The organism is Pseudomonas sp. R32 (assembly GCF_009866705.1).
Lineage (GTDB): Bacteria > Pseudomonadota > Gammaproteobacteria > Pseudomonadales > Pseudomonadaceae > Aquipseudomonas > Aquipseudomonas donghuensis.
Genome location: NZ_CP019396.1, coordinates 2,119,876 through 2,229,826, shown reverse-complemented (window position 1 = coordinate 2,229,826; position 109,951 = coordinate 2,119,876). Strand labels below are relative to the sequence as shown.

Below are 109,951 nucleotides of genomic sequence, written 5' to 3'. Positions count from 1 at the left end.
CCAGCTTGGCGCGAAAGTAACCGCTGTCCTGCATGCGTTCGGTGCCGACCACCGACAGGGCGATGTGGTGACCAACCGCGGCCTTCTGTTCCGCGGCCAGCAGGTTGCGCCCCGAGGTCTGGAAAAATGCCAGCACGGCGGCGTCTTCGAAAGACGGTGAATTGGCGACATCGACCACCACGTCGGTGCCCTGCAGCGCCTGTTCCAGGCCTTCGCCGGTGAGGGTGTCGACGCCGGTCCGGGGCGAGGCGGCGAGCACCTTGTGGCCGTTGGCGCGCAGGTTGTTGCACAACTGGGTGCCGATCAGGCCGGTACCACCGATCACGACGATTTTCATGGCTGCTTCTCCCGAGGAGTGTCGCAACCCGTTATTTTACGCCGTGCAGCGCTGGCCCGCGCGTCAGCAGACGAGCGTCATCCTGGCTGATCCGGTACAGTACGCGCCGCTCGAGAGATGGATCCCGGGCCAATTGTCATGGAGTTATGCAGTGAAAAACCTGAGCAAAGTTGTCGCCTGCGGCCTGTTCGTCCTGGCCCTGGCAGGTTGCACCGGCACCCCGATGAAAACCCAGCAGTACAACGCCGACCAGTACACCGTGATCGGCCACAGCGAAGCGAGCGCCACCGGCTTGCTGGTGCTGGGCATCATCCCGGTGCGCCAGAACAGCCGCTTTGTCCGTGCGCAAAATGCCGCGATCAAGGCCAAGGGCGGCGATGCGATGATCAACACCCAGGTCCAGGAAAACTGGTTCTGGGCCTGGGTTCTGACCGGTTACACCACCAAGGTATCGGGTGATGTGGTCAAGCTGAACAACGTTCAGTAACGCCCGAACTGCGAGCGCTTCGCGCTCGATCGCGGGCAAGCCCGCTCCCACAATGGAACTGTACACACCACCCCTGTGGGAGCTGGCTTGCCAGCGATGAGGCCGGTACAGCCAGCACACCAGGTTTGCCTGAATTACGAGCGCTTCGCGCTCGATCGCGGGCAAGCCCGCTCCCACAGGGTTGGTGCTGGACCCGCGATCAGACCATCACCATAGCAAAAGCCGGTGATGCCAACCTTGCCGGTGGTTGCCGGATGCTTCATCAGCCATTCGATCACGGCGAAAGGGCCAAGGCGGTGCTCACTGGCTGAGGGCGATGGCCCACAAGCATAGTAGGCGTGGGCAAATAGCGTATGATCTGCCCGCCCTTCCACGAGGCTCCTCATCCCATGCCAATGAGCAAACGCGAACAGGCGCAGCTTGACCGCCGTCTGGTCGCTACCCTGACCAATGCCTGCGAGACCGCCAAGGCCGAAATCGTCGGTTTTGCCTGGCTCACTCACCTGGTCGACTACACCCGCTTCCCTTCCAGTTTGCAGGTGATCTGGGTATTCGAAAGCCGGGCCGCCAAAGACCACGCCCTGGCCAGCGGGCAAGGTGAGCGGATGATCGAGCTGACTGCTTTAGCGTTGCAGGACGCCGACGTCGAATTGCGCCCGCTTGCACCCCACGTGCAGTTCGACGTCGAAAGACGAGGCTGACACATGGCCAAGGACATCGAGAACCCCTGCATCGCCGTGTGCCAACTAAGCGGCGACCTGTGCCTGAGTTGCGGCCGCAGCAAGGACGACATCCGCAAATGGAAGCGCATGAAGCGCCCGGAAAAAATGGCTGCTGTGCAACGCGCCACCCAACGGATGAAAAGCCTGAAAAAAGCCAAAGGCTAACGCTTCAGGCACCTGCACCCTGAGTCAAGAAATCGATGAAGGCCCGAACCCGTAGCGGCACATGGCGGGCATGAGGGTACAGCAGGATGAACGGCCGTGAAGTGCCGCCATAGGGCGTCAGCACTTCCAGCAACTGGCCGCTGTCGAGCTCCTGCTGCACAGTAAAGCGATACGCCTGCATCAACCCCGCGCCGCTTTTGACCAGAGTGGCGGTGGCGAGAAAGTCTTCCAGGCAGGTGATGCCACCGGCCACCTCCAGCTCCACGCGCTTGCCGTCGACCATGAACGACCAGGGCACCTTGCGCCCACTGCTGGGCAGTTCGAACTGAATGCACTGGTGAGTGGCCAGGTCATGCGGCGTCTGCGGCGTGCCCGCTTCACGCAGGTACTGCGGCGTCGCCACGATCACCAGCTCGGCGTCTTCCAGGCGCCGGGCGATCAGGCGCGAGTCGGCCGGCTCGCGGCCGCGAATGGCCAGGTCGTAGCCTTCATCGGCAAAGTCGATGTTGCGGTTGCTGACGTGAATGTCGATCTGCACCTGCGGATACAACTGGCGGAACCCGGCCAGCCTGGGCAGCAAGCGAAAGTGGGCATAGGGCGTCGGCACGCTGATGCGCAGCAGCCCGGACGGCACGGCCTGGCCACCGCTGAGCGCACGCTCGGCATCCACCAGCTGGCTCAGGGCCTGGCGGCACTGCTCGTAGTAGCGGCGCCCGCCGTCGGTCAGGCGCATCTGCCGGGTGGTGCGCACGAACAGGCGCACGCCGAGGCGTTCTTCCAGGCGCGCCACCGAACGGCTGACCGCGGCCGGCGTCACCCCGGCCAGGGTCGCCGCGCCGGTAAAGCTGCTGGTTTCGGCAGCCAGGCAGAACAGCTCGATACTGCCCAGTTGAAAGTCGTCGAAATGGCGGGTCATGACGGCTCAATTGATTACATGGAGTATCAATTCAAATTCCATGCACACCATTTTTCAATACCTGCTTGCAAATTAAAGTCTGCCTCACCTGCCCGGCAACCCTGCCTGGCCCACTGGAGACTGACCATGCACACCGCCAAGACTGTCATCGTAACCGGCGCCTCGAGCGGCCTGGGTTTTGCCATCGCCAAGGCTTACCTTGAGCGCGGCGACAATGTGGTCGGCAACGCCCGCACCCTCGCCCGCCTGCAAGAGGCTGCCGCCAAGCTCGGCAACCCGGCCAACCTGTTGCTGGTCGAAGGTGATATTGCCCTGCCGCAAACGGCGCGCAAGCTGTTCGAGCAAGCCATCGAAGCCTTCGGCAAGGTCGATATCCTGGTCAACAACGCCGGGATCTTCATTGCCAAACCGGTCGCCGACTACACCGAAGCCGAGGTTGAAGCCATCGTCGACACCAACCTCAAGGGTTTCTTCTACCCGGCCCAGGCCGCAGCCCGGCACATGGCCAACAACGGCGCCGGGCATATCGTCAACATCACCGCCTCCATCGCCCTGCAGCCGAACATCAAGGTGCCGGCGCTGCTGCCGGTGCTGATCAAGGGCGGCATCAACCAGGCGGTGCGTGCCCTGGCCCTGGAGCTGGCGCCGTCGCAGGTGCAGGTCAATGCCGTGGCCCCGGGGATCATCGATACCCCACTGCATGGCGATGACCCGCAGACCCGCGAGGCCCTCAAAGCCCTGGCGCCCACCGGGCAGGTCGGCTCGCCAGAGGATGTGGTCGACGCGGTGCTCTACCTGACGGACTCGACTTTTGTCACCGGCACGGTGATTGCCGTGGACGGTGGTTCGGCGACGGGTACCTGGTAAATCACACAGAGGAAACAAGCATGCCGTATGTCCATATTCGCGTGACCGATGAAGGCGTCACCCGCGAGCAGAAGCAGCAGTTGATCGAACAGACCACCGAGATGCTCGAGCGGGTGTTGAACAAACCACCGGCGTCGACCTTCGTGGTGATCGAGGAAGTCAATACCGATAACTGGGGCGTGGGAGGCGAGACGGTGACGACGCTGCGCAAGCGAGAAAAAGGCTAACCCCATCGCCGGCCAGCCAGCTACCCCTCAATCGCACGGCGAAGGGACGGATGGCTGGCCCGCACGGTAGAATCGCGCCATTGCCGTTTCTGCCTGGAGTCCCCCCTACCGATGCCCGTCCTCCACCACTTCGTCGCCCCGCCCGCGGAGCCGATCAAAAGCCAGATCCTGCAGATGGTGGTCGACTACCTGACCGACATCAGCAGCGTCGCCCTGCCACCGAGCAACCCGCTGTACAGCCTGTACCAATACGGCATCGGTTTCGAAGTGCATCTGTACCTGGAGGCCATGGACGGCTCGCGTGGCATTCCGGTCGAGCTGATCGTGGCCATGGACCTCGACGATCCCGAGCAGGTGGTGGGCTTCCTGTTGTACCTGCCACTCACGGATGATCCCCTGGCGTGCTCGGTCGCCTACCTTGCCGTGCAGGCCAGCCACCGGCACCAGGGCATCGCCCGCGCCATGCTGGCGCAGATGACCGCACGCTACCCGCATGCCGAGCTTGGCTGCGTGGCAAGCAAGGTGCCGGTCTTCGAGGCCCTGGGCTTTCAGGTGATTGGCGCACGTGGCCCGCAGGTGTTGATGAACACCCGCGCCCAGGCCAGCGCCGGCATGGCGGCGGTGCTGGACATCGCACCGATCTACCGCACCCTGGAAGTGCAGCAGATTCACAGCTACTTGCTCAAGCAACACGGCAAGCGGGCCATGGTCGATGCCGAGAAACAGCGCGACCGCCACCTCGACCAGCTCAGCCGCAAGGCGCGGGCCCTGGCCCTCGAGCGCCTGGGTGAAGGGCCATGGCTGGACGGTGGTCGCGGGCTGCGGCTGGTCTAGCCGGCCTTCGCCACCTGGCTCATCAGCACCTGCAGCACGTACTGGGTGCCCTGCTCCACCTCGCCCTGGCGGCAGGCGATGCCCAGGTGCCGCCACAGACCCGGGCGCAGCGGGCGCATGCTGATTCGCCCGTCCGGTTCCGGCGCTGCCGACTCATGGGGCAGCAAGGTCGCGCCGTAACCCGCCGCTACCAGGCTTTTCACCGCATCGTTGTAGTTGAGCTGGATGCGCGCTTGCGGTTGCAGGCCGGCGCTGGCGAACCAGTCGTTGGTGACCCGCGACAGTTGGGTAGTGCTGTCGTTGAGGATCAAGGCGCGGCTGGCCAGCCAGGCCGGGCTGATGCGCGCCGGCGGCGACCAGCTTGCGGGGACGAAGGCCATGATCGGGTCGCGCCGCCACGGGCGAATCGCCAGGCCCTTGATCGCCGCTTGCGGCAGTGCCACCAGGCCGATGTCGAGGCTGCCGTCCTGCAGGCGGGCCAGCGATTCGCTGGAAGTCAGCACCTGTACCTGGACGTCGATGCCCGGGTGCTGCACGCCGAGGAGGTCCAGTGCCTGCGGCAGCAAATGGGCGATGGCGCCGGTCGAGGCGCCCAGGCGCACCCGCCCGGCCAGGCCCTGGACCTGACGCTGGACATCATCCAGCGCCTGTTCGGCATCGGCCAGCAGGCGCCGGGCGCGTTCGAGCAGGGTTTCACCGATGGCCGTGGGGCGGACCTGCCCGCGTTTGCGCGACAGCAACGGCGCGCCGATGCGCGCCTCGAGGTCGGCAATGTGCAGGCTGACCGTGGGCGGCGCCAAGTTGAGCGCCCGCGCCGCCTGGGCGAAGGAGCCAAGGTCGGCGATCACCACCAGGGTACGCAGCCGGTCGAGGCTGATTTCACGCATGGGCTTGGCATTCAGAAAAAGTGAAGCTGAGCATCATGATATTCAAATTTTCTTTCGTCCAGCCGCAGGTGAAGATGGCCGCTCATTTGTAGCCTTTGCACGAGAGCATCCATGCACCAGCCCCTAGTCTTTATCGACGGCGACCAAGGCACCACCGGCCTGCAAATCCACGCTCGCCTGAACGGCCGCAACGACCTGCGCCTGCTGACCCTGCCGGCGGCCGAGCGCAAGAACCCGCAGCGGCGCGCCGAAGCGATCAACAGCGCCGACGTGGCGATCCTCTGCCTGCCGGACGATGCCGCCCGTGAAGCCGTGGCGGCCATCGTCAACCCGCACGTGCGCGTGATCGACGCCAGCTCCGCGCACCGCACCAGCGCGGGTTGGGTCTATGGTTTGCCGGAGCTGGATGAACAACAGGCCGAGCGCATCGCCCGGGCCAAGCGGGTCAGCAACCCCGGTTGCTACCCCACTGGCGCCATCGCCTTGTTGCGGCCGTTGGTCAGCGCAGGGCTGGTGCCGGCGGACTATCCGCTGACCGTGAACGCGGTGTCGGGTTACTCCGGTGGTGGCCGTGCGGCGGTCGAGCAGCATGAAGGGCCGGATGCGCAGGCGGCCCAGGGTGTGCGGGTGTATGGCTTGCACCTGGATCACAAGCATGTGCCGGAGATTGCGCAGCATGCCGGGTTGTCGCAACGGCCGGTGTTCGTACCCAGCTATGGCAGCTACCGTCAGGGCATTGTGCTGACCATTGCCCTGCAGACCCGGCTGCTGCCGGCGGGCGTGACTGCCGCGCATGTGCAGGCGTGCCTGGCTGAACATTACCACGGTGCCCGGTATGTGCAGGTGGCGCCGCTGCAGCTAGGTGCGTCGGCGGTGCAACTGGACCCGCAAGCGGTCAACGACAGCAACGACCTGCGCCTGGCCGTGTTTGCCAATGAGCAGCATGGCCAGGTGCTGCTGACGGCGGTGTTCGACAACCTCGGCAAAGGCGCTTCGGGCGCGGCGGTGCAGAACCTGGAGCTGATGCTGGCGGCGATGGGCTGAGTGTGCATCGGGGCTGCTGCGCAGCCCATCGCCGGCAAGCCAGCTCCCACAGGGATTGTGCATGCAGGTCCACTGTGGGAGCCGGTCTTGCTGGCGATGGGGCGCGAAGCGGCCCCTCATATCACCTGCAACACTTGCAACGGCACCCACCCCGACGCGCGCCGCTTGCTACACCATACCCACCCGTTCAACTGCCGGCCACCCACCAGGCAATCACCGGCCTGCACCTCCAGCTCCCGGGCGCAGTAGTCTTCCAGGGCAATGCCCTGATCATCGCCAAGCCGCTCAATCACCTGCCCCGGCACCCAGCCAGCCGATTGCCCGGCGGTGCTGCACCAGTACCAATTGTCCCACCCCTCCTCACCGTCATAGCGCTCGCCGATGCTCAGTGGCGCCCCCTTGGCAAAGGTAATGGGCTCGGGGTATTCACTTCGGTGCGCTTCGATCACCCGGAACTTCACTGGGTTTCACCTCCATTTGAAAATCGCCGGCACTGCCGCCATCCTCAGCGGCCTGCCTCTTATGCGGATCGCTCAGCAGGGAAGAATATTGTCATGTGTGCAAGCTGCAGGATATCGGCCAGGGCGCTGGCTTGCGATCAGGAAATTACGTAGCATCCCTCGCTTTTTTCCCGACGGCACCCCGCTGCCGGGCCGCTCTTCAGGTAGGTCATGAGAACAACCCCGCTACGCACCGATGTCCTGGCAGGACTCACCACAGCCTTCGCCCTGGTGCCCGAGTGCATCGCCTTCGCCCTGGTGGCCCACCTCAACCCGTTGATGGGCCTGTATGGCGCCTTCATTATCTGCACCCTGACCGCCCTGCTCGGTGGCCGCCCAGGGATGATTTCCGGCGCGGCCGGCTCCATGGCCGTGGTTATCGTCGCCCTGGTGGTTACCCACGGCGTGCAATACTTGCTGGCCACCGTGCTGCTCGGCGGGCTGATCATGATCGCCTTCGGCCTGCTGCGCCTGGGCAAGCTGGTGCGCATGGTGCCGTATTCGGTGATGCTCGGCTTCGTCAACGGCCTGGCGATCATCATTGCCCTGGCCCAGCTTGAGCACTTCAAGGCCGATGGCGCCTGGCTCAGCGGTGCGCCGCTGTACCTGATGCTGGGGCTGGTGGCACTGACCATGGCCATCGTCTACCTGTTGCCACGCCTGACCCGCAGCGTGCCGCCGGCGTTGATCGCGATCCTTGGCATGGGCGTCGGGGTCTACCTGCTCGACCTGCCGACCCGCACCCTCGGCGACCTGGCGCACATCGCCGGGGGCCTGCCGGCCTTGAACTGGCCGCAGGTGCCGTGGAACCTCGAGACCCTGCAGGTCATCGCCCCCTACGCGCTGCTCATGGCCCTGGTCGGCCTGCTGGAAACCCTGCTGACCCTCAACCTCACCGACGAGATCAGCGAAACCCGCGGCCACCCCAACCGTGAGTGCGTAGCGCTGGGCGTAGCCAACATGACCTCCGGGCTGTTCGGCGGCATGGGCGGTTGCGCGATGATCGGCCAGACCGCGATCAACTTGAGCTCCGGCGGCCGCGGGCGGCTGTCGGGCGTGGTCGCCGGGGTGATGATCCTGATGTTCGTGCTGTTTCTGTCGCCGCTGATCGAGCGTATTCCGCTGGCGGCGCTGGTGGGAGTGATGTTCGTGGTCGCCCAGCAGACCTTCTCGTGGGCGTCATTGCGGGTGCTGCACAAGGTGCCGGTCAACGATGTCCTGGCGATCATCGCCGTGACCCTAGTGACGGTGTTCACCGACCTTGCTGCGGCGGTGCTGTGCGGCATCGTCATCGCTGCGCTCAATTTTGCCTGGCAACAGGCCCGCGAACTGTATGCCGACAGCCATGACGAAAGCGACGGCAGCAAGCTCTACAAGGTCCATGGCACGCTGTTCTTCGCCTCGACCGCGCCGTTCCTCAACCAGTTCGACCCGGCCAACGACCCGGCCCAGGTGACCCTCGACTGCCGCCACCTGAACGTCGTTGACTACTCGGCGATTACCGCGCTCAAGACCCTGCGCGAGCGCTACAGCAACAACGGCAAGCACCTGCGCGTGGTGCACCTGTCCGAGCGCTGCAAGCAGCTGCTCAAGCGTGCCGGGCTTGAGCACTAAGGCGCCTTACGGCGCGCCGAACATCGCCGTCCAGTAGATCCCGGCATCGCTTTTGGGGTCGACCGCGTAGGCCGCGCCCAGCTCGCTGAACAGCGGGTTCATCAGGTTGGCGCAGTGGCCGGGGCTGGCCAGCCAGCCATCGACCACCTTGCGCGGGGTGTCTTGCCCGGCGGCGATGTTCTCGCCGACCTGCTGGCCGGCATACCCGGCAAGCTCGGCACGATCGCCCGGGGTACGGCCATCGCGGTCCTTGTGGTCAAAGACATTGTTGTTGGCCATGCCCCGCGTGTGGCTCTCGGCAGCGCCGGCCAGGGTGGCGTTCCAGGCCAACGGCGTGGTGGCGTTGAATGGCTGGCCGCCGCACTGGCGCGCCTGGCCGCGTGCGCTGTTGATCATCTCCAGGACCTTCTGCCCTTCGGCCTGCCAGTCACCCAGACGCCCGGCCAGCAACGGCCGCGCCAGGACGATGCGCCAATCGCGGCCCTCGCGGCTGACCCCGACATCGACGAATTGCGGGTCGAGCACTACCTGGCAGAAACTCTCCTGCACCGCCTTCATGGCCGACTGCGCATCCCGCGGCCCAGACAGGCTGATGGCCTGGACGTTGACCATCGGGTAGCTCTTTTGCGCCAGGACCGCGCGCAGGTCGCCCATGCTGTTGGCCGGCAACACCAGGCGCGGATCGCTGGCCAGCGGCGGCAATTCCATCGAAGCCTGGCCGGCGCAGCGCTGGGCCTGGCTGCGGTAGGCGTTGATCGACTCGACCAGCTGCGACTCGTCACTGGCCTGGGCCGTCACGGTAAACGCCAGCCCCAGCGACACAGCGGCCAGGTGCACAACGGATGAGATGACGCGCATGTAAATCTCCCTTGAACGGACTGTGCCCATGATGCGCGATTTGTCCGTCAGCGGGCAGTGCCTGGGCAGCAAAACCTGCTGGTGGTCGGTTGGAATGATTGGTCGGCCGTGTTGTCGATTCAATAGAGGGCGCTCAACTGCAGGGCGCCGCTGGCGATAGCTACAGGCCGGCATTCAATTCGACGGGTTAGCAGTGAAAGGGGCTGACCATGCGCCTTGCCATTCTCATCACTTGCCTTGCTCTCGCCCTGCTCCTGGCGGATAGTGCCGCTGCGCAAAACCAGGCCCGGGAGGCCGAAGAAAAAGCCCAGGTGCTGGAGCAAAAAGCCGCCAGCAACCCCGATGCGCCACCCGCGCCCAGGTCCCAAGCCATCACCAGGACCGAAGTCCAGGCCGTCGACCCGGCCGGTGCAGCAGCGCTGGATGACGCCATCACCTGCCTTGCGCGCAGCATCTACTGGGAATCCAAGGGCGGTAAAGCCGCGGATATGGAAGCGGTGGCCAATGTGGTGATGAACCGGGTCGGCCATGCGGGCTTTCCCGATTCGGTCTGTGGTGTGGTCAAGCAAGGCTCGGAGCAAGGCGCCTGCCAGTTTTCCTGGTGGTGCGATGGCCGCTCGGACGATGTCCAGGAAGAGGTGCGCTACACCCTGGCCAAGGAGATCGCCCGCAAGGCCCTGAACAGGCAATTGCCTGATCGCACCGGCGGCGCCCTGTACTTCCACGACCGGCACGTGCGGCCGGACTGGTCGAAAAGCTATGCCCGAACGGCCGAGACCCGTGAGTTTCTGTTCTACAAGCCGCGTAAGGGCAAGTCACACTAGCTCAATAGAAGTCGTAATAGAGCGCCCACTCGCCGCTGTCGCGATGCTTCCAGAACATCAGGCTACCGCTGTCGACCACGTTGAGGTTGATCTTGGCATCGGATGAAATCTGGAAGACGAACTCGAAACCTTCGCCAGGGTCGACGCCCGATTGGCAGAACGACGGATAGCCGCCGATCTTGTGCTCGTAGGCGTGGGTGATGACCTCGTAGTAACACTCGATGTCCCCTGCCCGTTCGAGCTTGACGATTTCCGTGACCAGCTCATCCGGCACACCGCCGCCATCCCACAGTGGATAGTCTTCAGCGAGTTCTTCAGCGCGCAAGGGAAAAGCTTTGAGGAAGGAGTTGTCGACCGGCAGGTCCTTGCGCACCAGCTCATCGTCGGCGCGGTATTCACGGATCAGCCAGTTGTCGCCCATGGCCTCGAACTCATCCGGGAACGGGTAGCCGACGAACAGGGTGAGGACGCGGATGTCCTTGAGCGCCGGGCTGCTGAACGGCAGGCTGGGCAGGTGGAACTGGGCCACCGGCAACAGTTGTTCGCCGGCAGCGTTGGTCGGTACGCCTTCGTCGGGGCGGTAGAGGAACACCCGGCCGAGCCAGCTTTCTTCATCGCTGTTACTGGGGCGAAAACCACCGGCGAAAAAGCGCGTGGCGGGTTTGGCCAGGCGTTGTTTGATTGCTTGAATGTCCATATTACTCATCTATTTGACAGGCCCTATCGCGGGGCAAGCCCGCTCCTACAGGTGTGCTCTGCAGCCTGTGGGAGCGGCGCTTGCCCCGCGATGCATTTTAACTGCGCACCACCATCGCCTTGATGGTCTCGAACAACTCCTGCTGCGCCTGCTCCGCCGTAATCTCACCGTTCGCCGCAGAATGAGACAACGCCTCGGCCGCGCCGATCATCGCCCGCAATCCCGCGACGCCAATCTCGCCACGGCCACTGAACGGCTCCAGCAGCGCCCGGCATTTGCCCATGAACACCGCCTCGTACTCGCGCTTGAGCTGCTCAAGCTCCGGCGAGCTGGCCAGCGCGGCGATCACCCCGGGAATCTCCCGGCCCTGGGTCAAGACGCAGTCGACGTAGGAGCTGGCAATCACCGCAGCGGTACTTTCAAGCGTCGGCTCACTGGCGGCCAGGGCGGCATCCATCACCGCCGTCTGGCGCACATCAAAGGACTGATACAGCGCCGCAAGCAGCCCCGAACGGGTACCAAAATGGTCATAGACCACCGGTTTGGTAACCCCGGCCAACTCAGCCAGGCGCCCCAGGGTCAGGGCTTCGGTACCCTCCTCACGGATCAGGTGCCAGGCCACGTCCAGGAGCTGCTGCTGACGGTCTTCCCGGGACAGGCGCCGACGCGGTTGCGGATCGCTTGACATGCTTACCTACCAAAAGTAACTTACCAAAGGTAACTTATACCCAGCATACAAGTTATGCCCCTTCCCCGCAATTCGCAGGAGTCCTTGCCATGCACGCACTTGTGGTTGTCGCTCATCATGATCCGCGCTCGCTGACCCACAGCCTGGCGGCCACGTTCGCTGAAGGCCTGGCGCACAACGGCGATCGCGCCGAAGTCGTCGACCTGTACGGCGAAGGCTTCAACCCGCTGTTCGGCCCTGCCGACCACGCGGTCCACCATCGCGCAACAGCGCCCGCCGATGTGCTCGCCGAGCAGGCGCGCATCGACCGCAGCGATGCCCTGGTGCTGATCTATCCGGTGTACTGGTGGTCGATGCCGGCGCTGCTCAAGGGCTGGATCGATCGGGTCTTCGTCAATGGCTGGGCCTTCGACTTCAGCCCCCAGGCCCCCCTGGTGAAAAGGCTGCGGCACCTCAATGTGCACCTGGTCGGCGTCGGCGGCGCCGATGCCGCAACCTATGCCAGGCATGGCTATGAGCAGGCAATGAAGACCCAGATCGATCACGGCATCTTCGATTACTGCGGCGCCCGGGTGCTGAGCTCGACCTTGCTGCTGGACTCGGAAAGCGCAGACCCCGGCGCCCACCTTCAAAGCATGTTCGAGCGCGGCCGCACCTTGTTCGCCGAAGTGCCCGAGCCCCCTGAAGCGGCGGCCTGCTCGAGACCAAGCGATCCATTGATGCCGCTGGTGAGCTGAGCGGCTCAGGCATGTGACAGCAACGCAAACATCAGCCTGGCATCCTCGATGAACCGGCCGGCCTGGCCCAGCACGAACAGGCTGTCATCGGACTCCAGCGGCTGCGCCTCGAAGCCGCTGACATCCAGCGGCGCAAACCCCAGCACCACCCGCGTGGTCTGGGGCGTGCAGAGCTGTGCAATCAGCGTCTGCAGGTCGAGCGCTTGCCTGGCGAATACGTCATAGAGCGTCATAACGATGCGCCCATCATGGGCCAATGCACAGGGCTGGTAGCCCTCGCCCCAATAGCCATCCTGGTACCACTGCTCGAAATCGAACTCGAACGTCTGGTGGGTCAAGGCGTTGAAGCTGGCGCGCAGCCGCGTATCGTCCTTGAAGTGTTCCAGCAGACTGGACTGCTGGCCCGCGAGTGACAGGTCCATTCTCTTTCCCTTGCTTCGTCTGGGCGCCACCCTATAACTGCCCCCACGGACAGTCTGTAGGTAAATTGTAAAGCGGCGCCCCTGCAGGTGATTGCACCTTGCCTTACTGCACAGGTAATATTGAGAACGATTCACACTAACACCTTCGGAAACGCCAACCGGTGCCAACCTCCTCCACCCGCAAGCTGGGCTTTTTCTTCAGCGACCACCACCGTTGGCTCCTGCAGCATATCCACAAGCGCCTGCGCAACCGCGCCGATGCCGAAGACACCGCCGCCGAGACCTTCTGCCAGATGCTCGCGGCCCAGGTCGACCCTGCGAGTATCCAGCAGCCGCGCGCCTACCTGTCGACCATCGCCCGCCGGTTGATTTTCGACCGCCATCGCCGTCGCCAGCTGGAGCTGGCCTACCTGGAACGTTTGTCGGCCCTGCCCGAGCCGCTGGCGCCCTCCCCCGAGGAGCAACTGCTGCTGATCGAGGCACTGGTGAGCATCGACCGGGTGCTCGACGGCCTGCCGATGATCGTCAAGGCCACCTTCCTCTACAGCCAGCTCGATGGCATGAGCTACGTCGATATCGCGCGCAAGCTCGACCTCTCCGAGCGCACCGTCAGCCGCTACATGAAGCAAGCCCTGAGCCAGTGCTACCTCAGTGAGCTGGCGCCATGAACCCGCGCCGCCTCGACCCAAGCGCAGAAGCCGCCATCGACTGGATGGTGCGCTTGAGTTCGGGCAACACCGACGCCCAGTTGCACAGCGACTTCAGCCAGTGGCTGGGCAGCGACCCGGCTCACGCCCAGGCCTGGGCACACTTGCAAGAGCGCCTTGGCGGTGCCTGCCAGACCGTGCGCAACTTCGAGCGCCGCGCCCCCGGCCAGGCCGGTGAGGCTCGCCAGCTGTTGCTGCAAGCCAATGGCTCTCGGCGCGAACTGCTGCGTGCCTTCGTCGGTATCGGCGTGCTCGGCGGTGGCCTGTGGCTGGGTGCGCGCAGTGAGATGGGCGAAGCGCTGCTGGCCGATTTGCGCACAGCCAGGGGCGAGCGCCGGGACTTCACCCTGGCCGACGGCAGCCGGCTCAGCCTGAATGCCGGCAGCGCTGCCGACCTGCAGTTCGATGCCGGTCAACGGCTGGTTATCCTGCGCCGTGGCGAACTGATCATCCAGGTCGCCGCCGACCCGCAGCGGCCGTTGCGGGTGCGTAGCGCCCAAGGTGAAATGCGCGCCCTCGGCACGCGCTTTCTGGTCAGCCAGGAGGCCGAGGCCACGCGCCTGGTAGTGCTTGAGCATTCGGTACGGGCGCGGCTGTTCAACGGCAGCGAGCTGGAGGTGCAGGAAGGCCAGGCCGCGTTGCTGCGCGGCGAACGCATCGAGGCCCTGGGCAATGGCGAGCGCCAGCGTGCCGACTGGCTCAGCGGGCGCCTGAATGTGCTGGATGATTCCCTCGCCTCCGTGGTCGAGGCGCTACGCCCCTACTACCGAGGGTTTGTCCGGGTCGAACCCGAGGTTCGCGGGCTGCGCGTGCAAGGTGTATTCCCGTTGGACGAACCGCAGCGGGCCTTCGCCGCACTGGCCGAAACCCTGCCGGTCAAGGTCGATCAATACAGCCCCTGGCTGACGCTGATTCGGGCCAAGAATCAGCGTCAAGAATAATTTATGAAAATCACTCGTATTTGTGTCCGGTTTTCATTTCTCATCACACCTATCTCCTGACACGCCAACATAATCAGGAGAATTCCGTGCTCAACCCTTGGTCCCACGCCCTTCCTGTCGCCGTGGCCCTGGCTACGCTGGCCAGCACCGCCCAGGCCCAGGAACAGGCCCTGAGCTTCAACCTGCCCGCCACCTCACTGGCCAGCACCCTCAATGCCATCGCCAGCCAGAGCGGCCGTATCGTTTCCCTCGATCCGGCGTTGGTCCAGGGCAAGCAGGCACCGGCAATCGTCGGCAGGATGAGCGCCGTGCAGGCCATGCAAAAAGCCCTGGCCGGCAGCGGCCTGCAGTTGCTGGTCACCGAACAGGGCAACTTCAGCGTGCTGCCGAGCATCGACACCGGCAACGCCCTGGAGCTGGGCGCCACCAGCATCAGCGGCATCGGCGGCGGTGTCGATGCGGCCACTACCGAGGGCACGGGCTCCTATGCGGCGCGGGCGACCACCATTGGCAAGGGCAGCCATACGCTCAAGGAAATCCCCCAGTCGGTCACGGTGATGACCCGCCAGCAGATGGACGATCAGAACATTGTCGACCTCAAGGACGCGGTCAACCAGACCACCGGCCTGGTCGGCTTGCAAGGCGTAGGCCCGGGCCTGATCATTTCATCGCGCGGCTTTCAGATCGACGACTGGCAGTACGACGGCGTGGCGATCCCGCGCAACACCTACTCGCTGGGCAACTGGGCGACCCAGGACCTGATCTTCTTCGACCGCATGGAAGTGCTGCGCGGTGCCTCGGGCCTGTTGCAAGGCACCGGCAGCCCGGGCGGCACCGTCAACCTGGTGCGCAAGCGCGGCCAGAACACCCCCACCGTGACCGTCACCGGCAAGGCCGGCAGCTGGGACCACTACGGCCTGCAACTGGACGCCGGTGGCCCGTTGAACGATGCCGGCACCGTGCGCGGGCGCTTCGTCGCCGACGAGGACCAGAGCGATTCGTTCGTCGACTACGAATGGAGCAAGACCCATTCGCTGTACGGCGCGCTGGACTTCGACCTGAACGAGGCCACCACCCTGGGCTTCGCGGTCAGCCAGTCCAACGCCGAGTCGCGGCCGATGCTGCGCGGGTTGCCGCGCTATGCCGACGGCAGCGGCCTGGATGTGCCGCGTTCGACCTTTACCGGCTCGCGCTGGAACCATTCGGAAATCGACGTCACCACCCTGTACGCCGACCTTGAGCACCGCTTCAACGACGACTGGAAATTCCACGTTGGTGCGATCCGCATGAGTGAAACCAACGAGTCGACCCACCAGCGGGTACAGACCGTTGACGATGCCATCAACTTCGATGGCAGCGGTGTCAGCTATGCCGACTGGGTGACCGATTTCGACTCCACCAAGATCGGTGCCGACATGTACGTGGAGGGCAAATTCAACGCCTTCAACCTCGAGCAGGAAATCACCCTGGGTGGCAACTACTCGAAGCTGACCACCGATGACCTGTTCGCGCGCACCTTCAACGACAGCACTGACAACATCTTCGCTATCGACCATCACCGCCCGGACATCAACTACGACAGCTTGCTCGCCAAGCCCAACGGCCGTGGTTTCAGCAGTGGCTATGACGTGCGCCAGAAAGGCCTGTACGGCGTCTGGCGGGTCAAGCTGGCCGAGCCGTTGACCCTGGTGCTGGGTTCGCGGGTCAGCTGGTTCGACTACCGCTATGACTCCACCACGTATGCCGCCATCACCCGCGCCCCTTCGGTCAGCCCGACCAGCACCATGACCGAAAGCGGCGAAGTTACCCCGTACGTCGGCATCATCTACGACCTGAGCCATGAATGGTCGCTGTACGCCAGTTACGCCGACGTCTTCGTGCCGCAGACCGAACGCGCCGTCGGCGGCGCGGCGCTCAAGCCGATCATTGGCAGCAACTACGAAATGGGCATCAAGGGCGAACTGCTCGATGGCCGCGTCAATACCTCCCTGGCGGTGTTCCGCTACGACCAGGAAAACCGCGCGATCACCGACAAGGCCTCAGGCTTTGCCTGCGATGACTGGTACTGCTCCACCGCCGCCGGCAAGGTACGCAGCCAGGGTATCGAAGCCGAAGTCAGCGGCGAAGTGCTCAGCGGCCTGCAGCTGTTCGCCGGCTACACCTACAACACCACGACCTTCCTCGAAGACCCGGACAACAAGGGCAAGGTGTTCAGCACCTGGACGCCCAAGCACATGCTGCGCATGTGGGGTAACTACCAACTGCCGGGTGACTGGAGCAAGGTCAGCACCGGCCTGGGCTTCACCGCGCAGTCCCATACCCTGGGTTACGAGCATACCTACGACGTACCCGGCTACGCCGTGTGGAACGCGCGCCTGGCGTACCAGCTGACCCCGGAAGTGGGCCTGGCGCTCAATGCCAACAACCTGTTCGACAAGCACTACTACATCGCTGCCTACAACCAGCTCAACGGCAACAACAACTTTGGTGACCCACGCAACTTCACCTTTACCGTGAAGTACACGCCGCAGTTCTAGGTTGCTAGTGCCGGCCCCATCGCTGGCAAGCCAGCTCCCACAGTGGATCTGTGTACGCCGGACTTGTGGGAGCTGGCCTTGCCCGCGATCGGGCGCGAAGCGGTCGTAATCCAGGCACCACCTGATGTGCTGGCTGTACCGGCCTCATCGCTGGCAAGCCAGCTCCCACAGTGGATCTGTGTACGCTGGACTTGTGGGAGCTGGCCTTGCCCGCGATCGAGCGCGCAGCGGTCGTAATCCAGGCACCACCTGATGAGCTGGCTGTACTGGCCCCATCGCTGGCAAGCCAGCTCCCACAGTGGATCTGTGTACGCCGGACTTGTGGGAGCGGGTCTTGCCCGCGATCGAGCGCGCAGCGGTCGCAATCCAGACACCACCTGATGTGCTGGCTGTACCGGCCTCATCGCTGGCAAGCCAGCTCCCACAGTGGATCTGTGTACGCCGGACTTGTGGGAGCGGGTCTTGCCCGCGATCGAGCGCGCAGCGGTCGTAATCCAGGCACCACCTGATGTGCTGGCTGTACCGGCCCCATCGCTGGCAAGCCAGCTCCCACAGTGGATCTGTGTACGCCGGACTTGTGGGAGCTGGCCTTGCCAGCGATCGAGCGCGAAGCGGTCGTAATCCAGGCACCACCTGATGTGCTGGCTGTACCGGCCTCATCGCTGGTAAGCCAGCTCCGTACGCCGGACTTGTGGGAGCTGGCCTTGCCAGCGATCGAGCGCGCAGCGGTCGTAATCCAGGCACCACCTGATGTGCTGGCTGTACCGGCCTCATCACGGGCCAAGCGCGAAGCGCGTCGTAGACTATAACGGCCACTGCGCCAACGGCCAGTACTGGCCCTTGCGCGACTCGAACAAGGTGAAGTGCCGCGCGCGCAGCACAAAGGCTGCCGGCTCCAGGGCTTCAGGCTCACTGCCACGGTAGTCGCGGGCCAGGGTCAGGTGCGGACGGTAGTCCCGCGGGTCCTGGACAATGCCCAACGGCAGCATCGCCTGCTGCAACGCGTACGCCAACTGGCGCAAGGCCGCAGGCGTCTGGCTGGGCACCAGCACCAACGCCTTGGCCGGGCGCCACACCTCAAGCCGGTCGAGCACCAGCGTCAGCAACTCGCCGGGCACCTTGACACCCGCGGCAGCGGCCAGGATCGCCGGCAACTGAGCAGTGCCGGCGGCACCGACGAACATCAGGGTCAGGTGAAAGTTCGCCGACGGCACCGGCCGGGCGGCGCCCATATCCAGTTCGCCGCGCCATCGGGCAATGGCCCGGCGCTGTTCTGGCCCGCAATCAAGGGCAAAGAACAGCCGCTTGAACGGCTCACCGGTTTCGCCAATGCCTGGGGCCATGCCGTGCTCTCCTTGGGTCGAATGCTGAGTCTAACCCCTGCGCGGATGTGCCGTCAGTCGCCGAACTGATATTTTTATTTTCAGAAAATTGATTTCTGAAATTATTCATGTCATTTCTATGCGTACCCCACCCACCGGAGTCAAGAATATGAACAAGACCGGACTTCTAGGCGCACTGGCCCTCTGTGCCTGCAGCGCATTCGCCCAGGCCGACCAAGGCAGCCTGCGTATCGGCATCGAGGCCGCCTACCCGCCCTTCTCCTACCGCACGCCACAAGGCGAACTGGCAGGCTTTGACTACGACATCGGCAACGCCCTGTGCGCGCAGATGCAGGTCAAGTGTCAGTGGGTGATCCAGGAATTCGACGGCATGATTCCGTCCTTGAAAGTACGCAAGATCGACGCGGTGCTGTCGTCGATGTCGATTACCGAGGACCGGCTGAAATCGGTCGATTTCACCGACAAGTACTACCACACGCCCGGCAAGTTCGCGATGAAGGCCGGCAGCCAGATCAACGATCCGACCACCGATCTCAAGGGCAAGCGGGTCGGCGTGCAGCGTGCCTCGACCTACGACCGCTTCGCCACCGAGCAGCTGGAAAGCGCCGGCGTCGAAGTGGTGCGCTACGCCTCGCAGAACGAAGCCTTTCTCGACCTTGCCGCCGGACGCCTGGACGCCACCCTCGCCGATATCGTCAACACCACAGAGAGCTTCATCAAGACCCCGGCCGGGCAAGGCTTTGCCCTGGTCGGCCCGGATATCAGCGATCCGCAGTACTTCGGCCGCGGCGCCGGGATTGCCGTGCGCAAGGGCGACAGCGCCAACCTGGCCAGGCTCAACGCCGCCATCGCGGCGATCCGCGCCAACGGCACCTACCAGCAGGTGCAAAGCAAGTACTTCCCGTTCGATATCTACGGCCACTAAGCCCGGCTGGCGAGGACTTTCATCATGCTTCATGGCTACGGATCGAGCATTCTCGATGGCGCCTGGCTGACCATCAACCTGGCCTTGCTGGCCATGGCCATGGCCATCTGCCTCGGCCTGTTCGGCGCGGCCTGCCGCTTGTCGCCACTCAAATGGCTGGCCCGCCTGGGTGAGCTGTACACCACGGTAGTGCGCGGCATCCCCGACCTGGTGCTGATCCTGCTGGTGTTTTATGGCGGCCAGGACCTGGTCAACCGCCTGGCATTGGCCCTGGGTTACCAGCAGTACATCGACATCAACCCATTCATTGCCGGGGTCTGCACCATGGGCTTCATCTTCGGCGCCTACCTCTCGGAAACCTTCCGTGGCGCCTTCCTGGCCATCCCCAAAGGCCAGGCCGAAGCCGGTGCAGCCTACGGCATGAGCGCCCTGCAGGTGTTCTGGCGGATCAGCGTGCCGCAGATGGTGCGCCTGGCGCTGCCAGGCTTTACCAACAACTGGCTGGTGCTGACCAAGTCCACCGCGCTGATTTCGGTGATCGGCCTGCAGGACATGATGTTCAAGGCCAAGAACGCGGCCGATGCCACCCATCAGCCGTTCACCTTCTTTGTTGCCGTGGCCGGCCTGTACCTGCTGCTGACCAGCCTGTCGCTGCTGCTGTTGCGCGGCGTCGAGAAACGCTACTCGGTCGGCTGCAAAGCCGCCGAACTGTGAGGGGAGTTGTTTGATGCTCGACTATCAGCTGATCTGGCAAAACCTGCCGCTGTACTGCAACGGCATCCTGCTGACTTTGAAGGTACTGCTGATCTCCCTGGCCTGCGGCCTGGCGCTGGCGATCCCGCTGGCCCTGATGCGGGTCTCGCGCAACTGCCTGCTGCGCTATCCGGCCTGGCTCTACACCTATGTGATCCGCGGCACGCCGATGCTGGTACAGCTGTTTCTGATCTATTACGGCCTGGCCCAGTTCGAAGCCGTACGCCACAGCGCGCTGTGGCCGTACCTGTCCAGCGCGACCTTCTGCACCTGCCTGGCGTTTGCCATCAACACCAGCGCCTACAGCGCCGAGTTACTGGCCGGCAGCCTGCGGTCCACGGCCCGTGGCGAGGTCGAGGCGGCCCGGGCCATGGGCATGTCGCGCCTGACGATGTACCGGCGCATCCTGCTGCCTTCGGCCCTGCGCCGGGCCCTACCGCAATACAGCAATGAAGTGCTGATGATGCTGCAGACCACCAGCCTGGCCTCGATCGTCACCCTGGTCGATATCACCGGCGCGGCTAAAACCTTCAATGCCCGTTACTACCTGCCCTTCGAGGCGTTCATTACCGCCGGGCTGATCTACCTGGCCCTGACATTCATGCTGGTGCGCCTGTTCAAGCTGGCCGAGCGCCGCTGGCTGGCCTACCTCGCCCCGCGCAAGCACTAAGGAGCTTTCATGCAGCAAATTGACCATGTTCTGCCCTGGAGCGCCTGCGGCACCCAGCGCACCCTACGCCTGTTTCGCTTCGGCAGCGGCCCGCGCAAGGCCTATATCCAGGCGTCGCTGCACGCCGATGAACTGCCCGGCATGCGGGTGGCGGTCGAACTCAAACGGCGCTTGGGCGAACTTGAGGCCCAGGGCCGGCTCAGTGGCGTGATCGAGCTGGTGCCACTGGCCAACCCGATCGGCATTGGCCAGATGTTCCAGGCCACGCACCAGGGCCGTTTCGAGTTCAACAGCGGCAAGAACTTCAACCGCGATTTCCCGCCCTTGACCGAAGCCCTGGTGGCGCGCCTTGAGGGCCAACTGGGCAGTGACGGCGCGGCCAACGTGGCAACGATTCGCCGGGCCATGGCCGCAGCCCTCGCCGAGTTGCCCGCGGCGCGCAGCGAGCTCGATGGCCTGCGCCGCGTGTTGCTGCAAAGCGCCTGCGATGCTGACCTGGTACTGGACCTGCACTGCGACTTCGAATCGGTGATGCTGCTCTACGCCCTGCCGCAGAACTGGCCAAGCCTGCGCTCGCTGGCGGCCCGCCTGGGTGCCGAAGCGGTGCTGTTGGCCGAGGACGCCGGTGGCGACGCCTTCGATGAAGCCTGTGCGGTGCCCTGGCTGCGCCTGCGCGAGTACTTCCCCGAGGCCGAGATTCCCCTGGCCTGCGTGGCCACCACCGTCGAACTGCGCGGCATGGCTGATACCGGGCGTGAACAATGCCAGGCCAGCGCCGAGCAGATTCTCGGCTACCTCGCCGACCAGGGGCTGATCAGCGGAGACTGGCCCGAGGCGCCCAGCCAGTGCTGCGTCGCCACGCCCTTTGCCGGGGCCCAGTACGCCTATGCCGAACACCCCGGGGTAGTTAGCTATCTGCAGCCCTTGGGGGCATGGGTGTCGGCGGGTGACCCGCTGTTCGAGGTGATCGATCCGCTCAGCGATCGCCACAGCGTGGTCAGGGCCAGCATCGACGGCATCCTCTATGCCCGTGAACGCCTGCGTTTCGCCCAACCCGGCCTGTGGCTGGCCAAGGTCGCCGGCACTACGCCGATACGCCACGGCCGCCTGCTCACCGACTGACACCAGCGAGTACTGACTGATGAACAAACTGCAAATCAACGACCTGCATAAAAGCTACGGCACCCACCAGGTGCTCAAGGGCGTCTCGCTGCAGGCCAGCGCCGGTGACGTGATCAGCATCATCGGCTCCAGCGGCTCGGGCAAAAGCACCTTCCTGCGCTGCATCAACCTGCTTGAGCAACCCAACGCCGGCGAGATCCTGGTCAACGGCGAGCAGCTGAAGCTGCGCAGCTGCCCCCGCGGCGGGCTCCGGGCCGCCGACCCGCGTCAGCTGCAACGCCTGCGTGCGCGGCTGAGCATGGTCTTTCAGCACTTCAACCTGTGGTCGCACATGAGCGCGCTGGACAACGTCATGGAAGCCCCGGTGCAGGTGCTGGGCATCAACCGCAAGGAAGCCCGCGACAAGGCCGAACACTACCTGCACAAGGTCGGCGTCAGCCATCGCCGCGACGCCTACCCTGCGCACATGTCCGGCGGCGAACAGCAACGGGTGGCAATTGCCCGCGCGCTGGCCATGGAGCCGGAAGTGATGCTGTTCGACGAGCCGACGTCGGCGCTCGACCCGGAACTGGTCGGCGAAGTGCTCAAAGTCATGCAGGACCTGGCCAGCGAAGGCCGGACCATGGTGGTGGTCACCCATGAAATGGGCTTTGCCCGCGAGGTGTCCAACCAGTTGCTGTTCCTCCACCAGGGCATTGCCGAAGAACGTGGCCACCCTCGTGAAGTGCTGGCCAGGCCGCAGTCCGAGCGGCTGCGCCAGTTTCTCGCCGGCAGCCTCAAGTAAGCCCCCAGGCCTCGCCCCGACTGCACGCCGGGGCGAGGCTTGGGATACACTGCGGCGCATCTTTCAGGGAGCCTTGCAACGGATGTCGAGCACGCCGAAGAACACCACCGTCTACGCCTCGCCGGTCATGCGCAAGCTGTCGGAAAGCCTCGCCGAGTTGCAACCGTCGTTGCGCAAGGTGGCCGACTACATCCTGCGTCACCCGCTCAAGGCGGCCACCCTGACCATCGAAGAGATGGCCCAGGCCACCGCCACCTCGCCCGCCGCCGTCAACCGCCTGGCCAAGGCCCTGGACCTGGGCGGCTACAGCGGCATGAAGGCCGAGCTGGTGAGCACCCTGCAACAAATGGTCTCGCCCGTGGACAAGCTGCGCAATGAACTGGCCCAGCGCCCCGGTGGCGAGTTCGGCCTGCACGAGCAGATCCACAGCGCCAGCAGCAACCTGGCGACCACCCGCAGCATCAACCCGGCGGACACCTTCGAGGCCTTCATCACCTGCCTGACCCAGGCCCGCAAGGTCTATGTGCTGGGTTTTGGCAACAGCGTCTACCTGGCGGGCCTGGCGGCCTCGACCCTGGTACCGTTCTGCGCCGATGCCTGCGCCATCAGCATGGAGGGCGGCAACGAAAACGCCGCCTACCGTCTGGCGGCGATCACTGACCAGGACGTGCTGTTGGCGATTTCCCTGCCGCGTTACTCCCAGGACACCCTGCAGCTCTCACGCTTTGCCCATGAGCGCGGCGCCACGGTGCTGGCGATTACCGACTCGCCGGCCTCGCCGCTGGCGCCCATCGCCCGTCATACGCTGTTCGCCGCCGCCGATCACCCGGTGCTGACCAGCTCCAGCATTGCCGTGCTGGCACTGATCGAAGGCCTGGTGGCCGGGGTCATGGCGCGTAACAAGGAAGCGGTGCAACTGGCCACCGAACTGACCGAGAGCGTGATGTCCTACCTGCATGTACCCGGCAACAAAATCACCCGCAAGTGAGGCGGCAAAGACGCGCAAGCTGAATTACGCTGTGTACGCGCCTGTGCGCACTCACTACCCCAGGAGCTGAACGACAATGGATTGTTTTTCACCCAGCGATAAGCTGTTCATGCATCAGGCCCTGAGCGAAGGCCGCCGCGCCTTGCCCGCCTGCCTGCCCAACCCGCCAGTGGGCTGCGTGCTGGTGCGCAACGGCCAGATCATCGCCCGCGGCTTCACTCAAGCGCCCGGCCAGCACCATGCCGAAGCCATGGCCATGGCCCAGCTGGACGGCGATGCCGACGACGTCACCGCCTACGTGACCCTTGAGCCCTGCTCGTTTCATGGCCGCACACCTTCCTGCGCCACCGCCTTGGTCAAGCGCGGCATCCAGCGTGTGTGCGTGGCCATGCTCGACCCCGATCCACGCAATGCCGGGGCCGGTATCGCACTGCTCGAGGCCGCGGGCATCGAGGTGCTGGTGGGCGTGCTGCAAGCCCAGGCCGCGGGGGACCTCGGTCGCTACCTCAAGCATCCGCCTGGCGCTGAACCGTTAACGCAAACGCTTGCGCCTAGCACTATGGTCGGGCACACAACCGGTAACATTTAGTACAAACCAGGGAGATGATTGTTTATGCTGGCGGGCTTATGCCATGGCGCATCGCCACATCGACAAGTATCCGCCCATGAAAATCTTCCTCGTTTTACTGTTCGTGTTCTCCATTGCCTACGTCCATTTCCGTGGCCGGGTGCGGCACAAAGTCACCCGCCAGCTGGGTGATCACTCAAGCTTCCTGGCCCCGGTCAACGTGTTCCTGTACCTGTTCTCCAAGCTGCCGGCCAAGCCTTACCTGCCGGTTGAATCCTTCCCCGAGCTCAAGCCGTTGCAGGACAACTGGCAGGAAATCCGCGCCGAGGCCCAGCAACTGCTGCATGTCGGCGAGATCAAGAGCTCGCAGAATTACGACGACGTCGGCTTCAACTCGTTCTTCAAGAGCGGCTGGAAGCGCTTCTACCTGAAGTGGTACGGCGAAAGCCACCCTTCGGCAATGAAGCTGTGCCCGCGCACCACCGAGCTGCTGCAAGGCATCGGCACGGTCAAGGCGGCGATGTTCGCCACCCTGCCTCCGGGCTCCAAGCTGGTGCGCCACCGCGACCCTTACGCAGGCTCGTACCGTTACCACCTGGGCCTGGACACGCCCAACGATGACGGCTGCTACATCTGCGTTGACGGCGAGAACTACGCCTGGCGCGACGGCGAGGCGGTGGTGTTCGATGAAACCTACATCCACTACGCCTCGAACCAGACCGAACACAACCGCATCATTCTGTTCTGCGACGTCGAGCGTCCGCTCAAGTACCGCTGGGCCACGGCGTTCAACCGCTGGTTCAGCCGCAGCGTGATGGCCGCGGCGGCCGCGCCCAACGATGCCGGCGACAAGACCGGTGGCATCAACCGGCTGTTTACCCGCATCTACAAGATCCGCGAGCGCGGCAAGGCGCTGAAGAAGCGCAACCGCACCCGTTACTACCTGGAGAAATGGGCGGTGGTGGCGGCGTTGGTGCTGGTGTTCATCTATATCTGATTCAGACCGCTATTGCAGGCAAGCCAGCTCCTTGTAGGAGCGGGCTTGCCCCGCGATGGGTCCCCTCCTAAAGTCCTGCTTTTCCCCGACCATCGACCAACGGCGCCCTGCCGCAAAAAAAACTAGCTTCACTGTTCTAGTTGCCAACCACACCAAGGTGAAGACAATGAGCATGATGGACTGGGATGCCTACCGTAATCAGTTGATGGCCGGCATTGGCGATCTCAAGCAACTCTCTCCCGACACGGTCAACGGTTACATGACCGCCAGCGGCGCCGGAGCCAAGACCAACCACCTGGACGCCAAGACCCGCGAGCTGATCTCCCTGGCCGTGGCGGTGACTACCCGCTGCGACGGCTGCATCGCCGTGCATTCGGCTCAGGCGGTCAAGCAAGGCGCCAGCCGCGAGGAAATCGCCGAAGCCCTGGGCGTGGCCGTGGCGATGAATGCCGGGGCGGCGCTGGTGTACTCGGCGCGGGCCCTGGATGCGGTGGGCAAGGCCGAGCAGTAAATTCCCCACAAGTGAGTGCGCGGCCAACGCCGCGCCTCACCCACTTCCTGGCATTTTCGCATAAGCTAGCAGGCGAACCGTTTTCAGGAACCCCCATGATCCACATCCGCCCCATGACCGCCGCTGACTTCGAGCGCTTCTGGCCGACCTTCCAGGCCATTGTCAGCGCCCGCGAAACCTATGCCTTCGACCCGGCCATGAGCCAGGAGCAAGCCCGCCAGCTGTGGCTGGACGCGCCGCTGCAGACCCTGGTGGCCGAAGAAGATGGCGTGCTGCTCGGCTCCTACTTCCTCAAGGCCAATGCCGCCGGCCCCAGCAACCATGTCAGCAATTGCGGCTACATGGTTTGCGATGCCGCCCGCGGGCGCGGTGTGGCCCGGTTGATGTGCGAGCATTCGCAGCAGTTGGCGCGGGAGCTGGGTTTTCTGGCCATGCAGTTCAACTCGGTGGTGTCGAGCAACGAGGTGGCGGTGGCCTTGTGGCAGAAGCTTGGCTTTGCAATCGTCGGGCGCTTGCCCAAGGCCTACCGGCATGCGCGCCTGGGGCTGGTGGACAGCCTGGTGATGTACAAGTGGCTGGAGGAGCCGAAGCAGCCGGTGCTGATCGGACGCAAGAATATCGAGGCGGTGGTTTCGCGCAAGCGCGGGCGTTGAATCTGTATTGACTGTGCTGGCCTCATCGCGGGTCAAGCCCGCTCCTACAGGAGCCGGCTTGCCGGCTGATCTGCTCAGATTCCCAAGCCGTTGACTGCAAAGGCTTTCAGTGTTCAGATGCGCGCCAGTTTCAGGTGTCCTGCGCCGCCGTGCGCAGGGTGAAACGGGAAGCCGGTGCGTCATGCCAATGACTAGTCCGGCGCTGCCCCCGCAACGGTAAGCGAGCGAAGCCTTCGAAACACCACTGTGCTCCGGCATGGGAAGGTGAAGGCCTTCATGACCCTCGCAAGCCCGGAGACCGGCCTGAGGCTTTTGTTTGGCAACCCCGCGGTGGGCGGGCGCAGGCCGGTTGGCGTTCGCCTGCGCGCGCCATTCCTCCGTGCGTTGTTCCCTCCGGGATTCATTCTTCCTGTTGACTGTGGAACGACATGTCCCGTAACTCCAAGCTTCACACCCTGGCGGCCAATGCCCTGGCTCCCTGCCTGGCCTTCTGCGTGCCGGCTTTCGCCGATGACACCCGCCCTTCTACCTTGGCCCTGCCCTCGACGGCCATCACCAGCAGCAGCGACAACGAAACCATCAGCCTGGCCACCCCGCTGCCGACCGGCTCGCGCCTGAACCTCAGCGCCATGGACACCCCGGCCAGCACCAGCAGCCTCGCAGGCGAGGTCATCGAGGGACGCAACAACCTCACCGTGCAAGACGCCGTGACCCGTTCGCCGGGCATCACCTCGGTGGCCACCCCGGGCAACGGCAACACGGCGCTGTCGGCCCGCGGCTTCAGCGGTCACGGCTCGGTGATGACCCTGTTCGACGGTTCGCGGATGTACACCGGCGCCGGCACCCAGAGCTTCCCGGTCGACCCGTGGATGGTCGAGCGCATCGACGTGATCCGCGGCCCGGCCTCGGTGCTGTACGGCGAAGGCGCCACGGGTGCGGTGATCAACGTGATCGCGAAAAAGCCGTTTGCCGGCGAGATCCGCAACCAGCTGCGCCTGGGCTACGGGTCTTACGATCGCCAGCAACTGGGCCTGGACAGCGGCGGTTCGCTGAGCGAGCGGCTGAGCTACCGGATGACCCTCAACCGCCAGGCAAGCAACGGCTGGATCGACCGTGGCGACTCGAAGAACCTGGCCATGAGCGCCGCCCTGCGCTTCGACGCCAGCGACGACCTGAGCTTCACCCTCGCCCACGAGCGCGGCGACGCCGAGCCGATGAACTACTTCGGCACGCCGCTGATCGACGGCCATTACCGCGACAGCCTGGGCAAGAAAAACTACAACCTCAAGGATTCGGCCCAGCACTACCACGACGAATGGACCCGCTTTAACACTGATTGGGCCATCAGCGATTCGATCAGCGCCAGCAACCAGCTGTACTACCTCAAGAGCCGCCGGCACTGGCGCAACGCCGAGGACTACAGCTGGAACAACAGCGTCGGCCAACTGCAGCGTGGCAGTTACCTTGAAATCAAGCACGATCAGGAGCAGATCGGCGACCGTCAGAGTTTTACCTTTGACCATTCGCTGTTTGGCCTGGCCAGCAAGACCGTGGTCGGCGCCGAATACAACCGCATCCGTTTCGGCATCGACAGCAACTCGCCGTACAACGACATCGGCGGCGACTTCATCAACCCATGGCAGCCGGCGCCAGGGTACTTCCACAGTAAAGATCCGACCCGCCCGCAGACCGACAGCACCACCCGCACCTTTGCCCTGTTCGCCGAGAACCGCACGCAGCTGTCGGAGCGCTGGTCGCTGGTGACCGGCATTCGCCGCGACCAGAACCACATCGACCGCAACAACCTGGTCAACGACACCCGCACGGACCGCAGCCTCAACGGCGGCAACTGGCGCGCCGGGCTGGTGTTCGCGGTCAACGACGAGCTGAGTCTGTACGGCCAGTACTCCACCAGCGAAGATGGCGTCAGCGACCTGGTCACCTTGAGCCCGACTCAGCAGCAGTTCGACCTGACCGAAGCCAAGCAGACCGAATTCGGCCTCAAGCAACTGTTCTGGGACGGCCGCGGCGAGTGGACCCTGGCGGCCTATCACATCGTCAAGAAGAAGCTGCTGGTCGATAACCCCGACACCCATCAAAAGGAACAGGCCGGGCAGCAGACCTCCGATGGCCTGGAAGCGACCCTGGAACTGGCCCTGGCCAACCAGTGGCACGTCTCGGCCAACGCCTCGTTGGTGCGCGCCAAGTACGACGATTTCGACCAGACAGTGGGCGGGCAAACCGTCTCCCGTGCCGGCAACCGCCCAAGCAATGTGCCACGGCGTACCGCCAACCTGTGGGTCAGCAAAGGCTTGAGCCACAACGTGGATGCTGGCATGGGCCTGCGTTATGTCGATGAGCGTTATGCCGACACCGCCAACTCCCGGAGCGTGCCGGGCTTTACCGTGGTCGATGCCAACCTGGGCTGGCAGGTGCTGCCGGATGTGCGCCTGGGCTTGCAGTTGAACAACCTGCTGGACCGGCGTTATGCGGCCACCGCACACAGTGGCGAGCAGTGGCTGATGGGTGAGCCGCGGTCGTACTTTGCGACGGTGGATTACACCTTCTGAGGTGAACCCGGGCTGCTTTGCAGCCCATCGCCGGCAACGCCGGCTCCCATAGGGAGTTGCGATCACCGCTGGGCAAACCCGAAGTTGACAGCTTATGTATACTGGCAGGCGCTTGGCTCCCGGTCCGAACACCCTGCCATTGCCGGACTCGAAGCACGGCTGAGGCAACAACGCTAACCCCACTCATCGCCTATCGGGAGCGCCAAGGATGCTGCCAGGTTCTACCTCCTCGTCTGCCAGAGCCGCCCGGTTGCGCGGCAAGGTCGGTCTGTACTTTGTCGCCGCGCTGTCGGTGCTGGCCGGCATGACCGACGCCATTGGCTTCATGGCCACCGGCGATTTCGTTTCGTTCATGAGCGGCAACACCACACGCCTGGCAGTATCGCTGGGCGACGGCGAGCTGGGGCCGACCCTGCGCATCGCTGCCGTGCTGCTGGCCTTTGTCGTGGGCAACGCCCTGGGGGTGGTGATTGCGGGCCTGAGCGGTCGCCGCCCATGCCCATTGTTGCTGGTCATCGCCGCGCTGCTGGCACTGGCGGCGTTGCTGCCGAGCACGCTGCAACTGCCGGCCCTGGTGTCGGCAGTCGCCGCCATGGGCATGATCAACGCCGTGGTCGAGGAAGTGAACGGCCTGCCGATCGGCCTCACCTACGTCACCGGCGCCCTCTCGCGCTTCGGCCGTGGCCTGGGCCGGGCGCTGCTGGGCGAGCGCCGGCAAGGCTGGCGGGTGCAGTTGATTCCCTGGACCGGGATGTTCGTCGGCGCCGTGCTCGGGGTGCTGCTGGAGCAGGCTTTCGACCTGGCGGCGCTGCTGTTCAGCGCCGTGCTGGCGACGACGCTGGGTTTGCTCTCGCTGAAAATCCCGCGACGCTGGCAGCTCAGGTACATGCCCCGCTAGGCAGGCTTACAGGCAGGTGGCCAGGGCAGCCATGCGGCGCAGGGCGACACTGTCGTTGTGCTTGGCGTAGTAGCTGACTGCGGTGCTGCCGCCCTGGGCGCGGATGTCGGCAAAGGATTCGGCCTCGCGGGTGTACACGGTGAAGCCGCCTTGTTTGCCAGGCTCCAGGTAACCGCTGGCGTCGACGCCAAAGACCTCCTCGTCCTGCCAGCCGAACTGGATGCACTGGGCAACCACATCCGCCGCCTTGCTCGAACTGAAGGCCTTGGTGGGCGCCTGGCTGCGCGCCGCCTCCATGGCCGAAGACGCACAACCGGCCAACAACGCTGCAGCGACCATCGCCATTACTACCCGCATGACTCATCCTCGTCGAAAAAAACGTGACTGTAGCATTGCCCTGGCGTCAAAGAGACAACCCGGATGCATAAAGCACCGGCCGCCCTGCAGTCGTGTGCCTTACAACCAGGAATGCGAGCCTCCGACCATGCACGTCTCCCGCACCACCCTGATCATTCGCCGCATCGGCGCCTGGTTGCTCGATACCCTGCTCGCCTTCGGCGCCTGGTTCGCCCTGGCCCTGTTGGGCCTTGGCCGTGGCGAAGACGGCATGCTGCTGATGCAACTGCTGTACTTTCCGCTGTTCGAGTACCTGATGCGCGGGCAAACACCGGGCAAGCTGCTGCTCGGGCTGAGCGTGATCAACCGTGCCGGCCAGCCCCCCAGTTTGCTCCAGGCGCTGCTGCGCGGCATCACCCGGCCGATCGAGGCAGCCTTCGGCCTGATCGTGGTCTGGCTGTGCGCCGAGTCGCGCTATTGCCAGCGGCCCGGCGACTGGCTGGCGCGCACCTATGTAATGGACACCCGCGACCTCAGGGCGCTGCGCCAGCAATTGAGCGAAGGTTGACCTACAGCGGCTCGTCGGCCTCTGCGGCTTCGATCGCGCGCTTGTTGCCAAAACCGATGGCCAGGCCGATAGCACCGGCCACATACAGCCCGGCCAGGCACAGAAAAACGGACGCCTCGAAACCGAAAATCAGCTGCGAAATACCCGCCATCGCCAACACCAGCAGGCTGCCGAATACATTGGTATCGGCGTTCTTGTGATTGAGCAGAAAGGTACCCAGCACAGACAGGGCCACCAGGCTCAAGCAGATGGCAATGTAGGAGAAGGCCTTGTTATCCCAGATCAGGAACACATTGACCTTGGTGGTGTAGTCGATGATGTAGCCGATCAGCGTGATGCAGCCGATCAAACCGAAAGCCAGGGCGGTGCCCTTCCAGTTGCTGGTGTTCTGGCTCAAACCTTTCTTCCTTGAATGATGAAAAACGCCGGCAACTCTACCACCAATACCCGGTGATGCCCCTCGCGCTGCAGCACATCAACAAACACGCGGGGATTTTCTGCCAGACTTGCAGCCTTCAGGTACCAGGAAGATTGCATGAATCCCCAACTGCTCTGGGTGCTCGGCTTGCTGTTCGCCGCCGTGGCCCTGTTCATCGCCAATCGGCCGCGCATGGACGTGGTCGCCCTGCTGGTGATCGTCGCCCTGCCGCTGCTGGGCATCCTCAGTGTGCAGGAAGCCCTGGCCGGGTTCAGCGACCCCAACGTGGTGCTGATCGCCGCCCTGTTCGTGATCGGCGAAGGCCTGGTGCGCACCGGCATCGCCTACCGCATCGGCGAGTGGATGGCCGACCGCGCCGGTAACAGCGAAGCGCGGCTGATCGTGTTGCTGATGGTCTGCGTAGCCGGGCTGGGTTCGGTGATGAGTTCCACCGGGGTGGTGGCGATCTTCATTCCGGTGGTGCTGAGCATCGCTGCGCGGATGAAGGTCTCGCCCAGCCGCTTGATGATGCCGCTGGCTTTCGCCGGGCTGATCAGTGGCATGCTCAGCCTGGTGGCAACCCCGCCCAACGTGGTGGTGCACAGCGAACTGGTGCGTCATGGCGAAAGCGGTTTCAGCTTCTTCAGCTTTACCCCGTTCGGCCTGGTGATACTGTTGCTTGGCGTTGGCTACATGCTGCTGACCCGCCACTGGCTGGGCGGTGAAGTGCGCAAGGACGGCAGCGCGCAAACCCGCCGTACCCTGCTCGACCTGATCATCGACTACAAGCTTGCCGGCCGCGAACGGCGCCTGCGTGTGCGCCCCGGCTCGCCGCTGATCGGCCATAGCCTCAGCGAGCTGAAACTGCGCACCGAACACGGCGCCAGCGTGGTCGGCATCGAGCGCCAGCACAAGTTCACCACCCGCGTGCTCAGCCCCGATTCGAGCACCACGGTGCACGAAGGCGATGTGCTGCTGCTCGACCTGTTCGCGCCCAAGGACGACCTGCGCAGCCTATGCCAGGGCATGCAACTGGAACCGCTGCACTTCAAGGCGGCCTACTTCATCGACCAGTCCCAGGAAGTGGGCATGGCCGAAGTGGCGGTGCCGCCGGGCTCGCAGCTGATCGGCAAAAGCCTGCTGGAACTGACCTTCCGCAGCCGCTGGGGCCTCAACGTGGTCGGCCTGCGCCGCGACCAGGCCGCCATTGAAGAACAACTGGTGGAAGAAAAGCTCAAGCTCGGCGACACCCTGCTGGTGATCGGCACCTGGAAAGCCATTCGCCAGTTGCAGACCCAACCACGGGACTTCCTGGTGCTGAGCCTGCCGGCCGAAATCGACAATGTCGCCCCGGCCGGCAATCGCGCGCCCTATGCGCTGATCAGCCTGGCGGTAATGGTCGGGTTGATGGTCAGCGGCGTGGTGCCCAACGTGATTGCCGCGCTGATTGGCTGCCTGCTGATGGGCGCCGGGCGCTGCATCGACATGAACAGCGCCTACCGCGCCATCCACTGGCAAAGCCTGGTGCTGATCGTCGGCATGCTGCCATTTGCCCTGGCCCTGCAGAAAACCGGCGGCATCGCCCTGGCCGTGCACGGCCTGGTGCAAATGCTTGGCAGTGCCGGGCCCTATGTGATTCTCGCCAGCCTGTTCGCCATCACCGCAATCATCGGCCTGTTCATCTCCAACACCGCCACCGCGGTGCTGATGGCGCCGGTGGCGGTGACCACCGCCGAGCAACTGGGCGCCTCGCCCTACCCCTTTGCGATGATCGTCGCCCTGGCGGCTTCGGCGGCGTTCATGACCCCGGTGTCATCGCCGGTCAACACCCTGGTGCTCGGCCCCGGCCAGTATCGCTTCGGCGATTTCGTCAAGGTCGGGGTGCCGTTCACCCTGCTGGTGATGGTGGCCAGCGTGATCATGGTGCCTTGGCTGTTTGCCCTGTGACGGCACCGCGCTTTCGCTGCTGCAGGGTTTCGGCGGCTACCCGCCAGTCCCGCGCCCAGCCATCGAGCACCACCTTGAGGTTGTCGGCGGTCATTACCTGATCGTCGTTCTCCAGCGGCAGGCCGGTGCCCTTGCGCACCACTTCGGCAACCACCGCGCGGCTGCCGCCATCGAGGAACGCCGCCTCGGTGGCGATCACGCTGTCGAGGTCGCGAATGCCCACCGCGCTGCTGACCCCGGCCGCCACCAAGGTCACCGGCAGGTACTCATAGAAGTGCAGCGCCTGGGTATGGGCGCCCACCGAGGTGATCGCCGGGCGCACGATCAAGGTGTGCGGCCCGGGTTGCTCGACCAGGTTGAGGACCTTGCCCAGTTCACGCTTGAGCGCCGCATCGTAGTACTGGGTGACCGCTTTGAGCGTGGCCGCGGGGATCTGCGCGCTGGCCTTGGGCATCGGGTAGAACTGGCTCGGGGCGATGTACACCTGGCTGTAGCGCTCCATGCGCAGCTTGGGGCTGACCCAGCGCAGCACCGCGTCACCGGAGGCGGTCTTGTGCTCGCTCAACTGGTCATAGTTGCGCAGAAAGCCCGAGTATTCCTTGGGGCTGACCTTGTTCTGGCTGCAACCGGCCAGCAACAGCGAGGCACTCAGCAGCGGTACGATCAATTGTTTACGCATCTCAGCCTCCGAAACCGTCATTGGCCGGGTTCGGGGTGCTGGTGGAGCGGTCCACGTGCAGCTCGCCCTGGCTCATGATCCAGTGCACCAGTTCGCCCAAGGGGATCTTGTAGCTGTACTCCATCCACTGGTTGCTGGTGGGGCTGTAACGCTCGAAATAGTGGCTGAGGATCATGTGCCTGCCGTCGCTGGACAAGCCCAGGCGCGAGTCCTGGTAACTGAGCAGCGCATTGCGCCAGAGTTCCTGGGTACGCAGGTCGAGGGTCAGCGACTGGCTGCTGTCGAAGCCGTTGGTCGGGTGTGTGGCCGGCATGGAAAACTCCCTTGAATGAACGGGCCACAGCGTGCCCCAGGGCTTTTGCAGGCTGATGTCCGCTTTGTGTCGGCGCTGCAGGAATGTTGCGAGATTGAAATAAATGACCGGCAGCGCAGAATGGTTTTAGATACGCACTTTTCACGGCCCATGGACCGCAACGTGAGCAGACTGCTGATTGTCGATGACGACCTGGAAATTTGTGCCCTGCTGAAGAAGTTCTTTGTCCGCCACGGCTATGAAGTCGACCTGGCCGGCAACGGCGAGGCCATGTGGGCGGCCATCGAACTGCAGCGCCCGGACATCATCATTCTCGACCTGATGCTGCCCGGCGAAGGCGGCCTGAGCCTGTGCCAGAAGCTGCGCGCCAGCACCGGCATCCCGATCATCATGCTCACCGCCATGGACGAGCTCAGCGACCGCATCGTCGGCCTGGAGCTGGGCGCCGACGACTACCTGGGCAAGCCCTTCGATGCCCGCGAACTGCTCGCCCGCCTGCGTGCGGTGCAGCGCCGGGCCGGTGAGCAACTGCGGCCAAGCAGCGAGGAAAGCCGCCCGCTGATTCATTTCGACAACTGGCAGTTGGACGTCACCCGGCGCGAGCTGCGCACCCCTGAAGGCGTCATGGTGCCGTTGTCGGCCGGCGAGTTCGACCTGCTGCTGGTATTCCTCGAACACCCGCAGCGCATTCTCACCCGCGAGCAGTTGATTGACCTGGCCCGCGGCCAGGGCCATGAAGCCTTTGACCGTAGCATTGACGTGCAGGTAAGCCGCTTGCGGCGCAAGATCGAACCCGACAGCAAGCGCCCGGAGTTGATCCGCACGGTGCGCAATGGCGGTTACCTGTTCAGTGCCAAGGTCAGCCGCTCGTGATCCGCCTCGACCTGCGCCGCGACAGCATCAGCCGGCGCATTGCCCTGACCATCATCGCCGCGATGCTGACCTCGGTTGTGCTCAATGTATTGTTCGTGCAACTGGCCGGGGTCTGGGCGCGTCCGCCGTTGACCCAGACCGGCCTGCTCGAACAGATCGCCGTGACCACCCGCACCCTCGAAGCCGCGCCGCCTGAACTGCGCCCGACGCTGGCCAGCGCGGCCAGCAACCCACTGCTGCAAGTGCAGTGGAGCCGCCAGCGCGCCGACCTGCAACTGCCCGGGCCAGGGGCACGAATTACCCTGGAGGAAGCCCCGCCGCTGCAGCGCCTGTTGGCCGACAGCCCGCGACACCTTGAAGGCTTTCAGCCCAGCGACTGGCCGGCAGACAGCCCTGATGCCCATTACAAACTGGTCATGCAGATCAACGATGGCAGCTGGCTGGCCTTCACCCCACCGTACCGCAGCTGGGGCCTGAGTGTGGCCATGCGCTTTACCATCATCGGCGTCCTGGCGCTGGTTGCCGCACTGCTGGTGGCCTGGGTCGGCACCCGTCAACTGGCCGGGCCCCTGCAGCGTTTCGCCCGTGCCGCGCGGCGCTTTGGCAGTGACTTTCGCGCCCCGCCCATTGGCCTTGAAGGCCCCCATGAATGGCGCCAGGCAATCACCGCCTTCAACACCATGCAGGCGCAGATCCAGCACTTCGTGGCCGAACGCACGCAGATGCTCGCGGCCATTTCCCATGACCTGCGCGCGCCCCTGACGCGCATGCGTTTGCGCGGCGAGTTCATCGACGACCCGGAGCAACAGCGCAAGCTGTTCCGTGATGTCGATGAAATGCAGAGCATGATCAATGCGGCACTGGGGTTCTTTCGTGACGAGACCCGGCTGGAAGAAACCACCCCGTTCGACCTCGCCGAACTGCTGCAGACCCTGATCGACGACTATCGCGATCAACACATCGATGTGGCCTTCGACGGGCCGTCCAATCTGGTCTTCATCGGTCGGCCGCTGGGCTTGAAACGCGCCGTGACCAACCTGCTGGAGAACGCCCTGAAGTATGCGCGCGAACCCGAAGTGCGGCTGAGCAGCACCGAACACGCCATCGTGATCGACATCAGTGACCGTGGCCCGGGCATTCCCGACGCGTCACTGGAAGACGTGTTCATGCCGTTCTTTCGCCTGGAGTCCTCACGCAACCGCGATACCGGTGGCGTTGGCCTGGGGCTGTCGTCGGCGCGCTCGGCGGTGCGTGAACAAGGCGGCGAGCTGCAGCTGAGCAACCGCCGCGGCGGCGGCCTGGTGGCGCGTATCGAGTTGCCACGGTGATCAAGTGGCGAGCGCGACGGCTTGAGCCGCGAGACCTGGGGCTGGCCCTCTACCTGCTCAGCCTGGTGCTACCCGCGGTGCACAGCGAGGAGCACAACTGGCTGCGCGAGGTCTACAGCCAAACCACCAACTCCGGCTTTCTGGCCTCCATCCTGGGCTTGCCGGTCATGCTGTTCGGCTACTTCGCCTGGCTGGCGAACCCATTGTTCCTGGCGGCGTACCGGACCCGCAGCGCCAGACGCAGGCTGATCTATGCCCTGCTGGCCTTGCTGGCCGGGTTGTCGGTGCAGTGGCAATTGGTGAGTTTGTATGACGAGGACGGTCAGTTCACCGTTACCGGATACACCTATGGGTATTACGTCTGGTTGCTGTCCTTTGTATGGTTGGGTGTTTGCGGCGCCAGGCGAGCAGGCGCCGGCTGATGAGTCGACTGGACGGGCCCCATCGCTGGCAAGCCAGCTCCCACAATAGATCTGCATGCACCGAACCTGTGGGAGCTGGACTTGCCAGCGATCGAGCGCGCAGCGGTCGTAATCCAGACGCCACCTTATCTGGCAAGCCAGCTCCCACAATTGATCTGCACACACCGAACCTGTGGGAGCTGGCCTTGCCAGCGATCGGGCGCGAAGCGGTCGTAATCCAGACGCCACCTTATCTGGCAAGCCAGCTCCCACAATTGATCTGCACACACCGAACCTGTGGGAGCTGGACTTGCCAGCGATCGAGCGCGAAGCGGTCGTAATCCAGCCAACATGGCCTCATCGCGGGTCAAGCCCGCTCCCACAGTGGGGCTGTGTCCGCTGGACCAGTGGCGGCCAAGACAAAGGCAGGTTGCTCGTCTCAGTGTTGCAGCGACTCAAGGGTCAAGCCAGCCAGGTAGGCCACCTTCGGGTCAGCATCTTTGAGGCATTCCTGCAGCGCGGCCAGGGCCGCTGCTAGCTTGCGCTTGCCCAGGCGCCGGTTGTTTAGCACACAGGCGGCATGGCGGCGAATGGCGACATGCTCAGACGTCAGGCCGCGCACGGCTTCGTCAATATCGCTGGTGTCGATGGTGCAGTAACTGGAGCCCGGCTTGATCGTCTCCTCAGCTTCCGTTGCGCACTGCGGATAGCGCTGCAGCAGGGTTTCGAGGGGACGGTAATCCAGTACCAGCCGCTGCGCGCCCTGATCACGAAAAGCCCTGAGGCTGGCGCAACAGCCAGCCACCGAAAGGTTAGCCAGTTGCGCATCAGCCGCCTGCGCCAGCAACCAGTCAAAATCGCCCAGGTAACCCAGGGCGCTGGCACTCCAGCGACGCGTGCTCGGGTCTTTGCCGTTGACCACTTGCAGGCGCAACGCGTCGATTGCCGCCGCCTCGGCGACCCCGGCCAGGCCGAGGATCATCGCCACCCGCCATCGCTGCGGGCCGTTTTGCAAAGTGTGCACCAGCGCAGCCGTTGCGCTGCGGCCACGGCCAATCAGCCAGCGGCTGGCCTCCTCACCATCAATAGCCTGGGGGCGGGAGAGGCAGTTCAGGTAGTAGCTGACCTGCTGGTCTTCTGCGAGCGTAGCGACACGACGGCGCTCCTGTTCGGTGGCGTCCTGCTCGGGGAAATGATGCACAAACTGGCGTGGCGAAAGGCTTTTGGCCGCCAGCTCCGGCCCGCCGTATTCATCATGGAAAAACACAATGAAGTCCTTGGCGACCCGTGGGTCTCTGGCGTAAATGCGGTTCAGGGCCTTGGCGGCGCGCGCCACAGTCCTCAAAAAGCGCTGTTCGGCGGCTTGCCAGGCATCAGGCCCGGCACGGTTGGCATAGGCCTGCAGCGGCTCATCCAAGGCATTGAGGGCAGCGTTGCCGTATTCCTCCAGCAACCAGTCCCAACGCCAGTCCGCCGGGTTCCACTGCACACCCCAGAAACCTTGCTGCTTGCGCCGGGGATGATCCTCATCCAATGCCGCTAGGCTGTTGGCGGCAAACGATGGCAGGTCGATGACCCGTTCCTCTTCACGGTAGCTGGCATGAAAGGCGGCGCCGTAAAGGGGGGCGACCCCGTCGGCAAGCAACGCTTCGAGCGTTGCCCGAGCCGAGTCTACCAGGCTGTTTTCCAGCGCTTTCCAGTCCATGTTTGTGCCCCCCTCCCTGCGAGAAAAAACAAAAGCCCGACCGAAGTCAGGCTTGAAGGCGAGCAACTTGGCCCAGGTGTGGGTGCCTGTCAACTTCGCGGTTGCTAGCGGCGACCAGCGCAAGGCCTTAACGACGGCTTAACCGGCCAGGTTTTATCCTGAGCGTCCTCCCTTCAGAACGTTTGGCCCACTTCGGTGGGCCTTTTTTGTTGCTGCAAATTACAACGCTGGCGCGGAAACAAAATCCCGGAAACACAGTCTGAGTTATTACCTTCCCTACCGCCCTGCGGATCAAGGACCCTCAGTGCTGAAACAGCTGACGCAAATCGCCGTGATCGCCAGCGTACTGGCTGCCTCCGGTTGCTACTACCACGATTACGACCGCGACGATTACCGCCGTGGCGACCGTGACCACCGCTACTCCCGCGACTGGGATGATCGCGACGGTTACGAGCATCGCAGCTACAAACGCTACCGCGATGACGACCGCTACCGAAACTACGACCATGACCGCCGTCGCGACCGTGACGACGACGATGATGACGATTGATCTGTCCTGTTTCACCCCTAACTCCCGAATTACCTGAGGCTAAAAACATGCGTATTTCATTACCTGCATTGACGCTGGGTATCCTGCTCTCCCAGGGCGCCATGGCCGCCGGGGATGGTACTGCCGCCATCGGCGGTGGCCTGGGCGGGGCGCTGGGTAACGTGGTCGGTCAGCAGATCGGCGGCAGCACGGGCGCGGCCATTGGTGCCGGCGTCGGTGGCGCGGCCGGTAGCGCAGTGGGCGCGCGCAAGGGCAACCGCACCGAGGCCGCGATTGGCGGCGGCCTGGGCTCGGCCGGTGGCTCGGTGATTGGCAACCAGCTGGGCGGGCGAACCGGCTCGACCATCGGTGCCGGCCTGGGCGGCGCGGCCGGTGGCGCCCTGGGCAACAACATTGCCGATGACGACCGGCACAGTTCCGGTGGGCATAAACACAAGCACAAGCGTAAGTACAAACACCACTGAGTAAAAAGGCCCGCACATTGCGGGCCTTTTTACTCAGCAGCGGCTGTTTACTGTGGGATTCATCCCAATAACGCCCGAGGCCACCCCAGAATCTGCTTCTGCCGCGGCGTCGCATAGGTGCGCACCTTGGACGTACTCAACTTCAAGCGCACCAGGGATTCTGCCAACGCCACCGCCGCCGTTACCCCATCCACTACCGGCACCCCGGTGCGCGCCTGAATCCGTTCCTCCAGCCCGACCATGCCACCGCAGCCCAGGCAGATCACCTCGGCCTTATCGACCGTGACCGCCTGCTCGGCTTCACGCACCACCGACTCGATCGCCCGCTCCGGGTCTTCCTCCAGCTCCAGCACCGCCAGGCCACTGGCGCGCACCGAGGCGCAGCGGCTGTCCAGCCCGGCCAGCTTCAGGCGGTCTTCGATCAGCGGCACGGTGCGGTCCAGGGTGGTGACCACCGAGTACCGATGGCCCAGCAACATGGCGACGCTGGCCGCCGCCTCGGTGATGTCCACCACTGGCACATTGAGCAGCTCCTGCAGGCCTTCGCGGCCGTGCTCGCCGTACCCGGCCTGGATTACCGCATCGAACGGCTGGTCATAGCTGAGTACCCGTTCCATCACCGCCACCGCAGCCAGGTAGCTTTCAAAATTGCCCTCCACCGATTCTGCGCCAAAACGCGGGGTCAGGCCGACGATCTCGGTGCCTGGCGAAGCCACGCTGCGCGCCTGGCGGGCAATGGCGTCGGTGATCGATACCGTGGTGTTGACGTTGACGACCAAAATTCTCATTGCGGTATTCCTTGTGCAGAACTCAGTGCTGGGCGCTGTCGACGGCAAAGTGCTCGCCGGAACAGTCCACGTAGTGTTTGTTGCGATCAGAGATCAGGTAGTACACGCCGCCGGCGATGGCGGCGCCGAAGAACCAGGAGAACGGCGTCAGGGCACTGAAGGCCGGCACCAGTGACAGCACCACGGCGGCGATGGCCGAGGGCACCAGGGCGGCCACCGCCTTGTAGTTGACCCCGCGGGTGTAGTGATAGGTGCCGCTGGCCGCTTCGCTGTACAGGTCAGGCACATGCACCTGGGCTTTGCGGATCAGCCAGTAGTCGACCATGATGATCCCGTACAGCGGCCCCAGCAGCGCGCCCAGGCCGGAGAGGAAGTAGACGATCACCAGCGGGCTGTTGTAGAGGTTCCAGGGCAGGATCAGCACCGCCAGGGTGGCGCTGATCAGCCCGGCGCGGCGAAAGTTCAGGCGGCTGGGCGCCAGGCTCGAGAGCACGAACGCAGGCGCAACGAAGTTGGCCATGATGTTCACCGCCACGGTGACGATCAGAAACGCCAGGCAACCGAGGACCAGGAAGGTCTTGTCGGGAATCGCGGCAACGATCTGGGTCGGGCTGTCGATCACCCGGCCATCGATACTGAACTGCGCCCCGGCCAACACAAAGCTGATCACCGCAAACACCAGGATGTTCACCGGCAGGCCCCAGAAGTTGCCGACGCGGATGGTCTTGCGGCACGGCGCCGAGCGGGCGAAGTCGCAGAAGTTGAGGATCAGCGTGCCGTAGATCGCCAGCCACAGCGCGCCACCGGCAAACACCTGGGTCCACATGGCCCAACCGCTCAGCGGCTCACCGACCGACCAGGCCAGTTGGCCGTCGACCCGCAGGTACATCCAGATCGCCAGGATCAGCACGGTGGAAAGAATCACCGGCCCGGCGAAGGATTCGTACTTGCGCACCATCTCCATGCCGAAGGTGAGGATCATCAGCTGCACCAGCCAGATGGCGATAAAACTCGCCCAGCCGAGGCTGGACAGGCCGAGGATCGTGTCATGGTCGAAGCGTGCGAGGTCGGGCGACACCGCCACCAGCAGCACCCGCAACACCACCGAGGCCAGGTAGGTCTGGATGCCGAACCAGGCAATGGCGATCACCGCACGGATGATCGCTGGCAGCTGCGCGCCATAAATGCCGAAGCTCATGCGGCTGATCACCGGGAACGGTACCCCGGTTTTCTGCCCCATGTACCCCGAGAGGTTCATGAAGAAGTACACCAGCACGGCACCGATGCTCAGTGCTGCGAGCATCTGCCAGCCGGACAGGCCGAGGGCGAACAGGCCCATGGCGAAGGAATAGTTGGCGATGTTGTGCACATCGTTGGTCCACAAGGCAAAGATGCTGTAACCGCCCCAGCGCCGGCCTTCGGCCTTGGTCGGCGCAAGGTCGGCGTTATGCAGCTTGGGGCTAAGCCCCCCCTGCTCGACCGATGCGGCCTGCGGCGGCAGGTAGGAGGTTTGCAGCGGGTTGGAAGTATCCGATTGCATGTTCCCCGGGCTCCTTCTGCAGCCCCTGAATGAGGGTACCGCAGCGAATTATTGTTGGATTTGAAGAGTGGGACCGCAGTGTTGGCGCTGCCCTGCGCCGATGCATACAAAGATTGCATACAATTTTTGTATTACGATTATCGATGAACAATTTGTGTGCCAGATGGCAGGCAGCGGAAAATCCTCCGGCGTCGCAAAAGGCCAATATCTCGTTGATTTTTATCTGATAAATATTTTTTTATGAGCTGCTGAACGGCTGATTAAACTGACCAAACGGTCAAACGCTAGAGGTAGAAAACTGAGAAATCAGGTAACGGGCCAGTGAATATGTACCCACTCAACAGCTACTTAAGTACACACATGAATATAAATATGTACCCAATCACCTGTGGGAGCTGGCTTGCCAGCGATGAGGCCAGTCCAGCCAGCACATAAGGTGGCGCCTGAATTGCGACCGCTTCGCGCTCGATCGCTGGCAAGTCCAGCTCCCACAGGTTCATCTGCTACACAGTGGTGCACAGCAGCCCACATTTGCGGCATGCTTATAAGGTCAAGGCATATCGGAGCTGGTAATGACGGAAAAACACCCCGCATCGACGGTAGAGCGCGTCTACCAAGGGGTTCACGAGGCCATCAGAAAACGCACCCTGCGCCCCGGCATGAAGCTGGGCGAGTCGTCGTTGGCCGAGCTGTTCAAGGTCAGCCGCACCTCGGTGCGCGCGGCCCTCAAGCAACTGGAAGCCGACGGCCTGGTGTCCACCGAGCTGAACAAGGGCGCCTGGGTGTCACTGCCCAGCGACGATGACATCCGTTCGGTGTTCGAAACCCGCCGGCTGATCGAAATCGGCATTGTCACCGAGCTGTGCCGACGCGCCGACCCCGAGATCCTCGCGCCGCTGCACCAGCACGTTGCCGAAGAAGAAGCCGCCGCCGGCGCCGGCGACCATGGGCGCTACGTCCACCTGCTCGGCGAGTTCCACCTGCGCCTGGCCGAAGTGCTCGACAACCCGGTGCTGCTCGATTGGTTCCGCAAGCTGATCGAGCGCGGCTCGCTGTACGCCTCGACCCTGGATGACGAGCGCCATGAAGCCTGTCGCGGCAACGAACACCTGCGCCTGCTGAGCCTCATCGAAGCCGGTGATCAGGCTGCGGCCATCGAGCTGGTGTGCACCCATTTGCGCGGTATCGAAGAGGCGATTCTCAAGGCCACGCAAACGCTCAAGGCCGACTATCACCCGCTCAAGCACCTGCTGGGCTGAGGCAGCGCCAGGCCCGGGGTTCGCATTCAGAAATCCACTGCAACCGATTCCAATATTTAATTTGTGGATAGGTACGGTCTTTCTATAGGGTGTGAATCAGTAGTAGGCAAAGGGCTGTGAAATGATCGATCGTGTATTCGTCAACGCTGTTGCTGCCGATGGCAGCCCGCTCAACCTCGCGGTTGCCGACGGGCGCATTGTCAGCTTGGGCAGCGAACGTCCGGCCAGCGCAGGTGCCGAGGTCATCGACCTGGCAGGCCACCTGGTGCTGCCAGGTCTGGTTGACGGTCACATCCATCTGGACAAGAGCTTTGTCGGCGACCGCTGGCACCCGCATCAACCGGCCGCCAGCCTGCGTGAACGCCTGGCCATCGAAAAGCGTGAACTGGCCAGTGCCCCGCCGATGCTCGAACGGGCCGAGGCGCTGATCCGCCAGGCGGTGTCGTTCGGCACCGTGGCCATGCGCAGCCATGTCGACGTCGACGCCACCACCGGCCTGCGCAACCTGCAGGCGGTGCTGGAGGCGCGGGAGAAATGGAGCGGCATCGTCGATATCGAGCTGGTGGCGTTTCCGCAAGCCGGAGTGATGTCCTGCCCCGGCACCGCCGAAGTGCTCGATGCGGCGATCCGTGAGGGCGCCGACGTGATCGGCGGTATCGACCCCACTACCCTCGACGGCGACGCCGACGGTCAGCTCGATGTGGTCTTCGGCATTGCCGAGCGCCATGCTGTAAAGATTGATATCCACCTGCACGAGCCCGGCCTGCAAGGTATCGAACAACTGCAACGGATCGCCGCCCGTACCCGTGCCGCCGGCCTCAATGGCCGCGTCGCGGTCAGCCATGCCTATGCCCTGGGCCAGGTCGACGACGAGGTAGTGGCGCACACCGCCGCCACTCTGGCCGAAGCCGGAGTGGCGATCATGACCAATGCCCCGGGCGATCATGGCTTCCCGCCGATCCTGCGCCTGCGCGCCGCCGGGGTGAACGTGTTCGCCGGCAACGACAACATCCGCGATGCCTGGTGGCCCTACGGCAACGCCGACATGCTCCAGCGCGCCATGCTGATCGGCTACCGCTCGGGCTTCTACAGCGATGAAGAATTGAATGTAGCCCTGAGCATGGCCACCACGGCCGGTGCAGCAGTGCTGGGCAAAAGCGACTACGGTCTGAAGGTCGGCAACGAGGCGACTTTTATCGTGCTCAAGGCTGACAACGGCGCCGCCGCGGTCGCCGCCGCACCGGCCGAGCGGCGCCTGGTGCGCCGCGGCCAGCTGCTGCCGGCAGCGCCGACGCTGCAGTTCGAGGTGCGCGCCCGCTAAACAAACACATTTCTGCCGGCTTGCGCCGCAGAGAAAGACAATCGCCCACGGGCGATGCAACACAAAACCCCAGAACAACAACGACAGAAGGTGTTCCATGTCGAAGTTCAATTACTACGCTCCCCACGGCGGCCATCCGGCGCAGACCGAACTGCTGACCGACCGTGCCATGTTCACCGAGGCCTACGCGGTCATCCCCAAAGGCGTGATGCGTGACATCGTCACCAGCCACCTGCCGTTCTGGGACAAGATGCGCATGTGGGTCATCGCCCGCCCGCTGACCGGTTTCTCGGAAACCTTCTCGCAGTACATCGTCGAAGTGGCACCAGAAGGCGGCAGCGAGCGTCCTGAACTGGACAAGAATGCCGAAGCGGTGCTGTTCGTGGTCGAAGGCGAAATCGACATCACCCTGCAAGGCAAGCCGTACACCCTCAAAGAAGGCGGCTACGCCTTCATTCCGCCAGCGGCCGAGTGGAGCCTGCGCAACAACAGCGCCAAGAACGTCACCTTCCACTGGATCCGCAAGCACTACCAGGTGGTTGAAGGCCTGGCCCTGCCGGAAGCCTTCGTCACCAACGAAAAAGACATCGCACCGATCCCGATGCCGGGCACCGATGGCGCCTGGGTCACCACCCGTTTCGTCGACATGGCCGACATGCGTCACGACATGCACGTCAACATCGTCACCTTCCAGCCGGGCGGCGTGATTCCGTTCGCTGAAACCCACGTCATGGAACACGGCCTGTACGTGCTGGAAGGCAAAGCCGTTTACCGCCTGAACCAGGACTGGGTCGAGGTGGAAGCCGGCGACTTCATGTGGCTGCGCGCCTTCTGCCCGCAGGCTTGCTACTCCGGCGGCCCGGGCCCGTTCCGCTACCTGCTGTACAAAGATGTAAACCGTCACATGAACCTGGTGCTCAACCCGCAGCGCTAAGGTTCACGGTTGCATGAAAAATCCCGCAGGCCACACGGCCCGCGGGATTTTTTGTTTATGGCGTCGGTGAATCAGCTGGCCGGCTTCCAGGCGCCCTGCTCTGCTGCCTCGCGGAATTTCGCCCGGTTGGCCGGAGTATCGGCGGGCTCCGACTCGCCAAAAATCGCCTTGAGCCAATGGCCGTCGGTGGGGTTGGGGAAGATGATGTACTGGCCGCCGAACTTGCTGCGGCTGGCGTCCACCAACTGCGCACGCTTGTCGACCTTGTCGACATAGAAGCTGCGCTCGAAATCGTTGAGGTTGTCACCGAGCATCAGCAGCACGTTGTACTGCTCGGCGATCTTGTGCTGGGCCGGCTCCTTGTTCGAGCTTTCGCGCAGGATGGTCACGTGGGCTTCGTCGGCGTACGGCACCTTGAGCGCGCGCAGGTTGTTGAGCGCGTACTCGTAAGTCTTGTCGCCCTGGTCGCGGCTCGAGACGTAGAAGATCTCCACCCCGCGGGACTTGGCGTAGTCAAGAAACTCCAGCGCCCCCGGGGTCAGGGTCGGGCCATTGGCGGCGACCCAGCGGTCCCACACCGCATCATCGAAGAACTCCTTGTCCTGGCCGATCAGAAAGCCCCAGTAGGTGTTGCTGCTGAGGATGGTGTCGTCGATATCGCTGATGATCGCAGGTTTCTTGTCGCCGGGCTTCTGCTGGGCCAGGGCCTGGTCCAGGCGCGCCTTGGCGACGTTGAAACCCTGGTAGTACAGCGCGCGGAATTCCGCCGCGGTCTGGCGCCAGGCCACCGCATCGACCAGCAGGTTGGAGCGCACAGCGGCGTCGGGGTTGGCGGTCTGCGCATGGACCAGGGGCGTGGCCAGCAACAGCAAGGCCAGGGAGATCGCGTTCTTGAGCTGAGGCATTCGGGGCGTTCCTTGTGATCTCCCGCTCTTGGATGGCGGGAGTGGGCTACTCATACCGCACACCGGCAGGGGCCACAATCGCCACGACGCGCGGGCGCAACAATGTGGCGCACCCGCACATCTTGGCTGGCTTCAAGGGCGGCCGGAGCGCGCAGTTCGTCACAGACCTGACGCCAGCGCGCTGCTGGCAAAGTAGTAGGTGCTCGGCTAGCATGCCGCTGAAAACCGGTGCTGGCCGGTTGACCACACGGCCTTGAGCGGAGAGCGACACCCTTGCTGTTGAGCATCCCGACCCTGTTGCTGGTGGCCATTTTCATTTTCACCCTGATGGGCCTGCTGACCCTGCACGCCTGGAGCCGTGGCGTACGCGAGCAGACCCTCGGCTACCTGGGCGGCATGCTGCTGCTCGCGGCCTGCGGCGTGACCCTGATCAGCCTGCGCGGCATGGCCCCCGACTTTATTGCCCTGGTGCTGGGCAACGTTATCCTGCTGCTGGGCGCGGCACTGAACTGGACCGCCATGCGCGTGTTTACCGGCCGCCCGCCGCACCTGCCGGGGATGCTGGCCGGCGCGGCGGCCTGGTTACTGTGGGGGCTGATGCCGGGTTTCTACACCGACCTCGGCTTGCGGGTGACGGTGTACTCGATGCTCGTGGCGGCGTATGGCAGCTTGTCGATCATTGAGTTGTGGCGCAGCCGCCGGCAGTTCGAAGTCGCCTACCTGCCGGCGCTGATGCTGATGCTGGTGCACACCGGTTTCTACTGCGTGCGCAGCGTTGCCGACCACGGCGTGTCGCTGGATCAGGCAATCGCCAGCAATGGCCACGGCACCGGCTTCTTCTCGTTCATGCTGTTCGAATCGATGCTCTATGCCATCGGCATCGCCTATGTGACCCTGGCCATGGTGCGCGAGCGCACGGAGCTCAAATTCAAGGCCGCCGCCTACGCCGACCCGCTGACCGGCGTCAGCAACCGCCGGGCGTTCATGTCCTGCGGCGAAAAGCTGTTGGCCGACTGTGCCCGCCGTGGCGAACCGGTGAGCTTGCTGCTGTGCGACCTGGATCACTTCAAGCGCCTCAACGATACCCACGGCCACCAGACCGGCGATCAGGCCCTGATCGCCTTCGCCCAAGTCACCAGCAACAGCGTGCGCCAGGAGGATGTCTTCGCCCGTATCGGCGGTGAAGAGTTCGCTTGCCTGCTGGCCAATACCGACGCACAGACGGCACGGCAGGTGGCGCAACGCATCTGTGACAGCTTCTACGCTGTGCCGATGCTCGAACCCGGTTTTCTCAGTGTCAGCATCGGCATCGTCGGCGCCAGCGGCCCTGGCGAGCACGACCTTTCGCGCTTGCTGTCCAAGGCCGACAATGCCCTGTATGCCGCCAAGCGCCAGGGCCGTAATCGCGTGCATCTGTACCAGCCCTCTAGATGGCAGCCAACCGGGCATCCTGCAGATACGCTTTAAAGGGGTCGATCGACGCCGTCCCTACTCGCTCGCCAGGGTGCGCGCCAGCTCCGCGGCCAGCTCCTTGACCATGGCGTCTGCGGTCGGCCGATGAATGATCGCCACCTCCATGGCATCGATCGACGGTAGGCCATGCTCTGAGGTCAGCTGCAAATGCTCGGCGGTAACCGCCCGCAGCGGCAGCAGGCTGATGCCCATGCCGTTGGCCACCGCCGCCTGCAGGCCACTGAGGCTGGAGCTGGTGAAGCTGATGCGCCAGCGGCGGCCCATGCGCTCGATGGCGCCGATCATGTCGTCGCGGTACAGGCCGCGCGGCGGGAAGGTCACCAGCGGCACCGGGTCCTGGTCGAAGGCCGGGTTCTTGACGCTGTCGATCCACTGCAGCTTCTCCGGCCAGCAGGCCACCGCCTCACGGCTGTTGCGCCGCTGCTTGAGCAAAATCAGGTCGAGCTCGCCGTTGTCGTAGCTGGCGCTGAGGTCGCGGCACAGGCCGCTGGTGACCTCCAGCTTGACCTGCGGGTGCTTGCGGTTGAAGGTCGAGAGCAAATGGGTGGTGCGCCCGGCGGCAAAGTCTTCCGGCACGCCCAGGCGCACGGTCACCGCCACCGTGGCGCCAGACATCGCCTCGAGCATTTCATCGTTGTAGGCCAGCATCTGCCGGGCGTAACCGAGCAGCGTCTGCCCGGCGTCAGTGGGCAGCACGTCGCGGTTGCCGCGCTCGAGCAGCTTGTGCCCGACCATCTCCTCCAGCCGGCGGACCTTCTGACTGACCGTCGACTGGGTCGAGTGCAGGCGCGCCGCCGCCGTGGTGAAACTGCCGCAGTCGCTGACCATGACCACCGCGCGCAACAGGTCGAGGTCGAACAGCGGCCTATTCGATTTTTCACTGACAGACATGCTTTTATTTAACTTCTAAATAAGGAGCCCGACTTTTAACATGGCCCGACCCTGCGAGCAATCGCCCACCAGGAGGTACTGCCATGCTCCTTGAACGCCTGTCCACTCACCTTGCCGTGGTGTTCGCCATGCTCACATCGCTGACCGCCAATGCCGATGGCGGCACCCTCGAAAGCCAGCTGCGCAGCGCGGCCGAAAATGGCCAGGCAGCACAGGTACGCAGCCTGCTCGACCAGGGCGCCAAGCTCGAAGCCCGCGACAAAATGGGCCGTACCCCGCTGCTGCTGGCCACCCACAACAACCAGGTCGAAGCCGCCCGGGTGCTGATCGACGCCGGCGCCGACGTCAACGCCAAGGATTCCATCGAAGACAGCCCCTACCTGTACGCCGGCGCCCGTGGCCACAACGACATCCTCAAACTGACCCTGGCCCACGGCGCCGACCTGAGCAGCACCAACCGCTACGGCGGCACCGCGCTGATACCGGCGGCCGAGCGCGGCCATGTCGAGACCGTGCGCCTGCTGATTGCCGCAGGCGTCGCCGTCGATCACGTCAACAAACTGCACTGGACTGCCCTGCTCGAGGCCATCATCCTCGGCGACGGCGGCCAGCGGCATGTCGACATCGTGCAGGAGCTGATCAAGGCCGGGGCTGATGTGAACCTTGCCGATGGCGACGGCATAACCCCACTGCAGCACGCGCGGCAACGGGGCTACAAAGAGATACAGGTGCTGTTGGAACGGGCCGGCGCCCGCGCCTAGCTGCTTTCCAGCAAACGATCGAGCAACCACAACCCCGCCGGCCCCGGCGGGGTCAGCTTCGACCAGGCCACATCCACCGCGATCGGCCGTGGCCAGCCGCGCAGTTTCAGCTCGGTGAGCTGGCCATGGCCGTACTGCTTGACCAGGCCGTGCGGCAACTCGGCCCAGCCAAAGCCCTCCTCGGTCATCTCCAGCAGCATCAGATAATCCGGCGCCGACCACACCCGCCCCTGGGGTTTGTTCACACTGTCGGTGTAGGTGTTCAAGTACAACTGACGATGCCCGGCCAGATGCGCCTGGGTCGGCTGCTCAAGCTGCGCCAGCGGGTGATTGCTGGCCACGAAAATCCCCATCTGCGCCTGCGCCGCCAGCCGCGTGGCGGCCACATCCGGCGGGTAGCCGGGTTGCGCGGCGAGCATGCCCAAATGTGCGCGGCCGCTCTGCAACAGGTTCAGCACATCACCCGCCTCGGCGATCATGCATTCCAGCTCGATGTCCTGGTAGCGCTGCTCGAACAGCTGCATCACCCGGTTGTCCGGGTTGAGCTGGTGCATGTCGGAAAACACGATCGTCAGCCGCGGCTCGACCTTGTCCGCCAAGCGGATGCTCAGTTGGTCCAGGCGCTCGCTGGCGGCGAGGATCTCCTGCACATGGCCGAGTACCTTGCGCCCGGCTTCGGTCAGCACGGGTTGGCGGGCCTGGCGGTCGAACAGGGTGACGCCGAGGTCGGCTTCGAGGTTGGCGATTGCGGCGCTGATGGTGGATTGGCTTTTGCGTAGCTTGCGGGCGGCGGCGGAGAAGGAGCCCAGGGCGGCGGCTTCGACGAAGGCTTGGAGGGCTTCTGGAGAGTAGCGCATTGGGGGTATCGGTTTTATCGATGCAGGGAGCCACATTGTAGCGGGAAAAGCGATTTCAATACCGCGCTGGCGAAGCGTGCCCTGCCTGCATAACCCGCCACACCCGCGCAGCCGCCGCTAATTGAGGGTAAACAGGTCCCCTTCCACACTCCGGTCACCGTGTTTACGACGCTGCGCGGCAGCGTCGTAGACGATCAGCAAAAGCTCCCTGCTCTCCTCACCCGATTTGAACAAGCACATGCCCTCTGCATGATCGTCGCCTTTGCCGAACGGCACCTCCAGCACCGTCTCCAATTGATCGGCAAACACCACCTGCTCTTCATCGGCTGCGAAGCCGCCGCGCCAACGGAACACCGTGACCGGGCCGTCCAGGTCCATGGTCGGCCCCGCCAGAATCAGCAGGTCGTCGCCCCTGCTGCACAGGTCTCGCACCCCCAGGCCGTTGAGCGCGAAGAAGTGCTTGCGGTAGCGGCGCCCACCCGGGCCGATCTTCTTGAGCACCAAGGTGTCGGTCGAGTCGCCATCGAGTTCGGGTTCAATCTCCAGCAGCACGGTCCAGCCGCGCAGCACCGGCCCCCGCAACCCCAACAACAGGCGCGAGCCGATGACGGCCAACCCTTCGATGTCGAAACCGTTGTCTTTGCCCGGGATGCGCAGAAAGTCGCGTAGCTGATCGTCCCTGGCAATTTCCGCGGTCAGGTCGTTGCCGAGCGCATTGCCATGCAACTGCGCCGCCGTACGTCCATCGCCATTCACCTTTGCGGCGAGCACATAGCTGCCGTTCTGCTGCACCACAGGGAGGCGCGCCAACAGAAAGCGATTGCCGTCTGCCTCTACGGTCGACAGGCGCTTGATGTTCTTCAGCGCAGACTTGTCGGCGTCCGCCTTCTTGCGCTTGAGGCTATGGGAGCCGACGATCCAGAGATACCCCCCGTCAGGGGCATAGGCCAGGCCCTCGATGTCGATCTCGGCTTCTGGATCGGGTATGGGCAGGTGCAGGTATTTCATGAGCGGGAAGGAGTGGTGCTCATCGCACGTCACGGCCTCACCGGGTGCTGCGGGCTGGATCGCCAGGCGTTCCAGGCTGGTGGTTTCGTCGTTGGCCAGCCACAGCGTGCCGCCGATCTGCAGGGCAACCGAAAGGCCATCGCGCAATGACGCAAATGCCGGATCAAAGCACAGCATCACGGTATTGGCTGGCTTGCTCATGGGGCTCTCCTGCGTTGAGGGGGTTACGCGAAGATGTGTATAGGCTAGTGGCTGTTTGTTAACAATCAAGGTTATTGGTAGGGGTCTAACTCTGCGGCAATTCTTGTTGTGGGGGCTGGGCGTGGGGCGTTTTCGTGCGTGCCGGGTTCCTTGGTCGCTGGCGTGGTTACCCGCGTGCAGCTGCCACCCCGTCGGGTAGAGTGGCCAAAAAACTACATAGCGTGAAGGGCTGCAATCGGCCAGTAGCGGACGTTCGTGAACCGAACAAAAGCCGCTTTTTGTAGGGTGCGCGGTGTGTTCATTAGGCCTTGAGGCTCGGTGCCTCGGTGCGTACGAGCAAGGCAGTTGTGGAGATTACGTGTTCGGCGGAAGCCGAAGAAGGCGCTAGCGGAAAGCGCCGCTGAAATGCCAATAGGCTGGCAGAAAAGTCGCCTGAACGAATTGCTGTTTTCGTAGTTCACTCGGTTGGGGGAATACCTCGAAACCAGGATGGGTGGTTTTCAGCAAGTGCTTGGCCTTTTCCAGACGCAGGGTCTGCAAGCAGGTTCCACCATGCCGAACACGTGGTCAGGAGACGCTGGAAGGTTTCGTGCGGGAGTAAAGTCTAGTCAAAACGTCCGCACAGCAGGCCTCTAGGATCTCGTCGGCTAGTGTTGAATCATCCGGACAAGCACGCGACAACATGAGTGCACCGACCACTTGGGCAATCACCACAATGCGTTGGGCACGTAACTCGCTTTCGGCCGAGTCCGCTTCGCCAGCTTTGCTCGCCAGCGTCGCCAGCATGCTTTCGAGGCCAGACGCAAACGCCGCTTTGATCTGCTCGGGCTGGCGTCCCGCGTCGGCAGACAGCGCTGCCATCGTACAGCCGTCACCCCGCGCGTCGCGATGTTCCCTGGACAGGTAGTACTTCACGAACCCCAGCCCATCCATCTCGTCCGCTCTGGCGGCGCCTTGTGCGAAACCACAGGTGGCCGCCTCCGCTAGCAGCTCGGCTTTGGACGCAAAGTGCTTGTAAAACCCGCCGTGGGTGAAGCCTGCGGCGGCCATCAAATCGGCGATACCCACGCCGTCGTAACCCCGTTCGCGAAACAGCACCGACGCCGTCTGGACAATGTGCGCGCGGTTTGCCTGCACCTGCGCTTTGCTGACTTTCATCTGCAGGACTCCTCTGGTTCGGCCATCAGAAATACCGGCATCATACATTGATGTTGATCATCATCAAAACTCTTGACAGTAAAGATGACGATCAACATCATAAATGGACTTTTAGTGAAACCGATCCGGCGCAGGTAACCTCATGACTGACAAAACCCTTTTCGAACCCTACACCCTTGGGCCGCTCACGCTCCCGAACCGTATCGTGATGGCGCCGCTGACGCGCAATCGTGCCGGTGCCGGTCTGGTTCCCAGTGAGCATGCCGCTACCTACTACAGTCAGCGCGCCTCGGCGGGCTTGCTGATTACCGAAGCCACGCAGGTCTCGGCGCAGGCTCAGGGCTACCAAGACACACCCGGTCTCTACACGCAGGCGCAGATCGACGGTTGGCGAAAAGTAACCGATGCCGTTCACGACAAGGGCGGGCGGATTTTTGTACAGCTGTGGCACGTCGGCCGTGTTTCCCACGTCGATCTGCAGCCCAATGGCGAAGCGCCAGTTGCCCCCTCGGCCATCCGCGCCGCGACCAAGACCTTCGTTAACAACGGTTTTGCCGATGTCTCCGAACCACGCGCACTGGCGCTGGATGAGCTGGCCGGCATCGTCGACGATTTCCGCCAGGCTGCGGCCAACGCTATTGCGGCTGGGTTCGATGGCGTTGAGGTGCATGGTGCCAACGGCTACCTGCTCGAGCAGTTCATCAAAGACGGCGCCAACGTGCGTACCGATGCCTATGGCGGCTCTATCGAAAACCGCGCCCGCCTCTTGCTGGAGGTCACTGCCGCAGTCACCAAGGAGATCGGTGCCGACCGCATGGGCGTACGTATTTCTCCCGTCTCGCCGGCCAACGGTATTTCCTGCAGTGCTCCACAGCCGCAGTACGACTACATCGTCGACCAACTCAGCGCGCTGGGCATCGTCTATCTACACGTGGTGGAAGGCGCCACCGGCGGTCCCCGTGATGTCGCACCGTTCGACTTTGATGCGCTACGCAGCCGCTTCCAGAACACCTACCTGGCCAACAACGGTTATGACCTCGACTTGGCCAACACCCACCTGAACGCGGGCAAGGCCGATCTGTTTGCCTTTGGCCGCCCCTTCATCAGCAACCCGGATCTGGTCGAACGACTGGAGCAACGCGCGCCCCTGAACGCGCTGGATCCCACCACCCTGTATGGCGGCGGCGCCAAGGGCTACATCGATTATCCGACCCTCGAAATTTCCAGCGCCAATTAACCACCTGCTCATGCTGCGTGCGGCGGCATGGGTTCACCTTTTCGATCACGGGAAAACATCATGACCTCTAAGGCTACTGTTCTGATCACCGGCGCCTCGACCGGCATTGGCGCCATCTACGCACAGCGTTTCGCACACCGAGGCCACGACCTGGTACTGGTCGCCCGCGACCGGGCACGTCTGGACGCACTAGCCGTGCGTCTGCACGAGGAAACCGGTGTAGCGGTAGACGTTCTTGCGGCAGACCTCACTCAACCGGGCGATCTGGCGGCAGTCGAGACACGTCTGCGCGAGGACACCCAGATTGAAACCCTGATCAATAACGCCGGGGCTGCGATGTCCGGTCAGTTCATCGACCAATCCACAGACGATATCTCCCGCCTCGTCACGCTCAACACCACCGCACTGGTTCGCCTGGCCAGCGCCATCGCCCCGCGTCTGGCGCAGGCTGGCAAGGGTGCGATCGTCAATATCGGCTCGGTGGTTGGCTTCGCGCCGGAGTTCGGGATGTCGGTCTATGGTGCGACCAAGGCTTTTGCGCTGTTTCTGTCCCAAGGGCTGAGCCTGGAGCTCGCGCCCAAGGGCGTCTACGTGCAGGCCGTGCTGCCGGCCGGAACCCGCACCGAGATCTGGGAGCGTGCAGGCATCGACATCAACACGCTTGCCGACCTGATGAGCGTGGACGACCTGGTCGACGCGGCACTGGTCGGTTTCGACCGCCGTGAACTGATCACCATCCCGCCGTTGCACGACGCGGCGCGCTGGGAAGCGTTGAACGGTGCACGACTGGGCCTGATTTCTGACTTGCGTCAGGCGCAGGTCGCCGAGCGCTATCAGGTCAAGGCGTAAAGGCCGCTCCGGCACGTTGCCCCAGGAGAGAACCATGACAGCCCAGGTAAAACGCGCCGAACCAAGTGGCGTACCAAGCCCCAGCTACATCGACACCCCCACACGCTCGGTCACGGTTGGCAGCACTGCATTTGCCTACCGTGACCTGGGCCCGCGCAGTGGCGTGCCATTGATTCTGCTGAACCACTGGGGCGCGGTGCTGGATAATTTCGACCCGCGAATCGTGGATGGGCTCGCCCGCACGCGGCGCGTTATAGCCATCGACTACCGAGGCATTGGCGCCTCAGGCGGAACCGCACCAGTGACCATCGATGGGATGGCGCGGGATGTGATTGAACTGAGCAAGGCGCTGGGTTTGAACACCGTCGATCTGCTGGGTTTCTCTCTCGGGGGCTTCGTCGCACAGGACATCGTGCTGAAGGCCCCTGAGCGCGTGCGCCGGCTAATTCTGACGGGTACGGGGCCGGCAGGTGGAATCGGTATCGAACAGGTCGCCAAGGTCTCTTGGCCACTGATGCTCAAAGGTCTTTTGACCCTGCGCGACCCAAAGACTTATCTGTTTTTTACCTCCACAGCCAATGGCCGGTTGGCTGCCAGGGCTTTTTTGCAGCGGCTGAAAGAGCGCAAGTCAAACCGGGACAAAGGCCCGACTCCCTATGCCTTGCTGCGCCAACTGAAGGCCATCAAGGCGTGGGGCCGGCAGGCGCCTCAGTCGCTCGACCGCATCCGTGTCCCTGTCCTAATCGCCAATGGCGATCAGGACATCATGGTGCCGACCGAGAACAGTCACGACATGGCGCGGCGCATCCCTGGCGCGCAACTGGTGATCTACAACGATGCTGGGCATGGCGGAATTTTTCAGTATCACAGCGAGTTTGTGCACACAGCACAGGCCTTTCTTGAGGCCCAACCGGAGTCTATCGGGGCGATCAGCTCCCTCAGCGCAACGGAAACGATGAAATGAGTCAACCAACGGCAATTGTGTTCGGCGTGGGATCGGTACGCGGCGTTGGCGGGGCCGTGTGCAAAAGTTTTGCGCGCGAGGGCTATCACGTCATCGTTGTGGGCCGTACGCCAGCCAAGATCGACACGGTGGTGGCAGAAATCACCGCTCTGGCCGTCGGCAGCGCCGAGGCGTTACCAACTGACGTAACCGACGAAACCCAGGTAATGGCAGCGTTCGATCGCGCGATGAGTCCCGGCACCGGGCGCGAGCCTGCCGATGTGGTGATCTCCAACGCGGGTAACAACGCCGTTATCGAATTCACCCAGTTAACCGCCGCGCAGTTTGAGGACTTCTGGCGCGTTGGTTGTTACTCTGGCTTCCTGATCGGTCGCGAAGCCGCCCGCCGGTGCCATTGGGCCGGGGCACCGTGATCTTCACGGGCGCCTCAGGCAGCCTGCGCGGCAAGCCCGGCTATGCCCACTTCGCCGCTGCCAAAGCCGGGTTGCGCATGATCGCGCAGAGCATGGCTCGTGAGTACGGGCCCAAAGGCATCCATGTTGCCCATGTCGTCATTGACGGCGGAATCAGTGGAGATCGGCTTCAGGCCGTCTTTCCCGACAGAGACCTTTCCGCGTCGGACGGCCTGCTCGGCTATGACGCCATCGCCGACAACTACTGGCTGCTGCACCGCCAGCCGAAATCGGCGTGGACCCAGGAGCTCGACCTGAGACCGTTCAAGGAAAACTGGTAACTGCGTCGCCTCAAGCCCCCGGCCCCACGACACCCATTCGTTCAAAAACTCCAGAGAACCATCCCACCATGAAGGCGTTCATCATTGATCGTTACGGGAAGAAAGAGGTTGGCCACATCAGCGAAATGCCCGCCCCTGAAGTACGGGATGATGACGTGCTCATCCAGGTTCACGCGGCGAGCGTCAACCCGTTGGATAGCAAGATCAAGAGCGGTGAATTCAAGCTGATTCTTCCCTACCGTCTGCCGCTTGTTATGGGCAACGACGTGGCCGGTAAGGTCGTGCGCGTTGGCGCCCGCGTTCGCGACTTCAAGCCGGGTGACGAGGTTTATGCGCGTCCGGATGATGACCGCATCGGCACCTTTGCCGAGCTTATTGCCGTCAAGGCGTCGTCAGTTGCAGTGAAGCCCAAAAACCTCAACATGGTAGAGGCCGCCGCCCTGCCGTTGGTGGCGTTGACTGCCTGGCAGGTGCTGGTCGAAACCGCTCAGTTGCAGAAAGGGCAGAAGGTATTTATCCAGGCCGGTTCCGGCGGTGTCGGATCCGTTGCCATCCAGTTGGCCAAGCACCTGGGCGCCTTTGTCGCCACTACCACGAGTACAGCCAATGTCGATTGGGCAACCGCTTTGGATGCGGACGTCATCATCGATTACAAAACGCAGGATTTTTCCAACGAACTGCGCAACTACGACGTGGTGCTGAACAGCCTGGGCAACGACGAGTTGAACAAATCTCTGCATATTCTCAAACCCGGTGGGCACCTCATCTCCATTTCCGGGCCGCCCACCCCGGCGTTTGCCGCCGCGCGTGGCCTGGCTTGGCCGCTCAAACAGGTGCTGCGTCTGCTGAGTGCCGGTATCCGGAGAAAGGCAAGGCAAAAACAGGTGGATTACTCGTTTGTCTTCATGCAAGCCAGCGGCGCACACCTGCGCAAAATCACTGCCCTCGTCGAGGCCGGCGCCATCCGCCCGATCATCGACAACGTTTTTTCCTTCGCCGACACCGCTAAAGCACTGGCCTACGTTGAAAGTGGGCGCGCCAAGGGCAAGGTCGTGGTGAAAGTAATTTAGCCAGCAGCCCCCGTCGAGTTCGCAATCCAGGAGAAGACCATGACTATTTCTAAATCAGCCCGCGTTGGCACGCGCGCTATGGGCTGCGGCGACTGCCAACGGCCCTATCGACATCCTCATCAATAATGCTGGTTTCGGATACTTCCGCCGCTTCGACGAGGTCGACTGGACACGCGACGCGGAGCTCATGCAGCTCAACATGAACTCCCTGGTCGCCCTCGCACGATGCTTTGTAGACGCACACAAAACCACTAACACGCCCGCGTACATGGTGAACATAGCGTCCACCGGTGCATACCAGTCCGTACCCAACATGGCGCTCTACGCCGCCTCGAAAGCCTTCGTTCGCAACTTCAGCGAAGCGCTCCACGACGAACATAGCGGCACGCCCTTATCGGTCACCTGCATCTGCCCTGGCGGCACTGATACAGCCTTCCACAGTGCGTCAGGCGGCGACCACTCATGGATCGCCAACGCTTCGACCAAAAGCGCAGCGTTTGTCGCACAGTCCGCCATCCAGGCCATGTTGCGAGGCAAGCGCACGGTTGTACCTGGACTGTTCAATAAACTGACGTGTTTTGGCGTGCGTTTTCTGTCACGCCCTCTCGCATCACGGGTCACCACGTACGTGCTGGGCAAACCGACATTGGCTCTACCGGTACGCACTAAGGGTTGACCAAACGTCTGCTACTGGCCGTTTGCTGTCCTCCAGCAAGGGCTGCTTTGGGTCGTTAGCGGCCGGTTTCGAGTGGCCGCAAACGACCGATAGGAACCTCTGGCGAAAGGCAACTATCGGCCATAAGCACACATTCTGCGAGTTTGCTTTTGTGTACGCCACAAGCATCGTCAGCGTGGTCAGCAACCACGCCGGACTGCTTCAGCGCTGCCTTCTCTCAACGCAAACGTCAATTCTCCCACGTTCACGACACGGTCAGCTGCACGTTTATTTGTACGCAGAGATGTCGGCCAGTTCCATATCTGGCACGTCCGCACCTCGTCTCACTGGTAGAGGTGTCGCACTGGGCGCACCGGCTCGCAGTAGGTGGCGTACTGAAGACTTGTAAGCAACTGATTTTATTGAATAATATCTTTTCTAAAATTAATGTATTGCACTCCATGCTGGCAAATGGCAATTTCTCATTCGGATCAGGCCATGACCGAATGGAAACAACATGCCAAACACTTATAATATTTACAAAATCAAACACCACAAGGTAAAAGAACTAAAGGACAAGCTTAAATCCGTAGGCCTGGTCGAGCAGAAGACCCTTCCAACTTTAAATTACTCGAAGACCTTTTATTTTCAGAAAATATTAAAGGCAATGATGTTTGGTGGTGGAAAACATACAGAGAGTTCTTCAATGACGATGTAAAAGAGCCAAAAAATACTTTTAACTTTGGCGTGCTATTATGCCAAAACCTAGAGAATGAAGAGCAGATCTATGCAGTGAGCCTGGGGAAGTCTCACTTTTATCTCTCCAAATTTATTCACCTAGATTTCGGGATCGATCTTGCGATACGCGTTGCAGATGAAAACTCAATACTGCTGAAAAAAAGCCGTTATTTCACAGGCACAAAGCGACAAGACGTGTCCTCCTATCAACGCTTCCAGATAGATAGCTATGAAGCAGGCGAATCGGTCGACCACTTAAAGCTCAAGGCAGCTAACAAGCAAATTTGGGGTGAGCGCAACATAATTTTTGCCGATTCCATTCAGATGGATATGGACAAACAACCTTTGGAATTATCCGCAATTTTTCAACAGATTGATGAGAGTTTCCGTGGTGAAAAAATTATCCATTTGCCTAAGCTTGAATCAGTAGGTACCGAAGCAGCAAGTGAACTTGACAAACTATTGCTCGAACACCTCAAGAATGCAGATGGCCAAGTTCTCATCGAAGAGTTTCAAGTGCACGGGATAGCCATATGCTTTAGCTTCCATGATTACGATTATGAAATTAAGGCAAAAGTAGACAAGGGCAATCATCGCAAGTCCCTAGGTAATATCATTGACATTCAGTCTATCTCGGACTTCCTGGGCGACCACCCTGACATCACTGACATTAACAACGTTACTGTTCAATTCAAAAGCGAAGATACGGGCCGATTCACACGAACCCTGAAGGAAATTCTTGACTGCCCAATCGAATACGAAGAGCAACAATATTTCCTAAAGAATGGTGAGTGGTTTGTCTTTAACCAGACGTTTATGAACTACCTGAAGCGATCACTAGGCAGTATTGAAATCATACTGGAAGAGCCACTAGTTGAGTCTGCATTCATTGCCTGGCAAACAGAGAAAAGGGAAAATGCGAAACCAGACGATGACAAGATTGACTATCGAGAGGCGTATTTTAATCAGAAAATATGTAACGAACGGGGCTTTCAACTTCTAGATCGGGTCCTGACGGACATTAAATCACTCGAACAAAAAAGACGAAGCTATCAAGTAGAAGTCGCCGACATCTATAACGACGGAGAAATTATATCGGTAAAAATCTCAAAGAAAAAACCAGAGCTAATCTACAATATCGAGCAATCCCGAGACGCCATCACACTAATAAAAAACAAGACAATCAAGTTTGATGGCGAACTTCACAGCGCTGCCCTTTGGTTCGTGTTTTAAGACGATGTAGAAAAAATCACTGATGTAAACTCAATTCAATTCCTTTTGGCCGTAGAGTCCTGGCACAAGTTAATTAGAAATCATGGACTCACCCCCAGGATCTATATATCCAAACACGAAAGAGACGTTAATAAAAATGAAAGAAAAAAGCGTAAAGCACAACAAAAACTTTAGAGCATATTAGAAGTCCGTTATCAACCTTCAAGCGCTACCACGCTCAATGCACAGACTCATCGAGCAATCCAGCCTTATGAAGCTGATAGTTAATAACGGTTTAGTGCACGTGATAAGCCTCTGGCCGCAATCGCTCGACTGCCTACCTTGAGCCTATGCGGCGTGATATGCACAGATAGACACCTCGACCGACTACTATTGGCCCAAAGCCTTCTTCCACCAATGGCAACTATGGGTCGATAGCAGCCATTCGCGAGAGACCGCTTTCGCCCCATGGCGCCGTTGGCGCACACCAGGATTCGGCCAGATGCGCCCACAAGCCACCCCAGTTCGTTGCAAGAGTTGGCCCGTCTGGCTAAAGCCGCTCACTCATAGATCTTGCCGCAGTACAAGAAAACGGCGAACTGCCGCCACGAATTGGATGGTAGAAGCCCTTGACTCAACCCGAAATCGCTACTTTCCGCCCATGAAATAGCACCCTCCAGAAACGCTTCTATCGTCGTGTTCTCCCAGTCAATACTTGTTGATTTGTCTGCCGCCAAAGCCCGGGCAAAACTCAAAAAGGTCTCAGCATCTCTGACCTGATCCAAATGTTCATGAAGCTCCACAACATTCTCCATGCAAAGTCTGCGTCACAGGTGGTGCGCCAGTTTCTCCCATCAGCAATGCAATGTCTGTAATGGGTCAAAAGCTCCCATCAAGAATCCCAGCTTGAATCCCCACCCCAACCCCGTTACCCTCCCCCAGTCGCTGCAAATTCAGCGACTCGGGCTTGGCGGTCCGAGACGAAGGCGCAAAGCGCCCCACAATCACCCTCGCAGGCGCTTTTTTTGTGCCCGCGATGATGCTTTATGGCGGGCTGCGCATGGACTTCTTCGGAAGTGCCGGGTTCCTTCGTACCGGTCCGCCAACCTTGCGTAGTCCGTCACCCTTCCCTGCTTGGCGGCAGGCGGTGGCGGATCCTTTCTACGAAGGAGCACCACCATGACCAAACCCGTTCCCGATCCACCCTTCACCACCCAAACCAGCACCACCTTCGGCTCCTGCAACGGCAGCCACGACCCGCTGTTCGCCGTCCGCGCCGGTGTCTCGTCCGAAGACGCCCTGATCCACACCTCCATCCTGCTCAAAAGCGCCTACCAGACCAACGCCCACGCCTGTGAATTGGTCGATGCCGAGGTGCGCGGGTTGCTCTGGGCGACCGAGCAATCACTGGAGATGAGCCTCGCCCTGGTCGAGGCGTTGCTGGACGAGTTCGAAGCGCGCTCGGCAACCGCAGCGTTGTTGCGGCGTTCGCTGCAAGCAGGGCAATCGGCGGTGGAATGATCGCCAGCGATTGTCCTGGGCCGCCGATGCGGCCCGCTCGTCCAGTGCCGAGCCTGGGCACCCGCCGCGTCGCCCCCGCTCCTTTGGCCCAACTCAAGCCGCCGGGCCTGGTTCGCGAGACGATGGCTGAAAGCCGGCCACCGCCTTGAGCTCAGGCAACGCCATCGATCCAATTGCGCGGCATTGCATACCAGCATCGAATGCGTCATCTGGACTCGCCCCGTGTCAACGTGCGTGTGATTGGGCCAGATTGCCCTGAATACATTCGCCACGTCCTTACGGCAGGCACGTTTAGTTGACCAGGTTCAACCAGGGCCAGCGTTCGCGATAGCTCGCCGCTTTTTGGCTGAACAAGCCAGGCAGCGGGTTCAGTTCGTTAAGCCTGAGCAGGTTGTTCTGAAGATCGTCCAGGCCGTGTGTGCTGTATAGCGCCCCTGTGTAGACATCCACTCCCAGGCAGGTTGCGCTGATCAGGTAGCGATCTATGCCATCGGTTACTTTTCTCAATTGAGGATAGGCGGCGCCGAATTTCGATTCGTACCACAGGTGAACGCGGGCCTGATTGCGTACCTCTACGTTGACCTCAAGATGGGAGCAGGCATCGCGAACCCGTGTGATAACTCGATCCTCGGCCTCCCATGAAAGGTCCTCATCGAAATAGGCGATGTCGTAATCCTTGATGCCCCATTCAGCGGGCTGTCCCGATTGATGATTCCAGAAGGTCTGGAACAGACATCCCGCTGTCAGCATGCAGTGAGGGATGTTCAGTGTCGGCAGGAGCGTAAGTAATGCGTGATTGATGGCGTTTTCTTGGGCGATCGCCAGCACGTGCTCGTTGGTCAGTGAATGCATCGTTACCCTCCATGGTGGCTGGGGTGAGCTTACCTGAGCGATGCCCGGGATGAATGATTTAATGTCCGCTTATAACTGTGGATGCAACCCAAAGCCGTCATCGGCCCATCACCCCAGTGCTTCGTTATTCTCCATCCTATCGCTTGAACTGAACCCCCGGGTGCCTTCGATTATTTCGTAATCGCGAAACTGAACGCCTGTTCTTGCAAGCTCGTTTTGATCAATGCAGCCAATTGTTGGGTGGCTGGTGTTGGGTCGTCGCCACCGCGGTGAAGCACATAGCCAAGGCTTGGCACGGCGGGTAAGCCAGAAACAACGGTGAGATGACTCGGCAGCCCGATGCGAGTTCGCAGCGTCAGGCCCAACCCGGCGGCGACGGCCGCCCAGATACCACCAACGCTGGGGCTGGTCAGGGCGATCCGCCAAGGTATTTGCGCGCAATCCAGCGCCTGGGTGGCGGCGCTGCGCAATACGCAAGGCGCGTCGAACATGATCAACGGCAGCGGTGAGTCATCAAGGGCAGTCAGCAATGGCGTATCGCGGGCCCCGATCCAGTGCATCTGGGTTTCGCCCAGTCGCGTGGCATAGGGCGACATGTACCCGGTGTCCCAGGTCAGGGCCAAGTCCAAGCCCCCGCTTTCGACCAGCGCCAGCAATTCGACATTTCGCGCAATCTTTACTTCCAGGCTCACCCTCGGGTACGTCTGGACGAAGCGTCGCAGGATATCGCTGAGGAAATGTTCCCCAAAGTCCTCTTGAAGCCCGAGGCGTATGGTCCCGGCGGCCTGGCTTTCATGCAGGGTCTGGAAAATGCTGTCGTTCAGCTCCAGCAACCGGCGGGCATGGCTGAGCAGTGTTTCTCCTACGGGAGTCAACACCAGCCCACGACCGGATTTAGCCAGTACCGGCGTGCCGACCTGCGCCTCGAGTTTCTTCAACTGGGCGCTCACGGCGGACGTCGATCGACCGAGACGATCCGCCGCTTTGGCGAAGCTGTTGAACTCCACGCCGGTGACAAAGGTGCGCAATACATCAAGATCGAAGGTCGGGCGGCGCATTCGATAGTCCACAAATTTGGGATGATTACCGCTATTAAATCTGATATTCGGCATTATCGCGAATTGATAGTTTTGCCCTGTCGATTAGCCAATCAGAGGGAAAACGTCATGAACCCATCCATGACCACTGCGCAAGCGCAACAGGCCGAATACCCGCAACCATTTGCCGAGTTGACCGAACATATGCTGTTCGGCGAGATGTGTACGCGTACGCAATTGACGCCTCGTGAACGCAGCCTCGCCACAGCCCAGGAGTAACCGGCCATGCCGTTTGCACGAATTTCACTGCACCGGGGCAAGTCCGCCGAGTATTTACAGGCGTTGTCTCAGGGTTTGCACGACGCCTTGGTCGAGAGCTTCGAAGTGCCGAAGACCGATCGCTTCCAGGCCATTCACCAACATGAGGTCGGAGAGCTGATATTTGATCCCCACTACTTGGGGGGGCCGCGTAGCCATGACTTTGTGCTAATCGCGATTACCGCTGGCCGTCCTCGAAGTGTTGAGACGAAACAGCGATTTTACCGCGGTCTGGTCGAGAAACTGGGGCGGACGACGGGACTGAACGCGGAGGATGTCATGGTGGTGATCACCACTACGGCCAGTGATGAGTGGTCGTTTGGTGGAGGGCGGGGCAACTAGCCTTCGGGTGAGTGCAGCGCCTGTATTCCATAATCGATAGCACCGGTAGGACATGCCGGTCAGACAGGCACAGCCTATTGGCGTACCTGCCAGTTTGGTTCAGCGCGCGTGCGGATGGTCGAGTACAGCCCTGGCTATTTGACCGATCACTGGTGTTGGAGGGGACATATCCTGTTGTGCCTGAAGGGTCGGTTGAATCCACCGCCGAAAGCGGTCGGTCGCCAACGACTGCTTCCGGCCAAAAGCGACCCTTGGGCAAACGATGAGTCCAGCATTTGCTGCATTAACTAAAGTTCGGCTCGGTCAACACGTTGCGCCCTGACGGGCGCAATCGCATGCGAAAAAGATAATCACGAAGCTTGGATGTTTTTTTCAGCCATTGTGCACTGTCGGGCACGCGTTCCAAATAATCGAGCATCGGCGTCAGGATGGCGTCCGCCATGCTGTAGTCCGCCCCGCAGAAAAATTGCTGCCCGCCCAACTGCTTCTCCAGCAGCCCAAGTGTTTGGGTAGCCATTGGTTCGGCGGTCGCCACAGCTTCTCTATCGATAGGGCGTGACGGTTGCGCAGGTGAAACCAGCAATAAAAGATAACGACGTATCAATCGATCATCGGCATACGTCGCCAAGGCAGCGGACCACTGATCGACCTTTACCCTCTGGGCCAAGTCTGCGGGTCTTAGGGATGCGTGCGCAAAGGCTTCATCCAGGTAGCGGCAAATGGTGGTTGTTTCGCTTACGCTCCGCTCTCCATGCAGCAATACCGGGACCTTGCCAAAAGGATGCAGTGCCTTGTGTTCAGGGCTGTGGAGCGTGATCGTTTTACCCTCCACGTGCATCCCATGCGTGTAATCGAGCGCTTTCTCTTCGCAGTAAAGTCTGACACTACGCACGAAGGTGCTAAATCCAGGTCCCAGTATGTGCAATCGCATGAGTAGCTCCTTGAGGGAAGAGTCGGCAATTCTGGTCGGTATGACTTTATGTTCAAGAACATAAAGTCCCGTTTTGTCATACTCCCTCTCACGCTTTACTGAGGAGAAGACGTATGCCCTGGCCTGCTACACAGCGCGCAACCACTCGACAGGTGATTTTGGATAGCGCAGCACGACTCTTCGCACTGGAAGGTTTCGAAAAAGTCAGCATCGACTCAATTATGGAAAGTGCCGGACTGACCCGGGGGGGCTTCTATAGTCACTTCGCATCCAAAACGGAGCTTTACACCGAAGCGATTAGAAATGCCGCGAACGCGGGGGGCGCGATACTGGAAGAGGCTGGTAAAGACGGTTTGCAGCAGGTAGTGAAAGACTACCTGCGCATGGACCATCGGGATGCAAGCCGTATGCACTGTCCGTTAGCCTTTATGGTCAATGATGCTGCTCAGCAGAACGGAGCCATCCAGGAGAGCTACACCCAAGTGCTCGAAGCTTTCATTGCACGTCTGGAATCCAGACTGAAATCGACGACAGAGACCGATACACGCCAGCATGCTTTGCAAATTGCCGTAGGGATGATTGGTGGCTTGGCACTAGCGCGAGCTGTGGCCGATGAGCAATTGGCGCAAGAGATTCTCACAGCCTGTCAACAGGGGTGTTTGCAGCTCGTTGAGCGATGACATGCCTTAGCAAGCAACGAAACGACTGCATGGGGTCGGTAGCGGTCAGTCGCGATGGCTGGTTTCAACCATAGCTGCCGGTGACGAAAGGCAGCAATCGGCCAGAAACAGCCGCTGGACGGAGCGAAAGCAAATGAGTAGCTATGCTTGGTATAAAGCCGGAACTGACTGAGCAAATTGGGCTTTCCGTCCAGGTGTATAAGCCCCTTCAGAGGAGACCGCCATAACCGTCGTCGATCGCCTCAGGTATTTGCGCGTCGTTCTAGTTTTGGCTGGCCTCGCGTGCCTTGCTCTCTACCCACTTATGTTGTTCTGGCCGTCTGGCTGGGCTTGGCACGTCGGTCACTCGGACTACCCGATGATGATCGTTGGCATCTACGCCACACTTGGCGTGTTCTTGATCCTGGCCGCACGTTATCCATTAGCCAATCTGAACCTAATCTGGTTCACTGTGTGGTCTAGCGCCGTACACGGAGGAATCATGGCTGGCGACGTGCCGGCGCTCTTCATCGTGGCGGTTGCCTTGGCCATCTTGACGCCCCGCTCGCAATTCGCCGCTCGGCCCCGGACACACAATGGGGACTAAGAGCAGGTTTGACTGTCAGGATAGAAACTAAAATCGCGTTTCTACGCAATTTTTTGCTCTGGTGATCAACCAACGCTGACAGATTTTGCGTAGCCACGCAGCCCTCAAGAATGTGTCCGCGTTTTTTCACCGCCTGGGACTTTTTCTGCCTGGCTACTTCAGACGAACCTTGGCGCGTGATAAACCAAAAATCGTCATGTAGCATAGACCAATGAGTAGTTCTACAGTCATCCCCTCACTACGCGCTTCTGCACCAACTCTAGAAGGTTTGTGAATGATAAAGACTATCCCGATGTGGAAAATGGTAATGGCCACCGAAGGTAAGATAACGGCACTTGTAGTACTGGCATTCGTACCTGTTTTCATCGTTGGCGGTGCGTGGATGTTTCTTGAAGGGTTGCAAAATGGGCAAAATCGCCAGGCTGCAACGGGATTTTGTTGTGTGGTTTTTTTTGGTGCGTGCGCCCTGCTCTTTGCACCTTCAAAAAAATATATTCCCGGCAAAACATTTCAGGCTTATAGAAATAAAAAACTCAGTTCGCAGACGGCCATTAATTACGGTTACGGAATCATTGTTTTTATTTCCGCAGTTTGTGTCGCCTTTGAACCGAAAGACGCACTAAGCGCAATAGGCTATGGAGCATCAGGCATCGTTAGCCTTTATGTTCTATCAAAAAGCTTAAAATTTCACGCCGATATCGATTTTTCGACAAATGAATATTTGGCAACCGAACTGGGATTTCCTGTCGGGGAGAAAATTCAGGTCAGCTACCAGAATTTTGATGCTGATGACGTTGATGTTGGTAGCAATGCTTTTGCCGCATCAGCGACAAAATTAATTGTAGCGTCATTTGATGGGCATCTTTGGGGAAAGCTGTCACGGGATCTGAATCAGATCTCGCACATTGGCATCATTGGCGATAAAAATCAAAATTACTTCGTTAAATTGCAGTTCAATGATGGAACCGATGCGTTGTTGCGAATTGGACTCTATGCAAAGCTCACATCAAGTCCCATCCTGGTAATAAGAAGGTTGTTGGAAACGATTGATGCAAGTCTCCTGAGTGGTAGTGGTGCATCACTGGCAACCCAAAGACGTCGGGTAGTTGTCAACTCTGGAACTCCAACCGAGCGTTCGAAAAACGTTGCGCCTGCATCCATGGCGCCTGTGCGCAACATTGAGGTTGTCCCTGGCGTATTAAATGCTACCCAGGACGCAGAAGAAGTTGCTCCCGGTCGCAAGCTGGAGCTTTAACAATGTCTCATTGCACAAAGTTTGAATTTTCTTATGTTAATGAAGAAGCCATTGCCAAAGCCTTCGGTAAGTTGGACCTTAGCCCAACGACTGGTCTGGTCTCCATATTTGCCAGCGACTTCAGTAAAAAGGTGTTGAGCAAAATAGGCTATATGGGCAAGCAGCAATTTAGAGCTATTTGTGGCCAAACGGCTGATAAAATCAATCTATTTGTTTGCCAAATTGAGGAGGGCTCCTACAAGCTCCTCATCGAACGAGAAACTATTTCGGCCGGCGATGAAGCAATAATGGCTGATTTGGCTTTAAACTTTCAGAAAGCGTACATCAGCGTAGCCATCGATGAAACTATTAAGCGCATAGACGCATCAGGTGTTCCTGCAAGAGTCAAAGAAACTTCTCAAGGGTTCGAGATTGAATTCGGACCTAACTACGAATACGGCATTCATGTCACCTTTACGGGCGATGAAATTACGGAGGAAGTGCACGGCGTGAAAGGCGACATTTGCACAAAGCTTACTGAAGAGCTTGAGTCTCTACTCTCTAGCCCTACTGCGGAACTTGTGACTGAATGGAAGCCGGAATATACCGTAGTCCATGAAGAGCAAACCCTTCAAATTCTCAGCGCGAACTTCTGAATGGACATCAATGTACACCATATGGCGTTGAGCAGCGTTAACGGCCCCGGGTTGCGCTTGACATTATGGGTGCAGGGTTGTGCGCTGAATTGTAAGGGGTGCTTCAATCAGAGCACCCACGCTCGCGAAGCGAGTACGCTGATATCTATTGATGAATTGGCACAGAAGATAAATGCACTGGACATCGCTGGAGTTACCCTCTCTGGGGGGGAGCCGCTCGACCAGGCGCCAGCCTTGGAGCAATTAATAAATGCAGTCAATGGCGAGAAAAACTGGATACTTTACACAGGCTATACGCCAAAAGAGATATTCCAGAACGAAGCCATGATTCGTGTTGTTAAAGCCGTAGACTTGACGCTGGCGGGTCGGTATCGGCATAACGCGAGCCATCCCTATCAGCACAAACAGATTATCAAAACCAGCGACAGAGTCGACATTGACTTTTTCCGCACTAGAAGAGTTGTCGAGTTTGTAGTTTCAAATTCTGGCATTACTAAAACCGGTCTTCCGATGAGTGTATAACTCAGTTCAAGCGCAGGGATAACAAGCATGAACCGTACCAAGCAGATAACAGATTACCTCAAAGCGCGCTATGCTATTTTGGTTATTGAAACGTTCGAGGAAGAGCGTGCGCTCAATGAAATATCTGAAATCGCCAAGACACTTAGCCATCGTTTGTTTGTTTGGAACTCGACGCTGGGCGTCCAGATAAATGGCGTCGTGGCCGGGGATAAAACCTTTGATTTGAAAGTAGCCTTGGACTTTTGCGAAGAAAAGGCGAAGGATGAAGGCAGCAAAAATATATTTGTTTTTTGTGATGCTCATAACTACCTTACCTCAAGTTCAAATCCCGTCTATCGTCGTCGACTTCGAGATTTAGCCATAAATATCCGCTCACGTGGCTATCGAAGCAATTGCATTATCGTGGCGCCCAGCTTTGAAATTGCCAATGATCTTCAAAAGGAAATCACGCTGATTGATTTTCCTTTGCCATCAAGAGATGAAGTTAAGGATCAGATAAGTAATTTTGTTAATTCATGGCAAGGCAACAGTAGCGTCAAGATTGATCTTTCCAGCGAAACCAAAGATAAACTCATTGATGCCGCTTTGGGTCTCACGGGATTAGAGATTGACAATAGCTTGTCTCGTTCATTGGTATCCAGCCTGAGTGTAAATGAAAATACCGTAAAAGACCTTCTTTCCGAAAAAAGACAAATTATACGGAAAACAGGTATTTTGGAATATATCGACTCAACGTTAAATCTTGAGGATGTTGGTGGGCTGGCAACGCTTAAGAAGTGGCTTAATTTGCGTAGCCAGTGTTTTGGGCAGATGGCTCAGGAGTTCGGTGTCGGAACCCCGAAGGGTTTGCTCTTAACTGGAGTTCCTGGTTGCGGTAAGTCGCTAACGGCGAAATGTGTATCGTCGTCATGGAACATGCCGTTATTGCGTTTGGACATGGGAAAAATTTTCCAAGGGGTGGTTGGCTCTTCAGAATCCAATATTCGTTCCGCCCTACGTACGGCCGAAGCTATTTCGCCCTGCATCCTATGGATCGATGAAATTGAAAAAGGACTTTCCGGCTCTTCCGGAGGCGCATCTGATGGTGGCACGGCCTCACGCGTATTCGGCACATTGTTGACTTGGATGCAAGAAAAAACGGCGCCTGTTTTTGTGTTTGCTACCGCAAACAACATCAACAGCTTACCTCCGGAGTTGTTGAGAAAGGGGCGATTCGACGAAATATTTTTCGTTGACTTCCCGTCGACATTAGAAAGAAAGAAGATTCTTGAAATACACCTCAAGAAGTTGAAACGTGACCCAGAAAAATTTGATTTGGATCGATTGGCTGCTCTAGGAGGTGAGCCGAATTTTGGTAAAGATATTGTGCTCTCTGGTGCCGAAATCGAAGCGTGGGTTGGGGACTCGCTGATTGAAGCGTTCTCACGGCGGATGAATGGCTCCGGTGATGTAAGCGACCTGACTATGGCTGATTTTGAAACTACCATTTCGCGTTTAGTACCAATGAGCAAAATGCGTAAAGACGAGTTTACAAAACTACGTGACTGGGCAAATCAAAATGCAATTAGCGCATCGGCTATGGTTGCCGGTCAGAATGATACGGAAACTCAAATCGGCGGCAGGCAAATTGATTTTTAATCTGCGGTGATTTTTCGGTGGGTAAGGCTTTTCAGCAGAACCGAGTGCGCCCAGGGAAGAAAGGATGACTTTCGTGGCCAACATTTCTTCCCTCGGAACAGAATTCCGAACCGCTAGATTTGGATATCTGTGAGCGGGATAGCTGTTGGCTCAAAGCGTGCACGCGCGAACGGTTGCTTCTGGTCGTTTCCTGCCCTCGCCAAAGGCTGCTTTGGGTCCAGGTTGTGTGAAAACGGGCTGGAAGCAGTTAACTAAACGCTATGCAAACAGATTCCATCTCTACCAACGCATTTTCACAAGCACCTACGAGATCTCGCACGCAGTAAAGTCTCCATCCCTTATCAACCCACTGAGTGGGCTGTCGATTCGCCAGCTAGGTGTCTGCCTTCGTTACCAGGTGATGATGATTCGCCCCAACCACCGGCCAGGCTCGGCGGCGGTGGATTTGTTCAGTGAGGCGCTGCGAACGCAAGCCCGAAAAATGAGCGATATCCTGGCAAAAGATTGTTGAAAAGACCTTCACTTTATGTGCGATCTGGGGCCTTACGTTGGTGGATGGGACAGTTCGATGCGAGCCATGTACAGAAGCCGCGACCCCATTTAAGGATAATATCCAGACTAAAAACCTGACTTCAAGTTGTAGAGAAGACATCCTGTTTCGGCATAAAAAATCGAGCAAACAATTCAGATTGCGATTTGATATTCAATTTGCCGTAAATGTTGCGGCGGTGAACTTTTATCGTCTCCACCGAGAGGGAAAGCTTCCCGGCTATTTCTTTATTAGAGAAGCCACTCAGTAACAACCTGAGCACATCACTTTCGCGCGTCGTTATTTGTGCGCCCAGCGGGGTCATCGTTTCTGGCCATAGCGGTGGCTCCGCGTGGTTTTTCCCGACGTCAGTTTCAAAACACATGCGCTGATGCATCAATGCAGTCACCCACGGCTTGATAATATCAAGTATTGTTATCTGCTCTTGATCAAAACGGACTTTGCTGCCAACGGAAATGCACAATGTTCTATCGGCGTCGAGCTGAACATTGTACTGCACCTCATCCGCAAAAATGTATTGCGCGAAATATTGATGATAATACTCAGTTTCAAGAAAATATTCTGGCGCAATATCCAGCAGGTGAAAGAAACCGCTCTGTGGGTTTTCTCGATTAGCGATATAAAACGGATCCAGCAGATAAAGCCCCTTCACGTAGCGATGAATGAACGCGTTCACCTCTTCCGCATCTGCCACCTCAGGAAGACTAACCACTTCCACTTGTTGACTGCTGAAAATCAATACAACCCAATTATCGATTTGCACGTATTCATTCAACACCCGAACCAGTGAACTCCAGAACTCTGGACGGTTCAACTGCATGATCAGCTTCCCAATCGATCGGTGCCAAGCCAGGCTCTGGAGGTCGAACGGCATTTTCTACCCCTTTTGGGTTAGGGATTCGTAGGTCAGGGGTAAGTATTCGTAGGTATTTACTATTCGGTAACGCCCGGTATATTCACTGCCAGGGCCTAGGATGGCCATGAGGGTACATCGTCTTGACAAGGATGTTGCATGAGAAAATCACATTTGCGAACCATTTTTTCGGCCACGCTTCTCTGTGTAGGGATAAGCACGTCAGTGGCGGCTGCAGAGCCTGGGATGTATCTGTATAACTGGTTCGGGCTTCTCGCACCGGAGACCCCAAAGGCGTTTGAACAGGAAACCGGCACCAGAGTGCACATGGATGCGTTCGACAGCGCCGACATCATGCAGAGCAAGGTAATGGCTGGGCGCACGGGGTATGACGTGGTTGTGGCCACCTCCGATGTGTTGCCAAGCCTGATCCAGGCGGGAGTACTCCAGCCGTTGGATCGTGAGCAACTGAGTAATTTGTCCCATATCGACCCTGATCTCTTGGCCCAGGTCGCGGTCAATGACCCTGGCAATCGCTACGCGGTGCCCTATTTATGGGGCACTACCGGCATTGGCTATGACGTTGACAAAGTCAAAGCGGCATTGGGTGATAATGCGCCGGTGAACAGCTGGGATTTGATCTTCAAAGAAGAAAACATCAGCAAGCTTCAGTCGTGTGGCGTGGCGATGCTTGACTCTCCAAGTGAGATCATTTCGATTGCTTTGCATTACCTTGGACTCCCTAGCAACAGTAAGAACCCGGATGATTACCAGAAGGCCCAAGCCCTGCTGTTAAAAATCCGCCCCTACGTCCTCTATTTCGATTCATCCCGAATCGACGCCGACCTGGCTGACGGCAATATTTGTGCAGTGGTGGGATGGGCCAATGGTGCCCTTGCTGCACAGGCCATTAACGAGAAGGCCAAGACTGGACGCAAGATTACCTACAGCCTTCCGCGCGAAGGCGCGCTGGTCTGGTCGGAAAACCTGGTACTGCTAAAAGACGCTCCCCACCCCAAGGAAGGCATGGCGTTTATCAATTATATGTTGCGACCAGAAATCATTGCCAAGACGTCAAACCACACGCTCTACCCTAACGCAAATAAAGACGCCACTGCGTTTGTCGAACAGACGCTGCGAGACAACCCTTGGATTTATCCAGACAAAAAGACTGTTGCGACACTTATTCCACTTGAGCCACTGCCATTGAAGCTGGAGCGAATCCGCACACGGGTCTGGACCAAAGTGAAGAGTGGTGTGTGATCTGACGTGATCTGTCGCAGTTGCTCGATGCAAGCCTTTATTTTTATACAGGCGTGGATCGAGCAGCACATTAATGCCTGCTACTCCCTTGAGCCCGAGATGACCCAGGGCCCTCTCCGACCCACTGATTAAACGCCCGGTGAAACACGCTCGCCTCGCGTTGGAGTTGGCGTCGGAAGCTGCCAATACTGATGGCCCTTGCTCTGGCCATTGCGAGTAACGGCATTCGCGCAGCTGGGCTGAATGTACCCAGCGTCCTGACATTGCTGTCTGCGACAGCGTCAATTCAACACCTTAGGTAAAAAGAGAACAGCGGATGTTCAGCCCAGCCCATCAGACCCACTTCAGTTTGACAATCGACGGTTTTGAGCACGATTTCCAAGTGCTCGCATTCAGCGGAGAGGAGGCGATCAGCAGGCCTTACTTCTTCAACGTGGAACTTGTTAGCGAGCGGTCTGACCTGGATCTCGAAAGCCTCTTCGACCTTGAGGCTTTTCTGACCTTCGATGCGCAGGGCAACGGCATTCATGGACGGGTCTATCACATCGCTCAATGCGGTAACGGTCAGCGTTTGACGCGCTACAGCCTGGCCCTTGTACCGCACCTGTCCTACTTGCGCCACCGCATCAACCAGAGGATCTATCAACAGTTCTCGGTGCCGAAAATCGTTGCGTTGATATTGGAAGAGCACGGGATTTTGGGCGACGCTTATCGGTTTCATCTAGGGTCGACCTATCCCGAGCGTGACTACTGCATCCAGTACGATGAAACGGATTTGCACTTTGTTCAGCGCTTGTGCGAAGAAGAAGGTATCCACTTTCACTTCCAACACAGTGCTCAAGGCCACGTGCTGGTCTTTGGCGATGATCAGGCGGCTTTTCCCAGGATTGGGCAACCCACTGCCAATCTTCGTGCTATGCAGCGCCGCCACGCGGTTTATCGTCAAGCTGAAGGGCAAAGTGACCAGGCCCGGTTAGCCAGTGGCCATGTGCTGGAAATCTCCGGCCAGCCACGCCAAGCGTGGAACGCCCTATGGCTACTGACCCAGGTCATCCACGAAGGCAAGCAACCCCAGGTATTGAGTGAGCACGTCGCCAGTGGCCACACTGACAACCAGGATGACTTTCATCAGGGTTACCGCAACCGCTTTATGGTTCTGCCGTGGGACGTGCTCTATCGTCCGCCTTTGACTCACATGAAACCTCAGGTGCCTAGCAACCAGACCGCTGTAGTCATCGCAGTGGAAGACGAGGAGACCCCGAGTGATCGGCGCCTCGGAAGGGTCAAGGTCAAGTTCCCCTGGGGCAGCGAAGATAGATTTGACGACAAGAATAGTTGTTGGCTGAGCGGGGCTGCCAATTGGAGTTGTGAAATTACGCCCCCGCGAACGGGCATGGAAGTCATGGTCACATTTCTCGAAAGCGACCCCGATCAACCGCTGATCAGCGGTTGCCTGTGTTGCCGCTAACCGCAACCCCAATCAGGGCCGCGGGCCGAAATACAGCGCCTCGGCGATGTACATCACCGGCCCGGCGCGCTCGGCGACGATGATTTCGTAGTCAACGCGGTTTTCCCGCAGCATGTCCGCGCCGAGGATGCAGATGCACAAATCTACGCGCTACTTCGAGCCGCTGCTTCAGGGCTGCACAGAGGTGCAGTTCTCTGTACCACGACTTTACAAACTGCCTTCTTTGTAGAGCGATGATTGAAGAAACTCTGCAATCAGCGCTGTAACCTGCTGTTGGATCGCCTCGCGCGGGCGAGTGCTGTCGCCATCCTCGCAAATGATGCCATCGCCTGGTACGTCTTCTTCGAGCAGTACCTTCGCACCAGGTTTGCATACCGACAAGAAGCTGAAGTGGCTTGCGTCGCTGATTTCGACGTAACGGCTTGACGCCGCAGGCAGGCGTTTGGCCAGGTTGGCAGACTCCAACGCAGCGGGAAGCTCGTGCGACGGTGCGCCGGCAGCGATCACCAGCGCAGGTACTGGCAGCGCGGCCAGGCTTTCATCGGTCAGGCCCCGTGAAAGGCCCAGGTCCAATGTAACCACGGCAGCGACGCGTTTATCGCGCCAGTCGGCGGCCAATGCGGCCTTTGATTTTGAGCTGTTTGCAGGGTTTATCGTTGCGTAGACGGTGCAACCTGATAACTGCGGGTGTGCTTTGCATTCATTGGCGAAGCGGTCTGGATCGAAACGCGCACCGGCGATCTCCAGGGCGGTCAAGCCGCCGAGTGAATGGCCCACTACTGCAATTCGGCCATTGGCGACCACGCCGAACTTTTCAGGTTGGGTCGTGACCCTATCAATGACTCGGCGCATATCAACGGGGCGCTGCCATAACTGCGCCGCAGCCTGAGGGTTACGGTCCAGGGTCGTGGTGCCAGGGTGATTGATTGCCGCGACGATGTAACCCCTATGGGCCAGAGCACTGGCAAGCCAGGTCTGGTTGTTCCAGTTGCCCCTGTAGCCGTGGGAGAGCACCAGCAATGGATGCTTGCCAGCAGCTGGCGGCGCGTTACGAACGGCAGAGGCACCGACAAACACCACATCATCGCCGATCAATTGCGTGGCTGCGGTCGTTGCACTGGGGTACCAAACGACCATCTCCAGTGGGCGGTCATTGTGCGAGTCCGCCAGTGTGGACGATTGGAAGCCGACAGGGTTCTCGTCAGCAAGGGCGATAGTCGTCAGACAGGTCAACAATAAGCCGCTGAAAGCTATTTTCAATGTCGTTTCTTCCTTGATTAGACAAATGCATTGCAACCTGAACCCGCGTTAGGCGCATCCACCTTCGCATGGATGGGTTTGCCCCGCAATGGCCTCGCGCTGGAGCAACTGCCCATCACCGGGCGAGCCTGCCCCGCAGACTGATGCCCTACCCCGCGCCCACACCTTTGACACAAATCAAAGCGCCGGGTGTGGTTCGCGAGACGATGGCTGCAAGCAAGGAACGGATCGATAAGCGGCCACCGCCTTGAGCTCAAGGCCATGTGCGCAGCATTGTATAAGGAGCCTCATATGACCTCGTTGAACCACGTACTGGTTGCCACCGACTTGTCCACCTCTGCCCGCAACGCGGCAGAGCGGGCTGCACTGTTGAGCAAGGCGCAGCATGCAGCACTGGATCTGCTCTACGTTGCCAACCCCGCCCCGTTCGAGCGTCTCAAGCAGGTAGTGGTACCTGATGAGCACTTGTTGAAACGCGTACTGGAGACGGCCGGAGAAAAAATTCACGAACTGGCAGCAATGCTCTTTCAGCGCTATGACATCGACGCTGGCGTACAGGTCGCACCCGGCGCGGTTGTCAGCGAAATCACCCGCGTGGTGCAGGACAAACGCAGCAATCTGTTGGTGTGTGGGGCGAAGGGGCAGAGCCTGGCTCGTCGCCTGCTGGGTTCTACCGTGCAAAGAATGCTGAGCCGTATGCTCTGCCCGTTGCTGGTGGTCAAGCAGGCACCCCGCGACGCTTACCGTACCTTGCTGGTTGCCGTTGATTTTTCGCCTTCATCGCTGCGCACCATCGAACAGGCAAAAGCTGTTGCCCCGCAGGCCGAGATCATACTCCTGCATGTGTTCGAGGCCCCCTTCGAGGGGAGCATGCGCTTCGCCCACATCGACCAGGACACCCTCACTCACTACCGCAACGTCATCAGGAAAGATGCCGTGGACCAACTCGCGGCATTGAGCGAGGCCGCTGGGCTGGCCAATGCCCGGCAAATCGTGGTGCACGGTGACCCCTCCTGGCGGATCCTTGAGCAGGAGCAGGAGTTGGACTGCGATCTGATCGTGATCGGCAAGCAGGGGGAAAGCGCTCTGGAAGAACTGCTGATCGGCAGCGTCACCAAGCATGTCCTCAACGATTCTCAGTGTGATGTGCTGGTGTCTTTGTAGGCTGAGTAGTGTCGAGGACGCTGAATCAGCGTCCTCGACAACACGACATTTCAAACTGCCGGCAGGCAGGTTTACCCCATCAGTAGCTATGCTTGATCTGTTGCCAGGCACTGGTAGCGACACCGTGAAAGGAGGTGTTCGAAATGCAACTGATCACGTTGAACATCGATAAGCCGCAGGTGACAAACTTCATTTTGGGCCAGACGCACTTCATCAAGTCCGTCGAGGACATCCACGAAGCGCTGGTAAACGCCGTGCCCGGTATCCAGTTTGGCGTGGCCTTTTGTGAAGCCTCTGGCAACTGCCTGGTGCGATGGTCCGGCACCGATACCGCCATGATCGAGCTTGCACAGAAAAATGCGCAAGCCATCGCCGCCGGCCATAGCTTCATCATTTTCCTGGGCGACGGTTTCTATCCGCTGAACGTGTTGAACACCCTGAAAATGGTTCCAGAGGTCTGCCGTATTTTCTGTGCAACCGCCAATCCAACCGAGGTGATTCTCGCTGAGACCGAACAAGGCCGAGCAATCCTGGGCGTAGTGGATGGCTTCTGCGCCACGGGTATTGAGGGCGACGCAGACATCCTGTGGCGCAAGAACCTGTTGCGCCAGATTGGCTACAAGCAGTGAACTGCTGCTGGTCATGGATGGCCAGCATCGGCCAGAACATCACGGCACCGTGAAACACTTGCCTTTGACCTGAAGGCAAAAGTCATTGTCCCCCAGGCTGCTTTTTCCGCCCCGCGCCTGCACCCAGAATCCACTCCTGATTTGACGTCCCGTTCAGGAGAACCCGTATGAATGTCTTCAAGCCCCTGCTGCTCGCCACCGCCCTGGCCAACGCCGCCCAGGCCTCCCTGGCCGCCGACTGGCAACACTCGCCCTACGGCCAGCACGACGAAATCGGCGCCGCCAACCTGCTCACCGCCGACGTGGTCAAGCAGGCGGTCGGCCTGGTCAAGACGGGCAAGACATACCCGTTGGCCGTCCCCGTGGACAAGAACCTTCCGGCTTTCCGCCATCGCAGCTTTCGCCTGTACAACGTGCAGGTCGGGCAGCAAGCCGGCAAGTCGCTGGGACCGAACCAGTTCACCTTCAACGATGAACTGGTGAACGCCTGGACCGGCGTTGGCACCCAACTCAACGGGATCGGCCATATCGGCATCGACAACGTGTACTACAACGGCAACAAGGCGGCCGACTTCGTGACGGTCGATGGCGTCACCAAGCTCGGTGTAGAGAAAGTGCCGCCGATCGTGACCCGTGGCGTGGTGCTGGACATGACGGCCTACTACGGCAAGGCCATCGTGCCCGGTGGCACGGAGTTCAGCGTGGCCGACATCCAGGCGGTGTTGAAGCAGCAAGGCCTGACCCTGCGCAAGGGCGATGTGGTGCTGTTCAACACCGGCTGGCTGGAATTGATCGGCAAGGACAACAAGCAGTTCCTGGAAGTGGAACCCGGTATCGGCATGGAAGCGGCGCAGTGGCTGGCCGACCAGGGCATCGTCGCCTTCGGCGGCGACACCTGGGCCAGCGAGGTTTGTCCGAACCCGCATGGCAAGGACGAGTTCCCGGTCAACCAGTACATGCTGGCCAAGCGCGGCATCTACAACCTGGAACTGATCGACAGCCGTGCATTGGTGCGCGACAAGGCCTTCGAGTTCCTGTTCGTGCTCGGCCAGCCGCTGTACAAGGGCTCGACCCAGGTCAACATCAACCCTGTGGCCATTCACTGATAGCGCTCTGGCGTTAGTCGATGCGTCGCTTCACATCCGGTGTCTTCGCAGGCAACCAACATATCGCTTTTTACGATGGAACCTATTTTTAACATAGGCAAAAAAGCGATGACAATGACGCCATCGAAACACACCTCAAGGTGACGTCATGAAACTGCAAGCCACCCACAAATCCTTCGCTGAACGCATCGTCCATGCCGTCGGCTTTGAAGTCATCGCCGTGCTGATCTGCGCGCCGATCGGCGCCTGGCTGCTCGACCGTTCGATGCTGGAGATGGGCGCGCTGGCGGTGATGCTGTCGACCGTGGCGATGATCTGGAACATGCTCTACAACGCGGCGTTCGACCGCTTCTGGCCCGTGAGCCGGGTAGCGCGTACGGTCAAGGTCCGCGCCCTGCACGCGGGCGGCTTTGAAACCGGCTTTGTGCTGATCGGCGTGCCGATTGCCGCGTTGATGCTCGATGTCTCAATGGTGCAGGCGTTTTTGCTGGAGATCGGTTTCTTCGCCTTCATGCTGCCCTACACCATGGCCTACAACTGGGTCTATGACCTGCTGCGTCAGCGCCTGCTGAGGGCGCCAGTCAGTGTGGCCCGGGCCCGGTAACGGTACGAGTAAAGCGCGTGGGCCTCTTTAGCATCGAGCTAAATAGTGGCATTCTGCACCCCATGGATATCTACGCGATTCGCAAGCACAACCTGGTGCAGTTGCTCGGCACCCAGCGCAAGGCCAGCTGTGCCGAGCGCTGGGGCATGAGCCCTGCGCACCTGAGCCAGATTCTGTCGATGCGCACGGAAAAAAACCTCGGTGATGAAGTCGCCCGCCGTATTGAACAGGCCGAACACCTGCCGGCAGGCTGGATGGATGTATTGCAAAGCGACGCTGGCGTGCCTGCCAGCAGCAAGGCGCTGAGCAGCGCGTTCGTCAGCATCGCCCACTTCGACATCCGCGGTTCCATGGGCAACGGCAACACGCCGCCAGCCCATGTCGAGGTGATCCGTGACCTGACCGTGCACCTGGACTGGCTGCGCGGCCAGGGCATCAGCTATTCCGGCGCGCATAACCTGGCGATCATCAGCGGCGACGGTGACAGCATGGCCGGCACCTTCAACGACGGTGACGCGTTGCTGGTCGACCGTGGCGTCAACGAGGTGCGCAGCGATGCCATCTATGTCTTCAGCCTCGACGGCGACCTGTTCGTCAAACGCCTGCAGCGCCTGACCGATGGCGCCTTGCGAATGATCTCCGACAACCCGCTGTACCCGCCGGTGCTGATCGAGGGTGCGGCACTGGAAATGCTGCAGATTCATGGCCGTGTGCTACTGGTTTGGAACGCACGAAGAGTATGATGAGAAAACAACCGACCGCCCCGGTCGGTTAATCACCACTAAATGGCAGCAGCAGGATGTAGCGATTCCAGCAACGGATTGCTCGACCGAATCCGTGTGACTGAGATCGAATCATGAGCGGCAATCTGTGGGTGTGGGAAGAAGAAGAGCTGCTGGCACTGCGCAAGGCATTTGCCGCGCTCAAGGCCAGGCAGCGCCAGGCAGAGCGGGTGTCCCAGCGGCGCATGGCCGCCGAGCTGGGCGTCAGCGTGACCACCCTCAATGCCTATATGACCGGCAAGCGCGCGCTGGACATGAAGTTCGCATTGATGTTCGAACGCCTCACCGGCATCCCCACGCGCAGCTACAGCCCGCGCCTGGCTGACGAGATCGAAACCAGCAAGCATCAGCGCAAACCTGCGGTCTAGAGCCAGCCCGGCAATTGCGCCTGGGCATTGCTTGGCCTCGTGAAATTTATCTGGTAGTTTTTCATGAAAAAATACCAATAAAAATTCATGAGGTCCGCCATGTTCAAGCAATCCGCCCAGCATGTCGCCAGCTATTACGCCCAGACCTACCCCGCCCCTATCCCTCTGCGCCCTACCCTGCAGGAACGTCTCGATACCGAGGTGTTGATCATCGGCGCCGGTTTCAGCGGCCTGCACACCGCCTTGCGCCTGACCGAGGCCGGCAAGCGGGTGACCCTGGTGGAAGCCAGCCGGGTGGCCTGGGCGGCGTCCGGGCGCAATGGCGGGCAGGCGTTGCTGGGCTGGTCGTGCGACATGGCCCCCCTGGAAAAAGCCCTTGGCCAGGAGCGCGCACGGCGCCTGTGGGACAGCATGCGCTGGGCCGCCAGCGAGATGCGCGAGTTGCCCGAACGCCACGGCTTTGCCGTCGACTACCGGCGCGGCAGCCTGTGGGCGGCGGTGCTGCCCCGGCGCGTGGCCATGCTCCACGCGGCCCTGCGTGAGGCCGAAGCTAAATGGGGCTATGACCAGTTGCGGGTGATCGAGCGTGACGAATTGCCCGAATGGATTGGCAGCCCGCGCTACCAGGCCGCGCTGTATGACGCCGAAGGCGCCCACCTCAACCCGCTGAAACTGGCCCAGGGCCTGGCCAGCGCCATCGAGGCGGGCGGCGGACGGATCTTCGAGCAGAGCCGGGTGCTCAGCTACCGCGACACCCCGGCAGGCTTTGTCGCCCGCACCGACCAGGGCGAGATCCGCAGCGATGTGCTGGTCCTGGCCTGCAACGCTTATATCGACCAGCTCGACCGCCCATTGTCACAGCGCCTGCTGCCGGTGGGCTCCTATCAGGTGGCCACCGCGCCCCTGGACCCGGCCCTGGCCCATTCGCTGCTGCCGCACAACAGCTGCGTGATCGACAATCAGTTCGTCCCCGACTACTTCCGCCTGACCCCGGACCATCGCCTGCTGTTCGGCGGCGGTTGCACCTACCTGGGCGGCATCCCCAAGGACGTTGCCGCCGCCACCCGTCCGGTGATGGAACGGGCCTTCCCGCAGCTGCAGGGCGTGCCGATCGACTACGCATGGGGCGGCCATATCGATTGCAGCCTGCGTCGCACCCCGGACATCGGCCGCCAGGGCCAGCGCTACTGGCTACAGGGGTTTTCTGGCCATGGCGTGCTGCCAACCCTGGCCGGCGCCCGGGCGGTCAGCGATGCGATCCTTGGCAACCCTGATGTGCTGGCGCTGTACCAGGCCATCGACAACGGCCGCTTCCCCGGCGGCGACCTGCTCGCCGCGCCGCTGGAAGCTGCCGCCAAGGCCTGGTACCGCCTGTGTGACACTATCTGAGAGGACCATCCATGGACATGCAGGAAGAAATCGAAAGCCTGGCGATCCTCATCCGCGACCTGCGCAAGCACCGCAACCTGACTCTCGGCGAGCTGGCCGACCGCATCGACCGTTCGGTGGGTTTTCTCTCCCAGGTCGAGCGCGGCCTGTCACGGCCGACCGTGGCCGACCTGACCGCCATCAGCGAAACCCTGTGCGTGCCCACCACCTACTTCTACAACCTGAGCAAGCCACGGCAAGTGGACTGGGTCACCCGCCCCGGCGAACGGCGCACCCTGTACTACGCCGCCGGGGTCACCGATGTGCTGGTCTCGCCCAAGCTCAACGGTGGTTTTTCCATGCTCGAAAGCCACCTGGCACCGGGCGCCAGCAGCGGTGACGGGCACCTGGACGACAGCTCCGAGCAAGGCGGCTTTGTGCTCGAAGGCGAGCTGAGCATCTGGCTCGATGACGCACACGTACCGGTCACCCTGCACGCCAACGACAGCTTCCAGCTGCCGCCGCACAGCCAGTTCCGCTACGCCAATCTGACCGACCACACTACCCGGGTGCTCTGGGTATTCCGTTGAAACCAAGCGCAGGATCGCACGTAATGACAACAATCAAAGACTGCCCTGAACTGCTGAACGAAGTACGCGCGTTTCGCGCCGAGCATCCTCAGGTGCGTTATGTAGACCTGATCAGCCTGGACATCCCCGGGCACTTTTACGGCAAGCGTTACCCCATCGACATGCTCGAAAAGGTCGCCGCCGGCAGCGCCCTGAAATTGCCGCAGAACTGCGTGCTGCTCGGTGTTCAGGGCGGCCTGCACCCGATTGGTGATTATTGCTTCAACGACGGCGACCCGGATGCGCCACGGCGTTTGATCCCTGGCACTCTCAAGCCGGTACGCTGGGAGAACCAGCCACTGGGGCAGATGCTGATCAGCTCCGACGGCACCGACGCACCGATCGAATTCGAGCCGCGCGAAGTGCTTGCGCGAGTCTTGCAGCGCCTGCGGCGGCGCGGCATCCGCCCGGTGGTGGCCTTCGAGCTGGAGTTCTACCTGTTCGACCGCACGCTCAAGGACGGCCTGCCGCAGTTCCCCCACGACCCGTTCAGTGGTGATCCGGATGACCAGCCGAACATGCACATCGAGCGCCTGTCGCGCTATTCCGATGTGCTGCGGGAAATGGTCGAAGCCGCCAACGAACAAGGCGTGGACGCCAACGTGATTACGGCAGAACTGGGCCCGGGCCAGTTCGAGATCAACTTCGGCCACTGCGACGATGGCCTGCGCGCCGCCGACTGGGCCGCACTGTTCTGTCGCAGCACCCGAGGCGTGGCGCTCAAGCACGGCATGCGCGCCAGCTTCATGAGCAAGCCCTACCTGGATGCCCCGGGCAGCGGCATGCACGTGCATGTCAGCCTCTACGACCCGCAGGGCAACAACCTGCTGGCGGCCGATGACCAGCGCCCGCTGCGCCATGCCGTGGCCGGTTGCCTGGAGCTGCTGCCGCACTGCATGCCGATCTTTGCCGCCAACCACAACGCCATGCGTCGCTACGGCGCTATGGTGAATGCCGCCAGCCGCGCCAGCTGGGGTTTTGAAGACCGCGACGCGTGCATCCGCATCCCCGAATCGGATGCGCGCAACCTGCGTATCGAGCACCGTCTGCCCGGCGCCGACGCCAACCCGTACCTGGTGCTGGCGGCGATCCTCAGTGGTCTGGAGCATGGCCTGGATGCTGGCAAGGAGCCGATTGCACCGCTCAACGACGACCGCAGCAGCGGCATCGACTTTCCCAAGGACATGCTCGCGGCGGTGGCGGCCATGCGTCATCACCCGGTGGTCAATGAGCAACTGGGCAGCGAGTTCGTCATGGTCTACTGCGAGAACAAGCGCCAGGACCACCTGGCGTTCATGCATGAGGTGAGTGCGCGGGAGTATCGCTGGTTTCTTTAACGACTGAAGGCAAAACCCTTGCTGGCTACACCGGCCTCATCGCTGGCAAGCCAGCTCCCACAGGGTGGGGTGTATACAGATCCATTGTGGGAGCCGGACTTGCCACGTGATGTGCTGGCTAGCTCCCAGAGAAATTGCAGCCCGCACTTATTTAGCCATTGACGAAACTTTAGCTTGAAGCTAAATATTAGCTCAAGCCCACATTCAATTCAGAGAGGGCCTACATCCAAAACGGAAGGAGAAACCCATGAGCGTCAACATCGACCGCCTCACTATCACCACTCCGGTGGCCAAGTCCAGCACCGACCCCACCGCCTTGGAACTGACCGGCGCCCAGGCCCTGGAGCAACTGCCCGAGGTCATCGCTACCTTGAGCGACGGTTCGGTCCGCTTCACTGCCCCGACCAAGGGCGCCTCCAGCAAAAGCACCCACCGCACCCGCTGCGAATGGAAAGAGCCCAGCTACTGGTCACTCAACAGCGCAGTCAAACACCACAACCACCAGACCATGACCCTGACCAAGGTCAACTCGGCGCAGAAGGTGGTGATCTCCCAGTTGCACGTCAAAGACGACGACAGCCCGACGGTCAAGGTGTTCTGGAACAAGGGCAAACTCACCTACGGCTTTCGCCAGAGCTACAACCAAACCGCCCCGGCCAGCGTCACCCTGTTGGCCAATGTGCCACTGGGCGCCGCGTTCGAGATCATCCTCGATGTCACTGCCCAAGGCGTGGTCACCCTCTTCGCCACCTGCAATGGCAGCACCGCCAGCAGCGGCCCGCTGCAGATGGACTCCAGCTGGAACAGCCGCACTTTCAACTTCCACGGCGGGGTTTACAACCAGGTCGACTACAACGACAGCACACTCAGCACTGACGGTTCGATCTGCATCATCAGCGCGCTGGCGCTGGGTCACCATTAAGCCCTGAGCTGCCCGCCAGGCGCTGCTCCAGCCATTGGCAGAAGCTCACAGTCAAGGCCTCCCCTTCACTGTTGCGGTGTACCAGCCATGCCCACTTGGGGCCGCGCACGGTCTGCTCGGTCAGGGCCACCAGGCTGCCTTGCACGCGCGCCTGTTCGGCCAGCAAGGCACTCACCAGGGCAATGCCCAAGCCCTGGCTGGCAGCGTCCAGCAACTGCCCGGGGTCGGAAAAATTCAGGCCCTGCAGCTTCTGCCCTACGCCCTCGCCACCCTGGGTGTGCCAGTAGCTCCAGTCCATTTCCCGCTCGCCATGCAGAGTGGTCCGCTGCTGCACCTCTTGCGCCAGCAAGCGCGGGTGACAGGCCGGATACAAGCGATCCTGCAACAACACACGAAAGCCACAATCAGCCTGGGCGCTGATGTCGTCACGCACTGCAACGTCGATGGTTTGAGTGGTCATGTCAGGGATTTCATCGCTGGTGAACAGCCACAGGTCCACGTCCGGATACAGCCGGTGAAAGTCGCCCAGGTGCGGCACCAGCCAGTGCCGGGCAAATGCCGGCGTGGTGTTGACCACCAGTTGGTTGGGCTTGCGGTACTGCTCCAGGCGGCGGATGCCAACGGTCAGTTGCTGCAGCATCACCTGGGTGGTGCTGAGCAGGTCGTGGCCGGCATCGGTGAGCGATACGCTGCGCCCTTCGCGAAAGAACAGCGGTTGCTCCAGGTAACTTTCCAGGCTGCGGATCTGCTGGCTGATCGCCGACTGGGTCAGGTGCAGCTCTTCGGCGGCCTTGTGAAAACTGCCCAGGCGCGCCGCCGCTTCAAAGCCGCGCAAGGTGTTGAGGGGTGGCCAGTGTTTCAGCATGATTGATAAGCCCAGCTAATCATATATCGGCAAAATCCATCGTTTGTTCAGGGGCAAAGCCCAGTTATAGCATGGACACCCAGGCAATCCTGCTGAAAACAATTACTTAACTGAAGGCTATTGCAATGCACAACGACAGCGCCAACAACAACGGCTGGTTCATGCCCGCCGAATGGGCAAGGCACGCCGCCACCTGGATGGTCTGGCCGCACAACCAGGCCCTGTGGGAGTCGACCTGGGGCGTGACCCTGGCGAATGTGCAGGCCGATTTTGCCCGGGTCGCCAACGCCATCGCCCGCTTCGAGCCGGTAAAGCTGGTGGTCGACCCCAGTGCGGCCGCCCAGGCCCGGTCGCTGTGCGCGGCCAACATCGAGCTGATCGAAATCGCCGTCAACGACAGCTGGTGCCGCGACTCCGGCCCAAGTTTCATCTGCCACCCGCAGCAGGGCCTGGCCGGGGTCAGCTGGCGCTTCAATGCCTGGGGCGCCAAGTCGGCCCATGACCTCGATGAGGGCCTGGCCCGGCGAGTACTCAATGGCCTGGGCCTGCCGTGCTTCGGCAGTTTCCTGGCCAACGAAGGCGGCGCCATTCATGTCGATGGCGACGGCACGCTGATCACCACCGAATCGGTACTGCTCAACCCCAACCGCAACCCGGGCCTGAGCAAAAACGACATCGAGGAAATCTTCATCCGCCTGCTGGGGGTGAACAAGGTCATCTGGCTGCCGGGCGACCCGGATTACGTCACCGGCGACATGACCGATGGTCACGTCGACGGCGTCTGTGCATTCGCCCGACCGGGCGTATTGCTGGTCGATGCGACCCACGACCAAACCTCTACCTACGCCCAGGTGGCCAAAGAGAACCGCCGCGCCCTTGAACGGGCGACCGACGCCCGTGGCCGACACTTCGAGCTGATCGACCTGTACGAAGCCTCGGCGGCCGTCGATACCGACGCCGAAGTGTTCTGCGCCTCCTACACCAACTTCTACCTGTGCAACGGTGCCGTGATCATGCCGGCCTACGGCATCGACGCCGACCAGCAGGCCGCCGCCACCCTGCAGCAAGCCTTCCCCGACCGCACGGTGGTGCCGGTACAGATCAACCAACTGGCCCACGGCGGTGGCGGCGTGCATTGCATCACCCAGCAGCAACCGGCCTGGCCACTGGCGGGGAACAACGCATGAGCGCCCTGACCGTCGCCAGCCTGCAACTGGCCTGCAACTGGAACCTGGCCGACAACCTCGACCGCGCCGAGCAGTTGGTGCGCGAGGCCGCGGTAGCCGGTGCCAAGCTGATCCTCTTGCCCGAGCTGTTCGCCACGCCGTACTTCTGCATCGAGCAATGCCACACGCATCTGGCGCTGGCCGAGCCTTATGACCACAGCCCGCTGTTGCAGCGTTTTGCCGCCCTGGCGGCAGAACTGGGTGTGGTGCTGCCGCTGAGCTGGTTCGAACAGGCCGGCAACGCCTACTTCAATTCGCTGACCGTGGCCGATGCCGACGGGCGCTTGCTCGGCGTCTATCGCAAGACCCACATCCCCAACGCCATCGGCTACCAGGAGAAGGAATACTTCAGCCCCGGCGATACCGGGTTCAAAGTCTGGGACACCGCCGTCGGGCGCCTCGGCGTGGGCATCTGCTGGGACCAGTGGTTCCCCGAGACCGCTCGCTGCCTGGCCTTGCAGGGCGCAGAGATTCTGCTGTTCCCTACCGCCATTGGCTCCGAACCCGGCGCCGCGGCGCTGGACTCACGCGACCATTGGCAGCTGACCCAGCGCGGCCACGCCGCCGCCAACATCCTCCCGGTGATCACCGCCAACCGCACCGGCGTTGAAGTGGCGCGCAGCGATGCCGAGCTGCACATGCGCTTCTACGGCTCCTCGTTCATCACCGACCACAAGGGCCGCCTGCTGGCCGAAGCGGATCGCGACAACACCTGCGTGCTGCTGGCCGAGCTGGACCTGGCACACATGCGCGAGGAGCGCCTGACCTGGGGCATCTACCGCGACCGCCGCCCGGAAATGTACGGCGCATTGTTGAGCCTGGATGGCCGTCACCCGCACACCACCTGGAGGCAAGGCGCATGAACAGCCTGAAAACCCTGCTCGCCCTCTCCCTGGCCCTGAGCTGCGGCCTGGCCAGTGCCGAAGATAAAGTACTGCGCCTGTACAACTGGGCGGATTACTTTGCCGAAGACACCCTCAAGGACTTCACCGCCCAGACCGGCATCAAGGTCATCTACGACGTCATGGACAGCAGCGAAACCCTGGAGGCCAAGCTGCTGTCGGGCCACAGCGGCTACGACCTGATCTTCCCCGGTGACACCGTGGCCGAGCGCCTGGCCCGCGCCGGCGCCCTGCAAAAACTCGACCCGGGCAAGCTCGAGCACCTGGCAGACATCGAGCCCGGCCTGCAGCGCCTGCACCAGCGCTACCCCAACTCGCGCGAGAGCACCGTGCCCTACACCTGGGGCAGCATTGGCCTGACCTACAACCGCGCGGCCATCGAGCAGCGCATCGCCAATGCCCCGGTCAACAGCCTCGACCTGTTGTTCAAACCAGAGAACGCCGCGCTGCTGGCCGACTGCGGCATCTCGATGATCGATTCGCCCGACGAGGTGCTGGCGGTGGTGCTGCACTACCTGGGCAAGGACCCGCGCAGCGGCAACGCCGACGACTTGCTCGCCGCCCGCCAGATGCTGGGGGCGATCAAGCCGTACATCCGCAAGTTCCAGTCGCAGCCGGTGACCCAACTGGTCAATGGCGATACCTGCATTTCGCTCGGTTACAGCGGCGACATGATCCAGGCCCAGCGCACCGCCGATGCCGCCGGTAAAAAGGTCGAATTCCGCTATCACATCCCGGTGGAAGGCACGACCATCTGGATGGACAGCATGGCCATCCCCGCCGACGCCGCCCACCCGGAATACGCCTACGCTTTTATCAACTTCGTCATGCAGCCGCAGCAGATGGCCGCCATCAGTTCCTTCACCGGCTACCCCACCTCCAGCGCCAAGGCGCGGCCACTGGTCGAGCCGCAGATGCGCGACAACCCGGACATCTACGTCAGCGATGCGACCTACGCGCGGCTGATCCCGGGCAAGGACATTTCCCAGAAAGACATGCGCGCGCGCATGCGCACCTGGACCACCCTCAAGACCTCCTCGGCCCATTGAGCCGTTACTACGAGAGCCACACCGATGACACCCCGTCGTACCTTTCTCAAGCATCTGTCAGTCGCCGCCGGCATCGCCGGCCTGGGCCTGGGCCCGTTGCGCCTGGCCATGGCCGCTGACGCGCGCTGGTTCATGCCCGAAGAAGACCAGGCCCAGCGGCGGTTCTTCCTGGCCTTCGCCGCCGCCGAAAATGTCTGGGAAGACCAGGCGGACGCGGTCAACAGCTGCATCGCGCAACTGACCCGAACCATCGCCCGCTACCAGCCAGTCAGCGTACTCTGCCGCCCCGAAGACCTGGCTGAGGCGCGCCAGCAATGCGGCAGCGACAACATCGAGTTCCTGCCGATGGCGCTGGACGACATCTGGATCCGCGACTACGGCGGCTGCTTTGTCATCGACGACGACGGCAACAGCGCGCTGATGGACTTCAACTTCAACGGCTGGGGCAACAAGCAACGCCACCGCAACGACAGCCGCGTGGCGGCAACGCTCAGCGAAACCCTGGGCCTGCCCTACCTGCAAAGCGAGCTGACCGGCGAAGGCGGCGGCATCGAAGTGGATGGCCACGGCACGGCGATCATCACCGAAAGCTGCTGGATCAACGCCAACCGCAACCCCGACTGGAGCCGTAGCGACATCGAGGCCGAGCTCAAGGCCAACCTCGGCCTGCGCAAGATCATCTGGCTGCCGGGCATCAAGGGCCAGGACATCACCGATGCCCACGTCGACTTCTACGCGCGCTTCGTCGAGCCAGGGGTGGTGATCGCCAACCTCGACAACGACCCGGACACCTACGATTACCGGGTCACCCGCAAGCACCTGGAAATCCTCAAACAGGCCACCGACGCCGACGGCCGCCGCTTGACCGTGCACCTGCTGCCACCGCCAAGCAAACTGCGCAGCAACCGCTTCACCCGCGACAACCCGGAGTTTGCCGCCGGCTACATCAACTACCTGCCGATCAATGGCGCGGTGATCGCGCCACAGTTTGGCGACCCGCAGGCCGATCAGCACTGCAAGCAATTGCTCGGCGAGCTGTACCCGGGGCGGATCATCGAGCAGGTCAATATCGATCCGATTGCCGCGGGTGGCGGCGGGATTCATTGCATCAGCAAGAACATGCCCGATACCCGGCAGTAATCCAGTCAGCCACTTTGCTAGCTTGACGGCGTGCAGCAGCAGGCCAATAATAGATCGATCAGTCAGTCTATTAATGAGCCCGCCATGAGAACCGTAGACCCGGAGAAAGTCGCCGCCAAACGTAAGCAGATCCTCGACGCGGCCATCGAGTGCTTCGCGCGCAGTGGCTTTCACTCCACCTCGACGGCGCAAATCTGCGCCGCTGCGGGCATGAGCCCGGGCAACCTGTTCCACTACTTTCCCAGCAAGAACGCGATCATCGAGGCCATTGCCCAGGACGACCAGCATGGCATGGCCGAGTTGATCGCCCACCACGCCAAGACCAAGGACAGCCTCACTGCCATCGAGAACATCGCCATCGCCATGATGGAGTTGTGCAGCGACCCCACCTACGCCCGAATCAGCCTCGAAGTCGCCGCTGAAGCCTTGCGCAACCCCGAGGTCGGAGCCCTGCTTGCCGCCAATGACACCCAGGTCAAGGCCGATCTGCAGGCCTTGCTCAAGCGTGGTATCAAAGCCGGGCAGATCGACCCGACGCTCGATACATCGATGGCCGCGACCTGGTTGATCGCCCTGACCGAAGGCGGCATCGGCCGCGTCGTGCTCGAGCCAGGCTTCAAGGCCAAAGCCCATGGACCGACGCTGCGTACGATCATCCGCAGGTTCCTGCAGATTCAGCCATCAGCCTCCTGACATCGGCCTGTCGTACTCGCTGTTGCCTCCCTTGTTGATGTGCCCACTCGAGATTGATCGCGATGGTATCTGTGCTGCGAGACAAACCCCGCCTGGTGATCCCCGGCCTGTTGTTACTGCTCGTGACTGGCTGGGTGCTGGTGATGCCTGCCAGCGAACAACCGGTCAGTGCCCCTGCGCAAGTGCCCCTGCTCAAGGTCAGCAGCGTGCTGGCCGAACCCGGCACCGTGAGCCAGACCCTCCAGGTGACCGGCAGCCTGGTAGCCCGCGACGAGGTGTCGATCGGTACCGCACTGCAAGACACACGCATTGCCAGGGTATGGGTCGAGGAAGGCGACACGGTGGTGACCGGGCAACTGCTGGCGCAACTGGAAACCGATACCCTCGACGCCCAGGTGCGCCAGGCCGAGGCAACCCTCAGTCGTAATGCTGCCCTGATCAAGCAACAGCAAGCGCTGGATATCGAGGCACAGGCCAGCCTGGCGCGGATCAATGAGCTGGGCAGCATCGGCGCGGTCAGCGCCCAGCAACTCGACCAGCAGCGCGCCCAGGCCCATGCCAGCGCCGCCGCGTTGGCCGCCGCCCGGGCCGAGCATCAACAGGCCGTCGCACAACTGAGTGACGCCCGCACTCGCCGCGACAAGGCCGACATCCTTGCCCCGGTCAACGGCATCATCTCCGAACGTCACGCCCGCTTGGGTGCCATGGCCGGTAGTGAGCCGCTGTTCAAGCTGATACGTGACGGGCAACTCGAGCTTGATGGCGAGCTGGCGCAAAGTGCCCTGCAGACGATTCGGGTCGGTACCGCGGTTCAGGTGCACGTCGCAGGAATGCCCGACAGCGTCGCCGGCACGGTGCGCTTGCTGGCCCCCAAGGTGGATGCTGGCAGCCGGCTCGGGCGTGTGCGCATCAGCCTCGCGGCAACGCCCGGGGTGCGCGCGGGCAGTTTTGCCAGCAGCAGGATCGAAACCGGCACCAGCACCGCTGCGGTGGTCATTCCGTTACGGGCGGTGACCTTTACCGATGACGGCGGCGCCACCGTCATGGTGCTCGATGACAATGGCCAGGCGAGCGTGCGCAGCGTGACCCTCGGCCAGCGCAACAGCCTGCGGGTGCAGGTCAGCAGCGGCCTTGCCGGCGGTGAGCGAGTGGTGGCAAGCGCCTCGGCATTCGTGCGCGACGGTGACGTGGTCAGCCTGGCGCAGGAGCCAGGACAATGAGCCTGGCGGTGTCGTCCTGGGCCATTCGGCGGCCCATCCCTACCCTGGTATTGTTCCTGGTACTGGCCGTGGCCGGCTGGGTTTCCTTTATCGACCTGCCGATCAACGCCAACCCGCGGGTCGACTTTCCGGTGATTACCGTCGCCGTTGTCCAGGTCGGTGCCGCGCCGAGCGAACTCGAGCATGCCGTCACTCAACGGGTCGAGCGTGCGGTGTCCGGCCTGGCAGGCATCCGCCACATCACCTCGACGATTGCCGATGCCATTTCGGTAACCACCGTGGAGTTCCAGCTCGGTATCGACCCCGACCGCGCCGCCAACGATATCCGCGACGCTATCGGGCAAATTCGCGCGGACTTGCCGCAAACCATTGAAGAGCCGCTGGTCACCCGCATTGATGTCGAGGGCGGGGCAATCCTCAACTACGCAGTCAAATCCAGCGCCCGCAATGCCGTGGACCTGAGCTGGTTTGTCGATGACGTACTCGGCCGGGAACTGCTTGGCGTACCCGGGGTACAAAAAGTACAGCGTCTGGGCGGTCTGGAGCGTGAGGTCAAGGTCGAACTCAAGCCCGAGCGACTTGAGGCACTGGGCATCTCGGCCGACCAGGTCAACACCCAGTTGCTGCACAGCAACAGCAACGTGCCCGGCGGGCGGGCGATTCTCGCCGACAGCGAGCAATCCATACGCACCCTGGGCAGCGCCCTGACCGTGCAAGCCTTGAGTGAAACGCCAATCGCCCTGCCAGACGGACGTTGGGCACGCTTGAACGAGCTGGCAAGCGTGGTCGATGGCGCCGGCGAAATGCGCGTCCTGGCGCGCCTGAACGGTGAGCAGGTGGTCGGCTTTGCCGTATTTCGCGCCAAGGGTTCCAGCGATACCCGAGTGGCTGCAGGAGTAGAGGCTGCACTACAGCGCCTGCAGCAACATCACCCGGATATCGAGGTCCAGCAGGTCGCCTCGATGGTCGACTACACGCTGGCCAGCTACAACGCCGCGATCATGACCCTGATCGAAGGCGCACTACTCACCGTGCTGGTGGTGTTCCTGTTCCTGCGCAACTGGCGCGCGACCCTGGTGGCGGCCATCGCCCTGCCCTTGTCGATCCTGCCGACCTTTGCCGCCATGGCCTGGTTCGGCTATAGCCTCAACAGCATCACCTTGCTGGCCCTGACCCTGGTAATCGGCATCCTGGTCGACGATGCGATTGTCGAAATCGAGAACATCGAGCGTCACCTGGATCAGGGCAAGCGCCCCTACCAGGCCGCCATTGATGCCTCGGACGCCATCGGCTTTGCCGTGGTGGCGATTACTGCGACCATCGTTGCGGTGTTCCTGCCGGTGAGTTTTATCGGTGGCTTTGTCGGCCAGTACTTCACCCCCTTCGGCATCACCGTGTCGGCGGCGGTGTTGACCTCGCTGCTGGTGGCACGGCTGCTGACGCCACTCATGGCTGCCTACCTGCTCAAGCCCAAATCGATTGAGCATCAGCAGCATGCTACGCAGGCACCCGCCGGCTTGCTCGGTCGCTACCTGCGCCTGCTTGAGTGGGCACTGGCGCATCGGCGCAAGAGCCTGGTGATCGCGGCGGCTTTCCTGCTGGCCTCCTTTGCCCTGGTACCGCTGCTGCCTTCAGGTTTCATGCCGGTCAGCGATACCAGCCTGAGCCGCATCGATGTGTCCCTGCCGCCCGGCACGCCACTGGCGCAGACCGACCGGACCCTGCAACAGATGGCGGCAAAACTGCGCGAGCAGCCGCAGGTGCTGTTTGTCTTCAGCACCGCCGGCGGCGAAGATGCCTCCGGCACCACCGATGTCGCCAGTGGCCAATTACTCGTGCGCCTGGTGCCACCCGAGCAGCGCGATCGGAGCCAGAAGGCGTTCGAACACTCGGTGCGACCGCTTCTCGGCGAGTTCGCCGATGTGCGCTTTGCCTTTCGCAGCGACAGTGCGGCGCGAGACATCTCGGTGATTCTCGTCGGTGCCGACGCCCGGCAACTGTCCCAGGCCGCCTACGCGCTGCAAGGCGAAATGCGCATGATCAAGGGGCTGGCCAACGTCCAGGTCAATGAGCCCTTGCCGCGACCGGAGCTGTTGATCCGCCCGCGCCTGGATGAGGCCGCCCGCTCTGGCATCAGCGCCCAGGCCATTGGCACCGTGGCGCGGATTGCCACCTTGGGCGATATCAATGCCAATTCAGCGCGCTTCAACTTCCACGACCGGCAAGTACCGATTCGCGTGCAACTTGCCCAGGCGCAGCAAGGCGACCTCGACACCCTGCGCAATCTGCGGGTGGCCAGCGACAACGGCGGCACCCTGGCCCTGCACAGCGTCGCCGACATCGACTACGGCAGTGGCCCGACAAAGATCGAACGCTTCGACCGGCTGCGGCGAATCTCGGTGGACGCCGACCTCGCCGGCATAACCCTCGGTTCGGCACTGGAAGCGATCCAGGCCACACCTGCCTTGCAGCACCTGCCCCTTGGCGTGCGCGAGGTGGAGTATGGCGATGCCGAGTACATGAATGAAATGTTCGAGAAATTCGCCACGGCGATGACCTTCGGCATCCTCATGGTGTTCGCCGTGCTGGTCCTGCTGTTTCGCGACTTCCTGCAGCCGCTGACCATCCTCGTTTCCCTGCCCCTGGCAGTCGGCGGTGCCATCGGTGGCTTGCTGTTGTATGGCGCGGCCATCGACCTGCCGGTGGTGATCGGCTTGCTGATGCTGATGGGCATCGTTACCAAAAACTCGATTCTGATGGTCGAATTCATCATCGAAAAACGCCGCGCCGGCATGCCCCGGCAGCTGGCACTGATGCAATCAGGCGCCGAACGTGCCAGACCCATTGTCATGACCACCATCGCCATGGTGGCAGGCATGATTCCGGCGGTCCTCAGCAGCGGCGCCGATGCCGGCTTTCGCGCGCCCATGGCGATTGCGGTTATCGGCGGACTGGTGACCTCAACCTTGCTCAGCCTGGTCTTCGTGCCGGTGGTCTTCAGCTACATGGACGACCTGAACAATTGGCTGGCCCCGCGCCTGGCCACACTCACCTCGGTGACCGCGCATGACCGGGCGACAGCGCAACTACAACGAACAGTGGCAGACAATGATCAGACCATTTGAAGAAAACGACATGGAAGCGGTTCTGGATATCTGGTTGGCGGCCTCGATCCAGGCCCATGACTTTGTCGATCCAGCCGTTTGGCGCGCTCAGGTCGACAACATGCGCACACTCTATTTACCCGCCTCGCAAGTGTATGTCGCCGAAGACGACAGTAAAACGACCGGCTTTTATGCACTGCATGATAATAACCTGGCGGCGATCTTTGTCCGCCCAGCGTGCCAAGGCCAAGGTATTGGCAAAGCGCTAATTGCCCACGCCAAGCAGCAACGAACAGAATTGACCCTGTCGGTGTATAAAGAAAATCACGCCAGTGTCCAGTTTTATCTGGCGCAGGGCTTTACCCCCATCGCGGAAGCGGTGGATCAACACACCGGCCACCCCGAGTACATCATGCGTACCCGCAAACAGCAGATGTAAACGTTATTACCTCTGCCCGAAAGAACGTCCAGCACACAACTGGAGATTCCTGCCCTGCGGCAAACGGTATTGCCTGCTTATCAACATCGCCCGCCCTTCTATTATTCATCGCCTACTGTATGGCGCGGCACTACTGTGCCCGAAACTATTGAAAGCCATTGACTGATTTACAACTAACAAAGTTTTACATCCTGCACACGGATACTAACAACGAAGCCCCCTAGCATAAAAGATCCTTAGTTCACGAAACTCTCGTAAACCACCATGAAGACAACACGGATTTATACTGCATTGACCGGCTTCTGTCTGATAACCACTTCAGCGCACTTATTGGCCGACGATTGGCAATTTACCCTGCAAGGCGGCGCGGCCAATGCGCCGCGTTACAGCGGCAGCAGTGAACGCTCTACGGCACCGGTGCTTGGCTTCGAGATCGAAAGCCCTTACGGGTTCTTCCTCAAGGAAAAAGGCCTGGGCTGGAAACAGGAATGGGACGACGCCAGTTTCAGCACCTACATCGGCACCAGCGACGAACGCAAAGACCGCAAGAAAGGCTATCGCGGCTCCGACCGTCTGCGCGGCATGGGCTCGATCAAATCCCGCGCCCTGGTGGGCATGGAAGGGTCCTACACCTGGGGGCCGCTCACCTTCGGCGCCACGTTCGAACATGCGCTGAAAAAAGACAGCAACAAAGACACCGGCTCCGCCTACCAGACCCTCGAGTTGAGTGTCGGCACCTCGCTGTACGAAGGTGATTTCGGTAGCCTGACCGGCAACGTCAATGCGCTGTTTGGTGACGCCGACTACGTCCGCACCTGGTACGGCGTCAGTGAGCAGCAAGCCGCCAACAGCCGCTTTGCCGCGCACAAGACCCATGGCGGCCTGGTCAGCCAGGGCGTCAACCTGACCTGGAGTCTGCCACTGGGCGAAAATACCCGCCTGCATACCCTGCTGGATGTACAGAACCTTTCCGGGCATGTCAGTGACAGCCCGATCGTCGACCGTCGGGTGCAAACCTCCATCGCCAGCGTGCTCGAGTACAGCTTCTAGAACGCCCACCCTTGTGCCGCAGGCTCCACGGGAGGCGCCTGCAGCCCTGTTTGACAACCGCGCGCGCCAGGCCGGAACATGAGCCCCTCACGCACACCAGGAGGTTCATCGCATGAGCAAGGCACCCTATGTCCCGCCTCGGGTCTGGCAGCACGACGCGCCGTCTGGCGGCGAGTTTGCCAACATCAACCGGCCAGTCGCCGGCCCGACACACGACAAGGCCCTGCCCGTGGGCAAGCAGCCGCTGCAGCTTTACTCCCTGGCCACGCCCAATGGCGTGAAAGTCACCATTCTCCTCGAAGAGCTGCTGGCGCTCGGGCATGCCGGTGCCGAGTACGACGCCTGGCTGATTCGCATCAGCGAAGGCGAGCAGTTCTCCAGCGGCTTCGTCGAGGTCAACCCCAACTCGAAGATCCCCGCCCTGTTCGACCGTAGCGTGCAGCCGCCGATCCGGGTGTTCGAGTCGGGTTCGATCCTGCTTTACCTGGCGGAAAAATTTGCCGAGTTTCTGCCCAGCGACCCGGCCGGTCGCACCGAGACCTTGAACTGGCTGTTCTGGCAGATAGGGGCAGCGCCCTACCTGGGCGGCGGTTTCGGTCACTTCTATGCCTACGCGCCGGAAAAGCTCGAGTACCCGATCAACCGCTTCAGCATGGAAACCAAGCGCCAGCTGGATGTGCTCGACCGCCGCCTGGCTGAAAGCACGTACCTGGCTGGCGATCGCTACAGCATCGCTGACATCGCAGTTTGGTCCTGGTATGGCCAACTGGCGCTGGGCAGGCTGTACTCGGCGGGCGAGTTCCTCAGCGTGCAGGACTACCCCCATGTGCAACGCTGGGCACAGGCGATTGCCGAGCGCCCGGCGGTGGTCCGCGGCCTACGGGTCAACCGCACCTGGGGCGATGAAAGCAGCCAGCTGCCCGAGCGGCATGCGGCGCAAGATCTCGACTGATCGAGGACCCTGTTCCAGGATGGAGCACTACACATCACTGCTGCAGGCGCTGTTCTTCTTCGCGCTGACCTTCGCCCTGGGCTATCTCTCGATTCGCCGCATGCGCACGCTGCAGGAAGCCGTCGACCGCGAGTTCCAGGCAGCGCTGCGCCGCCACCACATTGACAGCTACGAAGTACTGCGCGACCGTACCCGCAACCACTACCACCCGGAGGCGATCCAGGTGCATCGGATACTGCGCGATGACAAAGGCCAGCACTACCTGTATGTCCACATCAGCGACTCGCCCGGGGTGATGCAAGCCCTCAGCCGTGAGCGGGCTTTGGCGGCGTTAGCCTAGGCTGAGCAATCCCACCTTCGACCCATGGATGATCCTGTTGAAACCCCTCAAGCACCGTTTTCTCGCCATCGCCATGCAAGTGGTGCTCAACATCAGTATCTGGAGCGGCGGGCTCTACATGATCTGGGTATTGTTGGACCGTGATGCAACGCGGTACTTCGAAACCTACGTCGTCTTTGCCATCACCGGCCTGTGCCTGTTCTTCTTTACCGCACTGTTTGTGCGCTGCCCGGAATGCAACACGTCCATGCACCATCTGTACAAGCCTGGTGACGGACTGTTGATGCACCGGGGATTGCTGCCCCATGAGGTCTTCACCCAGAAGCTGATCGAGTGCCCTGCGTGCAAGCAGGTGGTGAAGTTTCGCGATTAGCGCACGCTGATAACGACCTTGCGTGCGAGCATCCCCACCAGCATGCCGGCGATCGTCAGGAGTACATCGGCGCTGAACTTCGCCGCGTAGTCAGGGGCGTAAATACGGTCATGGGTGTAGAAGGTCGGACCGGTGTTGAACACCGTGTGGTAGCCATTGGGGAAGAATGCCACCAGGCACAGCACCACGATCAGACCCAGGGTCCAGCCGCCGGTACCGTCGTAGGATTGGCTACGAAACCAGAGGAGAATCCAGGTCAGCACGGCAGCGAAGATGGGGGTCCAGTATTGGCTGGTGATGGCGTCGTAGAATTCCAGGGTGAAGTACATGGCGTTGCTGAGTCCTTTCAATGAAACAGATGGAGAGGGTTCTGTTGCCCGCCGCAAAAACGCGCAAGGCCCTGGGTTGTCAGGGCCTTCAGGTTGATGCCGGCATTCGCTGTGTGCGGTGCATTCTATCACGCTACGCGCACTGACTCCGCACTTGTCCCGCCTCAACCGGCTGGCGCAATACGGACCGTTTCCAGACGGTCCAGGCCTACGCCGTAGAAGAACGAGAACGGCCGCCCGGCCTGATAAGCGAAGTTGCTGCACATTTCACGCAAACCCTCGCGCCCGGCATCGGCCAGGTCGAAGGGCTGGTACGGGTGCACGCCGAGCGATCCGAATTCAATCGACAGCCAGGACGAACGAAACTTGCCATAGGACATCTGACTGTCCACGCTGACCTTGAGCCCACCGGCCTCGAGGCGCACCCGCAAGTCACGGTCGTCAAAGTACAAACTCGCAGGAACGCGCAAGGCCATTTGATCGTGGGTGAGAATGTCCATGTCGCCCACCAGCTGTGCGCCGTCGGCCTTGAAGCGGGTGATGATGAACGGCAATGCCGTCTGCACGAAGCTGTCGACCTGACAAATTGCCTCGCCATTGACCGTGCGGCTACCGGCAAAGGCATGACGCCGCTCGCTGTCGCTGACCAGCGTATTGAGGCTCACCTCTGACGGAAACTCGAACCACAGCGCCAACACCTTGCGCCCCATTGCGACGACGTTTGCAGGGGCCTGCCCGATTTCCTGCCCCGCTGCATTCAATCGCCTGGCCTGGCTGTAATCAAGCGTCAGTTGCAGGCTGGGAACCACGGCCTTGCGCGCGCGCAGGATGGCTTCGAACTGACGGTTCAAACCCTGGCGCTGCGCAGGGGCAAGGGCATTCTCGGCACCGCGCAGCAGCAGCGTGTCGCTGCGCTGGGGGGCCAGCTCCAGCTGCAGCTGTTGCACGTCGAGTTGTTGCGCGGCCAGCACATGCTGCATGGCCTGCAAATACCCCTCGTGCACTTGCGTGGTGTCGTGGCGAGGATGGGCACCGCCCTGGAACTGCAGCTCGGCCAGCACCACCTTGTGGTCCTTGAGCAGCGCCACGGCGAGCAGCACACACAACCCAACGCCCGACCCAACCATCAGCTTCCATCCCGCGCTTTGACTCATTACCTGCCTGCTCCTTCAGATAGACCACAGCGTCTCGCTCAGCCACGCACTGGCACCCTTGCGCCATGCCGGCCCGAGCCAGGGCGGGGATGATAACCGGCATTGCCCGGCATTGCCGCTTCAACCGGGTTGACCAGCGGCAGATACCACCGCGTAGGCCACCTGCTGCGCTTATACTGGCCGCAATGGGCCATGGAGGGACATCTTGGACAGCCTTGTGAAACGTCGAATCATCTTGAGCGTCAGCGCACTTGCCGGTTTTTTGCCCGTCACCCTGGTGTTTATCTGGGGCGCCTTGTACTTTCTCGCGGGAACCTTGGGCTCCTCCCCCATTGTCTGGGAGAACCTGCTTGTGGTGCTGGTACCCATTGCATTTTCGCTTTTCTGCCTCTGGACATGCTGGAAACTCTACGCCATTTCAATGGCCACAACGCCCGAAGTCCGCCACAAACGCCTGCTGGTCATGGGTGTCCTGGGTACGATCCTCTGGGGGTTGCCCTGGGCTTATCTGGGCCGTGACTTCCCCACGACAATCTACATTTTCCTGATGCCCGGCCTCACTGCAGCGGTGATGCTGGGCATGGCGCTGAGCCGGCAAAGGTCGGCAGTGACGCGCGCTCGACCCGACGCGTGAACGGCCTGGCAGCTGACAATGCGAGCCTGCCCGGCCGGCCCCGGGCCGCCTCCACGCCCCTGGCGGCCCGGCCAATGCGAGTAGCCATCCTCCCCCTCCCGTCATAGCATGCTTGCCTAACGGTCGGCACGCCAAACGGACTTGGAAGATGAACGCCAACACACAGCTCGACGCCAGCACCCTGGGCCTGAACGAACAGCGCCTGCGCGCTCTGGCCCACCGCGACACCCTGGAAACCTGCAGCCTCGACCAGTTGCGCGACGTGCAACTGCGCCGCCTGCGCTGGTCGCTCAAACATGCCTGGCGCAACGTGCCCTGGTACCACCATCAGTTCGAAGCCCAGGGGCTGCACCCCGAGGATCTCCAGCAGCTGGAAGACCTCGCCCGCTTTCCCTTCATCGGCAATGCCGAGTTGCAACATCACTATCCGTTCGAACTGTTCGCCGTACCCGCACACCAGGTCGTGCGCCTGCAGGCCTGCAATGACGGTAGCGCCCGCTCGCCGGTGATTGGCTACACGCGCAACGACCAGGAGGTCTGGGCGGCGCTGGTCGCGCGCTCGTTGCGCGCCGCCGGTGCCCATGCCGGCGACCGCCTGTACGTGCTCGGCGGGCAGGACGCCTTGGGTGCCAGCGGCGGCATCCAGTTGGGCGCCGAGCGTCTGAACTGTGCGCTGATCCCCCTGGCGGCGCGCCAGGCCGGCCAGCAGGTCCGCCTGCTCTGTGACTTCCAGCCGCAGATGCTCATCGCCACGCCTTCCCACTTGCTGGCCCTGGCCAACGAGCTGGAACGCCAGAACATCGCGGCGTCGGCACTGTCCCTGCGCATGGCCCTGATCGGCCCGCAACCCTGCAGCAGCGCCCTGCGCCAGGAACTCGAACAGCGTCTGGGCATCCAGACCCTGGCACTCTACGGCGTACCGGCACTGATGGACCCGGGCATCGGCATGGAATGCCTGGAAACCCGCGACGGCGTGACCCTTTGGGAAGACCACTTCTACCCGGAAATCATCGACCCGGACAGCGGCACACCGCTGCCTGATGGCAGCTTCGGCGAAGTGGTGCTGACCAGCCTGAGCCGCGAGGCCCTGCCGATGATCCGTTACCGCACCGGCGATATCGGCCGCCTGCTGCCGGGTACCGCCCGCAGCATGCGCCGCCTTGAACGCCTCACCGGCAACAGCGCCACTACCTTGCGCCAGAGCGCCTGAACAGGACCCGGTCAATGACTACGATGCACCCATTAAAAGTCGCCGATATCCGCCGCGAGAGCGCCGACACCGTCTCGATCGCCTTTGAGGTGCCAGCGCACCTGGCCTCGACCTACCGCTTCCAGCAGGGCCAGTACCTGCAACTGGAGGCGCAGTTGCAAGGTGAAGCGGTACGGCGCTCTTATTCGATTTTCAGCGCCCCCACCGACGGCGAACTGCGCGTAGCCATCAAGCATGTACCCCAGGGACGTTTCTCGAGCTACGCCAACACCCAACTGGCGGTAGGCGACGCATTGCTGGTGATGCCACCCGCAGGCTCGTCGTATCGTCCGGAACCGCAGGCGCAGGTCCATCACTGCCTGGGCATGGCCTCAGGCAGCGGCATCACGGCGCTGCTGCCGATCATCAAGACGACCCTGGAAAACGATGAGCGCAGCCGCTTCACCCTGGTCTATGGCAGCCGCGACCGCGCCAGCATGCTGTTTGGCGAACGGCTGGAGGCACTGAAGGGGGTGTATGCAGAGCGTCTGCAACTGATCCTGCTGTTCAGCCGTGAAGCCAACAACAACGGGCTACCGTCCGGGCGCCTGGACATCGCCACCTGTGATTGCCTGTTCCGTGAATGGGTCGACGTCAGCCTGCTCGACGCGGCTTTTATCTGTGGCCCACAGGCCATGGTCGAGACGGTGGGTGGGGCGCTGAAGGATTACGGCCTGGCAGCCGAGCGCCTGCATTTCGAACGTTTTGCCGAGCCACAGCCTCTGCGCGAGGCGCTGCCCTCCTGAACCGCGCGGGCCTTGCGCTGCCTGGCAGCGCAAGGCGAACATTCGCTCAATCGCGGTCGCGATGGTCGGCGACGCCGCGCATCCAGTAGCCCTTGCTGCGGACCAATCGACGTGGAATCGAACAGGCCTCAGTGAGGTAGTCACGCACCTCATTGACGCACTGCGCTTCGCCGGCGATCCAGAACTGCCCGACCCCCGACGGCAATTGCAGACTGTCGATACCCTGGAGCAACAGATTGCTGCCGGCGGGATGCTCATCGCGGAAGAACCACTCGCAATTGACTGCGGCCAGTGAATCCAGCGCTTGCAGTTCGGTCATGGTTTCGGCTTCCAGCACCACCAGGGCGCGGTCTCCCGGCGACAGGCTCTCAAGGATGCTCATCACCGCCGGGGTGCCGGTTTCGTCTGCGGCCAGCAGCATCCACTCGGCATCTTCCTGGGGCTGAAACCCACCTCGCAACGCCGAGCAACCGATCTGATCGCCGAACTGTGCCTGCTCGACCCAACGTCCGGCCGGACCATGGTCATGGCGCACGAAGTCGATGTCGACATTGCCCGACTGCGGGTAGTGCCGGCGGATGGTGTAGGCCCGGCTGACCTGGCTGCCGCCACTGGGCAGGAACAGCTTCAGCCATTGCGAAGGCTGGCACGGTAGCGCGGTGGCGAACAGGTCGCCCTTGAAGGTGACACGCCGCACCAGCGGCGTGACATCGCGGATATCGATCACATCGAGGTTGTACTTCAACTTCTTGCGGAACTCGAACATGAATACTCCAGATTTACTTGGCTTTCGCCTTGGGTGAACGGGCCAGCCAGACAATGGCCAGGACAGCGCAGAACAGCCATGCGCTGGCGAGGGAGAAATCGTTCAGGGCCAGCATATGCGCCTGCCGGTCGATGGTTCGCGCCAGCGACTCGAGGGCGCCCTGGGCCGACAGCCCGAGCGAGTTGAGGTTGTCCTGGGCCTGGGCGCTCCAGTGGTCGAACGGCGTCATGCGCTCGGCCAGGTCGACCTGATGCTGGCGTGCCCGGTGATCCCAGAACGCAGGGCCCAGTGACACCGCGAAGCTGGCGCCGGTCATGCGCAGGGCGTTTTGCAAGCCGAGGGCCGCCGGAATTTTCTCCGGTGGCAGGCGCGACAGCGAGATCGCCACCAGCGGGGTGAACAGGAACGCCGTGCCGGCGCCCATCAGCACCGAGTTCCAGCCGATGAACTGAATGTCCAGGTTGGTCTCGAAGTACATGCGCCACAGTGATGCGCCGATCCAGCAAATGAACGCCATGCTCGCCAGTACCCGCGCGTCGGTATGCTGCATCAGCCTGCCGATGAAGGGCGCCAGCACCACCCCGGCGATCCCCAGGGGGGCGGTGGCGATACCGGCCCAGGTCGCGGTGTAGCCCATTTCGGTTTGCAGCCACAACGGCACCAGCACCAGCGAGGCGAAGTACAGGGCAAAGCCCAGGCTCACGCTCAGGGTGCCGATGGCGTAGTTGCGCTCCTTGAACAGGCGCAGGTCGAGAATCGGGTGTTGCGCGGTCAGCTCCCAGGTAATAAGGGAGGCGAACCCCAGCACGGTAATGACCGCCAGGACCCGAATCGGCGTGGCAGAGAACCAGTCCAGGTCCTGGCCCTTGTCGAGCAGGATCTGCAACGAACCCACGGCGACCATCAGCAGCAGCAGGCCGACCACATCCACCGGCAGCTTGCGCGTAGGGTTGTCCCGCCCGCTCAGCACCTGGCCGAGGGTCAGCAGGATGAAGATGCCAACCGGCACGTTGATATAGAAGATCCACGGCCAACTGATGTTATCGGTCAGGTAGCCGCCGAGGATCGGGCCGCACACCGGCCCCAGGAAGGTGGTCATCGACCACACCACCAAGGCCGTTGTACGCCGCGCAGGCGGAAAGATCGCCACCAGCAGCGCCTGGGACAACGGCGCCAAGGGGCCGCAAACGGCGCCCTGGAATACCCGGAATACCAGCAGCGAAGTCAGGTTCGGGGCCAGGCCGCAGCACACCGAGGCCAGCACGAACAGCACCACGGCGCTGAGGAACAGCTTGACCTGGCCGAAGCGCTGGGCCAGCCAGCCGGTGAGCGGCAGGCCGATGGCCAGGGAGATGCTGAACGAAGTCAGCACCCAGGTGCCCTGGTCAGGGGCCACGCCGAGGTTGCCGGAAATGGTCGGCACCGCGACGTTGGCGATGGTGGTGTCGAGCACCATCATGAAGTTGGCCATGCCGATCGCCAGCGCGCCGAGGACCAGCGTGCCACCGCTCAATGGCTCGATGGGACGCTTGGCGCTGCTCATCGATCGTTCCTCGAGACGCTCAGTTTCGACACTTGCAGGTTCTCGGCGATGATCCGGTTGACCAGCGCTTCGCTGCCGCTACCGATGTTGCCGTAGACCTCGGTGTTGTCCTGGACGCTGGTGGGGGCCTGCTCGTCCGGCTCACCCAGGGTGGCCTTGGCGGTCATCGACAGGCCGATGCGCAGTGGGTGGCGCAACACCTCTTCGCGGTCCAGGGCGATGCGCACCGGTACCCGTTGCACCACCTTGATCCAGTTGCCGGTGGCGTTCTGCGCCGGGATGGTGGCGAACGCCGCGCCGCTGCCGGCTTCGATACCCTGGATGCGGCCGTGGTAGACCACGCTCTCGCCATACAGGTCGGCAAACAGTTCAACACGCTGGCCGACCTTGATCTGGCCCAGTTGCGACTCTTTGAAGTTGGCCTCGACCCAGACCTTGTCCAGCGGCACCAGGCCCATCAGAACAGTACCCGGTTCGATGTGCTGGCCCACTTGCACCGCGCGCTTGGTAATCAGGCCATCCACCGGCGCCGGGACCTTGGTCCGCGCCAACGCCAGGTAGGCTTCACGCACACGCTCGGCGGCAGCGGCCACCTGCGGATGGTTTTCCACGGTGGTGCCCTGGATCCGCGCCTGCAGGCCGACCAGTTTGGCCTCGGCCGCGCGCAGGCCGGATTGGGCGATCTGCGCGGCTTCCTCGGCGTGGTGCAGGTCTTCCCCGGACACCCCGCCCTGGGCAATCACTGAACGGCGCCGTTGCAGGTCCTGATTGGCCCGGTTGGCTTCGGCCTGGCGCAGCTTGACCTGGGCGGTCAGGTCGTTTTCTTCGGCGAACAGGCTGTTGACCGTGCGTACGGTCAGGGCCAGTTGGTGGGTGGCGGCGTCCAGGCTCAGGCGCGCATCGGCCGGGTCGATTTCGACCAGGGTGTCACCGGCCTTGACCGTATCGGTGTTCTGGATGTTCACCGCGGTGGCCGTGCCGCGCACCTGGGCGGAAATCAGCACCACGTCGCCACGTACATAGGCGTTGTCGGTGCTTTCATAGAGGCGGCCATACACCCAGTACCACAGGGCGGCAGCCACGGCCGCCGCCAGGGCGACCAGGGTGATGAGCAGGAAAATCGGGCCGCGGCGCGACTTGGCCGGAGCCGGGGCTGGGGTTTGGGTGGCGTCAGTCATGGGAGGTTCCTGCAAGCGTAGTGGAGTTCTGATCAGCTTCTTTCCAGCCGCCGCCAAGCGCGCGTAGCAGGCCGGCATGGTTTTGCAGCGCCGAGGTTTTCAACTGGACCAGTTGCATGCGCGTATCGAGCACCCGGGTCTGGGCATCGAGCACATGCAGAAAATCGGTGAGGCTTTGCCGGTAACGCAGGTTTTCCAGGTCGTAGACCTGTTCGGCCTCATCCAGCCCCTGCACGGTTTTCAGGCGCTGGCCTTCGATGGCGCGCAGTTGCGAGACATGCCCGGCCACTTCGCTCAGGGCATTGACCAGGGTCTGGTTGTAACTGGCCACCGCTTCGGCGTAACCGGCCTGTTGCGCCCGGTACTGGCCACGCAGACGCCCGGCGTCGAAGATCGGCAAGGTCACCGCCGGGCCCACGCCATAGGTGCGGCTGTCGTGGTGGAACAGGTTCTGAAAACTGAAACTCTGAAAGCCTGCGAATGCGAGCAGGTCAATGTTCGGGTAGAACGCCGCACGCGCCGCGCCAATGCGTTTGCCTTGCGCTTCGACGCGCCAGCGCTGGGCGACCACATCAGGCCGGCCACCGATCAGCTCGGCAGGCAGATGCCCCGGCAAGGCCACGCTACGCCGAGGGTCGGCGACCTTGGGCAGCCATTGCTCGCCCCAGCCCGGCCCCTTGCCGGCCAGGGCCGCCAGGCGCAGTTGATAACCGCGGGCGGCGCCTTGCAGGCGCGCCTGCTCGGCTTCGAGCAACGGGATCGGCCCCCGTGCCCGCACCACGTCGACCTGGGTGCCCAGGCCGGACTTCAGCCGGTCTTCGCTCAGGCGCAGGATGCTGCGGCGCTGCTCCAGGGTCTGGTTGACGATGGCCTGCTGCTCGAGCACGCCGCCCAAGGCAAACCAGGTTTCCACCAGGCTGCCGCTGAGCGCCAGACGGGCCACCGCCTGATCGGCCTGGGCGGCGCGCAGGCTGCCCACCGCCGCTTCGTTCAGGGACCGGTTCAGGCCCCACAGGTCGAGGTTGTAACGCCCTTGCAGCAGCGCTTGGCCATCGGTGTGCCAGACCCCGGCTTCATCGGCGCCGGTCTTGTAGTTCTGCGAATCCTGGCTGCGCAGGATCTGGGTCATGGCCGACAGGCTCGGCCGGGTGTTGGCCAGGGTAATGCCGGCGTCGGCTTGCGCCCGGTCGATGCGCGCGCTGGCAACCGCCAGGCTTGGCGATGTCTCCAGGGCGGCAGCCAGCAGGCGGTCGAGGTCGGCGTCGTTAAAGCTCAGCCACCAGCGATCATCCGCCTGGGATGCGGGTTGGGTCGCGGCGTGCTCGATGTCCAGACCGGCTTCGAGCTGTTCGGGTGACAAGGGTTTTGGCGGTTCGGGGCTATGCCCGGGGCTGACGCAGCCGGGCAATGCCAGCAGCAGACAGACCGCCAGCCAATGCTGAATCGAATGAGAGGGTTCCATCACAACATCCTTGGAGGGTTGGGTTGCAACGGGATGATAGGTAGCCCCTGGCATATTGAAAATTGCAATTAACCGAGACTAGACTTGCGTTTCTTGCAACAAGGAGCGTGCAATGAACCTACCTGATCTGAACCTGCTACTGACCTTCGATTCGATGCTGCGCGAAGGCAGCGTCACCGGCGCCGCCGAGCGCATGAACCTGAGCATCCCGGCCATGAGCCGACGCCTGGCGAACCTGCGCGAGGCCATGGGCGACCCGCTGTTCGTGCTTGCCGGACGCCGCCTGGTGCCCACCCCCCTGGCACTGGAACTGGCGCCGCAGGTGCACAACCTGCTCGAAGAGGCGCGCAATGTGCTGGGCACTAAACAGAAGCTCAACCTGGGCACGGTAAAGCGAGTATTCACCCTGCGCACCGAGGACGGCTTCACCGGTGCCTGGGCCCTGCGCCTGAGCCAACGGGTGGCGCAACAGGCCCCGCATGTGACCTTGAGTTTCATGTCCCAGGGCAACGAGGATGTCGCCGCCTTGCGCGACGGCCTGATCGACCTCGACATCGGCATCGCCGGCCCCCTGGGGCCCGAGGTCTACAAGCAGCGCCTGTACATCGACACCTTTGTCGGCGTGGTCAACAACCAGCACCCCCTCGCGCGCCAGAGCAGTGTCAGCGCCGAGGACCTGGTGGCCTTCCCTCACCTGTCGGTGTCACGCCGCGGCCGCACCCGCGGGCCGCTGGACCTGGAGCTGGAAAAGGTCGGTTTGCAACGCAAGGTGCAGTTGGTAGTCCCGGGCTTTCAGGCGGCCATGCAACTGGCCAGTTCCTCGGACATGATTGCGGTGATCCCGCGGCGCTTCGTCGAATGGTCGTTGCCGCTGCTGCCACTGCACATTTTCCCGCTACCGCTGGAGACCCCCGGCGGCGAGTTCTGCCAGGCCTGGCACCCACGCGTGAACAATGATCAGGTACATCGTTGGTTGCGCCAACTGGTGCAGGAATGCTCCAGCAGCTGAATCGGTTGTCCTGCGACGGGCGCCAAATGCGAGCGCCCTGCAGCCGCCCCCTCAGACAAAAAAACCGCCCACAGTAGCCAGCGACAAAAAGCACCCACAACCCCTCCTCCAGGCAATCGTAGATTGCGTGTTTCGAAATTTACATCCAGTCACACTTATCTCTAAGTTGTCGTCCGTGCAAACCAGCATTTACCCCATAACAACGGCGCGCCCCCCCATGGGTAACCAGTGCGCGTGGTTTTATTGATACCGGAGCAGACTAATGATGGATCGTAATGGCTTCTCTCTTGATCGTCGGGGCCTTCAAACCTCGCAGGAGTACCTGGCAAGCCTGCGGGATGGCAGGGAAGTCTGGATCAACGGCGAGCGGGTCGAGGATGTCACCGAACACCCTGCGTTTCGCAACGCGGCGCTGATGAATGCGCGCTTCTACGATGCGCTGCATGACCCCAAGCTGCGTGACAAACTCACCGTTGAGATCGACGGCGCTCCCGGCCTGCGCTGCCACCGCTTCTTCCAGGCGCCGCGCACGGTCGAAGAACAGGTCGCCGCGCGCGATGCGATCGCCGAAACCGCACGCCTGAGCTATGGCTGGATGGGTCGCACCCCGGATTTCAAAGGCGCCTGGATCGGCACCTTCGGCCCTAACCGCGACCTCTATGGCGAGTACGCCGAGAACGCCACCCGCTGGTACAACTTCAGCCGTGAACGCCTGCCGTTCATCAACCATGCCGTGGTCAACCCGCCGGTCGACCGCAACCAGGACCCGAACACCTCCAACGTCTTCGTGCGCGTCGACGAAGAAACCGCGGACGGTCTCTACATCAGCGGCGCCAAAGTGGTGGCCACCGGCGCGGCACTGACCCAGTACACCTTCGTAGCCCACTACAACGTGATGTACCAGGACAAGAAGTACTCGCCGATCTTCATGATCCCCACCGGTGCCAAGGGCGTGAAGCTGATCTGCCGGACCTCCTACGAGCAGGCGGCGAGCAAGAACGGCAGCCCGTTCGACTACCCGCTGTCGAGCCGCATGGACGAGAACGATTGCATCCTGATCTTCGACCGGGCCTTCGTACCGTGGCAGGACGTGTTCATGTATGGCGTGGAGATGTCCAACAGCTTCATTCAGAAATCGGGTTTCTTCGGCCGCACCCTGATGCACGGCTGCACCCGCCTGGCGGTGAAGATGGACTTCATCTGCGGGCTGTTCCTCAAGGCCGTGGAAATCTGCGGTACCCGTGACTTCCAGGGCGTTCAGGGGGCAGTGGGCGAAGCCATCGCCTTGCGCCACATGCTCTGGGGCCTGTCCGACTCCATGGCCTATCGCACCGAAAACTGGAACGAGGAATTCCTGCTGCCCAACCTGGAATCGGCACTGGCCTACCGCGCCACCGCTGGCGATGCCTACAGCCGGGTGATCAACCTGATCCGCAAGACCGTGGCCAGCGGCCTGATCTACCTGCCGTCCCACGCCAAGGACTTCCTCAACCCCGAGGTGCGACCGTTCCTGGACCAGTACGCCCGCGGCTCCAATGGCATCGACGCCGAAGAACGCGCCAAGACCCTCAAGCTGCTGTGGGACGCGATCGGCACCGAATTCGGTTCGCGCCACGAACTGTACGAGGTCAACTACTCCGGCAGCTACGAGAAGAGCCGCCTCGACACCCTGCACATCGCCAGCCATTCCGGACGCACCGAGCAAATGCGCGCCCTGGCCGAACAGTGCATGGCCGAGTACGACCTCAATGGCTGGACCGCCCCGGACTTCAAAAAGGCGTACGCGGCACGTTGAGGCCGTCGCGTAACTGAACATTAGCTGTCGTCGAGGGGCTGCCGCCCACAGGCCAATCCCGCCTGTGGATACAGCCCCCTCACGCGTGCACCGCACGCTTGAGTGTACGCACACCTCCATGTGTGAATCCTTTCAGCGCTGCTGATGGATACACCTTAGAAGAACATTTCCAGCTTGTCGGCTG

The 109,951-nt window shown here is 61.5% G+C and carries 118 protein-coding genes, 4 pseudogenes and 1 riboswitch (1 of these 123 cut by a window edge); of the genes and pseudogenes, 85 read left to right on the top strand and 37 right to left on the bottom strand.

The window, feature by feature from the left end:
* Positions 1-337, bottom strand: the beginning of a protein-coding gene (locus PspR32_RS10320; RefSeq protein WP_100782256.1) for an SDR family oxidoreductase. The gene continues 419 nt to the left of window position 1, outside the view; the window shows 337 of its 756 coding nt (coding positions 1-337); the start codon lies at positions 335-337; the stop codon falls past the left edge of the window.
* Positions 338-488: 151 nt separating this feature from the next.
* Here PspR32_RS10320 and PspR32_RS10315 point away from each other — a divergent pair, with 151 nt between their 5' ends.
* On the top strand, positions 489-824 hold the full coding sequence (locus PspR32_RS10315) for a hypothetical protein (protein WP_010225545.1): 336 nt from the start codon (positions 489-491) through the stop codon (positions 822-824).
* Between the two features lie 200 nt (positions 825-1,024).
* On the opposite strand, the pseudogene PspR32_RS10310 reads toward PspR32_RS10315, so the two are convergent.
* Positions 1,025-1,108: pseudogene (locus tag PspR32_RS10310) on the bottom strand (CocE/NonD family hydrolase); the annotation flags it as partial.
* A gap of 105 nt (positions 1,109-1,213) precedes the next feature.
* Here PspR32_RS10310 and PspR32_RS10305 point away from each other — a divergent pair.
* The gene (locus PspR32_RS10305) at positions 1,214-1,525 is read left to right on the top strand and encodes a hypothetical protein (protein ID WP_159388417.1); all 312 of its coding nucleotides are present in this window, start codon (positions 1,214-1,216) and stop codon (positions 1,523-1,525) included.
* 3 nt (positions 1,526-1,528) lie between these two features.
* Positions 1,529-1,711, top strand: coding sequence for a DUF1289 domain-containing protein (locus tag PspR32_RS10300; RefSeq protein ID WP_010225542.1), 183 nt, complete (start codon positions 1,529-1,531; stop codon positions 1,709-1,711).
* Positions 1,712-1,715: 4 nt separating this feature from the next.
* Here the strand turns inward: PspR32_RS10300 and PspR32_RS10295 are convergent, their stop codons facing one another.
* Positions 1,716-2,627 carry a LysR family transcriptional regulator gene (locus PspR32_RS10295; RefSeq protein WP_159388416.1) on the bottom strand — a complete coding sequence of 304 codons (912 nt, stop codon included), beginning with the start codon at positions 2,625-2,627 and terminating at the stop codon, positions 1,716-1,718.
* A gap of 126 nt (positions 2,628-2,753) precedes the next feature.
* Here PspR32_RS10295 and PspR32_RS10290 point away from each other — a divergent pair, with 126 nt between their 5' ends.
* The 3 genes from PspR32_RS10290 (at position 2,754) to PspR32_RS10280 (ending at position 4,555) form a co-directional block, all read left to right on the top strand.
* On the top strand, positions 2,754-3,494 hold the full coding sequence (locus PspR32_RS10290; protein WP_036996115.1) for an SDR family NAD(P)-dependent oxidoreductase: 741 nt from the start codon (positions 2,754-2,756) through the stop codon (positions 3,492-3,494).
* Between the two features lie 20 nt (positions 3,495-3,514).
* Positions 3,515-3,721, top strand: a complete 207-nt coding sequence (locus tag PspR32_RS10285; protein WP_010225536.1) for a tautomerase family protein — start codon at positions 3,515-3,517, stop codon at positions 3,719-3,721.
* 111 nt (positions 3,722-3,832) lie between these two features.
* Entirely contained in the window at positions 3,833-4,555 is a 723-nt protein-coding gene (locus PspR32_RS10280) for a GNAT family N-acetyltransferase (RefSeq protein ID WP_010225535.1), read from the top strand.
* Here PspR32_RS10280 and PspR32_RS10275 read toward each other — a convergent pair.
* On the bottom strand, positions 4,552-5,442 hold the full coding sequence (locus PspR32_RS10275; RefSeq protein ID WP_010225534.1) for a LysR family transcriptional regulator: 891 nt from the start codon (positions 5,440-5,442) through the stop codon (positions 4,552-4,554). The genes PspR32_RS10280 and PspR32_RS10275 overlap by 4 nt on opposite strands.
* 111 nt (positions 5,443-5,553) lie before the next feature.
* Between PspR32_RS10275 and argC the strand changes: the two genes are divergently transcribed.
* Positions 5,554-6,486, top strand: coding sequence for an N-acetyl-gamma-glutamyl-phosphate reductase (gene argC, locus PspR32_RS10270; RefSeq protein WP_036996116.1), 933 nt, complete (start codon positions 5,554-5,556; stop codon positions 6,484-6,486).
* A gap of 116 nt (positions 6,487-6,602) precedes the next feature.
* Here the strand turns inward: argC and PspR32_RS10265 are convergent, their stop codons facing one another.
* A complete protein-coding gene (locus tag PspR32_RS10265) occupies positions 6,603-6,947 on the bottom strand; it encodes an SH3 domain-containing protein (protein ID WP_159388415.1) in 345 nt (114 codons plus the stop codon).
* A 210-nt stretch (positions 6,948-7,157) separates the two neighbouring features.
* On the opposite strand from PspR32_RS10265, the gene PspR32_RS10260 reads away from it, so the two are divergent.
* Entirely contained in the window at positions 7,158-8,600 is a 1,443-nt protein-coding gene (locus PspR32_RS10260; protein WP_159388414.1) for a SulP family inorganic anion transporter, read from the top strand.
* Positions 8,601-8,606: 6 nt separating this feature from the next.
* Here PspR32_RS10260 and PspR32_RS10255 read toward each other — a convergent pair whose 3' ends face one another.
* Positions 8,607-9,458: a CAP domain-containing protein gene (locus PspR32_RS10255; protein WP_010225530.1), complete on the bottom strand. Its 852-nt coding sequence runs from the start codon at positions 9,456-9,458 to the stop codon at positions 8,607-8,609.
* 209 nt (positions 9,459-9,667) lie between these two features.
* Between PspR32_RS10255 and PspR32_RS10250 the strand changes: the two genes are divergently transcribed.
* The gene (locus PspR32_RS10250; RefSeq protein ID WP_036996118.1) at positions 9,668-10,282 is read left to right on the top strand and encodes a cell wall hydrolase; all 615 of its coding nucleotides are present in this window, start codon (positions 9,668-9,670) and stop codon (positions 10,280-10,282) included.
* Position 10,283: 1 nt separating this feature from the next.
* Here the strand turns inward: PspR32_RS10250 and PspR32_RS10245 are convergent, their stop codons facing one another.
* The gene (locus PspR32_RS10245) at positions 10,284-10,979 is read right to left on the bottom strand and encodes a DUF1963 domain-containing protein (RefSeq protein WP_159388413.1); all 696 of its coding nucleotides are present in this window, start codon (positions 10,977-10,979) and stop codon (positions 10,284-10,286) included.
* Positions 10,980-11,076: 97 nt separating this feature from the next.
* The gene (locus PspR32_RS10240) at positions 11,077-11,667 is read right to left on the bottom strand and encodes a TetR/AcrR family transcriptional regulator (protein WP_010225524.1); all 591 of its coding nucleotides are present in this window, start codon (positions 11,665-11,667) and stop codon (positions 11,077-11,079) included.
* An 89-nt stretch (positions 11,668-11,756) separates the two neighbouring features.
* Here PspR32_RS10240 and PspR32_RS10235 point away from each other — a divergent pair, with 89 nt between their 5' ends.
* Positions 11,757-12,404: an NAD(P)H-dependent oxidoreductase gene (locus tag PspR32_RS10235; RefSeq protein ID WP_036996120.1), complete on the top strand. Its 648-nt coding sequence runs from the start codon at positions 11,757-11,759 to the stop codon at positions 12,402-12,404.
* A gap of 5 nt (positions 12,405-12,409) precedes the next feature.
* Here PspR32_RS10235 and PspR32_RS10230 read toward each other — a convergent pair whose 3' ends face one another.
* Positions 12,410-12,826, bottom strand: a complete 417-nt coding sequence (locus tag PspR32_RS10230) for a hypothetical protein (protein ID WP_159388412.1) — start codon at positions 12,824-12,826, stop codon at positions 12,410-12,412.
* 161 nt (positions 12,827-12,987) lie between these two features.
* On the opposite strand from PspR32_RS10230, the gene PspR32_RS10225 reads away from it, so the two are divergent.
* The 3 genes from PspR32_RS10225 to PspR32_RS10215 all read left to right on the top strand — a co-directional run bounded on the left by PspR32_RS10225 (position 12,988) and on the right by PspR32_RS10215 (position 17,011).
* Entirely contained in the window at positions 12,988-13,494 is a 507-nt protein-coding gene (locus PspR32_RS10225; protein WP_010225519.1) for a sigma-70 family RNA polymerase sigma factor, read from the top strand.
* Positions 13,491-14,474 (top strand): FecR domain-containing protein, encoded by a 984-nt coding sequence (locus PspR32_RS10220; protein ID WP_159388411.1) that lies wholly within the window; start codon positions 13,491-13,493, stop codon positions 14,472-14,474. The genes PspR32_RS10225 and PspR32_RS10220 overlap by 4 nt, the downstream gene beginning before the upstream one ends.
* A gap of 86 nt (positions 14,475-14,560) precedes the next feature.
* Positions 14,561-17,011, top strand: a complete 2,451-nt coding sequence (locus PspR32_RS10215; protein ID WP_159388410.1) for a TonB-dependent siderophore receptor — start codon at positions 14,561-14,563, stop codon at positions 17,009-17,011.
* Positions 17,012-17,814: 803 nt separating this feature from the next.
* Here the strand turns inward: PspR32_RS10215 and thpR are convergent.
* Positions 17,815-18,354 (bottom strand): RNA 2',3'-cyclic phosphodiesterase, encoded by a 540-nt coding sequence (gene thpR / locus PspR32_RS10210; protein ID WP_036994705.1) that lies wholly within the window; start codon positions 18,352-18,354, stop codon positions 17,815-17,817.
* Between the two features lie 148 nt (positions 18,355-18,502).
* On the opposite strand from thpR, the gene PspR32_RS10205 reads away from it, so the two are divergent.
* From PspR32_RS10205 to PspR32_RS10150, 12 genes are all read left to right on the top strand, one after another.
* The gene (locus PspR32_RS10205) at positions 18,503-19,279 is read left to right on the top strand and encodes an ABC transporter substrate-binding protein (protein ID WP_100782258.1); all 777 of its coding nucleotides are present in this window, start codon (positions 18,503-18,505) and stop codon (positions 19,277-19,279) included.
* 24 nt (positions 19,280-19,303) lie between these two features.
* Positions 19,304-19,993, top strand: coding sequence for an ABC transporter permease (locus tag PspR32_RS10200; RefSeq protein WP_010225298.1), 690 nt, complete (start codon positions 19,304-19,306; stop codon positions 19,991-19,993).
* A 13-nt stretch (positions 19,994-20,006) separates the two neighbouring features.
* Entirely contained in the window at positions 20,007-20,702 is a 696-nt protein-coding gene (locus PspR32_RS10195; protein WP_374045246.1) for an ABC transporter permease, read from the top strand.
* Positions 20,703-20,711: 9 nt separating this feature from the next.
* Positions 20,712-21,824 carry a succinylglutamate desuccinylase/aspartoacylase family protein gene (locus PspR32_RS10190; RefSeq protein WP_010225302.1) on the top strand — a complete coding sequence of 371 codons (1,113 nt, stop codon included), beginning with the start codon at positions 20,712-20,714 and terminating at the stop codon, positions 21,822-21,824.
* A 19-nt stretch (positions 21,825-21,843) separates the two neighbouring features.
* Entirely contained in the window at positions 21,844-22,608 is a 765-nt protein-coding gene (locus PspR32_RS10185) for an ABC transporter ATP-binding protein (protein WP_010225304.1), read from the top strand.
* An 82-nt stretch (positions 22,609-22,690) separates the two neighbouring features.
* Positions 22,691-23,596 carry a MurR/RpiR family transcriptional regulator gene (locus tag PspR32_RS10180; RefSeq protein WP_010225307.1) on the top strand — a complete coding sequence of 302 codons (906 nt, stop codon included), beginning with the start codon at positions 22,691-22,693 and terminating at the stop codon, positions 23,594-23,596.
* A 76-nt stretch (positions 23,597-23,672) separates the two neighbouring features.
* Entirely contained in the window at positions 23,673-24,185 is a 513-nt protein-coding gene (locus PspR32_RS10175) for a bifunctional diaminohydroxyphosphoribosylaminopyrimidine deaminase/5-amino-6-(5-phosphoribosylamino)uracil reductase RibD (protein ID WP_010225309.1), read from the top strand.
* 76 nt (positions 24,186-24,261) lie between these two features.
* Entirely contained in the window at positions 24,262-25,161 is a 900-nt protein-coding gene (gene lpxO / locus PspR32_RS10170; RefSeq protein WP_010225312.1) for a lipid A hydroxylase LpxO, read from the top strand.
* 166 nt (positions 25,162-25,327) lie between these two features.
* Positions 25,328-25,672, top strand: coding sequence for a carboxymuconolactone decarboxylase family protein (locus PspR32_RS10165; RefSeq protein ID WP_026001434.1), 345 nt, complete (start codon positions 25,328-25,330; stop codon positions 25,670-25,672).
* A gap of 95 nt (positions 25,673-25,767) precedes the next feature.
* On the top strand, positions 25,768-26,325 hold the full coding sequence (locus PspR32_RS10160) for a GNAT family N-acetyltransferase (RefSeq protein WP_036994699.1): 558 nt from the start codon (positions 25,768-25,770) through the stop codon (positions 26,323-26,325).
* Positions 26,326-26,440: 115 nt separating this feature from the next.
* Positions 26,441-26,646: riboswitch (cobalamin riboswitch) on the top strand.
* 107 nt (positions 26,647-26,753) lie between these two features.
* The gene (locus PspR32_RS10155) at positions 26,754-28,895 is read left to right on the top strand and encodes a TonB-dependent receptor (protein ID WP_010225319.1); all 2,142 of its coding nucleotides are present in this window, start codon (positions 26,754-26,756) and stop codon (positions 28,893-28,895) included.
* A 208-nt stretch (positions 28,896-29,103) separates the two neighbouring features.
* A complete protein-coding gene (locus PspR32_RS10150; RefSeq protein ID WP_026001435.1) occupies positions 29,104-29,793 on the top strand; it encodes a YoaK family protein in 690 nt (229 codons plus the stop codon).
* A gap of 6 nt (positions 29,794-29,799) precedes the next feature.
* Here the strand turns inward: PspR32_RS10150 and PspR32_RS10145 are convergent, their stop codons facing one another.
* Entirely contained in the window at positions 29,800-30,150 is a 351-nt protein-coding gene (locus PspR32_RS10145) for a hypothetical protein (RefSeq protein ID WP_026001436.1), read from the bottom strand.
* 127 nt (positions 30,151-30,277) lie between these two features.
* On the opposite strand from PspR32_RS10145, the gene PspR32_RS10140 reads away from it, so the two are divergent.
* Positions 30,278-30,697, top strand: coding sequence for an RDD family protein (locus PspR32_RS10140; RefSeq protein WP_010225322.1), 420 nt, complete (start codon positions 30,278-30,280; stop codon positions 30,695-30,697).
* A gap of 1 nt (position 30,698) precedes the next feature.
* Here PspR32_RS10140 and PspR32_RS10135 read toward each other — a convergent pair whose 3' ends face one another.
* Both PspR32_RS10135 and PspR32_RS10130 read right to left on the bottom strand, forming a co-directional pair.
* Positions 30,699-31,094, bottom strand: a complete 396-nt coding sequence (locus PspR32_RS10135) for a hypothetical protein (protein ID WP_010225323.1) — start codon at positions 31,092-31,094, stop codon at positions 30,699-30,701.
* A complete protein-coding gene (locus PspR32_RS10130; protein WP_158467534.1) occupies positions 31,091-31,234 on the bottom strand; it encodes a hypothetical protein in 144 nt (47 codons plus the stop codon). The genes PspR32_RS10135 and PspR32_RS10130 overlap by 4 nt, the downstream gene beginning before the upstream one ends.
* On the opposite strand from PspR32_RS10130, the gene PspR32_RS10125 reads away from it, so the two are divergent.
* Positions 31,233-33,062 carry an SLC13 family permease gene (locus PspR32_RS10125; protein ID WP_159388409.1) on the top strand — a complete coding sequence of 610 codons (1,830 nt, stop codon included), beginning with the start codon at positions 31,233-31,235 and terminating at the stop codon, positions 33,060-33,062. The two genes, PspR32_RS10130 and PspR32_RS10125, sit on opposite strands and share 2 nt — an antisense overlap.
* Here PspR32_RS10125 and PspR32_RS10120 read toward each other — a convergent pair.
* Both PspR32_RS10120 and PspR32_RS10115 read right to left on the bottom strand, forming a co-directional pair.
* Complete coding sequence (locus PspR32_RS10120; RefSeq protein WP_010225326.1) at positions 33,034-33,741, bottom strand: DUF3313 domain-containing protein; 708 nt, start codon at positions 33,739-33,741, stop codon at positions 33,034-33,036. The two genes, PspR32_RS10125 and PspR32_RS10120, sit on opposite strands and share 29 nt — an antisense overlap.
* A gap of 1 nt (position 33,742) precedes the next feature.
* On the bottom strand, positions 33,743-34,054 hold the full coding sequence (locus PspR32_RS10115) for a hypothetical protein (protein ID WP_010225328.1): 312 nt from the start codon (positions 34,052-34,054) through the stop codon (positions 33,743-33,745).
* Positions 34,055-34,204: 150 nt separating this feature from the next.
* Here PspR32_RS10115 and PspR32_RS10110 point away from each other — a divergent pair, with 150 nt between their 5' ends.
* The 3 genes from PspR32_RS10110 to PspR32_RS10100 are packed head-to-tail and all read left to right on the top strand — an operon-like array spanning position 34,205 to position 36,677.
* Positions 34,205-34,927: a response regulator gene (locus PspR32_RS10110; RefSeq protein WP_010225330.1), complete on the top strand. Its 723-nt coding sequence runs from the start codon at positions 34,205-34,207 to the stop codon at positions 34,925-34,927.
* Entirely contained in the window at positions 34,924-36,255 is a 1,332-nt protein-coding gene (locus PspR32_RS10105) for a sensor histidine kinase (RefSeq protein WP_010225332.1), read from the top strand. The genes PspR32_RS10110 and PspR32_RS10105 overlap by 4 nt, the downstream gene beginning before the upstream one ends.
* Positions 36,252-36,677 carry a hypothetical protein gene (locus PspR32_RS10100; RefSeq protein WP_010225333.1) on the top strand — a complete coding sequence of 142 codons (426 nt, stop codon included), beginning with the start codon at positions 36,252-36,254 and terminating at the stop codon, positions 36,675-36,677. Before PspR32_RS10105 ends, PspR32_RS10100 begins: the two co-directional genes overlap by 4 nt.
* Before the next feature lie 418 nt (positions 36,678-37,095).
* On the opposite strand, the gene PspR32_RS10095 is transcribed toward PspR32_RS10100, so the two are convergent.
* Positions 37,096-38,361: a DUF4303 domain-containing protein gene (locus PspR32_RS10095; RefSeq protein WP_159388408.1), complete on the bottom strand. Its 1,266-nt coding sequence runs from the start codon at positions 38,359-38,361 to the stop codon at positions 37,096-37,098.
* A 304-nt stretch (positions 38,362-38,665) separates the two neighbouring features.
* Here PspR32_RS10095 and PspR32_RS10090 point away from each other — a divergent pair, with 304 nt between their 5' ends.
* Positions 38,666-38,911: a hypothetical protein gene (locus PspR32_RS10090; RefSeq protein WP_010225335.1), complete on the top strand. Its 246-nt coding sequence runs from the start codon at positions 38,666-38,668 to the stop codon at positions 38,909-38,911.
* A gap of 47 nt (positions 38,912-38,958) precedes the next feature.
* The gene (locus PspR32_RS10085) at positions 38,959-39,375 is read left to right on the top strand and encodes a glycine zipper domain-containing protein (RefSeq protein WP_026001438.1); all 417 of its coding nucleotides are present in this window, start codon (positions 38,959-38,961) and stop codon (positions 39,373-39,375) included.
* A gap of 59 nt (positions 39,376-39,434) precedes the next feature.
* On the opposite strand, the gene PspR32_RS10080 is transcribed toward PspR32_RS10085, so the two are convergent.
* Both PspR32_RS10080 and PspR32_RS10075 read right to left on the bottom strand, forming a co-directional pair.
* On the bottom strand, positions 39,435-40,163 hold the full coding sequence (locus PspR32_RS10080) for an aspartate/glutamate racemase family protein (protein ID WP_010225337.1): 729 nt from the start codon (positions 40,161-40,163) through the stop codon (positions 39,435-39,437).
* Between the two features lie 22 nt (positions 40,164-40,185).
* Positions 40,186-41,703 (bottom strand): NCS1 family nucleobase:cation symporter-1, encoded by a 1,518-nt coding sequence (locus tag PspR32_RS10075; protein ID WP_100782263.1) that lies wholly within the window; start codon positions 41,701-41,703, stop codon positions 40,186-40,188.
* A gap of 572 nt (positions 41,704-42,275) precedes the next feature.
* Between PspR32_RS10075 and PspR32_RS10070 the strand changes: the two genes are divergently transcribed.
* The 3 genes from PspR32_RS10070 to PspR32_RS10060 all read left to right on the top strand — a co-directional run bounded on the left by PspR32_RS10070 (position 42,276) and on the right by PspR32_RS10060 (position 45,217).
* Positions 42,276-42,962, top strand: coding sequence for a GntR family transcriptional regulator (locus tag PspR32_RS10070; protein WP_159388407.1), 687 nt, complete (start codon positions 42,276-42,278; stop codon positions 42,960-42,962).
* 121 nt (positions 42,963-43,083) lie between these two features.
* Positions 43,084-44,283, top strand: coding sequence for an amidohydrolase family protein (locus PspR32_RS10065; RefSeq protein WP_159388406.1), 1,200 nt, complete (start codon positions 43,084-43,086; stop codon positions 44,281-44,283).
* A gap of 97 nt (positions 44,284-44,380) precedes the next feature.
* Positions 44,381-45,217 carry a bifunctional allantoicase/(S)-ureidoglycine aminohydrolase gene (locus tag PspR32_RS10060; protein WP_159388405.1) on the top strand — a complete coding sequence of 279 codons (837 nt, stop codon included), beginning with the start codon at positions 44,381-44,383 and terminating at the stop codon, positions 45,215-45,217.
* 71 nt (positions 45,218-45,288) lie between these two features.
* On the opposite strand, the gene PspR32_RS10055 is transcribed toward PspR32_RS10060, so the two are convergent.
* Positions 45,289-46,122, bottom strand: a complete 834-nt coding sequence (locus PspR32_RS10055; protein ID WP_159388404.1) for a 5'-nucleotidase, lipoprotein e(P4) family — start codon at positions 46,120-46,122, stop codon at positions 45,289-45,291.
* 273 nt (positions 46,123-46,395) lie between these two features.
* On the opposite strand from PspR32_RS10055, the gene PspR32_RS10050 reads away from it, so the two are divergent.
* A complete protein-coding gene (locus PspR32_RS10050; protein ID WP_159388403.1) occupies positions 46,396-47,589 on the top strand; it encodes a GGDEF domain-containing protein in 1,194 nt (397 codons plus the stop codon).
* A 21-nt stretch (positions 47,590-47,610) separates the two neighbouring features.
* Here PspR32_RS10050 and PspR32_RS10045 read toward each other — a convergent pair whose 3' ends face one another.
* Complete coding sequence (locus tag PspR32_RS10045; RefSeq protein ID WP_010225354.1) at positions 47,611-48,486, bottom strand: LysR substrate-binding domain-containing protein; 876 nt, start codon at positions 48,484-48,486, stop codon at positions 47,611-47,613.
* A gap of 128 nt (positions 48,487-48,614) precedes the next feature.
* Here PspR32_RS10045 and PspR32_RS10040 point away from each other — a divergent pair, with 128 nt between their 5' ends.
* Positions 48,615-49,247, top strand: coding sequence for an ankyrin repeat domain-containing protein (locus PspR32_RS10040; protein WP_442967031.1), 633 nt, complete (start codon positions 48,615-48,617; stop codon positions 49,245-49,247).
* Here the strand turns inward: PspR32_RS10040 and PspR32_RS10035 are convergent.
* The 3 genes from PspR32_RS10035 to PspR32_RS10025 all read right to left on the bottom strand — a co-directional run bounded on the left by PspR32_RS10035 (position 49,244) and on the right by PspR32_RS10025 (position 52,471).
* On the bottom strand, positions 49,244-50,104 hold the full coding sequence (locus tag PspR32_RS10035) for a LysR family transcriptional regulator (protein WP_036994680.1): 861 nt from the start codon (positions 50,102-50,104) through the stop codon (positions 49,244-49,246). The two genes, PspR32_RS10040 and PspR32_RS10035, sit on opposite strands and share 4 nt — an antisense overlap.
* Before the next feature lie 117 nt (positions 50,105-50,221).
* Positions 50,222-51,313 carry a DUF3616 domain-containing protein gene (locus tag PspR32_RS10030; RefSeq protein WP_159388401.1) on the bottom strand — a complete coding sequence of 364 codons (1,092 nt, stop codon included), beginning with the start codon at positions 51,311-51,313 and terminating at the stop codon, positions 50,222-50,224.
* A 567-nt stretch (positions 51,314-51,880) separates the two neighbouring features.
* The gene (locus PspR32_RS10025) at positions 51,881-52,471 is read right to left on the bottom strand and encodes a TetR/AcrR family transcriptional regulator (protein ID WP_010225362.1); all 591 of its coding nucleotides are present in this window, start codon (positions 52,469-52,471) and stop codon (positions 51,881-51,883) included.
* A 142-nt stretch (positions 52,472-52,613) separates the two neighbouring features.
* Here PspR32_RS10025 and PspR32_RS10020 point away from each other — a divergent pair, with 142 nt between their 5' ends.
* The 8 genes from PspR32_RS10020 (at position 52,614) to PspR32_RS09990 (ending at position 59,950) form a co-directional block, all read left to right on the top strand.
* Positions 52,614-53,708, top strand: coding sequence for an alkene reductase (locus PspR32_RS10020; protein ID WP_159388400.1), 1,095 nt, complete (start codon positions 52,614-52,616; stop codon positions 53,706-53,708).
* A gap of 60 nt (positions 53,709-53,768) precedes the next feature.
* Positions 53,769-54,557 (top strand): SDR family NAD(P)-dependent oxidoreductase, encoded by a 789-nt coding sequence (locus PspR32_RS10015; protein WP_010225366.1) that lies wholly within the window; start codon positions 53,769-53,771, stop codon positions 54,555-54,557.
* Between the two features lie 34 nt (positions 54,558-54,591).
* The gene (locus PspR32_RS10010) at positions 54,592-55,521 is read left to right on the top strand and encodes an alpha/beta fold hydrolase (RefSeq protein WP_010225369.1); all 930 of its coding nucleotides are present in this window, start codon (positions 54,592-54,594) and stop codon (positions 55,519-55,521) included.
* The gene (locus PspR32_RS26460; protein WP_198421655.1) at positions 55,518-55,934 is read left to right on the top strand and encodes an SDR family NAD(P)-dependent oxidoreductase; all 417 of its coding nucleotides are present in this window, start codon (positions 55,518-55,520) and stop codon (positions 55,932-55,934) included. The genes PspR32_RS10010 and PspR32_RS26460 overlap by 4 nt, the downstream gene beginning before the upstream one ends.
* Positions 55,931-56,254, top strand: coding sequence for an SDR family oxidoreductase (locus tag PspR32_RS26455; RefSeq protein WP_198421654.1), 324 nt, complete (start codon positions 55,931-55,933; stop codon positions 56,252-56,254). Before PspR32_RS26460 ends, PspR32_RS26455 begins: the two co-directional genes overlap by 4 nt.
* Before the next feature lie 68 nt (positions 56,255-56,322).
* A complete protein-coding gene (locus PspR32_RS10000) occupies positions 56,323-57,324 on the top strand; it encodes an NADP-dependent oxidoreductase (protein WP_010225373.1) in 1,002 nt (333 codons plus the stop codon).
* A 64-nt stretch (positions 57,325-57,388) separates the two neighbouring features.
* Complete coding sequence (locus PspR32_RS09995) at positions 57,389-58,000, top strand: SDR family NAD(P)-dependent oxidoreductase (protein WP_051636740.1); 612 nt, start codon at positions 57,389-57,391, stop codon at positions 57,998-58,000.
* A gap of 564 nt (positions 58,001-58,564) precedes the next feature.
* The gene (locus tag PspR32_RS09990; RefSeq protein ID WP_335927522.1) at positions 58,565-59,950 is read left to right on the top strand and encodes a DUF6119 family protein; all 1,386 of its coding nucleotides are present in this window, start codon (positions 58,565-58,567) and stop codon (positions 59,948-59,950) included.
* Between the two features lie 539 nt (positions 59,951-60,489).
* Here the strand turns inward: PspR32_RS09990 and PspR32_RS09985 are convergent.
* Positions 60,490-60,732, bottom strand: coding sequence for a DUF7660 family protein (locus PspR32_RS09985; protein ID WP_232531837.1), 243 nt, complete (start codon positions 60,730-60,732; stop codon positions 60,490-60,492).
* Positions 60,733-61,108: 376 nt separating this feature from the next.
* Between PspR32_RS09985 and PspR32_RS09980 the strand changes: the two genes are divergently transcribed.
* Complete coding sequence (locus tag PspR32_RS09980) at positions 61,109-61,450, top strand: DUF6124 family protein (RefSeq protein WP_159388398.1); 342 nt, start codon at positions 61,109-61,111, stop codon at positions 61,448-61,450.
* 291 nt (positions 61,451-61,741) lie between these two features.
* On the opposite strand, the gene PspR32_RS09975 is transcribed toward PspR32_RS09980, so the two are convergent.
* Both PspR32_RS09975 and PspR32_RS09970 read right to left on the bottom strand, forming a co-directional pair.
* Entirely contained in the window at positions 61,742-62,302 is a 561-nt protein-coding gene (locus tag PspR32_RS09975) for a nucleotidyltransferase family protein (protein WP_159388397.1), read from the bottom strand.
* 170 nt (positions 62,303-62,472) lie between these two features.
* Positions 62,473-63,360, bottom strand: coding sequence for a LysR substrate-binding domain-containing protein (locus PspR32_RS09970; RefSeq protein ID WP_159388396.1), 888 nt, complete (start codon positions 63,358-63,360; stop codon positions 62,473-62,475).
* A gap of 108 nt (positions 63,361-63,468) precedes the next feature.
* Between PspR32_RS09970 and PspR32_RS09965 the strand changes: the two genes are divergently transcribed.
* The 3 genes and pseudogenes from PspR32_RS09965 to PspR32_RS26345 form a co-directional block, all read left to right on the top strand.
* Positions 63,469-63,618, top strand: coding sequence for a hypothetical protein (locus PspR32_RS09965; RefSeq protein ID WP_159388395.1), 150 nt, complete (start codon positions 63,469-63,471; stop codon positions 63,616-63,618).
* 6 nt (positions 63,619-63,624) lie between these two features.
* The gene (locus tag PspR32_RS09960; protein WP_036994734.1) at positions 63,625-63,999 is read left to right on the top strand and encodes a tautomerase family protein; all 375 of its coding nucleotides are present in this window, start codon (positions 63,625-63,627) and stop codon (positions 63,997-63,999) included.
* Between the two features lie 36 nt (positions 64,000-64,035).
* Positions 64,036-64,233 (top strand): annotated as a pseudogene (locus PspR32_RS26345) (DHCW motif cupin fold protein); the annotation flags it as partial.
* A gap of 49 nt (positions 64,234-64,282) precedes the next feature.
* On the opposite strand, the gene PspR32_RS09955 reads toward PspR32_RS26345, so the two are convergent.
* Complete coding sequence (locus PspR32_RS09955) at positions 64,283-64,930, bottom strand: glutathione S-transferase family protein (RefSeq protein ID WP_036994661.1); 648 nt, start codon at positions 64,928-64,930, stop codon at positions 64,283-64,285.
* Positions 64,931-65,043: 113 nt separating this feature from the next.
* Here PspR32_RS09955 and PspR32_RS09950 point away from each other — a divergent pair, with 113 nt between their 5' ends.
* From PspR32_RS09950 to PspR32_RS26335, 7 genes and pseudogenes are all read left to right on the top strand, one after another.
* Positions 65,044-65,610, top strand: a complete 567-nt coding sequence (locus PspR32_RS09950; RefSeq protein WP_100782281.1) for a TetR/AcrR family transcriptional regulator — start codon at positions 65,044-65,046, stop codon at positions 65,608-65,610.
* 223 nt (positions 65,611-65,833) lie between these two features.
* Entirely contained in the window at positions 65,834-66,196 is a 363-nt protein-coding gene (locus tag PspR32_RS26340; RefSeq protein ID WP_232531877.1) for a DUF6632 domain-containing protein, read from the top strand.
* A gap of 307 nt (positions 66,197-66,503) precedes the next feature.
* Positions 66,504-67,451 carry a hypothetical protein gene (locus PspR32_RS09945; RefSeq protein WP_232531834.1) on the top strand — a complete coding sequence of 316 codons (948 nt, stop codon included), beginning with the start codon at positions 66,504-66,506 and terminating at the stop codon, positions 67,449-67,451.
* A 2-nt stretch (positions 67,452-67,453) separates the two neighbouring features.
* Positions 67,454-68,086, top strand: a complete 633-nt coding sequence (locus PspR32_RS09940; protein ID WP_010225405.1) for a DUF2997 domain-containing protein — start codon at positions 67,454-67,456, stop codon at positions 68,084-68,086.
* Positions 68,087-68,608: a 4Fe-4S single cluster domain-containing protein gene (locus tag PspR32_RS09935; RefSeq protein ID WP_010225407.1), complete on the top strand. Its 522-nt coding sequence runs from the start codon at positions 68,087-68,089 to the stop codon at positions 68,606-68,608.
* Positions 68,609-68,635: 27 nt separating this feature from the next.
* Complete coding sequence (locus tag PspR32_RS09930) at positions 68,636-70,246, top strand: AAA family ATPase (RefSeq protein WP_159388393.1); 1,611 nt, start codon at positions 68,636-68,638, stop codon at positions 70,244-70,246.
* A 334-nt stretch (positions 70,247-70,580) separates the two neighbouring features.
* Positions 70,581-70,757, top strand: a pseudogene (locus tag PspR32_RS26335) (LysR family transcriptional regulator); the annotation flags it as partial.
* A gap of 121 nt (positions 70,758-70,878) precedes the next feature.
* On the opposite strand, the gene PspR32_RS09925 reads toward PspR32_RS26335, so the two are convergent.
* Positions 70,879-71,670 (bottom strand): response regulator transcription factor, encoded by a 792-nt coding sequence (locus tag PspR32_RS09925; RefSeq protein ID WP_159388392.1) that lies wholly within the window; start codon positions 71,668-71,670, stop codon positions 70,879-70,881.
* Positions 71,671-71,808: 138 nt separating this feature from the next.
* Between PspR32_RS09925 and PspR32_RS09920 the strand changes: the two genes are divergently transcribed.
* Positions 71,809-72,912, top strand: a complete 1,104-nt coding sequence (locus PspR32_RS09920) for a polyamine ABC transporter substrate-binding protein (protein ID WP_010225414.1) — start codon at positions 71,809-71,811, stop codon at positions 72,910-72,912.
* Between the two features lie 316 nt (positions 72,913-73,228).
* A complete protein-coding gene (gene tssI / locus PspR32_RS09915) occupies positions 73,229-74,380 on the top strand; it encodes a type VI secretion system tip protein TssI/VgrG (protein WP_159388391.1) in 1,152 nt (383 codons plus the stop codon).
* Between the two features lie 21 nt (positions 74,381-74,401).
* Here the strand turns inward: tssI and PspR32_RS09910 are convergent.
* Positions 74,402-74,500 (bottom strand): annotated as a pseudogene (locus tag PspR32_RS09910) (tRNA (adenine(22)-N(1))-methyltransferase); the annotation flags it as partial.
* An 87-nt stretch (positions 74,501-74,587) separates the two neighbouring features.
* A complete protein-coding gene (locus PspR32_RS09905) occupies positions 74,588-75,640 on the bottom strand; it encodes an alpha/beta hydrolase family protein (protein WP_036994652.1) in 1,053 nt (350 codons plus the stop codon).
* 291 nt (positions 75,641-75,931) lie between these two features.
* Between PspR32_RS09905 and PspR32_RS09900 the strand changes: the two genes are divergently transcribed.
* The 10 genes from PspR32_RS09900 (at position 75,932) to PspR32_RS09855 (ending at position 84,549) form a co-directional block, all read left to right on the top strand.
* The gene (locus PspR32_RS09900; RefSeq protein WP_100782291.1) at positions 75,932-76,804 is read left to right on the top strand and encodes a universal stress protein; all 873 of its coding nucleotides are present in this window, start codon (positions 75,932-75,934) and stop codon (positions 76,802-76,804) included.
* A 143-nt stretch (positions 76,805-76,947) separates the two neighbouring features.
* Positions 76,948-77,433, top strand: coding sequence for an adenosine-specific kinase (locus tag PspR32_RS09895; RefSeq protein ID WP_010225424.1), 486 nt, complete (start codon positions 76,948-76,950; stop codon positions 77,431-77,433).
* 167 nt (positions 77,434-77,600) lie between these two features.
* Positions 77,601-78,539, top strand: coding sequence for a cyclase family protein (locus PspR32_RS09890; RefSeq protein ID WP_159388390.1), 939 nt, complete (start codon positions 77,601-77,603; stop codon positions 78,537-78,539).
* Between the two features lie 148 nt (positions 78,540-78,687).
* Complete coding sequence (locus tag PspR32_RS09885) at positions 78,688-79,143, top strand: multidrug/biocide efflux PACE transporter (RefSeq protein ID WP_198421653.1); 456 nt, start codon at positions 78,688-78,690, stop codon at positions 79,141-79,143.
* 62 nt (positions 79,144-79,205) lie between these two features.
* Complete coding sequence (locus PspR32_RS09880) at positions 79,206-79,886, top strand: S24 family peptidase (protein WP_159388389.1); 681 nt, start codon at positions 79,206-79,208, stop codon at positions 79,884-79,886.
* A gap of 113 nt (positions 79,887-79,999) precedes the next feature.
* Complete coding sequence (locus tag PspR32_RS09875; protein ID WP_010225429.1) at positions 80,000-80,293, top strand: helix-turn-helix domain-containing protein; 294 nt, start codon at positions 80,000-80,002, stop codon at positions 80,291-80,293.
* Between the two features lie 99 nt (positions 80,294-80,392).
* Positions 80,393-81,682 (top strand): NAD(P)/FAD-dependent oxidoreductase, encoded by a 1,290-nt coding sequence (locus tag PspR32_RS09870; RefSeq protein WP_159388388.1) that lies wholly within the window; start codon positions 80,393-80,395, stop codon positions 81,680-81,682.
* 11 nt (positions 81,683-81,693) lie between these two features.
* On the top strand, positions 81,694-82,251 hold the full coding sequence (locus tag PspR32_RS09865; RefSeq protein WP_159388387.1) for a helix-turn-helix domain-containing protein: 558 nt from the start codon (positions 81,694-81,696) through the stop codon (positions 82,249-82,251).
* A 23-nt stretch (positions 82,252-82,274) separates the two neighbouring features.
* A complete protein-coding gene (locus PspR32_RS09860) occupies positions 82,275-83,627 on the top strand; it encodes a glutamine synthetase family protein (RefSeq protein ID WP_010225433.1) in 1,353 nt (450 codons plus the stop codon).
* Positions 83,628-83,874: 247 nt separating this feature from the next.
* Entirely contained in the window at positions 83,875-84,549 is a 675-nt protein-coding gene (locus PspR32_RS09855; RefSeq protein WP_010225436.1) for a polysaccharide lyase family 7 protein, read from the top strand.
* Here the strand turns inward: PspR32_RS09855 and PspR32_RS09850 are convergent.
* Positions 84,521-85,414: a LysR substrate-binding domain-containing protein gene (locus tag PspR32_RS09850; protein WP_036994644.1), complete on the bottom strand. Its 894-nt coding sequence runs from the start codon at positions 85,412-85,414 to the stop codon at positions 84,521-84,523. The genes PspR32_RS09855 and PspR32_RS09850 overlap by 29 nt on opposite strands.
* Before the next feature lie 125 nt (positions 85,415-85,539).
* On the opposite strand from PspR32_RS09850, the gene PspR32_RS09845 reads away from it, so the two are divergent.
* The 12 genes from PspR32_RS09845 (at position 85,540) to PspR32_RS09790 (ending at position 97,902) form a co-directional block, all read left to right on the top strand.
* Positions 85,540-86,601 (top strand): agmatine deiminase family protein, encoded by a 1,062-nt coding sequence (locus PspR32_RS09845; RefSeq protein ID WP_159388386.1) that lies wholly within the window; start codon positions 85,540-85,542, stop codon positions 86,599-86,601.
* Positions 86,598-87,503, top strand: a complete 906-nt coding sequence (gene aguB, locus PspR32_RS09840) for an N-carbamoylputrescine amidase (RefSeq protein WP_159388385.1) — start codon at positions 86,598-86,600, stop codon at positions 87,501-87,503. The genes PspR32_RS09845 and aguB overlap by 4 nt, the downstream gene beginning before the upstream one ends.
* Positions 87,500-88,591 carry an extracellular solute-binding protein gene (locus PspR32_RS09835; RefSeq protein WP_159388384.1) on the top strand — a complete coding sequence of 364 codons (1,092 nt, stop codon included), beginning with the start codon at positions 87,500-87,502 and terminating at the stop codon, positions 88,589-88,591. The genes aguB and PspR32_RS09835 overlap by 4 nt, the downstream gene beginning before the upstream one ends.
* A 24-nt stretch (positions 88,592-88,615) precedes the next feature.
* Entirely contained in the window at positions 88,616-89,731 is a 1,116-nt protein-coding gene (locus PspR32_RS09830) for an agmatine deiminase family protein (protein ID WP_159388383.1), read from the top strand.
* 84 nt (positions 89,732-89,815) lie between these two features.
* Entirely contained in the window at positions 89,816-90,424 is a 609-nt protein-coding gene (locus tag PspR32_RS09825) for a TetR/AcrR family transcriptional regulator (protein WP_100782300.1), read from the top strand.
* 71 nt (positions 90,425-90,495) lie between these two features.
* Positions 90,496-91,644: an efflux RND transporter periplasmic adaptor subunit gene (locus PspR32_RS09820; RefSeq protein ID WP_158491186.1), complete on the top strand. Its 1,149-nt coding sequence runs from the start codon at positions 90,496-90,498 to the stop codon at positions 91,642-91,644.
* Positions 91,641-94,769 carry an efflux RND transporter permease subunit gene (locus tag PspR32_RS09815; protein ID WP_159388382.1) on the top strand — a complete coding sequence of 1,043 codons (3,129 nt, stop codon included), beginning with the start codon at positions 91,641-91,643 and terminating at the stop codon, positions 94,767-94,769. Before PspR32_RS09820 ends, PspR32_RS09815 begins: the two co-directional genes overlap by 4 nt.
* 10 nt (positions 94,770-94,779) lie before the next feature.
* On the top strand, positions 94,780-95,187 hold the full coding sequence (locus PspR32_RS09810; RefSeq protein ID WP_437127859.1) for a GNAT family N-acetyltransferase: 408 nt from the start codon (positions 94,780-94,782) through the stop codon (positions 95,185-95,187).
* Between the two features lie 264 nt (positions 95,188-95,451).
* Complete coding sequence (locus PspR32_RS09805) at positions 95,452-96,237, top strand: MipA/OmpV family protein (protein ID WP_374045245.1); 786 nt, start codon at positions 95,452-95,454, stop codon at positions 96,235-96,237.
* 112 nt (positions 96,238-96,349) lie between these two features.
* The gene (yghU, locus tag PspR32_RS09800) at positions 96,350-97,189 is read left to right on the top strand and encodes a glutathione-dependent disulfide-bond oxidoreductase (protein WP_036994629.1); all 840 of its coding nucleotides are present in this window, start codon (positions 96,350-96,352) and stop codon (positions 97,187-97,189) included.
* Between the two features lie 19 nt (positions 97,190-97,208).
* Positions 97,209-97,529 carry a hypothetical protein gene (locus PspR32_RS09795; protein ID WP_036994627.1) on the top strand — a complete coding sequence of 107 codons (321 nt, stop codon included), beginning with the start codon at positions 97,209-97,211 and terminating at the stop codon, positions 97,527-97,529.
* Between the two features lie 37 nt (positions 97,530-97,566).
* Positions 97,567-97,902, top strand: a complete 336-nt coding sequence (locus tag PspR32_RS09790) for a hypothetical protein (RefSeq protein ID WP_145959282.1) — start codon at positions 97,567-97,569, stop codon at positions 97,900-97,902.
* On the opposite strand, the gene PspR32_RS09785 is transcribed toward PspR32_RS09790, so the two are convergent.
* Both PspR32_RS09785 and PspR32_RS09780 read right to left on the bottom strand, forming a co-directional pair.
* Positions 97,899-98,231 (bottom strand): hypothetical protein, encoded by a 333-nt coding sequence (locus PspR32_RS09785; RefSeq protein WP_036994625.1) that lies wholly within the window; start codon positions 98,229-98,231, stop codon positions 97,899-97,901. The two genes, PspR32_RS09790 and PspR32_RS09785, sit on opposite strands and share 4 nt — an antisense overlap.
* A gap of 164 nt (positions 98,232-98,395) precedes the next feature.
* Entirely contained in the window at positions 98,396-99,385 is a 990-nt protein-coding gene (locus tag PspR32_RS09780) for a hypothetical protein (RefSeq protein ID WP_010225465.1), read from the bottom strand.
* Between the two features lie 205 nt (positions 99,386-99,590).
* Between PspR32_RS09780 and PspR32_RS09775 the strand changes: the two genes are divergently transcribed.
* The 3 genes from PspR32_RS09775 (at position 99,591) to PspR32_RS09765 (ending at position 102,014) form a co-directional block, all read left to right on the top strand.
* Entirely contained in the window at positions 99,591-100,019 is a 429-nt protein-coding gene (locus tag PspR32_RS09775; protein ID WP_159388381.1) for a hypothetical protein, read from the top strand.
* Between the two features lie 148 nt (positions 100,020-100,167).
* Positions 100,168-101,229, top strand: a complete 1,062-nt coding sequence (locus PspR32_RS09770) for an AMP-binding protein (protein WP_051636737.1) — start codon at positions 100,168-100,170, stop codon at positions 101,227-101,229.
* A 14-nt stretch (positions 101,230-101,243) separates the two neighbouring features.
* Complete coding sequence (locus tag PspR32_RS09765) at positions 101,244-102,014, top strand: FAD-binding oxidoreductase (RefSeq protein WP_050990030.1); 771 nt, start codon at positions 101,244-101,246, stop codon at positions 102,012-102,014.
* 46 nt (positions 102,015-102,060) lie between these two features.
* Here the strand turns inward: PspR32_RS09765 and PspR32_RS09760 are convergent, their stop codons facing one another.
* From PspR32_RS09760 to PspR32_RS09745, 4 genes are read right to left on the bottom strand one after another with little or no spacing between them, the layout of a single operon-like run.
* On the bottom strand, positions 102,061-102,780 hold the full coding sequence (locus PspR32_RS09760; RefSeq protein WP_010225473.1) for a siderophore-interacting protein: 720 nt from the start codon (positions 102,778-102,780) through the stop codon (positions 102,061-102,063).
* Positions 102,781-102,793: 13 nt separating this feature from the next.
* Positions 102,794-104,323 carry a DHA2 family efflux MFS transporter permease subunit gene (locus PspR32_RS09755; protein WP_010225475.1) on the bottom strand — a complete coding sequence of 510 codons (1,530 nt, stop codon included), beginning with the start codon at positions 104,321-104,323 and terminating at the stop codon, positions 102,794-102,796.
* Complete coding sequence (locus tag PspR32_RS09750) at positions 104,320-105,501, bottom strand: HlyD family efflux transporter periplasmic adaptor subunit (RefSeq protein ID WP_010225477.1); 1,182 nt, start codon at positions 105,499-105,501, stop codon at positions 104,320-104,322. The genes PspR32_RS09755 and PspR32_RS09750 overlap by 4 nt, the downstream gene beginning before the upstream one ends.
* Positions 105,494-106,963 (bottom strand): efflux transporter outer membrane subunit, encoded by a 1,470-nt coding sequence (locus PspR32_RS09745; protein WP_159388380.1) that lies wholly within the window; start codon positions 106,961-106,963, stop codon positions 105,494-105,496. The genes PspR32_RS09750 and PspR32_RS09745 overlap by 8 nt, the downstream gene beginning before the upstream one ends.
* 112 nt (positions 106,964-107,075) lie before the next feature.
* Here PspR32_RS09745 and PspR32_RS09740 point away from each other — a divergent pair, with 112 nt between their 5' ends.
* Together PspR32_RS09740 and PspR32_RS09735 are read left to right on the top strand one after the other, a co-directional pair.
* Positions 107,076-107,972: a LysR family transcriptional regulator gene (locus tag PspR32_RS09740; RefSeq protein ID WP_159388379.1), complete on the top strand. Its 897-nt coding sequence runs from the start codon at positions 107,076-107,078 to the stop codon at positions 107,970-107,972.
* A gap of 262 nt (positions 107,973-108,234) precedes the next feature.
* Positions 108,235-109,767, top strand: coding sequence for a 4-hydroxyphenylacetate 3-hydroxylase family protein (locus PspR32_RS09735; protein WP_010225482.1), 1,533 nt, complete (start codon positions 108,235-108,237; stop codon positions 109,765-109,767).
* Positions 109,768-109,951: the final 184 nt, after the last annotated feature.

Bases quoted from the DNA above. Each gene is read 5' to 3' on its own strand.
- PspR32_RS10305 (WP_159388417.1), top strand. From the start codon at position 1,214: ATGCCAATGAGCAAACGCGAACAGGCGCAGCTTGACCGCCGTCTGGTC.
- PspR32_RS10300 (WP_010225542.1), top strand. From the start codon at position 1,529: ATGGCCAAGGACATCGAGAACCCCTGCATCGCCGTGTGCCAACTAAGC.
- PspR32_RS10295 (WP_159388416.1), bottom strand. From the start codon at position 2,627: ATGACCCGCCATTTCGACGACTTTCAACTGGGCAGTATCGAGCTGTTC.
- PspR32_RS10290 (WP_036996115.1), top strand. From the start codon at position 2,754: ATGCACACCGCCAAGACTGTCATCGTAACCGGCGCCTCGAGCGGCCTG.
- PspR32_RS10285 (WP_010225536.1), top strand. From the start codon at position 3,515: ATGCCGTATGTCCATATTCGCGTGACCGATGAAGGCGTCACCCGCGAG.
- PspR32_RS10280 (WP_010225535.1), top strand. From the start codon at position 3,833: ATGCCCGTCCTCCACCACTTCGTCGCCCCGCCCGCGGAGCCGATCAAA.
- PspR32_RS10275 (WP_010225534.1), bottom strand. From the start codon at position 5,442: ATGCGTGAAATCAGCCTCGACCGGCTGCGTACCCTGGTGGTGATCGCC.
- argC (WP_036996116.1), top strand. From the start codon at position 5,554: ATGCACCAGCCCCTAGTCTTTATCGACGGCGACCAAGGCACCACCGGC.
- PspR32_RS10260 (WP_159388414.1), top strand. From the start codon at position 7,158: ATGAGAACAACCCCGCTACGCACCGATGTCCTGGCAGGACTCACCACA.
- PspR32_RS10255 (WP_010225530.1), bottom strand. From the start codon at position 9,458: ATGCGCGTCATCTCATCCGTTGTGCACCTGGCCGCTGTGTCGCTGGGG.
- PspR32_RS10250 (WP_036996118.1), top strand. From the start codon at position 9,668: ATGCGCCTTGCCATTCTCATCACTTGCCTTGCTCTCGCCCTGCTCCTG.
- PspR32_RS10245 (WP_159388413.1), bottom strand. From the start codon at position 10,979: ATGGACATTCAAGCAATCAAACAACGCCTGGCCAAACCCGCCACGCGC.
- PspR32_RS10240 (WP_010225524.1), bottom strand. From the start codon at position 11,667: ATGTCAAGCGATCCGCAACCGCGTCGGCGCCTGTCCCGGGAAGACCGT.
- PspR32_RS10235 (WP_036996120.1), top strand. From the start codon at position 11,757: ATGCACGCACTTGTGGTTGTCGCTCATCATGATCCGCGCTCGCTGACC.
- PspR32_RS10230 (WP_159388412.1), bottom strand. From the start codon at position 12,826: ATGGACCTGTCACTCGCGGGCCAGCAGTCCAGTCTGCTGGAACACTTC.
- PspR32_RS10220 (WP_159388411.1), top strand. From the start codon at position 13,491: ATGAACCCGCGCCGCCTCGACCCAAGCGCAGAAGCCGCCATCGACTGG.
- thpR (WP_036994705.1), bottom strand. From the start codon at position 18,354: ATGGCCCCAGGCATTGGCGAAACCGGTGAGCCGTTCAAGCGGCTGTTC.
- PspR32_RS10205 (WP_100782258.1), top strand. From the start codon at position 18,503: ATGAACAAGACCGGACTTCTAGGCGCACTGGCCCTCTGTGCCTGCAGC.
- PspR32_RS10200 (WP_010225298.1), top strand. From the start codon at position 19,304: ATGCTTCATGGCTACGGATCGAGCATTCTCGATGGCGCCTGGCTGACC.
- PspR32_RS10195 (WP_374045246.1), top strand. From the start codon at position 20,007: ATGCTCGACTATCAGCTGATCTGGCAAAACCTGCCGCTGTACTGCAAC.
- PspR32_RS10190 (WP_010225302.1), top strand. From the start codon at position 20,712: ATGCAGCAAATTGACCATGTTCTGCCCTGGAGCGCCTGCGGCACCCAG.
- PspR32_RS10185 (WP_010225304.1), top strand. From the start codon at position 21,844: ATGAACAAACTGCAAATCAACGACCTGCATAAAAGCTACGGCACCCAC.
- PspR32_RS10180 (WP_010225307.1), top strand. From the start codon at position 22,691: ATGTCGAGCACGCCGAAGAACACCACCGTCTACGCCTCGCCGGTCATG.
- PspR32_RS10175 (WP_010225309.1), top strand. From the start codon at position 23,673: ATGGATTGTTTTTCACCCAGCGATAAGCTGTTCATGCATCAGGCCCTG.
- lpxO (WP_010225312.1), top strand. From the start codon at position 24,262: ATGAAAATCTTCCTCGTTTTACTGTTCGTGTTCTCCATTGCCTACGTC.
- PspR32_RS10165 (WP_026001434.1), top strand. From the start codon at position 25,328: ATGAGCATGATGGACTGGGATGCCTACCGTAATCAGTTGATGGCCGGC.
- PspR32_RS10160 (WP_036994699.1), top strand. From the start codon at position 25,768: ATGATCCACATCCGCCCCATGACCGCCGCTGACTTCGAGCGCTTCTGG.
- PspR32_RS10155 (WP_010225319.1), top strand. From the start codon at position 26,754: ATGTCCCGTAACTCCAAGCTTCACACCCTGGCGGCCAATGCCCTGGCT.
- PspR32_RS10150 (WP_026001435.1), top strand. From the start codon at position 29,104: ATGCTGCCAGGTTCTACCTCCTCGTCTGCCAGAGCCGCCCGGTTGCGC.
- PspR32_RS10145 (WP_026001436.1), bottom strand. From the start codon at position 30,150: ATGCGGGTAGTAATGGCGATGGTCGCTGCAGCGTTGTTGGCCGGTTGT.
- PspR32_RS10140 (WP_010225322.1), top strand. From the start codon at position 30,278: ATGCACGTCTCCCGCACCACCCTGATCATTCGCCGCATCGGCGCCTGG.
- PspR32_RS10125 (WP_159388409.1), top strand. From the start codon at position 31,233: ATGAATCCCCAACTGCTCTGGGTGCTCGGCTTGCTGTTCGCCGCCGTG.
- PspR32_RS10130 (WP_158467534.1), bottom strand. From the start codon at position 31,234: ATGCAATCTTCCTGGTACCTGAAGGCTGCAAGTCTGGCAGAAAATCCC.
- PspR32_RS10120 (WP_010225326.1), bottom strand. From the start codon at position 33,741: ATGCGTAAACAATTGATCGTACCGCTGCTGAGTGCCTCGCTGTTGCTG.
- PspR32_RS10115 (WP_010225328.1), bottom strand. From the start codon at position 34,054: ATGCCGGCCACACACCCGACCAACGGCTTCGACAGCAGCCAGTCGCTG.
- PspR32_RS10110 (WP_010225330.1), top strand. From the start codon at position 34,205: ATGGACCGCAACGTGAGCAGACTGCTGATTGTCGATGACGACCTGGAA.
- PspR32_RS10095 (WP_159388408.1), bottom strand. From the start codon at position 38,361: ATGGACTGGAAAGCGCTGGAAAACAGCCTGGTAGACTCGGCTCGGGCA.
- PspR32_RS10085 (WP_026001438.1), top strand. From the start codon at position 38,959: ATGCGTATTTCATTACCTGCATTGACGCTGGGTATCCTGCTCTCCCAG.
- PspR32_RS10080 (WP_010225337.1), bottom strand. From the start codon at position 40,163: ATGAGAATTTTGGTCGTCAACGTCAACACCACGGTATCGATCACCGAC.
- PspR32_RS10075 (WP_100782263.1), bottom strand. From the start codon at position 41,703: ATGCAATCGGATACTTCCAACCCGCTGCAAACCTCCTACCTGCCGCCG.
- PspR32_RS10070 (WP_159388407.1), top strand. From the start codon at position 42,276: ATGACGGAAAAACACCCCGCATCGACGGTAGAGCGCGTCTACCAAGGG.
- PspR32_RS10065 (WP_159388406.1), top strand. From the start codon at position 43,084: ATGATCGATCGTGTATTCGTCAACGCTGTTGCTGCCGATGGCAGCCCG.
- PspR32_RS10060 (WP_159388405.1), top strand. From the start codon at position 44,381: ATGTCGAAGTTCAATTACTACGCTCCCCACGGCGGCCATCCGGCGCAG.
- PspR32_RS10055 (WP_159388404.1), bottom strand. From the start codon at position 46,122: ATGCCTCAGCTCAAGAACGCGATCTCCCTGGCCTTGCTGTTGCTGGCC.
- PspR32_RS10045 (WP_010225354.1), bottom strand. From the start codon at position 48,486: ATGTCTGTCAGTGAAAAATCGAATAGGCCGCTGTTCGACCTCGACCTG.
- PspR32_RS10040 (WP_442967031.1), top strand. From the start codon at position 48,615: ATGCTCACATCGCTGACCGCCAATGCCGATGGCGGCACCCTCGAAAGC.
- PspR32_RS10035 (WP_036994680.1), bottom strand. From the start codon at position 50,104: ATGCGCTACTCTCCAGAAGCCCTCCAAGCCTTCGTCGAAGCCGCCGCC.
- PspR32_RS10030 (WP_159388401.1), bottom strand. From the start codon at position 51,313: ATGAGCAAGCCAGCCAATACCGTGATGCTGTGCTTTGATCCGGCATTT.
- PspR32_RS10025 (WP_010225362.1), bottom strand. From the start codon at position 52,471: ATGAAAGTCAGCAAAGCGCAGGTGCAGGCAAACCGCGCGCACATTGTC.
- PspR32_RS10020 (WP_159388400.1), top strand. From the start codon at position 52,614: ATGACTGACAAAACCCTTTTCGAACCCTACACCCTTGGGCCGCTCACG.
- PspR32_RS10015 (WP_010225366.1), top strand. From the start codon at position 53,769: ATGACCTCTAAGGCTACTGTTCTGATCACCGGCGCCTCGACCGGCATT.
- PspR32_RS10010 (WP_010225369.1), top strand. From the start codon at position 54,592: ATGACAGCCCAGGTAAAACGCGCCGAACCAAGTGGCGTACCAAGCCCC.
- PspR32_RS26460 (WP_198421655.1), top strand. From the start codon at position 55,518: ATGAGTCAACCAACGGCAATTGTGTTCGGCGTGGGATCGGTACGCGGC.
- PspR32_RS10000 (WP_010225373.1), top strand. From the start codon at position 56,323: ATGAAGGCGTTCATCATTGATCGTTACGGGAAGAAAGAGGTTGGCCAC.
- PspR32_RS09980 (WP_159388398.1), top strand. From the start codon at position 61,109: ATGACCAAACCCGTTCCCGATCCACCCTTCACCACCCAAACCAGCACC.
- PspR32_RS09975 (WP_159388397.1), bottom strand. From the start codon at position 62,302: ATGCATTCACTGACCAACGAGCACGTGCTGGCGATCGCCCAAGAAAAC.
- PspR32_RS09970 (WP_159388396.1), bottom strand. From the start codon at position 63,360: ATGCGCCGCCCGACCTTCGATCTTGATGTATTGCGCACCTTTGTCACC.
- PspR32_RS09965 (WP_159388395.1), top strand. From the start codon at position 63,469: ATGAACCCATCCATGACCACTGCGCAAGCGCAACAGGCCGAATACCCG.
- PspR32_RS09960 (WP_036994734.1), top strand. From the start codon at position 63,625: ATGCCGTTTGCACGAATTTCACTGCACCGGGGCAAGTCCGCCGAGTAT.
- PspR32_RS09955 (WP_036994661.1), bottom strand. From the start codon at position 64,930: ATGCGATTGCACATACTGGGACCTGGATTTAGCACCTTCGTGCGTAGT.
- PspR32_RS09950 (WP_100782281.1), top strand. From the start codon at position 65,044: ATGCCCTGGCCTGCTACACAGCGCGCAACCACTCGACAGGTGATTTTG.
- PspR32_RS09945 (WP_232531834.1), top strand. From the start codon at position 66,504: ATGGCCACCGAAGGTAAGATAACGGCACTTGTAGTACTGGCATTCGTA.
- PspR32_RS09940 (WP_010225405.1), top strand. From the start codon at position 67,454: ATGTCTCATTGCACAAAGTTTGAATTTTCTTATGTTAATGAAGAAGCC.
- PspR32_RS09935 (WP_010225407.1), top strand. From the start codon at position 68,087: ATGGACATCAATGTACACCATATGGCGTTGAGCAGCGTTAACGGCCCC.
- PspR32_RS09930 (WP_159388393.1), top strand. From the start codon at position 68,636: ATGAACCGTACCAAGCAGATAACAGATTACCTCAAAGCGCGCTATGCT.
- PspR32_RS09925 (WP_159388392.1), bottom strand. From the start codon at position 71,670: ATGCCGTTCGACCTCCAGAGCCTGGCTTGGCACCGATCGATTGGGAAG.
- PspR32_RS09920 (WP_010225414.1), top strand. From the start codon at position 71,809: ATGAGAAAATCACATTTGCGAACCATTTTTTCGGCCACGCTTCTCTGT.
- tssI (WP_159388391.1), top strand. From the start codon at position 73,229: ATGTTCAGCCCAGCCCATCAGACCCACTTCAGTTTGACAATCGACGGT.
- PspR32_RS09900 (WP_100782291.1), top strand. From the start codon at position 75,932: ATGACCTCGTTGAACCACGTACTGGTTGCCACCGACTTGTCCACCTCT.
- PspR32_RS09895 (WP_010225424.1), top strand. From the start codon at position 76,948: ATGCAACTGATCACGTTGAACATCGATAAGCCGCAGGTGACAAACTTC.
- PspR32_RS09890 (WP_159388390.1), top strand. From the start codon at position 77,601: ATGAATGTCTTCAAGCCCCTGCTGCTCGCCACCGCCCTGGCCAACGCC.
- PspR32_RS09885 (WP_198421653.1), top strand. From the start codon at position 78,688: ATGAAACTGCAAGCCACCCACAAATCCTTCGCTGAACGCATCGTCCAT.
- PspR32_RS09880 (WP_159388389.1), top strand. From the start codon at position 79,206: ATGGATATCTACGCGATTCGCAAGCACAACCTGGTGCAGTTGCTCGGC.
- PspR32_RS09875 (WP_010225429.1), top strand. From the start codon at position 80,000: ATGAGCGGCAATCTGTGGGTGTGGGAAGAAGAAGAGCTGCTGGCACTG.
- PspR32_RS09870 (WP_159388388.1), top strand. From the start codon at position 80,393: ATGTTCAAGCAATCCGCCCAGCATGTCGCCAGCTATTACGCCCAGACC.
- PspR32_RS09865 (WP_159388387.1), top strand. From the start codon at position 81,694: ATGGACATGCAGGAAGAAATCGAAAGCCTGGCGATCCTCATCCGCGAC.
- PspR32_RS09860 (WP_010225433.1), top strand. From the start codon at position 82,275: ATGACAACAATCAAAGACTGCCCTGAACTGCTGAACGAAGTACGCGCG.
- PspR32_RS09855 (WP_010225436.1), top strand. From the start codon at position 83,875: ATGAGCGTCAACATCGACCGCCTCACTATCACCACTCCGGTGGCCAAG.
- PspR32_RS09850 (WP_036994644.1), bottom strand. From the start codon at position 85,414: ATGCTGAAACACTGGCCACCCCTCAACACCTTGCGCGGCTTTGAAGCG.
- PspR32_RS09845 (WP_159388386.1), top strand. From the start codon at position 85,540: ATGCACAACGACAGCGCCAACAACAACGGCTGGTTCATGCCCGCCGAA.
- aguB (WP_159388385.1), top strand. From the start codon at position 86,598: ATGAGCGCCCTGACCGTCGCCAGCCTGCAACTGGCCTGCAACTGGAAC.
- PspR32_RS09835 (WP_159388384.1), top strand. From the start codon at position 87,500: ATGAACAGCCTGAAAACCCTGCTCGCCCTCTCCCTGGCCCTGAGCTGC.
- PspR32_RS09830 (WP_159388383.1), top strand. From the start codon at position 88,616: ATGACACCCCGTCGTACCTTTCTCAAGCATCTGTCAGTCGCCGCCGGC.
- PspR32_RS09825 (WP_100782300.1), top strand. From the start codon at position 89,816: ATGAGAACCGTAGACCCGGAGAAAGTCGCCGCCAAACGTAAGCAGATC.
- PspR32_RS09815 (WP_159388382.1), top strand. From the start codon at position 91,641: ATGAGCCTGGCGGTGTCGTCCTGGGCCATTCGGCGGCCCATCCCTACC.
- PspR32_RS09810 (WP_437127859.1), top strand. From the start codon at position 94,780: ATGGAAGCGGTTCTGGATATCTGGTTGGCGGCCTCGATCCAGGCCCAT.
- PspR32_RS09805 (WP_374045245.1), top strand. From the start codon at position 95,452: ATGAAGACAACACGGATTTATACTGCATTGACCGGCTTCTGTCTGATA.
- yghU (WP_036994629.1), top strand. From the start codon at position 96,350: ATGAGCAAGGCACCCTATGTCCCGCCTCGGGTCTGGCAGCACGACGCG.
- PspR32_RS09795 (WP_036994627.1), top strand. From the start codon at position 97,209: ATGGAGCACTACACATCACTGCTGCAGGCGCTGTTCTTCTTCGCGCTG.
- PspR32_RS09785 (WP_036994625.1), bottom strand. From the start codon at position 98,231: ATGTACTTCACCCTGGAATTCTACGACGCCATCACCAGCCAATACTGG.
- PspR32_RS09780 (WP_010225465.1), bottom strand. From the start codon at position 99,385: ATGAGTCAAAGCGCGGGATGGAAGCTGATGGTTGGGTCGGGCGTTGGG.
- PspR32_RS09770 (WP_051636737.1), top strand. From the start codon at position 100,168: ATGAACGCCAACACACAGCTCGACGCCAGCACCCTGGGCCTGAACGAA.
- PspR32_RS09765 (WP_050990030.1), top strand. From the start codon at position 101,244: ATGACTACGATGCACCCATTAAAAGTCGCCGATATCCGCCGCGAGAGC.
- PspR32_RS09760 (WP_010225473.1), bottom strand. From the start codon at position 102,780: ATGTTCGAGTTCCGCAAGAAGTTGAAGTACAACCTCGATGTGATCGAT.
- PspR32_RS09755 (WP_010225475.1), bottom strand. From the start codon at position 104,323: ATGAGCAGCGCCAAGCGTCCCATCGAGCCATTGAGCGGTGGCACGCTG.
- PspR32_RS09750 (WP_010225477.1), bottom strand. From the start codon at position 105,501: ATGACTGACGCCACCCAAACCCCAGCCCCGGCTCCGGCCAAGTCGCGC.
- PspR32_RS09745 (WP_159388380.1), bottom strand. From the start codon at position 106,963: ATGGAACCCTCTCATTCGATTCAGCATTGGCTGGCGGTCTGTCTGCTG.
- PspR32_RS09740 (WP_159388379.1), top strand. From the start codon at position 107,076: ATGAACCTACCTGATCTGAACCTGCTACTGACCTTCGATTCGATGCTG.
- PspR32_RS09735 (WP_010225482.1), top strand. From the start codon at position 108,235: ATGATGGATCGTAATGGCTTCTCTCTTGATCGTCGGGGCCTTCAAACC.